The sequence below is a fragment of the Flavobacterium sp. genome (assembly GCF_035299005.1).
Taxonomy (GTDB): Bacteria; Bacteroidota; Bacteroidia; order Flavobacteriales; family Flavobacteriaceae; genus Flavobacterium.
Genome location: NZ_DATGXL010000007.1, coordinates 1 through 100,726 on the forward strand (window position 1 = coordinate 1; position 100,726 = coordinate 100,726).

Below are 100,726 nucleotides of genomic sequence, written 5' to 3' on the forward strand. Positions count from 1 at the left end.
TATGGTAATTCCAGCTGATCTAACAGCAGAATGTAACTCAATTCCAACAGCAGCGGTGATTACTGCTTCGGATAATTGTGATAGCAACATTACTGTTGTTTTCTCTGAAACAACTTCAGCTGGTGTTTGTCCTAATTCGTATACTTTAATTCGTACTTGGAGTGCTACTGATGTTTGTGGAAATTCGGTTTCTGATTCGCAAGTAATTACAGTGCAAGACACCACTGCGCCAACATTTGATATGGTAATTCCAGCTGATCTAACAGCAGAATGTAACTCAATTCCAACAGCAGCGGTGATTACTGCTTCGGATAATTGTGATAGCAACATTACTGTTTTTTTCTCTGAAACAACTTCAGCTGGTGTTTGTTCTAATTCGTATACTTTAACTCGTACTTGGAGTGCTACTGATGTTTGTGGAAACTCGGTTTCTGATTCGCAAGTAATTACAGTGCAAGATACCACTGCTCCAATATTTACAAGTGAGTTGCCAAATGATATTAGTATTTCATGTGATGCTATTCCTGAGGCGCAAACATTATACGCAACAGATTCTTGTGATAATGAAGTAACAATTTCTGTGACTGATACATTTAATACAGAAAATTCAAATTGTGCTGGTCAATACATAATTATAAGAACATGGACAGCAACAGATGATTGTAAAAATAGTGTAAGCTATTCTCAAACTATTACTGTTTCAGATACAACTGCACCAACTATTGTCACGCCTTTAGAAGCTATTATCAATGTTAGTTGTTCAGAAATACCTGAAATTCAAATTCCTGAGTTTACAGATAATTGTTCAGGAGTATTAGAAGTAATTCATAATGAAACAACAAGCACTATTTCAGTGTATCAATACAGCATTACACATGAATGGATTGTATCAGATAATTGTGGAAATGAGGCAACCTTTTCTCAAATTATTAATGTAATCGTAGAAGAACCATTTGATGCTATTCCATATGCAATTTGTACAGAAGAGGAGCCTATAAATTTATTTACTATATTAGACGATTCAATTCCTACAAATGGAACTTGGATAGAGATTACAAATTCGGGTGGTTTAGCCGGAAATGTTTTTAACCCTGAAAATGTTCAGCTTGGCTATTATACATTACAATATATTGTTTCACAAGAAGATAGCAATTGTCCGATGATATTTGAAATTTATCTTAATGTTAATGATGATTGTGTGGTTTTAGCAGCATGTGATATTACCGTTTATAATGCAGTTTCACCAAATGATGATGAATCAAACGAAATATTATTAATTGATGGTATTGAATGTTACCCTGATAATACTGTTGAAATATACAACCGTTGGGGAATATTAGTTTATGATGAACAAGGCTATGACAATGCACTAAAATCTTTTAAAGGTAAATCGGAAGGTAGAAATACATTTAATAAAAACGAACTTTTACCAGATGGAACTTATTTCTATATTTTGAAATATACGGATGAAGAAAATAAAAAGCATGATAAATCAGGTTATTTATACCTTAACCGTTAAGAATTGAATTATGGTAACTAAAAATATGAACATGATGAAAATATATATAACTATAATTTGTACATTCATTTTACATGGGTTGATCTATTGTCAACAGGATTCTCAATATACCCAATATATGTATAACACAGCTAATGTTAATCCTGCCTATGCAGGATCAAGAGGAACTTTGACAGCTTTTCTTCTACATAGAAATCAATGGGTAGGTTTAGATGGAGCGCCTGTAACAAATAATTTTACCGTAAATTCTCCTCTAGGTGATTCAAATTTTGGTATTGGAATTTCTTTTACAAACGATAAAATTGGACCAACTTCTGAAAACGAAATTTCTGCTGATTTAGCTTATTTTATTCAAATTTCTGAAAACTATAAATTATCACTTGGATTAAAAGGAACCGCTAACCTATTCAACTTAGATGTAAATAAATTAACCATTTATGATCCATTAGATCCACAATTTCAAAACGTAGACACCGAATTTTCACCCAACGTTGGTGCTGGATTATATTTATTTTCTGAAAATACATATGTTGGCTTGTCAGTTCCTAATTTTTTTGAAAGTTATCGTTATAACGACAATAATGTTGCCATCACAAAAGAAAAAATGCACTTTTACTTTATAGCAGGTCATGTTTTTGAACTAAATCCAAACTTAAAATTCAAACCAGCATTATTAACAAAAGTAGTTGATGGTTCGCCTTTACAGGCAGATATTACGGCTAATTTCTTATTATTTGATAAATTAACACTTGGAGCAGCTTATCGATGGGATGCTGCTGTGAGTGGATTAGCTGGATTTCAAATTTCGGATTCTTGGTTTATTGGATATGGTTATGATATGGAAACCACTAAATTAGCTAGATATAATTCAGGCTCACACGAAATATTCCTTCGTTATGAACTTTTCAATAGAACAAGAATTTCTGCACCTAGATTCTTTTAAAAGATATGATTATGAAAGCAAAATATACTTTAATTTTACTTATAGGCATAACAATTTCAGCCTTTGGACAATCGTCTAAATTAAAAACTGCCGATAAAAAATACGAGACTTTTTCCTATATCGATGCTATTGAGATTTATGAAAAAGTAGCTGAAAAAGGTTATAAATCTGCTGATTTATTTCAAAAGTTAGGAAACGCTTATTATTTTAATGGTGAACTAGATAAAGCCGCCAAATGGTATGGTGATTTATTTGCGCTTAATGAAGAAGTAGATGCAGAATACTATTTTAGATATGCACAAGCTTTAAAATCTCAAGAAAAATATGATAAAGCCAATGAGTATATGGAACTCTTTAATCAAAAAACCAATGACAACAGAGGGAAATTATTTGCCCAAAACAAAGATTATGTAGCTAATATTGATGCTGTTTCAGGAAAATACACAATGGATAAAACAGAAATTAACTCTGAATTTTATGACTATGGACCATCTTTTTGGGGCAATCAAATTGTGTTTACATCTTCTCGAAGTGAAGGAAACTCTTCTGCAAGAATCCACGATTGGACCAATCAAAATTTTACAGATTTATTTATAACCACAATAGATAATAACGGAAAATTAGGAGGAGTTGAAAATTTTTCAAAAGAAATTAATACCAAATTTAATGAGTCATCCCCTATTTTTACTAAAGATGGTAAAACAATGTATTTTACCAGAAACAATTATAATAATGGTAAAAAAGGAAAAAGTGATGATAAAGTTAGTATTCTTGAAAAAATTTATAAAGCCGAACTCATCAATAACGTGTGGACAAATATTACTGAACTTCCCTTTTGCAATGACAATTATAAAACAGCGCATCCAGCTTTGAGTCCTGATGAAAAAACAATGTATTTTGCTTCTGATATGCCTGGAAGCTATGGAATGTCAGATTTGTACAAAGTAACAATAGATTCAGATGGGAATTTTGGAACACCCGAAAATCTAGGAACTACAATTAATACAGAAGGAAGAGAAACTTTTCCTTTTATCGACGCTGATAATACTCTATTCTTTGCATCTGATGGTCATCCAGGTTTAGGAGGTTTAGATATATTTGAAAGTAAATTAGAGAACAAACAATATTCAAAACCGCAAAATATTGGGAAACCAATTAATAGTTCAAAAGATGATTTTGGCTACATAAATAAAGGAAAACTTGGTTTCTTTACATCCAACAGAGAAGGTGGAACTGGATTTGATGATATTTACACTTTTACTATTTGTACACATACTTTAAGTGGACTAATTAAAGATATTGACAATGAACAAATATTACCGAATTCAAAAGTTGTTTTGTTTGATGAAAACATGAATAGAATTAATGAAACAACATCTTCAGATAAAGGTTATTATGAATTCAAATTAGATTGTAATAAAAAATATTTTATTAGAGCATCTAAAGAAGAATATGAGACCGCTGAAAAAACATTCAATCCTGTAACAACTTCTGGAAAATCGGAGTTAGATATAGCATTAAAACGTAATATAATTCCAATTGAAAAAGGAACCGATTTAGCAAAAGTATTGAATATCAGCATCATTTATTTCGATTTAGACAAATGGAATATTCGCCCTGATGCAGCAGAAGATTTAGAAAAAATTATTGCGGTAATGAAACAATACCCTACCATGGTAGTTGACATTCGTTCGCATACCGATAGTCGTCAAACGCATCAATACAATGAATTACTTTCAGATAGAAGAGCTAAATCTACATTAGAGTTTATGGTAAAAAATGGTATCGAGCGAAACCGATTAACTGCAAAAGGATATGGAGAAAGCCAATTATTAAACAACTGCTCTGACGGTATTGCATGTAGCGAAGAAGAACACCAAAAAAACAGACGAAGTGAATTCATTGTCATAAAAATGTAAACCCTAAACCACACAAAGCGAGCAGCTATTTTCTTTATAAAATGGCTGCTTTTTTATGTAAAAAAAGTTGTATATATTTGAGTTAATTTATAAGTCATAAAGCATTTTAAAAGACAACACAACAACAATGATAAACCAACAATTGAAAAGGCTTATTGACCTAATTTATGGAACAGGACGAGTAAGACGAAAGTTTGAACTTGACAATCCAAACGAAAAAGTTTTGGCGGCACACGGGTTTTGAGATATTACTGAACTTACGGTTGCTATTTTAGTATTCTTGGAGAATAAGTAGATATCTACAATTCTACCTTTCAAAAAAAATCTTTAGATAGTTTTTTTACATGCAACTTGCAAGCGTTAACCTTATTTAACTACAAAAAAAGCAGCCATTCTTTCAAACAGCTGCTTTTTTTATAAACAAACATGAAATCTTATTTTTTAATAAACATATTGGTATAGTATTTTTTACCATCGGCATCCATTTTAATTGATGCTCCAAAATGTGTGTAGTTGCCTTCTAAATTTGCTTTATGACTTGGACTGTTTACCCAAGCTGCCACTGTAGATTGTGCTGACGAATAAGCATAGGCAACGTTTTCTCCTACTCTTGCAGCACCAAGTACTTCTTGTAAATTAGCTTTTCTTTCTTCAAATCCATCATGATTTACATCGTGTATAGCAATCATATATTCATTATGCTCATTAGATTTGTATGAAATGTGCTCTATAATTTGCAATGTATTTAATCCAATAGATACTCTGTAGGCATTTACTTCGTCTAATAATTCCAATTCAGCAGCTGAATGTGTGTAGTTTTTTTCAGTTTCATTTGAGCTAGAAACACTTTCAGAATCTGATGAACATGAGGTCAAAAATGGTAGGGAGATTGTAAGGGTAAAAAGGGTGATCATTATTTTTTTCATAATTTCCTTGTTTAAGAAACACTTTTTCAAAAATAAATAATCGACTAAGTGTTTGATTTACAAGACAAATGTACGTAATCGTCGATAACATGCAAATAAAATCGATGAAATACATTAAAATTTAACATATTAACATCTTGTAATTCAAATACTTACAATTTTACTTACAAAAAATAAAAAATCCCATCAAAATTTGACAGGATCTATATATAATGATATAAAAAAATGATAATCAAGGTGATAATCGATCTATTTTCCAGTTATAATCTTCTTGCAATTGATATCTTATTCTATCATGTAAACGATTAGGACGACCTTGCCAAAATTCTACTTCAATAGGTCTAACAATAAAACCGCCCCAATGTGCCGGACGAAGTATTTCTTTTCCTTCAAAATCTTTTTCCAATTTTTTCAAATTATTTTCTAAAAATGTTCTATCAGGAATCACATCACTCTGTGGGGAAACTATAGCTCCAAGTTTACTACCATCTGGTCTAGACGCAAAATAATTATCTGAAATAACTGCAGTAGTTTTTTCGGCAATCCCTTTTATAATAATTTGACGTTCAACTGTAGGCCAAAAAAATGATAAACAAACATTTGGATTATTTAAAATTGCTTTCCCTTTTTCAGAGTTATAATTTGTATAAAAAATAAAACCTTCCTCATTGAATTTTTTAAGCAAAACCACTCTGGATTTTGGAAATCCATCCAAACCTATAGTTGAAACGGTCATTGCATTTACTTCATCTGCAGCATTTAATTCTTCTACTTCGTAAAACCATCTATGAAATAGATTTATTGGGTCTTCTGGAATTTGATTTTCCAGTAACTCGCTCTTTTCATAGGATTTTCTGTAATTACTTAAATCTTTCATCTTTCTATTATAGAATTTGGAAATACTAAAATACGAATTCTTTGCCATCATCGGCTAAAAGTACGTTCTCAAAAACAGTTTGTGCTTCTGTTTTAAATGGCTCAATCGAACCATATCTAGTGGAATAATGTCCTAAAATTAATTGCTTGACATTAGCTAACTTGGCAATTTGAGCAGCTTCTTTTGCTGTGGTGTGTTTAGTTTTCTCGGTATAATGCGCTTCTGAATCTAGAAAAGTTGCTTCATGATACAATACATCTACATCTTTTATAATCGGTACAATCGATTCATCATACAAAGTATCACTGCAAAAAGCATAACTCATTGTAGCATCTGGAGGCAATGAAAGCAGTTCATTATCAATTACTTCACCCGAATCTAAGGTTACATTTCCACCCGACTTGATTTTGTCAAAATAGCATTTTTCAATTTTATATTTTGCAACAGCTTCAATATTCAAATGACGTTTTCCAACTTTTTCCTGAAACAAAAATCCGTTCGTATATACACGATGGTTTAACGGAATAGTTTTTACTACTACAGTATCATCTTCAAAAATAACTTCACTATTTGTAGCTTCTAATTCGTGAAAATATAAATTATATCCAGTAAACGAACCCGAAGCGCGTAATTGCAATAAAATAATTTCTTTGATTCCTTTCGGACCATAAACGTGCAAATCATTCTCGCGATTTAGTAACATAAAAGTGGAAATTAAACCAATTAAGCCATAAAAATGATCGCCATGCAAATGCGAAATAAAAATATGATTAATACGTGAAAACTTGATTTTATGCTTGCGTAATTGCACTTGAGTTCCTTCACCACAATCGATTAGAAACAAATGATTTTTCATTTCTAAAACTTGTGATGTTGGATTAGTTATGGTTCTTGGGGTTGCTGCGTAACAGCCAAGTATGTTTAGTTTCAAGGTTAAAAAGTTTCAAGTTTCAGGTTTCAAGTTTTTCTTCCAACTTCCATCACCCAGTATCCATCATTAAAATCCTAAATCGCGTTCAATTTCGTCCATTTCAATCATGTCGTGTGCTTCTAAAACAGAAGGGACTACATTCAAATAATTAGGTACTTTGTCAAAATCAACGGCATCAGAAACAATAATCATTGATTTTTTTGCTTTTTTATGATTTTTAGCCAATTCTTTAAAATGAACCAAATCTCCATTAGAAATTGCATTATCATGCGACAAATCTAAAATTAAATTTTGACCTTGAAACACATGATATTCATTAGTGATTTTGCCTACAAAAACTTCCACATTATTTTGTGTGTCTTTAATTATTGTAGTATGTCCTTTTTGATCGACTTTCATTTTAATTGCTTTACGATTTTTTCGAATTGCTAATATATCAATTAATTCTTAATCTTACTAGCTAATAGATAAATCACTGCCATACGAACCGCTACTCCATTTTCCACCTGATTCAAAATTACTGATTGTTGTGAATCGGCAACATCTGAAGTAATTTCAACTCCTCTGTTAATTGGTCCTGGATGCATGATTACGATTTCTTTATTTAGCGAATCTAATAATTCTTTGGTTACACCATATTGTTGGGTATATTCTCTTGTGGATGGAAAATAACTTACATCTAAACGCTCATTTTGAACACGCAACATATTGGCTACATCACACCATTCTAAAGCTTTACGTAAATTTGGTTCAACTGTTACTCCAAGTGATTCAATATATTTCGGAATCAATGTTTTTGGTCCGCACACTTTTACTTCTGCGCCTTGCATCTGTAAAGCAAAGATATTTGATAAAGCAACTCTTGAATGTAAAATATCACCTACGATTACGATTTTCTTTCCACCTACATTACCTAATTTTTCTCTAATCGTAAAACTATCTAATAATGCTTGGGTTGGATGCTCGTGAGCTCCATCTCCTGCATTTACAATACTTGCTTTGACATTTTGTGATAAAAAATGTGCTGCTCCAGGACTACTGTGACGCATTACCACCATATCCACTTTCATTGATAAAATGTTGTTTACCGTATCTATCAAAGTTTCTCCTTTTTTTACCGAAGATTGTGCTGCTGAAAAACTAATAACATCCGCCGACAAACGTTTTTGTGCTAATTCAAATGATAATTTAGTTCTAGTACTATTTTCAAAGAAGATATTGGCAATCGTAACATCTCTAAGTGATGGGACTTTTTTAATAGGTCGATTGATTACTTCTTTAAACTGATCAGCAGTTTCAAAGATTAAATCGATATCTTGCTTGGTAATGTGTTTTATTCCGATTAAATGATTTACTGATAATTCTTTCATTTATATGAAGTTGTGTGTTTGTAGTTATGTTATTTTGTAATTAGGTAAACAGCATCTTCTCCATCATTCTCAAGCCATTTTACTAAAACTTTCTCATTGTTTATGGCATCTACTTGTCTTCCTCGATAATCAGGTTGAATAGGTAAATGACGGCTAAATCTTCTGTCAATTAAAGTTAATAATTCTACTTCTGATGGTCTTCCGAAGGATTGAATAGCTGTTAAAGCGGCATTGATACTTCTTCCGGTATATAAAACATCATCAATAAAAACCACTTTTTTATCTTCTACTAAAAAATCAATTTGGGTTTTATTAGCTTCTAATGGTTTTTCACCTCTTCTGAAATCATCACGAAAGAAGGTAATGTCCAAAAATCCCAATTGAATATTAGAAACTTGGTATTCTGATTCTAAAATTTGTTTGATTCTTTGTGCTAAAAATTTACCTCGAGGTTGTAAACCGATTAGGATAGTATTTGAGAAATCTAAATGATTTTCAATGAGTTGACAAGCTAATCGATGCAAGATAACGTGTACTTCTTTTGAAGTGAGCAAAATTTTTTGACTCATAGTGAAGTTAATTTAATTACAAATTTAAAATTAAAAATTAAGGAATAAAAAAAAAGGACAATTATTAATTATCCTTTTTCATGGTTATTTTTATTTTAGCCAAAATCTTGCATATTTCAAGAGCATCTTCTAACAAACTATTTGCTTCATTTTCATTCAAATAATCTGTTTCTTTCAATAATTTTATCCAATATACTGTTTCTCTCGACTCTTTATAGGAAATACTTATTTTTGAAATGAAATCAGCATTTGATTGACCTCCAATTGCTTCTTCAATATTTGCTCCAATACTCGTGGCGCTTCTCAAAAATTGCTTAGATAAAACGAATTCTTTTTTTTCTTGCGTTAAAAATTTATAAGCATTAATTGCTCTTACTGCAAAAGTAAATGACTTTTGTTGTATAATATTTTCTTTTATACTCATTAATTTTTAATTCAAAATTTTTAATTTATTTACGAATACATTTTTTGTCTTAATTCTTTGATTTTGTCATCTTCTAAATATTCATCAAATGTCATGTATCTGTCGATGGCACCATTTGGTGTTAATTCTAAGATTCTGTTGGCAACTGTTTGTGCAAACTCATGGTCATGTGTTGTAAATAAAACCGAACCTTTGAAATTATTTAATGAATTATTGAAAGCCGTAATCGATTCTAAGTCCAAGTGATTCGTTGGTTCGTCTAACATTAAAACGTTAGCTCTAATCATCATCATTCTTGACAACATACAACGTACTTTTTCTCCTCCCGATAACACGTTACATTTTTTTAAGGCTTCTTCTCCAGAGAAGATCATTTTTCCTAAGAATCCACGAACATATACTTCATCGCGTTCTTCTTCTGTTTTTGCCCATTGACGTAACCAATCAACTAAGTTTAAATCTACATTATCAAAAAACTCATGATTTTCAACTGGTAAATAGGATTGTGTTGTGGTAATTCCCCAATCAAAGGTACCTGCATCTGGTTTCATTTTATTATTTAAGATTTCATAAAATGCAGTTGTTGCTCTAGAATCTTTTGAAAAAACTACAATTTTATCACCTTTAGCCATGTTTAAATCTACATTTTTAAACAAAGTTTCTCCATCTATTGAAGCTGCTAAATTTTGTACATTTAAAATTTGATCTCCTGCTTCTCTTTCTGTATCAAAAATAATGGCTGGGTATCTTCTGCTAGAAGGTTTTATCTCGTCTAAATTTAATTTTTCAATCATTTTTTTACGAGAAGTAGCTTGTTTTGATTTGGCCACATTCGCACTAAAACGACGTATAAATTCTTCTAACTCGGCTTTTTTCTCTTCAGCTTTCTTATTTTGTTGTGCTTTCTGACGGGCAGCTAATTGCGAAGATTCGTACCAAAACGTATAATTTCCAGAATAATGTGTAATTTTTCCAAAATCAATATCTGAAACATGAGTACAAACTGCGTCTAAAAAGTGACGGTCGTGCGAAACCACTAAAACCGTATTTTCATAATTTGCTAAGAAATTTTCTAACCAACCAATGGTTTCAAAATCCAAGTCATTGGTAGGCTCATCCATAATTAACACATCTGGATTTCCAAATAAAGCTTGTGCTAATAATACGCGAACTTTTAGTTTTCCGTCCAAATCACCCATTAAGGTGTAATGATGCTCTGCTCCTATTTCTAAGTTAGATAACATGGTGGCTGCATCACTTTCTGCATTCCAGCCGTTCATTTCATCAAACTGCAATTGCAATTCTCCGATTCTGTTTGCATTTTCATCTGTATAATCGGCATATAAAGCATCCATTTCAGATTTGATAGCATGTAATACTTTATTTCCCATCAAAACTGTTTCTAAAACAGTATATTCGTCAAATAAATTGTGATTTTGGTTTAAAACCGACATACGTTTTCCTGGCTCAAGAATAACTCTTCCTGATGTTGGCTCCATTTCACCCGCAATGATTTTCATGAAAGTAGATTTTCCAGCACCATTAGCTCCAATGATTCCGTAGCAGTTACCTTGCGTGAAGGTTGTATTTACTTCATCGAATAAAATTCGTTTCCCAAATTGAACCGATAAATTTGAAACTGTTAACATTTTTGTATTTTTTTATAAAACTGTTGCAAAAGTAGTAAAAATAGTAGATTTTTGAACGCTTTATTTAGAATAAATATAGGTTTATTTTAACTGAACATTAACAAGCTAGTTTGAATATATCCAATACATTTGTTTTAGAAATTAATAATCTATTGAATGATTAAGAATTACATAAAATATTTTTTGCCCCTATCTATTGTTGTTTTCTCTACTTTAACCTCTTGTAAAAAGGCATTTGAAGCAGAAAATTATGTTGCATATTTTGGTGGCGAAGTACAAAATCCACAGTCAAAATTTGTGCTGTTTCTTAAAGATAACGAAGTTATTGATACTATTTATTTAGACAAGAATAACCGGTTCATGCACAAGTTTGATTCTTTAGCTCCTGGTTTATATACTTTTAAACATGAGCCTGAATATCAATATGTTTATTTTGATAAAAACGATAGTTTGATGGTTAGAATGAATGCATTTGACTTTGATAACTCAATTGTTTTTTGTGGTCGTGGCGACGAAAAAAACAATTTCTTAATGGAAATGTATCTTAAAAATGAAGAAGATAAAGCTACAATGTTTGATGTTTTTGACCGAAATGTAAAATCTTTTATAAAGAATATTGATTCAAGTTTTGCAATTCGTAAATCGTTTTATTTAAAACGACGAGCTGAAATTGGTTGGGATGAAAACTTTGATGCAGTTGCAAAAGCTAGTTTAGATTTTCATCACATCACTAAAAAAGAAATCTATCCTTACGCACACCAATTTAGAACAGGTGAAAATATTAGAACTTCATTGCCGTCTGACTATTATACACACAGAAAAGAAGTTGACTTTGAAAATAATGATTTAACTAATTTTTCTCCTTTTATTAAATATGTTAGTGTAATGTTGAATAATATTGCTTTTGAAAAAAACAAAGGTAATATTGATGAAAACTCAATAGAAAATAATATTGAGAAACTAAATATTACCGATACACTGATTAAAAACAAGAAGGTAAAAAATGTAGTACTTAATAATGTTGCTCTTATGTACTTGTTAGAAGATCAAAACATGTACAATAATCAAAAATTTATTGAGCGATACTTACAACTTTCAACAGATAAAGAACAACAAAAAGAAGTTACCGAGATTTATAATTCAGTGCAAAATTTAAAAGTTGGCAATCATTTACCAATTATTGATCTTGTTGATGCCAACAATCAAAGAGTAGATTTAAAGGCTACAATTACAAAACCAACTGTACTTTACTTTTGGACAACTCATGCAGAATCACACTTAGTAATTGCTCATGATAAAATTAAAGAGTTAAAAGAAAAATATCCAAACTATAATTTCATCGCTATTAATATTGATGATACACAGCCAAACTGGAATAATGCCTTAAAGAAATATAAACTTAGTTCTACAAATGAATTGCATGCAGTAAATTTTGAAGCAATTAGAAAGAAATGGGTAATCACAAAAGTACATAGAATCATTATTTTAAATGCTGATGGTACAATAAAAAATGGCTTTGCAAATTTATTTGACGTGAATTTTGAAAACAATCTAAAATAAAAAAAGCGTTCTGAATTTCAGAACGCTTTTTTCTTATTATATTAATTAGGAATTATTTATTCCCTTTTTCATAATCTGCAATAAATTGAGCAATTCCAATATCAGTTAAAGGATGTTTTAATAATCCTGTAATTGATGATAAAGGTCCAGTCATAACATCAGCACCAATTTTAGCACAATTAATCACGTGCATTGTGTGACGTACAGAAGCTGCTAAAATTTGAGTTTCGAATCCATAGTTATCATAAATTTGACGAATTTCATCAATCAAATTTAAACCATCTGTAGAAACGTCATCTAATCTTCCTAAAAAAGGCGAACAATACGTTGCTCCCGCTTTTGCAGCTAATAAAGCTTGTCCTGCAGAGAAAATTAAGGTTACATTGGTTTTAATTCCTTTATCAGAGAAATATTTACATGCTTTTACACCTTCTTTAGTCATTGGCAATTTAACTACGATTTGTTCGTGTAATTCAGCTAACTCCTCACCTTCTCTGATCATGCCTTCTAGATCCATTGCATTTACTTCTGCACTTACATCTCCGTCAACAATGTTACAAATGTCTACGTAATGTTTTAGAATATTGTTTTTTCCTGTAATGCCTTCTTTAGCCATTAACGATGGGTTTGTAGTAACACCATCTAAAATTCCTAATTCTTGTGCTTCTTTAATTTGCTCTAAATTAGCTGTGTCAATAAAAAATTTCATCTTTTTTAAATTTTAAAGTATTGTGTGTTGTTTTGAAATGCAAAAGTAAGAAATCAAAATGCAATGGCAATGACAATTTCAAAAATCAATTTCAAAAACAAAATAATTCATTTAAACAATTGATATTGAAGTTGATATTGAATTTTGATATTGTTAAAGCTTATAATGATTCATCAACATTTTCTCATATACCGTATCAGGCAAAATACGTTTTAAAACAATGGAAAACTTTTGCATGAAAGCTCCTACTTTATAATGTACTTTTGGTTTATCAGTTTCAATGATAGCGAAAATTGCTTCTGCCATTTCGTTTGGATTACTTCCACTGTCAACGTGCGAATCCATCTCTTTTAAGGTGTTTCCATAAGGAACTTCGTAAGCCGAACCTTTGACAACCGGCGCATGATAACGTCCTGCTGCAATATTAGTGGCAAAATCGCCTGGAGCTACATTTGTAATTTGGATTCCGAATGATTTCACTTCCATTCGTAAAGCTTCTGTAATTAATTCTAAAGCGCCTTTTGAAGCCGAATAAATCCCACGATAAGGCAATCCCATATAACCAGCAATAGAGGTAATATTAATAATCAAACCAGATTTTTGGGCACGCATTTGTGGTAAAACCGCTTTCATCACTTCGATTGGACCAAATAAATTTATATCAAAATTATTTCTAATTTCTTCGGTTGGAATTTCTTCTATTGGCCCCGTAATTCCTACTCCTGCATTATTAATCACAATATCCAATCGTCCAGATTTTTGAATAACTTCAGCCACGCAATTCACAATACTTTGCTTATCGCGAACATCCAAAGCTACTAATGGAAATGTCGAATTGGTGATTTTTTCTGGATTTCGACTTGTACCATATACCACAAAACCTTTTTGATGTAAAAACTCGCCAATAGATTTTCCAATTCCAGAGGAACCACCAGTAATTAATACTACTTTGCTCATTATATTATATTTGAATTGCAAATGTATTTAAAAAAATCACAACAAACTATACCAATTAAATAAGAAGAAATCATAACTTTTTTCATAATTTTTAATACATTAGCACTCTCAAATTATTCAATACTAAATCATGAAAAATACAGCGTTAACGCACATTCACGAAAGTTTAGGAGCTAAAATGGTTCCATTTGCAGGATACAATATGCCTGTTCAATATGAAGGAGTAAATGCAGAACACGAAATCGTTAGAAATGGCGTAGGCGTTTTTGATGTTTCTCACATGGGAGAATTTTTCTTAAAAGGAGAAAATGCATTAGCATTAATTCAAAAAGTAACTTCAAATGATGCTTCTAAATTAGTAGATGGAAAGGCACAATATTCTTGTTTACCAAATAATGAAGGCGGAATTGTTGACGATTTAATCGTATATAAAATAGCTAACAATCATTATATGTTGGTTGTAAATGCGTCAAATATTGAAAAAGATTGGAATTGGATTTCGTCTCATAATGACTTAGGGGTTGATATGCAAAACCTTTCAGATGACTATTCGTTGTTAGCAATTCAAGGACCAAAAGCTGCTGAAGCAATGCAATCATTAACATCAATTGATTTAACAAATATGGGATATTATACATTCCAAATTGGTGATTTTGCAGGCAAAAGTGATGTAATTATTTCAGCAACTGGATATACTGGTTCTGGCGGATTTGAAATTTATTTTAAAAACGAAGACGCAGAATACATTTGGAATAAAGTTTTTGAAGCGGGTGAAGCATTTGGTATTAAACCAATAGGATTAGCTGCTCGTGATACATTACGTTTAGAAATGGGATTCTGCTTATATGGAAATGATATCAACGACACTACATCTCCTTTAGAAGCTGGATTAGGATGGATTACTAAATTTGATAAGGAATTTACCAATTCTGAAAATCTTAAAAAGCAAAAAGAAGCTGGTGTTTCTAAAAAATTAGTTGGTTTTGAAATGATTGAAAGAGGAATTCCTCGTCATGACTATGAAATTGCTGATGCAGCTGGAAATGTTTTAGGAATTGTAACTTCTGGAACACAATCACCATCCATGGGAATTGCTATTGGAATGGGATATGTACCAACAGCTTTAGCTACTCCAGATTCTGAAATTTATATCAGAATTAGAAACAAAGACATTAAAGCGAAAGTGGTTAAAATGCCTTTTTATAAAAAATAATCGCTTTTAATGACAAGATTCTTCTATTTCGCAGTGCTTTTTCAGTGTGGCCTTTTTGCTCAAAACGCTGAAAAAGCCTGTGTTACAATTAAAAAAATAAACACCTTACTCAAAGAAAATCATTATAAACCTAAAGTCATTGATGATAGTCTTTCTGTATTTGTTTACGATAATTTTTTGGAGTATTTAGATGAAGAAAAAATATTATTTACTGAAACAGAAATTTCAAAATTAAAAAAACATCGACTTAAAATTGATAACTACATTATTGATAAAGATTGTTCTTTTTTAGATGAAATTGCAAACACTTATAAAACTGCTTTACAAAGAACGCTTTCAGTAGTTGAAGGACTTGAAAAACAAAGTATTATATTGAATACTAAAGATACTTTGTTTTTTACTAAAAAAAATATTCGCTATTTAAAAGATGATGTCGATGTAAAACGTTTTATAAAAAAGAAGATTACCTACGAAATACTTATTGATATTGCACAACAAAGCAAAAATAAAGACTCTCTAACCGCAAATTTTACAACAATTTCCGAAACATCTAGAGCTAAAATATTTGAAAATTATAAATGCAAACTTAATGGTTTAATAAAAGAAGAAACAACTTTCTATAGCTCTTTTTTAAGCAGCTTTTATGTTGTGTACACTAATTTTTTTGACCCACACACTACTTATCTTTCATACAATGATAAGGTTAATTTCATTTCATCCGTAAGTGCTGATAATAGCTCAATTGGAATTCTTTTTCAATTAGACGATAAAGACAATGTAGTTGTTGCAGAAATTATTCCTGGAAGCCCTGCTTTTGATGTACATAAAATTGACACTGGCGATCAATTATTAAAAGTGAAACACAAAAGAGATGAATTTTACAGTAACTGTGCTTCTTTAGAAAAAATTTCAGAATTGCTTTCATCAGATAACTTCAAAACATTAGAGATTACTTTAAGAAAGAAAAATGGAGAAGTTTTTACAGTTTCATTAGAAAAAAGAATCATGAAAGCTACAGGAAATCTTGTTTATAGTTATGTAATTGAAAATGTAGATAAAAAAGTTGGCTACATAAAAATTCCAAGTTTTTATAATGATGAAAATGGCACCAATACACTTTCAAATGATGTGGCAAGAGAAATTATTAAACTTCAAGAAGATAAAGTTAGCGGTATCATAATTGACTTAGATGATAACGGTGGTGGTAGTGTAACTGAAGCAATGAAATTAGTAGGAATGTTTATAGACATTGGCCCAATTGCTATCATGAACGATAAGTTTAATAATATAGAAACATTAAAAGATTATAATCGTGGTGTGGTGTATAATGGACCACTGGTTGTTATTGTTAATGGGTTTTCAGCATCTGCAAGTGAATTTTTTGCGAATGCAATTCAAGATTATAACAGAGGAATTATTGTTGGTAATCCAACTTATGGAAAAGCATCAATGCAAAGTATAATTCCTTTTGAAGAAACCTATTCAAATCAAGATTTTGTAAAAATTACAGGTCAAAAATTTTATCGCATTACTGGGAAAAGTAGTCAAAAAGAAGGTGTAATTCCATCTATAAAATTACCTTATCTCTTTAATGATTTAATGCCTAGAGAATCCTCTTCTAAAAATGTATTAGAAAATGATACTATTGTTCCTAAATTAAGTTTTAAAAAATGCCCAAACGATTTTTCTAAAGCTATTGAAAACAGTTCAATTAGAATCAAAAACAATCCTTATTTTACTGAAATTGAAAATTTAAATAAGGACATCTATAACTTTGTAAATGAAGAAAGAAAACCTTTATTATTAAAATTTAGTACAGTTTTTGATGAAGTGCACAAATCAGATAAATTATATACTGAAACAGAAAAAATTAGCGCAAAAACTTTTGGTTTACTTATTAAAAATAATTCATCGGATATCGAAAAAATAAAATTTGACGAATATCTCAAAAAAGATAACTCAGAAAAAATCAAACTCATTGATACAAATGGTCGCATTTATGAAGCCGTAAATATTATACATGATTTAACTCACTAATAACTCAATTATGAAAAACATTTCTTTTCTACTTGTTTGTTTCTTATTGACAGCAAACAACTTATTTTCCCAAGATTTCAAAACACCTGTAGAATACCTCAATTACATTAGTAAAGAAGAAGATGCAATTTCTAAAAACATGTGGAAATACACCAAAACAATTGCACATTCTAAAAGCGCTCGAAAAATTGATGCTACTAGAAAAAACTTGGTAAAAAGTATTCAATTAGCTAAAGCCAATATTGCTAAACTTAAAAATGGTTACAAAGGAGACACTGAATATAAAGATCAAGTAATCAACTATTTGTCTGTATCTGAAATTATTATCAATGAAGATTATAGCAAAATTGTTGATATGCAAGAAGTTGCAGAACAATCTTATGATTTTATGGAAGCCTACATTATGACTAGAGATTTAGTAAATGCTAGAATGGATAAAGAACACGAAGTGGTGGTAGCTGGACAAAAAAAGTTTGCCGAAAAATATAATATTACACTAACAGAAGGTGATTCTGAATTAGGCAAGAAAATGAAATTATCAAATGAAGTTTTTTCATACCATACTGAACTTTTTCTAGTTTTCTTTAAATGCAATATTACAGATATAATGCTTTTAAAAGCAGTAGAACAAAAAGATATCGCAGGTATTCAGCAAAATGCTAGTTCACTCCTACTATATGCTGATGAAGGTTTACAAAAATTAACTCAAATGCAACCCTTTAAAAAAGATGCTACACTATTAGAAAGCACTAAAAAAAGTTTAGAAATGTATAAAAAGGTGGCTAATGAATATGCTCCTGAGGTTATTAATTTCTTATTGTTCAATACAAAATTTGAAGAAACTAAAACTTCTTTAGAGAGAAAATCTGATAAAGACAGAACAAAAGAAGAAATAGACAACTTTAATCAAATGGTTAAAGACATCAATAAAAAAGTCAACGATTACAATAAAATGAATACCAAATTCAATCAAGATAAAAACAACATGATCAATCAATGGAATGCTAGTGGTGACCAATTTATTTCTCGTCATGTTCCAAATGATTAATTTCTTGTTCAAACAATAAAAAAGTTTAATTTTGCCAAGAATTTAATAAATCACAATTTCTAACAAGAAACATACAATACAAAATGGGAAGAGCGTTTGAATTTAGAAAAGCCCGCAAAATGAAACGTTGGTCAGCAATGGCAAAAACGTTTACACGCATTGGAAAAGACATTGTAATGGCCGTTAAAGAAGGCGGACCAAATCCTGAAACTAACTCACGATTAAGAGCAGTTATACAAAATGCCAAAGCTGCAAATATGCCAAAAGATAACGTAGAACGCGCTATCAAAAAAGCATCGGACAAAGACACCGCTAACTTTAAAGAAGTACTGTTTGAAGGCTATGCACCACATGGAATTGCAATTTTAATTGAAACAGCTACGGACAACAATAACAGAACTGTAGCAAACATTAGAAGTTACTTCAACAAATGCAACGGAACATTTGGAACACAAGGTTCGGTAGAATTTATGTTTGACCATACCTGTAATTTTAGAATTCCAGCAGAAGGACAAGATGTAGAAGAATTAGAATTAGAAATGATTGACTTTGGTGTAGAAGAAATTTTTGCTGATGAAGATGGTATTTTAATGTATGCTCCTTTTGAAAGTTTTGGTGCTATCCAAAAAGAATTAGAATCTCGTGGATTAGAAATCTTATCTTCTGGATTTGAAAGAATTCCACAAGTAACAAAAGAATTAACACCAGAACAAGTGGCTGATGTTGAAAAACTTTTAGAAAAAATTGAAGAAGACGATGACGTTATGAACGTATATCATACGATGCAAGAAAGCGCTGAGTAATCTTTTTTTTTTAATATAATACTTGAAAACTCCGACACTTCTCGGAGTTTTTTTTATATTTGGTTCAAACAAAAAATCATTCAATGAAAAAAATTCAATTTATTCTATTTTGTTGCAGCTTTATATTTTTCTGCAATTTTGGAACCGCTCAAAACAAGGATTGCAAAAAGTTTAAAAATGGAACATTTAAATTAGTAGATAAAAACTCTGGAACAACCTACATTATAAAACGTAAAGGTGATATTCAATATGAAGAAATTGAAGGAGATTCTAAACAATTTAGCTTTCACATTAAATGGATTAATGATTGTAAATACACTGTTTTGCCAACCAAAGAAACAATGGATTATGATGCAAGGTTTGCTGGATTATTAGTTATTGAAATTATTGAAGTTCGTGATAAATCATATATTATGAGAGCTACTATACCAGATAATCCTGACTTTGTAAAAGAAAATGAAATGATACTAATAGAATAAAAAAATAAAAGCTATTGATTTTGAATCAATAGCTTTTATTTTTAATTCTCTATATTAATCTTCAATATCTATTTGAAAACTATTTAAAAAAGCAATCGATTTTTCAATATCATAATGCAAAATTCTATCTTCTGAAACAAATGGAACTTCGTCACGATACGATTTTACAAAACTTTCTATAAACTCACTCGATTTTAAAGGTCTTCTAAATTCTAATGCCTGTGATGCGTTTAACAACTCTATTGCTAAAATTCGTTCTAGATTATCAACAATGCGTAATGTTTTTGTTGCTGCGTTAGCTCCCATACTCACATGATCTTCTTGTCCGTTTGAAGAAACAATACTATCAATGCTTGCTGGTGTTGCTAATTGTTTATTTTGACTAGCAATACTTGCTGCAGTATATTGAGGAATCATAAACCCTGAATTTAAACCAGGATCGTTTACTAAAAAAGCAGGCAATCCTCTTAATCCAGAAATTAATTGATATGTTCTTCGCTCTGAAATACTTCCCAGCTCAGATAAAGCGATTCCTAAAAAATCTAAAGCTAGAGCTAAAGGTTGCCCATGAAAATTTCCACCAGAAATAATTAAATCTTCTCCTACAAATACATTTGGATTATCTGTTACCGAATTTACTTCTGTACGAAATACTCTTTTCACATAATCAATGGCATCTTTTGAAGCACCATGCACTTGTGGAACACATCTAAACGAATATGGATCTTGAACATGTACTTTTGGTTGTGCAATGATTTCACTGTCTTCTAAAATATCTCTAAAAAATTCAGCCGTTTTAATTTGTCCTTTATGAGGTCTTATCAAATGTATTAAATCTGTAAAAGGTTCTATTCTTCCATCAAATCCTTCTAATGAAATTGCAGCAATAACATCTGCTAAATAAGACAACTTACATGATTTAAGCAACGTGTAAACACCATATGCACTCATAAATTGCGTTCCATTTAGTAAAGCTAAACCTTCTTTAGATTGCAAAACAATTGGTTGCCATCCCATTTTTTCCAAAACTTTACTTGCTGGTTGTCTAAATCCATCAAAATATACTTCGCCTTCACCTAATAAAGGCAACGACAAATGTGCTAAAGGTGCTAAATCACCAGATGCACCCAAAGAACCTTGTGTGTAAATTACTGGAAAAATATCATTATTGTAAAAATCAATCAAACGGTCAACAGTTATTAATTGTACTCCAGAATGTCCATAACTTAAAGACTGTATTTTAAGTAATAACATTATTTTTACAATCTCACTTGGTACTTCCTCCCCCGTTCCACACGCATGCGATTTTACAAGATTTTCTTGAAGTTTTGATAAATTTTCATTGGAAATCTTCACATTGCATAACGATCCAAATCCTGTATTAATTCCATATATGGGACCATTGTGTGATTGCATTTTATCATCTAAATACTTTCTGCACTTTTCAATATTAACTCTTGCTTCTTCCGATAAAGCTAATTTTTGTCCTTGAAAAATAATTTCATTGATTTTTTCTAAAGAAAGTAAATCAGAACTGATATAATGTATGGTTTCCATTGTAAAATTTTAAAGTCCAAAATTCCGTAAACCAACCTAAAAAAGCAAATATTACTTTTACTATTTTCAAGATTAATATGTGATATAATGAAAATACTGCAAAAAATGACATCTTGTCAGTGTGTTTTTTACTGACAAAACAAATATCCTGACATTTTCAATATAAATTAGAGTTGGCACAATCCTTGAATTAGTGACATCGAGTTTAAAATTGAAATTTAAAATCTAACTAGTATAAAAATGAGTAAAATTATTGGAATCGACTTAGGAACAACCAACTCTTGTGTGGCTGTTATGGAAGGTGGAGAACCTGTTGTAATTGCAAATGCAGAAGGAAAAAGAACAACACCATCTGTAATTGCTTTTGTAGAAGGTGGTGAAATTAAAGTTGGAGATCCGGCAAAAAGACAAGCAGTTACTAACCCAACAAAAACGATTGCTTCTATCAAACGTTTTATGGGTAACAAGTACACTGAGAGTGCAAAAGAAGCTTCAACTGTAGCTTACAAAGTGGTAAAAGGTGACAACGATACACCACGTGTTGATATCGATGGTCGTTTATATACTCCACAAGAATTGTCTGCAATGACACTTCAAAAAATGAAAAAAACAGCTGAAGACTATTTAGGTCACTCAGTTTCTGAAGCAGTAATTACTGTTCCTGCATACTTTAACGATGCACAACGTCAAGCTACAAAAGAAGCTGGTGAAATTGCTGGTTTAAAAGTAATGCGCATCATCAATGAGCCTACAGCAGCAGCTTTAGCTTATGGATTAGACAAACAAGGTAAAGACCAAAAAATCGCAGTTTACGATTTAGGTGGTGGTACTTTTGATATCTCAATCTTAGAATTAGGAGACGGGGTTTTTGAAGTATTATCTACAAATGGAGATACACACTTAGGAGGTGACGATTTTGACCAAGTAATTATAGATTGGTTAGCTAACGAATTCAATGCTACAGAAGGTGTTGACTTACGTAAAGATCCAATGGCATTACAACGTTTAAAAGAAGCAGCTGAAAAAGCAAAAATTGAATTATCAGCTTCTACTCAAACAGAAATCAATTTACCATACGTTACAGCTACGGCTTCTGGACCAAAACACTTAGTACAAACATTAACTAGAGCTAAATTTGAACAATTAGCTGAATCTTTAGTAAAACGTTCAATGGAACCAGTTGCTAAAGCTTTAAAAGATGCTGGTTTATCAGTTTCTGATATTGATGAAGTTATTTTAGTAGGTGGTTCAACTCGTATCCCAGTTATTCAAGAGCAAGTTGAAAAATTCTTCAACAAAAAACCATCAAAAGGAGTAAATCCTGATGAAGTAGTAGCAATTGGAGCTGCTATTCAAGGTGGAGTTTTAACTGGTGAAGTAAAAGACGTATTATTATTAGACGTTACTCCACTTTCATTAGGTATTGAAACTATGGGAAGTGTTATGACAAAATTAATTGAGTCTAACACAACTATCCCAACAAGAAAATCGCAAGTTTTCTCAACTGCAGCTGATAATCAACCATCGGTAGAAATCCATGTTTTACAAGGAGAAAGACCAATGGCAAATGATAATAAAACAATTGGTCGTTTCCATTTAGATGGTATTCCACCTGCACCAAGAGGAGTTCCTCAAATTGAGGTAACTTTTGATATCGATGCTAATGGTATCATCAAAGTATCAGCTACTGATAAAGGAACAGGAAAATCGCATGATATTCGTATTGAAGCTTCTTCAGGATTAACTCCAGAAGAAATTGAAAAAATGAAAAAAGATGCTGAAATGAATGCTGAAGCTGACAAATTAGCTAAAGAAAGAGCAGACAAGTTAAACGAAGCTGATTCAATGATTTTCCAAACAGAAAGTCAATTAAAAGAAATTGGTGATAAATTAACTGCTGAACACAAAACAGCTATTGAATTTGCTTTAACTGAGTTGAAAATGGCTCACCAAAATCAAGATTTAGAAGCTATTCAAAAAGGTTTAGACAATGTAAATGCAGCATGGAAAACAGCTACAGAAGAAATGTATAAATCTCAAGAACAAGGAGCTTCTCAAGCTGAACCACAAGCAAACACTTCAGGAGACCAAACGCAAGATGTAGATTTCGAAGAAGTGAAATAATCTACAAATTGTAAATAATTTAAAAACCGAGTCAGCAATGATTCGGTTTTTTTATTTAATAATAATTCCTATGTATTTTTTTGTATATTAGGAACTTAATTCAACAACCTACTATTATGAAAAAAGTCTTTCTATTTCTTGCATTGGTACTAATTTCAACTGCTACATTTGCTCAAAAATCAAAATCAAAAACTACTACAACCAAAAAAATTGTTCTAGCTACGGCAGATAATGTTACAGCAGAAATAATTACCCTAAATAAAGAAAAAAAAGTAGTTCTATTTGTGAAAAACACTAGTAAAATTGATACTTTAGAAATAAAAAAAATTACTACACCTGATTTTAAACCTTCCAGTTTTACACTAAAAAGTTATACCACAAATGGAAAAAAATTCTATCATATAAACTGGAAAGAAGAAATTAAAGTAGATACCAAATTAAAAAAAGAAAATGGAGTTGTAACTGAAGATCAACTTTGGGACATCGAAAGCAAAACATTATTGCTTGGTAACGTACACAAAGCATCTCATATCAAAGAAACAGTTTTTTTAGATGCAAATAAAACCGCTTCACATGATGTAGAAAAAAACAGAAGTGAAGGTTTTGAATTTATGCTTAATGCAGATGGAAGCTTTAATTTAAAAACAAAAACACAAAATAGTGTATATGTATATAATGCAACTTCTGCTAAATATGAAATTAAAGGAGCTCCAAAAAAGAAAAAGTAATATGCATGCATAATATTTTTTCTTATATTTGAAAAAAAAATAAAATAGTATGGAAAAGCAACCGCTAACTTCACTTTTACAAATTACACATCCAGTAATTATGGCTCCAATGTTTTTAGTATCAAATACTAAAATGGTAATTGAAGGCATGAAAAGTGGCATTGCAGGTTGTATTCCAGCATTAAATTATAGAACATTAGAAGAGTTAAAAGCTTCAATCCATGAATTAAAAGCGGCTAAAGTTCCTGGTGGAAGTTTTGGTTATAACTTAATTGTAAACAAATCAAACGTAAAATACAAAGAGCAATTACGTATTTTATGTGAAGAAAAAGTAGATTTTATTCTAACATCACTAGGTTCGCCAGAAGAAACAATTCGTGAAGCACATAAAGTTGGTATCAAAGTTTTTTGCGATGTTACTGATTTATCCTTTGCAAAAAAAGTAGAAAGTCTAGGTGCTGATGCGCTTGTTGCAGTAAATAACCAAGCGGGTGGTCACCGTGGAAATATTGATCCCGAAGCACTAATTAAACAATTAAACGAAAATACAAAACTACCTGTAATTTCAGCTGGTGGTGTAAGCAAAAAATCAGATTTAGATACAATGTTGAGCTATGGTGCAGTTGGCGTTTCTGTAGGTAGTCCGTTTATTGCATCTAACGAAGCTGGTGTTTCACAAGAATATAAACAAGCATGTGTGGATTATGGTGCAAAAGATATTGTAATGACTGAACGTATTTCGGGAACACCTTGTACGGTTATCAATACACCTTATGTTCAAAAAGTAGGCACAAAACAATCTTGGATAGAAACGCTTTTGAACAAGAACAAAAGCTTGAAAAAATGGGTAAAAATGATTCGTTTTTATATCGGAATGAAAGCTACTGAAAAAGCGGCTACACAAGTAACTTACAAAACGGTTTGGGTAGCAGGTCCTAGCATTGAAAACACTACAGCAATTTTACCAATAAAAGATATTGTAAAAAAAATAGTTTCTTAATTATCTAAACCAATTGCGAATACTTTGTATTTGTCTGCCAATGAACGTTCGTTTTTCAATATAAACAATTTCTCCTAAAAACATTGGTGGGTCAAAAATAATTTCATAATTATTTTTATTTTTTTCTATCTGAATTTCTTTTTTACTTCCCAAAAATGTAGCAATTAGAATTTCTCCATCTGTGACTTCAATTTCAAATTTACCATCAAAGTCAGTTTTTGTTTCTCTAATTGTTCCTTTTACAAAGACATTAGCTTCTAATACCGGACCTAATTCATCCGTAACAATTCCAGTAACTTTATGTAGAAGGTTTGGATTTAAAATAGAATCTTTCGTAAGAGAAGTTACTTTATCTGTTTGAATCGTGTCTTGTTTTACCTGAGCATAAGAGTTATGAGAGCCAACTCCAAAAAAACTTAGTAATCCAGTTGTAGCAATTACCCAATAAGATGATTTTTGCTTGGTAACAATTAAATCTCTGTTCAATTGTACATTTAAAAATCTTCCACAAGTATTTTTATTATTGTTTAAATGCGCTATGATTTCTTTGTCTGAAGCTTTTGTAAAATCAAAAACCACTTTTGAACAAGAATGACAATATCTTCCTTTATCAACTAATGACATACCTTCCCAATTTTCATGACAAGGTTCAGGAATCGATATGTTAATTTTTTTTGCCAAATTATTCTACTACAATTTCAAAGGTTTTGTCCCAGTTTTTACCTGTGACAAAAATTGTTTTTGTTTTTGGATTATAAGCAATTCCATTCAATACATCAACATCTGGATGATTGGTAACTTTTGATTTAAGCTCGCTCAAATTCAATACACCTTCTACAGAACCATTAGTTGGATTGATAATAGCAATAGCATCTTTACCATAAATGTTAGCCCAAATTTTGCCATCAATCCATTCCAACTCATTAATAGATTCAATTTTTGAGTTTTGAGTATAAACCGAAATAAAATCAGTAACCTTCAATGTTTCAGGATTATAAATGTAGATTTTTTCAGAACCATCACTTAAGTACAATTGCTTACCATCATTGGTTAAACCCCAACCTTCCGTTTCGTAGGTAAATGTTTTTTCTTTCTTAAAAGTAGCTGCATCATAAACATAGCCTTCTTTATTTTGCCATGTTAATTGATAAACTTTATTATTCAAAATCGTAATTCCTTCTCCAAAATATTGATCTGCTAATTCTACAGTTTTCAGAACTTTTCCTGATTTATAATCTGCTTTTCTTAAGCTAGATTTACCTCTTGTTCCTGTGCCTGCCCCTGCTCCATTTCCTGTTCCTTCATATAAGGTATCACGATAAAATTCAAAACCTTGCGTATAAGCTTTCATATCATGTGAATAAGTATTAATTATCTTGTAGCTTAATACTTTTGGCGTAATACTTGAAAAAATAGAAAAACTATCTGTAATATCAATATTTTTTCCTTCAAAGTAAACCAAGGCTTTAATGTCTTGATTGCCTAATTTTTGCTTCTCTAATCCGAAATGAAGCTTTTCATTTCCTTTTACAGCACCAATTTTGGTTTCATTAATAAAATATACTACTGAATCAATAGTCTTGTTTTTTTCATTCGACAATACCAAATCAACACTTTCTTCTAACTTATATACTTGTTTTAAATGAGACGCATCAAAAGAAAATAATTTTTTTAACTCGTTTTCATCTTCTTTACAAGCCGAAGAAACTACACTTAATACTATGAAAGCGAATAGCTTAACTTTTAACATGATTGAAATATTTAATAACGTAAATATACAATGATTTTTTATACTCACAATTGACTTGCAAAAATATAAAAAGATTGTATATTTGCAGCGGCAAGTCCTACACGACCAGCTCCTGCAGACTCCTCCAGGGTGGGAACACAGCAAAGGTATGCGGTTGTAGCGGTGCGATGTAGGGAGCTTGCCATTTTTTGTTTCTTTTAAATTTATAGTCTCCCTTTTGCGGAGATTTTTTATTTTATTCACAAAATGCAAAAAAACACTTCTTTTTTTGTGATAAAACTAAAATTACCAAACTATTTTACGAATTCCTAATTATATTTGTAACTATATTATACAACTCTTTTAGGTATGGAATGTATTTCTGTTTTTGACATGTTAAAAATTGGTGTAGGTCCTTCAAGTTCACACACCTTAGGCCCTTGGCGTGCTGCTGAAAATTTTTTAGCCGAATTGCGCGATCAAGATATAATTGATTCAATCAATCGTGTAAAAGTGGATTTATATGGTTCTTTATCGTTAACAGGGAAAGGACACGCTACAGATTTAGCTATTATGTTGGGATTAAGTGGCGCTGATCCTGAATATGTTCCAGTTGAAAGTATTGACGTAATTATTTCGGCCATTAAAAACAAAAAGGAAATTTTCTTAGGCAATGAAATTATAATCCCTTTTTGTTTTGAAAAAGATATAGTTTTTAATCGAAATTTTTTACCTTTTCATGCCAACGGACTAACATTCACAGCGTTCACAGATAGTGGCGAATATTCCACTACATTTTATTCTATTGGTGGTGGTTTTGTAGTTAAAGAAGAGGAAGATAAATCTAGTGAAACAATAAAATGCGCTTTCCCATTTCCTATTGAAAAAGCAACAGAATTATTAGAATTTTGTGCTTCTGAAAACAAAAAAATATCTGAAATTGTCTACGAAAACGAGAAATCTATGCGTAGTGAAGAAGAAATACATAATGAATTACTTCGTATATGGGATACCATGCTAGAATGTATGTATATTGGTTGTCACACCGAAGGAATTTTACCTGGTGGATTAAACGTTAGAAGACGTGCTTATGACATGCATAAAAATTTAATAGGTGTATTACCATATGACAATCCATATTCTTGGTTACAAAATATTCGTCAAACGGAAGTAAAATTTCGACAAATATTAAAATGGGTAAGTTGTTTTGCTTTGGCAGTAAATGAAGTAAATGCATCTTTAGGTCGTGTGGTTACTGCTCCTACTAATGGAAGTGCTGGTGTTATTCCTGCAGTACTAATGTATTATTTAGTCATCGAAAATCACAATGCTGGTGAAAAAGAAATCAAACAGTTTTTAATGGTTGCTGGTGAAATTGGAAGTATTTTCAAAAAAGGAGCTACTATATCAGCAGCAATGGGTGGCTGTCAAGCAGAAATTGGTGTATCATCTGCAATGGCTGCAGCAGCTTTATGCGAATTAATGGGTGGCACACCAGAACAAGTGCAAATGGCAGCCGAAATAGCCATGGAACATCATTTAGGATTAACCTGTGATCCTATTGGTGGATTGGTACAAATTCCTTGTATTGAACGAAATACAATGGGAGCTATAAAAGCAATAAATGCAGCCGAATTAGCTTTAGAAACTGATGCAAAAAATGCAAAAGTACCTTTAGACAAAGTAATTAACACTATGTGGGAAACAGCAAAAGATATGAATTCTAAATATAAAGAAACTTCAGAAGGAGGCTTAGCTGTAGGTGTTGGATTGGCTGATTGTTAGTTTATGAAAAAGATTCTTATTGCTATTTTGCTATTTTTTGTGCACACACTTTTGATTGCTCAAGACCGTTTTTGGATAATTAAAGACACGAGATTGTATGAAAAACCTTCTACAACAAGTAACTTTTTTGGTTATTTCAAATATGGTGCTGAAGTTGAAATTTTAGAAGATAAAAATATTGGCTGGTTAAAAGTTAAATCAGATAATTTTACCGTTGGATATGTAAAAAAGGATTTAATCAGAACTTCCATGAGTGGCTATGATAAAAATATTGTAGATGCATCAAACCCAATTATTGTTGGTGGTGATGGTATTCATGGAGGAAATCACTTATTTGTTACTGTTGCAGGTTTAAAAGTAAGGAGTTTACCTAATAAATCAGCTACAATAAAACAAATACTATTAAATGGTGAAGCAGTTTCTGTTGACTATATTCCGGTAAACCCAGAAGAATGGGTAAATATAGGAACTTCTTTTGATCCAAAATATGCTCAGTTTGTCCAAGCAAAATATCTCGGAAAAAGACCAATTTATGAAGATTTGATTTCGAAGTTTGATAAGCTTGAAAAATCAAATATTTCAGAACGCAAAACAATTGCAGAACGATTAGTAGAATTATCATATAACAGTGAAAGAGAAAAAGAGCTTCCTGCTTTAAATAGGTTTCTTGAAGTAGCCAAACAACTGAATGATGAACAATTGATTGAAACAACTAAATTTAACATATTTATTGCCAATAACATCCCTATCGATAAAGATTTTTCAAAAATTGAAGAATATCTTAAAAATGCTGAATTTGAATTGAATGGTTTAGCAAGTGAAAGTTATATGATCTCATATACTAATTTGATTAAAAAATTTGGCAAACCAACCGAAATTAAAACCGAAGAAATTGGTTGTGATTCGTATATTAGTCCAGTTATTTACTATTATCCTGAATTCATCATAAGTGTCGATAAGGAGAATAATAAAGCTGAGTTAGTTGAAGTTTTTTTCAACAATACCACCAAATTTATCTTAAATCCAAAGGATATTATTACACAAGAAATTACTGAAAAAGATTTTGTTTTAAAATTTGGTAACTATTTAAGTTTTAGTTTTAGAGAACCACATAATTATTCATTTCCACTTGATTCGGGTAATATTATTGTTTATTTCAAAAATGGAAAGCTCTTTTCTATTGAGATTATTTATTATTGCTAAAAAATAACATGAAAAGCAAACGCTCAGTATATTTTATAGTTGCGATTTTGGTTGTTTTTGTTGGTCTTTTATCCCGAAAAATTATAGGTATCTCTTTATTTATAGGAGATATTTTATATGCCGTATTAATTTATTTTGGATTTCGATTCCTACTTATAGATTCAAAAAAAACAACATCACTCCTATTGAGTTTACTCTTTTGTTTTTGTATTGAATTGTTTCAACTAATACAATTCGATTGGCTAATTGCAATTCGAAAAACAACCCTAGGACATTATATCTTAGGGCAAGGATTTTTACTCATCGACTTAATATGCTTAGTAATTGGAACTATTGCTGCCTATTTCATCGATTATTATGTGCTAAAAATTAATAAATAGTTATACTATTCTTCATTCTTGATATGCAACTTTCTCTTAAGTACTAAATCTGTTACGGGATGGAAAATCAAAGGAATTTCCTCAATCACAACATCACTTTTATCTAATCCAAAGGCTTTTTCATCAGAAACTCCTAATCCTTTTAGTGTAAAGTAAGAATTCAATAAGAAACCTTCTTTGAATGAGAATTCATTTTCAAAAGAGATGAATTTTTCTAATACCACAAATTTAAAGTCTGGTTCAGAATTATATTTTGAAGAACCGTCTGGTCTAATATGTAAGTCTAATTCTTTGTTGTCAACTAAATCTTTAATGATATTTTTAAAATACAACTCAACTTTAGGCTGAACTCTAAATCCTGCATTAATGTTTACTTTGATTACTTTATCATTAATCAATTCAATTACTTCATAATCAAGGGTAAAAGGTTCTTCTGTTCTATGAATATGCAAAAACCAGTATACATCAGCACGTTTTGGCTTTTTAGCAAATATAGACTTCATAATCTTTTCTTCTATTTCTGAAGTTTTATCAGCTTTAGTCAAATAAACTAAGTGTGTTGCATATTTAGTATAAGTATTATCTGCTGATAATTCAACTAATAAATCTCTATAATTACTCAAAGGAACATATTTGGTAAAATTATTATTTAATCTTCTACCAAAGAAAATAATATACATTACTGTAAAAAATAGTCCTGAAATAATTAATGTTACAAAACCTCCTTCGGGAAACTTCTTCATATTTGCAATAAAGAAGGAAACTTCAATAAAAGCAAAAAGCATGAAAATAACCAAAATAATATACTTATTAAAGCGCAAGCGATAATACAAATAATACATCAACAATAATGTGGTCATCATCATGGCAAGTGTAATAGCTAAACCATAAGCAGCTTCCATATGTGCCGAATTCTTAAAGTATAAAATCATAGCCACGCAACCTAACCATAGGATTAAGTTGATAGATGGAATATAAATTTGACCTTTGTTATTAGTGGGATTTTTTAATGTAATTCTTGGCCAAAAGTTTAGGGAAATTGCTTCATTTATTAGAGTAAACGATCCACTAATTAATGCTTGAGAGGCAATAATGGCAGCCATTGTTGCTATAGCAATTCCAAATAACAAAAACCAATCTGGCATGATTTTGAAAAAAGGATTTCTACCTTCTAAGAAATTATTTTGCTCAGACATTAACCACGCACCTTGTCCTAAATAATTGGTTACCAAACATATTTTAACAAATACCCAAGTAATTCTAATGTTATTTTTTCCACAATGACCTAAATCAGAATATAAAGCCTCTGCTCCTGTTGTACATAAGAATACAGCTCCTAATAACCAAAAACCATGTGGATACTCTACCAATAAACGATAAGCATACATAGGGTTTAAGCATTTTAAGATTTCAGGATGGTTAATAATTTGAGTGAAACCTAAAATAAAAAGCATTGAAAACCAAATCACCATAGCTGGACCAAAAAAGAAACCAACTTTTTGGGTTCCAAAACGTTGAAACAAGAAAATACCAGACAAAATTGCAATTACAATTGGAATTGTAGGAATGTCTGGAATTATCACTTCTAATCCTTCAACTGCTGAAGCAACAGAAATAGGTGGTGTAATAATACCATCAGCAAGCAAAGTTGCTGCTCCTAAAATAGTTGGAATCACTAGCCTTCCTTTACCAAATCGTTTTACTAATGCGTATAATGAAAAAACGCCTCCCTCCCCATGGTTATCGGCGTTTAGTGTTAGAATAATATATTTGAATGTTGTTTGAAAAGTCAATGTCCAAAATACACATGATATTCCTCCATAAACCAATAATTCTGAAATTGGTCGTTTATCTACAATTGCCTTCATTACGTACAAAGGACTTGTACCAATATCTCCGTAAATAATTCCTAAGGCTACTAATAATGTGGCTGCTGTAACTTTTTGTGTAGTTGAATGTCCCATAAAATTGGAAAATAATTAGCTAACTTTTCATCTAGAATAGCATATTTTTATAATGTTCTATCAAAGAAATTTCTAGATTAATTAACCTAAATCATACTTTATTTGAGCAAATAAAAGATTGTATATTCTATTTTTTCGATTGCAAATATACAGAGGAGTTTACATTTTTTTAATATTTTTTTAAGAAATTTATTTTCTCCTGCGGGTGTCAATCAAATGAATAATTTGCCAACTTCCATTATCATTATAAAGTGTAAATGAATTTGCTCCAATATGACTTAATTTATCATTAATATAAAACTCATAAGGCGTCCAAACATGTGCTAAGTTTCCGTCAATTTCTACCTTGTAATCCAATAATTTTTCTTGAAATTTCATGTTAGTAGGAATTGTTGTTAACGATTTTAAAAAATCACTAAACACTTCAGATTCAAGCTTGTTACCTTCTTTAGTATTCGCAATTGTTTGCAAAATAATTTCTAAATGACAATATTGTTTTATTGCAGTGGTATCCTTAGCATGAAAAGCAGAAAAAAAATCATCCACAACTTTTTTTGGACTTGATTCTTGAGCTATAACGGGCTGAATCGTTGCAAATAATAAAATAAAAAGTAAATTCTTCATAAATTGGTTTTTATTATAAGTATTTAAAAGTTAATTTTGTTACATTAAAATAGTTCAAAATGTCAGTAGCAAAAAAAGATTACAAAAGAATTACCACTAAATCATTAATTGATATGAAAAGTAATGGAGAAAAAATCTCCATGTTAACTGCCTATGATTATACAATGGCAAAAATTGTGGATAGCGCTGGCGTTGATGTGATTTTAGTTGGTGATTCAGCAAGTAATGTAATGGCAGGTCATGAAACCACGCTTCCCATTACACTTGATCAAATGATATATCACGCTTCTAGTGTGGTTAGAGCATGCGAAAGAGCTTTAGTAGTAGTAGATTTACCTTTTGGTAGTTATCAATCTGATTCTAAAGAAGCTTTGCGTTCTTCCATCAGAATTATGAAAGAAAGTGGTGGACATGCTGTTAAATTAGAAGGTGGAAGTGAAATAAAAGATTCTATCAAGAAAATATTAAATGCTGGAATTCCTGTCATGGGACATTTAGGGTTAACACCTCAATCTATTTACAAATTTGGGACATACACAGTAAGAGCTAAAGAAGAAGCTGAAGCTGAAAAATTGTTAGAAGATGCTAAAATGCTTGAAAAATTAGGCTGCTTTGCATTAGTTTTGGAAAAAATACCTGCCGCTTTAGCAGAAAAAGTAGCCAAAAGTATTTCCATACCTGTCATTGGAATTGGTGCTGGTGGAGGTGTTGATGGTCAAGTATTAGTAATTCATGATATGTTGGGGATGAACAACGAATTTAGCCCAAGATTTTTACGCCGTTATTTAGATTTATATGACCAAATGACAAAAGCAATTGGTCAATATGTAACTGATGTTAAATCGAAAGATTTTCCTAACCAAAATGAACAATATTAATAACAGTTCGAGTAATTAGTATATTTTGACAGAAAAAATAGTTTCAACTAAAAGCAATCTACAAATTCTGCACGAAGACAACCATATTATTGTTATCAACAAGCGTGTGGGTGATATTGTACAAGGAGATAAAACAGGTGACAAACCATTATCTGATGTTGTAAAAGAATATATTAAAGAAAAATACAACAAACCCGGAGATGTTTTTTTAGGAGTAGTACACCGATTAGATAGACCCACTACAGGAATCGTAGTATTTGCAAAAACTTCTAAAGCATTAACTCGTTTAAACGAAACTTTTAAAAATAGAGAAACGCAGAAAACGTATTGGGCAGTTGTGAAAAATTGTCCGCCCAAGGAAAAAGATACTTTAATTCATTTTTTAAAACGAAATCCAAAAAACAATACTTCAAAAGCACACTTAAAAGAAGTACCTGACAGCAAACAAGCTAGTTTAACCTATAAAATCATTAAAAAATTAGACAATTATTTTGTTTTAGAAATTGATTTACATACTGGCAGACATCACCAAATTAGAGCTCAATTACAAGCAATAGGCTGTCCTATAAAAGGAGATTTAAAGTATGGATTTGATCGTAGCAACCCAGATGGAGGCATACATCTGCATGCAAGAAAATTAGAAATCATTCATCCAGTTACAAAAGAAAAATGTAATTTTATTGCATCCACTCCAAATGATGCAATTTGGAAATCTATATAAATTAAAAACTATGAGAGAAATTATTGAAAAAAAAGTACGAGAAGGCTACAACTTAGACCTAGGAAGTCTTATTGACGAAAGTTTTGCAACATTTAAGAAAACATTCCTTATTGCAGGATTAGGGATGCTGATTATATCCATAGTAATGATTATTATTTATATGGGTATTTTTGGAGTTATCTATGGTTTTGCTAATATTAGTGAAACCATGACTTCTATTGAAATGAAAGCAACAGAACCTGCTTTTATTATTGGTAATGCAATCGTAACGATGTTTTTTAGTGCATTGTTTGCTCCTATTACTGCTGGTTTTATTCACTTAAATCATTTAGCAAATACCAATCAAGAAATTCAAATAGGAACAATCTTTGATTTTTATAAGGCGCCTTTTTTTAAACAAATCTTTATGAGTTATTTAATAATTGGATTTACAACTGCTGTTGTTACCTCTCTACTAACTTTTATGGAATTTGAATTACTAAATATGTTATTTCAAATTGTTATTGCTTTATTTTCAACATTTACAATTCCATTAATTATTTATGGTGAACAAAATTACATTGAAGCGATTACAAAGAGTATTCAATTATTTATTAAACAACCATTCATTATTATTATTGCGCTTATAATTGCAGGTATTGGAATGCTCATTGGAATATTTGCATTATGCATTGGTCTAATTTTTACAATTTCATACCTATATTCTATGTATTATGCCATTTATGCACAAGCCATAGGTTTTGATGATAAATCTGCAATAGATGAAATTGGTTTAGAATAAAACTTAGTACATATGAAAAAAATATTTTATATATCAGTACTCTTGGTCAGTTTCTTTGGAATGGCTCAAGAACATTTTTCTGGGATAAATACAAGTAAAAGAGTAGGTATCTTGAATGCAAATGTCAATCCAGCAGAATTAAGTAATTTATCTTACAAATATGAAGTGAGTGTATTTAATTTCAGTACAAATGTTTCAAATAATAAAATAACATTCAGTGAACTAATGAATGGAGACAACATTGAAAATAATTTTTTTACTGGAACTGAGCCTGCTAATATTCGCTTAGATGTTTTAATAAATGGGCCTTCTTTTGCAATAAAATATAATAAATGGGGATTTGGGATTTTTTCATCGGCAAACGTTAAAACAAATGCTATTGATGTTGATGTAAATTTAGGAAATGCTCTAACCAATTCTTTTGTAGGAACCGCAGCTATAAATTCTAATTATAACCAACGTTTAAATGCTGCAACTTGGGGTGAAATTGGATTAGCTGTATCAAGAAATATTTTTGACACAGACAAACACCGTTTCAATTTAGGTGCAACAATTAAATTTTTATTTCCCGGTTCTTATATGAATTTAGGTGTTTCTAATTTACAAGGAAATATTACAAATACTTTCGGTAATGTGAATTTAACAAATGCTACAGCAAATGTAAATATTTCTTATTCTGGCAGTTTAGCCGAAAATTATACCGATAGTTCAAATTATAGCAAACTTTTTGCTGGTGGATTGAACGGATTTGGAGCTGAAATAGGATTTAATTACCAATTAAAAGAACCTAAAACAGATGATACCAACGCAAATGGATATAAATTAAATGCAGGTTTAAGCTTTCGAAATGTAGGTACAATGACATTTAAGTCTGATAACAACGTTTCTACAAATTACGCTCTTGAAATTCAAGGATTTGAAGCCCTAAACTTAAATCAATTTGATGGCTCAGAAAGTATTACAGATATAGAAAATGTACTAGTAAGTAGTGGTTACTTAACAATTGAAAATTCTAGTAAAGACTTTAAAATCAAATTGCCAGCAGTAATTAATGCCTATGTAGATTATCATATTTATAACAAATGGTATGTTTCAGCTTATACCCAGCAAAAACTCTCTGATGATTCAGAAAATGATTTTACAACTATTCAAAATGTAATCACAATAACACCTCGTTTTTCTGGAAAAAACTATGAATTGTATATTCCTTTATCTCAAAATGAGGTTTCTAATTTTACTACAGGTTTTGGCTTTAGATTAGGCGGTTTCTTTATGGGGTCTAGTTCAATAGTAACAGCAGTAATGAATGATTCAACTCAAGCTGATATTTATCTAGGATTTCGATTTGGAATCTAATTTTTTTTATATTTGAGTAAACAAAATCCCTAAAATAATTAAGTATGAAATGGAGAGGTAGACGTCAAAGTGACAATGTGGAAGACCGTAGAGGAATGTCAGGCGGTGGTAAAATAATTGCAGGTGGTGGTGGTTTAGCCATTGTTTTTCTATTAGTAAAAATGTTTTTCCCTGATGCTGCACCTTTTGTAGATAGTATTCAACAAAGCCAAGCTACGCAACAAACTGAACAAGTAGAACAACGCGAACTTACCGCTGAAGAAAAAGAAATGGGCGAATTCGTTTCAACAGTTTTTGCAGATACTGAAGATATTTGGACTAAAATATTTGAAGAAAATAATTTAGGCACTTATGAACAACCCAAAATGGTGTTATTTTCTGGTTCAGTAGAAACTGCTTGTGGTGGTGCCAGCTCAGCTTCTGGTCCATTTTACTGCCCAGGCGATCATAAAGTTTATATGGATTTAACTTTTTTTGAAGAACTTCGCACACGTTTTGGCGCTAAAGGTGGAGATTTTGCAATCGCATATGTAATTGCTCATGAAGTAGGACACCACGTTCAAACACTGTTGGGAACTTCAGCAAAAGTGAGACAATTGCAACAATCAAAAAGTGAAGCTGATGCTAATAAATTATCTGTTTGTTTAGAATTGCAAGCCGATTTTTACGGCGGTTTATGGGCACATTATAATCAAAGTAATCTTGAAGTTGGTGATATAGAAGAAGCGCTAAGTGCCGCTCATGCTGTAGGTGATGATGCCATTCAAAGCAAAATGCAAGGGCATGTAGTTCCCGATTCATTTACACACGGAACCTCCGAACAAAGAATGAAATGGTTTATGAAAGGATTTAAATCAGGAGATATTAAACAACACGATACATTTGCTGAAGAATTATAAACTTTTGAGTTTATTTTTTAACAGAATAAAAAAATAGCTATTTGTTTTTACATTATTCGTAAATCGATAGCAACAAAGACATTTTTAAGGTATGTTCAAGCATTTTTTGAGCATACCTTTTTTAATTTTGGAAATTAATTTTTCAGAAAAATGAAAGTAGGAATAGATGCCATTCAATTTGATATACCAAAGCTATATTTACCAATCTCAACTTTAGCAATAAATAGAGCAATTGAGCCAGACAAATTAATCAAAGGATTAGGTTTGCAAAAAATGAGTTTTTTAGATGTTAATCAAGATGTGATTACACTAGGTGCAAATGCTGTTGTTAAACTAATTGAACAAGAAAATATTAATCTTGCTTCTATAGCAAAAATATATATAGGAACTGAAAGTGGTGTGGATAATTCAAAGCCCTTAGCTTCTTATATTTTAAATTTAATTGAATCTAAATTTGGAAAAAATTCTCTACAAAATTGCGATGTAGTAGATTTAACCTTTGCTTGCATTGGTGCAGTAGATGCCTTACAAACCTGTGTCGATTATATCCGATTAAACCCTACAAAAAAAGCTATAGTCATTGCTACAGATAATGCTAAATATGACCTAAACTCAACTGGAGAATACACGCAAGGTGCAGGAGCAATTGCTATGTTAATTAGTGTAAACCCAAAAATAATTGATTTTTCTAAAGAAACTGGCGTTGCTACATCAGGCGTTTTTGATTTTTTCAAACCAAAACATACTATTCAAAAAGAAGCAATTACTGGAAAGGCTACAAATGAAAATTGGTTTGATGTTTTAGAGTCTGAAATCACCATTATAAAAGACCAGCCTGTCTTTGATGGTCAATATTCCAATACTTGTTACATCAACCGAATTACAGAGGCTTACAAACATTATAAAACAGAAAGCAAACAAGAAGAAACAATTTTTAATAATTGGGAATTAATTTTGATGCACCTTCCCTACTGTTTCCAAGGTAGAAGAACATTTATCGAAATTTTTGCACAAGAAAACCAAGATTTATTAGATAAACAAGAAGGAGCGTTTTTGAAAGATAAAATGAAAGCATTGACAAAATCTCCAGAATACATGGAGTTGGTACAATCTAAAATTTATCCATCAGAAATAGCCTCTGGAGAAGTTGGAAATATTTACACAGGGTCAATTTTCTTAGGTTTACTATCCGCTTTATATTATGCTACAAAAGAAAACAACGATTTAGCAGGCAAAAAAATAGGTTTTATCGCTTATGGAAGCGGCTCAAAATCAAAAGTATTTGAAGCAGAAATACAACCTGATTGGAAAAATAGTATTCTAAAAACAAAACTTTTTGAAACTCTAGAAAATCGCACAGCAATTGATTTTACAACCTACGAAAAACTACATAAAAAAGAATTGAAATCTGCAGTTTTACATCCTAAAAACGAATTTGTTTTGGATCGTATTGAAAATGAAAACCCTGTTTTAAAAGGAGCTCGTTATTATAATTTTATAGAGTAGTTTTGTTTCAAGCACTTTGCTTATATTTGCTATACTATTGCTAAATATTTGACTTCTGAAACATTTCTCATTAAAAATTGAAGCACCTGAATCCGACTATTTATACATTGAAAATTCTCAATTACTAAATGCTGGCAAAGGTTTATATACCGCAATTAATATTTATAAAGATGAAATTATTGCCGTTTTCAAAGGAGAAATTCTATCAGAAGATGAAATTGTCTATCGTATCGAAAATGAAAACGATAAGTATTTTATCAGCATGGTTGATGGCTCTATTATGGATTCAATGTTTGTAGATTGCTTTGCTAAATATGCCAACGATGCCGAAGCCTTTTCAAAATCATCATTTAAAAATAACGCAAAAATTGCGCTAGATGAAGAAGATAACGTCTGTTTAATCGCTATTAGAAACATTAAATCTGGTAGTGAAATTTTTTGCAGTTATGGAAAAAAATACTGGAAAAAACATTCTTAAACAAACCTACTTTCCAAATAAAAACACAAAAGGAATATCAAGTCGCTTTTGCCATGCAAGTTCGGAATGATTCTCACCTTTAAATTTTTTGGTCATCCAATTCGTTGCATCATACCCTTTTTTAACCATTATTTTATCAACTTCATTTTGTAATGGTTCATATACAGCGTCTAATGTTTCTGTACCAAAATCAAAATAGATTTTATGATCTTTAGGATTGGGTAAATTTTCATTCAAATAACGATAGAAAGCCTTTGGTATCGGATTATTAGTCACATGAAAAACACCAGGCCAATGCGTTGATAAACAAGCGGCTCCACCAAAAACGGTTGGATATTCACAAATGGCATACATCGAAATCAAACCACCCATACTACTACCCGCAATAAAAGTATGCTCTTTATCTTGATAAACAGAATACTTTTTATCAATCATAGGCTTTAATTCTTTTACAATGAATTGCAAATAATTATCTGAATTTACTTTTCCGTTAAAATACTTCACAGCTTCCGAACGCTCTAAATTATAGATTGAATCTTGTTGTTTTGGTGTCAGCATTTCAAATGCTTTTTGGGGAAAATAATCAAAATGTCTAGTCTCAACTCCATTCCAAATACCTACAATAATTACATCTTGGCTCTTATTTTCAGCTAATAAATTAGACATAACTAGATCAACTTCCCATGCCTGTTTATTCCAAGTCTGTTCGGCATCATAAAGCATTTGCCCATCGTGCATATACAAAACGTTATATTGCTTAGTAGATACATAATCTTCAGGTAGCCAAATATCAATATTTCTGGATGACACAAATTTGGATTGAAAATTTTCAATACGCTCAATAGTTCCCGAAGTAACTTGAGGAATTTCCTGTGAATAAACAAGATTTGAAAACAATAAAAATAAAAAAAATGGTTTCATGTAGTTTACTTTAATATTAACCCAACCAACCTTCTCTATCCAAACTTCTGTATTGAATAGCCTCAGCTATATGATGGGATTGTATGGTTTCCACTGTTTCTAAATCAGCAATCGTTCGAGCAACTTTTAAAATACGATCATACGCTCTAGCTGATAAATTTAATCGCTCCATTGCTGTTTTTAATAATTGTAAGGAAACATCGTCTAAAGTACAAAATTCTCTGATTAATTTGCTACTCATCTGTGCATTATAATGAACATGTTCAAAATTCTCAAATCGTGCAGATTGTATTGCTCTAGCCTTTGTAACTCTTTCTCGAATAGTAATACTAGCTTCTGCTTTTCGAGTTTCGGTCAATTTCTCAAACGGAACAGGAATAACTTCAATATGAATATCTATTCGATCCAATAACGGTCCTGAAATCTTACTCAAATACCGTTGCATTTCCATTGGAGAAGAACTTACTGGTGCATTAGGTTCATTAAAATAACCACCCGGACTAGGATTCATACTTGCTACCAACATAAATGAAGATGGATAGGTAATTGTAAATTTAGCACGTGAAATAGTAACTTCTCTATCCTCCAACGGTTGACGCATGACTTCTAAAACTTCTCTTTTAAATTCAGGCAATTCATCTAAAAACAAAACGCCATTGTGTGCCAAAGAAATTTCTCCAGGCTGTGGATAACTACCACCACCAACTAAACTTACACTTGATGCTGTATGATGTGGACTTCTAAAAGGACGTTGTGCCATCAAACCCACATCCTTTGTTTTACCTGCCACAGAATGAATTTTGGTAGTTTCTAAAGCTTCTCGCATAGTCATAGGTGGCAAAATACTTGGTAAACGTTTTGCCAACATCGTTTTTCCCGAGCCTGGAGGACCAATTAGAATAATATTATGCCCGCCTGCTGCTGCAATTTCCATGCAGCGTTTAATAGACTCTTGTCCTTTGACATCGCTAAAGTCATGCTCTGGAAAATCTAAGGTTTTATTAAATTCCTCGGTAGTATCAATTGTAGTAGGAATCAAATCTTGCTTGCCTTCAAAAAAATTAATGACTTGTAGTACATTTTCAACGCCATACACATCAAGCCCTTCTACTATAGCTGCTTCTTTTACATTTTGAAAGGGCAAAATTAATCCTTTGAAACCTTCTTCTTTGGCTTTAATTGCAATAGACAAAGCACCTTTAATAGGTTGTAAACCACCATCAAGTGATAATTCACCCATAATGACATAGTTATGAATTTCTTCTGATTTGATTTGAGATGATGCTGCTAAAATCCCAACCGCTAACGTTAAGTCATAAGCAGAACCTTCTTTACGTAAATCGGCTGGTGCCATATTTACAGTGATTTTTTTTCCAGGAAATTGATAATTGTTGTTTTTAAGAGCGGCAGCAATGCGATAACTACTCTCTTTTATAGCGGAATCAGGTAAACCTACCAAGTGGTAGCCAATTCCTTTATCGATATTTACTTCTACTGTAATGGTTGTGGCTTCAACACCAAATACGGCGCTTCCGAATACTTTTACTAACATGGCTTATAATTTTTAAATGGCTTATATCATTGCAAATATATAAAAGTTTTTGAAATAAAAAATCCCGATTACTCGGGATTTAATTTATTTTTTGAATCTTGAAATACCATCTTCTAACCATTTTTTGTATTCTTCAGCATCAGGAGTATAACCTATTTGCTCGGTTAAATCTGTTCCATCACTATCAAGAATGATGTAATAAGGCTGCGCATTGTTCTTGTAACGAGTAATCTGATAATCACTCCATTTATTTCCTATAGTTTTTATTTCTTTACCAGTTTCTTTAGAGATATATTGCTCATTTTTAGGCAATTCTCTTTTATCATCAACATACAAAGAAATCAAAACAACTTTATCTTTTAAAATTGGTAAAACTTCTGTTTTTGACCAAACATGTTCTTCCATTTTTCTACAATTCACACATGCATGTCCTGTGAAATCTAATAAAACAGGTTTGTTTACTTTTTTTGCATAGGCTAAACCTTGCTCATAATCATGGAAAGCGATTATTTTATGAGGTCCATAATGTGCATGTTCTGGAAGTTCTTGGCTTGCTCCGGTTGAAGCACCTCCTACTCCATATGGGCTTTCGCTATAACTCATTGGTGGAGGAAATCCAGAAATTAATTTTAAAGGTGCACCCCATAATCCTGGAATTAAATACACCGTAAATACAGAAACTAATATTGCTAAAAATAATCTTCCAACAGATATATGACTTAAAGGACTATCATGAGGTAACGTCAATTTTCCAAATAAATATACTGCCCAAACTCCAAAAATTACTATCCAAATCGCAAGAAATACTTCTCTTTCTAACCAATGGGCTTGCAAAACTAAATCAGCATTCGATAAAAATTTAAAGGCTAAAGCTAATTCTAAAAATCCTAAAGATACTTTTACAGTGTTTAGCCATCCACCCGATTTTGGCAATGAGTTCATCCAACCAGGGAACATAGCAAATAACATAAATGGTAACGCTAAAGCTGAAGAAAAACCAACCATTCCAACTATTGGAGCAATGCCTCCTTTTGAAGAAGCTTCCACTAAAAGTGTTCCAACAATAGGTCCTGTACAAGAAAATGATACAATTGCTAAAGCTAACGCCATAAATAATATTCCTACAAAACCACCTCTATCAGCCTGTTGATCTACTTTATTTGCCCATGAATTGGGTAATACAATTTCGAATGCTCCTAAAAATGAAGCTGCAAAAAACACTAATAATCCAAAGAAAATTAAATTGAACCATACATTAGTTGACAATGCATTTAATGAATCTGCTCCAAAAATACCTGTCACTAATGAACCTAAAAGTACATAAATTAAAATAATTGATATTCCATATAAAATTGCATTTCTTTTACCTTCTGCTTTGGTCTTACTTTGTTTGGTAAAAAAACTTACTGTCATTGGAATCATCGGAAATACACATGGTGTTAATAATGCAGCAAATCCACCTAAAAATGACAAAATAAAGATTGACCACAATCCTTTTTTATCTTCTTTTTTGATTGATTTAGCTTCTGATACTGCAACTTTTTTTAATTGAGAATCATCTTCTACAAAGGATGAATCTGTAGTAGTACCATTATTTTTTGTCGAATCTACCGCAGGAAGCACTACATCTGTTTCAACTGATTTGATTTCAGGAATATCAAAACTCAGTTCTACATTATCGTTTATACATTGTGTTTTACAAGCTTGAAAATCTACATTGACCTTAATTTTACCCACTTTAGGATTCAAGATTTGAACTTTTTGAGTTAAAGTAGCCTTATTCTCGAAATAATATTCATCAACACCAAAATCTTCATTAAAGTGTTTTTTATAAGGACTTTCCTTAGCTTTTCCAATTAATTTGAAATTGCCCTTTTGATTTTTGAATGTCAAAACAATTGGTAATGAACCATCTTCAGGGGTAAATTGTGAATAAACATGCCAATCTTTTTCAATTGTGGCATTCATTATCAGATTAAACTCTGTATCTGATATCTTCTCAACTTTAGAACTCCATATTACTGGTTTTTGTATTTGACCTTGTGCAAAAAAGGTGAGTAATAATAAAATGTAGGTTAGTTTTTTCATTATTTTAATTCTATTTTTAATATCTGTTGTGTTGATTCGTGTGCAATATAGCGATTGTCAGCTCGTTTTCCAATCACCCAAACAATTTGGTCATTTGAACATAATAACCACTGATTTTCTTTATCTAAAAGGGAATACTTTTCATCTTTGAAATACTTACTCAACTTCTTTTTTCCATTCATTCCTGCTGGATAAAAGTAATCGCCTTTATACCATTTACGTAATTCTAAAGGAAATTGAACTTTATCTACATCAACAAATATAATGCGATTTACATTTAAAGAAATGTTAACAGCTTTTGAAAAAGAAAGGTTTAAGGGAAAATTAAGATTAGTCTGCTCTTTTTCAATCTTATAAATTGTTTGTTCGTCAAGTTTAATTTTAGGATAAAGTTGCAATATTGTTCTATCCTTTAATAGAATGTGTGTTTCTGAAAATACTTGTTTGCCAGATTGCGCTTGTACCAAATCGTAAATATCATCCCATGAAGTAAATCCATATTCTTTCAACCATTGATACAAGTATGCCTTGTAATTTGGATATTGTAAAAGCAATTCTAAATCAATCTTCAACTGCTGCTCAGATTTTGCTACTACCCTTTCATAAACCAAATGTGTAGCATCTTCCACCAAAGATTTTGCTTGTTGCAAATGATATAATGTATTTTGAAACGACTCTAAAAATCCTGTATTCAATTCCTTCAATGTAGGAACAATGTTATGACGTAATTTATTACGCACATATTTATCAGAAGCATTACTTGAATCTTCTCTCCATTGAACTTTATTTTCTGTCGCATAATGTTCAATTTCTTCTCGCGAAAAAGGCAATAACGGACGAATGATTTTTCCATTTTCTGCCGGAATTCCTGTTAAACCTTCCAACCCAGTACCTCTGATGAAATTAATTAAAAACGTTTCAATAGTATCATCTAAATGATGTGCTGTAACTAAATAATCCAATTGGTTTTCTGATAAAAGTTCTTGAAACCAATCGTAACGCAACTTTCGAGCTGCTAATTGAATGGACAGTTTGTTATCTCTGGAATATTTTTCAGTATCAAATGACTCAATAAAATAAGGAATATATCCATCTTGGCATATTTCTTTAACCAACATTTCATCTCCATCACTCTCTTTTCCACGCAATTGAAAATTACAATGTGCAATCGCAATATCATAATTCAATTGCTGAAACAAATGCATCAAAACCATGCTATCAATACCACAGCTAACCGCTAAAAGTAATTTCTTGTCTTTCAGTTGAGGAAAATTTTGTTCGATATGGTTTTGGAATTTTATTAGCATTTTAAAAAGTAATTAGTAAAAAGAGAAAAGGGATTAGTTTTTTGATAATTTATTAATTAGTGAATTTAGCATTTTTTCTATTTCAATAGATAAATCATTAATTTTTTCACAATCTTCACTTGAAATAAAACCTAAAATTTATTGCAATTTCAATTTGGGTTTGACATTCAAACAAAGAACCTCTTGAAATCTGTAAAAATCTTAAGTAATCTTTTTTATAATTTCTGCCATAACCTTCAGCAATATTTGAAGGAATAGTAACTGAACTTCTCCTAATTTGCGAAATTAATCCAAACTTTTCACTTTCAGGAATTTTTGATGTTAGAGAATTAACAAATGCAACCCAATTCATCGACTTTTGCCAAACTATTAAATCTCTATAACTTTTCATAATTCATTTTTTTACTTTTCCCTAATCCCTCATTGCTTTTCCCTAACTTAATACCTCAAACATTGCTTTTGCCTTCAACAAGCATTCTTCATACTCGTTTTCAGGAAGGGCTTGAGAAGTGATGGCGCTTCCAACAGAAAAAGATAAGTACCGATTTTTTGCATTGTATAAAATACTTCGAATCACTACATTGAAATCAAAATTACCTGTAGGCGTAAAATACCCAACAGTTCCACTGTACAATCCTCTTTTAGTTTCTTCCAAAGTTTCAATGATTTGCATTGCTGAAATTTTTGGAGCGCCTGTCATGCTACCCATTGGAAAAGTAGTTCTAAGGATTTCAATAGGTGAAGTCGTATTTTCTACTTCTGAAACAACGGTGGAAATCATTTGGTGCACTTGTTTAAATGTATATATCTGGCACAATTCTTCCACTTGAACACTTCCTTTTGTGGCTGTGTGCGATAAATCATTGCGAACCAAATCAACAATCATTACATTCTCCGAACGCTCTTTTTCGTTTTGAGCTAAATCAGCTTTAAATTGCTGGTCTAAAATTACATCTTCACTTCTTTTCGAAGTTCCTTTTATAGGTTGGGAAATTACTTTGATGCCTTCCTTACGCAAATAGCGTTCGGGTGAGGCAGAAAGCAAATAGTGATCGCTATTCTTGAAATACACAGCAAAGGGTGGTTCGGAAATAGCATTTAATTTTTGATAAATTTCCAAAGGCTCAATTTGCGCATTTTCGGCAAAAAATTCCATACAGAAATTGGCTTCATAAATATCACCTCGATGAATGTGTTCGAGCATTTTAGAAACTTTAGCAATATAATTTTCTTTCGAAATACGTTGTTGCACTTCTATTGCTGACGACTGAATACTGAACACTGAATACTGTATAATTTCTTCAAAATCAGCCTCGATTTCGTCATCACACATTCGCAAATATTGTATTTCAACTTCATTTTCTTTGAATAAAAATAACTTCTTAGGTTGAAAAAAAAACAAATCCGGAAATGCTAATCCATCAAAATTGTTAGAATACAAAGCCTCAGTATCGTTTTTTAAATCATAGGACATATAACCAAACAACCAATCCTTTGTTTGACTTTGGTATTGATACAAATCCTGAAACGCATTTTCAACGTCAGTTTTAATAGAAGTAAAAGCTTCTACAGCCAAAACGGCATCATAACTTGAATACTTTTGATGATAATTATTTGAATCTAAAAAAATAACCTCTCTGTGTTGGGTAGCCCAATGTAAAAGTTGGTTTTTAAATTCAGAAAACGTAGAAATATCTTTTGTAATTACTGTTCTCAAATTGGAAAATTTACTTCCCAAAAGTACAATAAAAAAATAGTTGTTGAAAATGATTACAACTGTTAAAATTTGGCACGATTTTTATGCTACCTAAAATAAGTCTAACTATTTTAAAAATTCATATTATTATTGATTATAAAAATACTCATTTACAATTTATTAAATAAAATTAATTAATCAATAACTTTAAAATGAATTTTTATGAACAAAAACACCAAAACCGTTTTGACTTTACTAGCCATTGGCTTAGTCTTTTCTTGCAAAGAATCAGCTGAAAGAACAGAAGCAAGTGCCGATTATGCAGCTGAAACAACTACCGACAGCACTAGTGTAATTTCTTCATCTGCAGCAGTAGAAAATAAAAATAGTGACCGAAAGTTTGTCCGAACAGCTGATGTAAAATTCAAAGTTAAAAACGTAGCCAAATCTACTTATGCTATTGAAGAAGCAACCACTAAATTTGGCGGATTTGTAACCTATACCAATCTACAAAGCAACATTTATGATGAAGATAAAACCAAGGTAAGTCAAGACAGTACTTTAGTTACCACAAAATACAAAGTAGATAACGACATCACAATTCGCGTTCCTAATACTAAAATGGATACTGTGATTAAAACCATTGCTAAGCAAATTCACTTTTTAGATTATCGTATTATCAAAGCTGATGATGTTTCATTACAAATACTAGCAAATGAAATGGCCCAAAAAAGAAGCAACTCTTCTGAAAAACGAATCGAAAGAGCAATTGATAACAAAGGGAAAAGACTAAACCAAATCATAACTGCAGAAGAAAATCTAGCTACTAAAAAAGAAGAAAATGACGCTACCAAACTGCAAAACCTATCGTTAAAAGACCAAGTAAATTTTAGCACTTTAACCTTAAATATCTACCAAGACGAAAGCATCAAGCAAGAAATGATTGCTAACGAAAAAAGTATTAATGCTTACCGACCAAATATTGGATTACAAATATGGGATAGTCTAAAAACAGGTTGGTTTATGCTTGAGAACATTATTTCGTTTGTTGTAGTGCTTTGGCCATTAGCATTACTAAGTATCTTGGGGTATTTTGGTTATAAGAAAATCATAAAAAAATAAAAAAAGCGTCTCAATTGAGACGCTTTTTTATATAACATCTAAACTTCCTTTTCCTTCACGAATAACTTCGGGTTCATAACCTGTTAAATCTATAATGGTTGAAGCGATATTATCTCCATAACCACCATCAATAACAATATCAACTTTGTTATTCCATTTTTCAAAAATTAATTCTGGATCTGTAGAATATTCTATTACTTCATCTTCATCATGAATGGATGTGGAAACAATAGGATTTCCAAGCATTTCTACAATTTGCAAGGCTATATTGTTAGCTGGCACACGAATTCCGACTGTTTTTTTCTTTCTGAATTCTTTAGGTAAATCGTTATTGCCCGGTAAAATGAACGTGTAAGGCCCAGGTAAAGCACGTTTTAAAATTTTAAAAGTCGCTGTGTCAATTTGTTTCACATAATCCGAAAGATTGCTCAAACTCGAACAAACGAAAGAGAAATTCGCTTTTTCTAACTTAATTCCTTTGATTTTAGCTAATTTTTCTAACGCACGAGAATTGGTAATATCGCAACCTAAACCATAAACCGTATCGGTTGGATAAATCACTAAACCACCATCTTTTAAAACGGCAACTACTTTTTTAATAGCCGCTTCGCTGGGTTTATCTTCGTATATTTTTATAATTTCTGACATCTTATTTTTGTTTAAAGTTAATTTTGTTTCAAGTTTCAAGTTAACAAAATTAACTTGAAACCTCAAACTTAAAACCTTTTAACCTATTACTTCCAACTTCGCAAATCGCAATAACAATTTCTTCAATCCTCCGACATCAAAGCGAATTTCTGCTTTTTTATCGGCACCAATTCCTTCAATGTTTACGATTTGTCCTTTTCCAAAGCGTTCGTGCATTACGATATTTCCAACATTTAAATTCGCATCGACAACATTAGAACTTCCAGAATTGCTTGAAACAGGTTTCAATCGTCTAATATTTGCTGTGGGACTTGGTTGGTCTTGTGTTAAATACTTTGGTGGTGTTCCTGCGGTTGGCTTTGCTAATCTTAATTTTGATTTGTCAATATCGCCAAAAACATCAATATCCATAACCGGTTTGTAACGATAACCCGAATCTACTGGATTCAAATATTCTAAATATTGGTCATTGATTTCTTCAATAAAACGCGATGGTTCGCTATCCACTAATTTCCCCCAACGATAACGTGATTGTGCATACGTCAAATACGCTTGATGTTCGGCTCGGGTTAAAGCGACGTAGAACAAACGACGTTCTTCTTCTAATTCACTTCGAGTATTCAAACTCATCGCGCTTGGAAACAAATCTTCTTCTAATCCCACAATAAACACATGTGGAAATTCTAATCCTTTTGCCAAGTGAATCGTCATTAGTGCTACTCTATCGTCGTCTCCAGTATCTTTATCTAAATCGGTGGCTAAAGCTACGTCTTCTAAAAATTCGGCTAACGCACCTCTGGCACCATCAATTTCTTTTTGACCTTCTGTGAAATCTTTTATACCGTTTAATAATTCTTCAATATTTTCAATTTTGGCAATTCCTTCTGGAGTTCCATCTTTTTTGAGTTCTTGAACTAACCCTGTTTTCTTTGTTACATGATCGGTTAAGAAAAACGCATCTTGATTCTCATTTATGACTTGAAAACTCTTAATCATCGTGACAAAATCTTGAATTTTAGCTTTAGTCCCTGCATTTAGTTTCAAATCAATTTTTTCAATGTGTTCCATTACTTCAAAAATAGAACGCTTATAATGATTGGCTGCAACCGTTAATTTCTCAACCGTGGTGTCACCAATTCCTCTCGCCGGATAATTAATCACACGAACCAAAGCTTCTTCATCTTTTGGATTAATCACCAAACGCAAATACGCCAAAACGTCTTTAATTTCCTTTCGTTGATAAAATGACAAGCCACCATAAATTCGGTACGGAATGTCACGTTTACGCAACGCATCTTCCATAGCACGTGATTGTGCATTGGTACGATACAAAATTGCAAATTGTCCGTTTAACATTTGATTTTGCATCTTCTGTTCGAAAATAGTTGCCGCTACAAAACGCCCTTCTTCTCCATCGGTTAAACTACGGTGGACTTTAATTTTGGGTCCGTCATCATTCGATGTCCAAACGATTTTATCTAACTTGGTTTTATTCTTATCAATTACGTTATTCGCTGCTTCTACAATGTTTTTAGAAGAACGATAATTTTGTTCCAAACGGTACAATTGTACGTTTTCGTAATCTTTCTGGAAATTTAAAATATTGTTGATATTCGCACCACGGAAGGCATAAATACTTTGTGCATCATCGCCCACCACACAAATATTCTGAAATCTATCCGATAAGGCTCGAACAATCAAATACTGTGAGTGATTTGTATCTTGATACTCATCTACTAAAATATAACGGAATCTATCTTGATATTTTGCCAATACATCTGGAAAAAGATTCAATAATTCATTGGTTTTCAATAACAAATCATCAAAATCCATCGCACCCGATTTAAAACAACGCTCTACATATTGTTGATAAATTTCACCCATACGCGGTTTTTTACTCATCGCATCGGCTTCTTGTAATTCGGGATTATTAAAATAGGCTTTTACTGTAATTAGTGAGTTTTTATACGATGAAATTCTTCCTAAGATTTGTTTAGGTTTGTAAATATCTTTGTCCAATTGCATCTCTTTGATAATCGCACCAATCAATCGCACTGAATCTTGCGTATCATATATTGTAAAATTTGATGGATACCCTAATTTATCAGCTTCACTTCGCAATATTTTAGCAAAAACTGAGTGAAAAGTTCCCATCCAAAGGTTTTTAGCTTCGTTGTTTCCAACAATGTCCGCAATACGTTTCTTCATTTCACGTGCCGCTTTGTTGGTAAAAGTTAATGCCAAAATATTAAATGCATCTACTCCTTGACTCATCAAGTTAGCTATACGAACGGTTAATACACGTGTTTTACCCGAACCGGCTCCCGCAATTACAATCATAGGGCCGTCTTTCTGCAAAACAGGTGCCTGCTGTGCTTCGTTTAATTGGCTGATATAGCGCTGCATTTCATTCATAGGATTCGATAACTTTTAACTAATTTACAAAAATACACTTTGGTAAGTGTTTTTACAAGTTTTTATTTTGTGCTTAAAGTGAGAGAAATATTTAAAGACATAGACACAATAGATCTATTTTGTGTTGATTTTAGGCGATTTACTTAACATAGAAAAATTGAGCAACTCCTTTTTGAATTTAAGATTTGATTTTAACCATTTCTTTAATTTCTCAAATCTGTGTTCCTAAACCTATTTGAATTTTAATAATTTTAATCTTAATTTGCGACATATTTAAAACTATTAAAAATGACAATCGAAGATAAATTATTAGAAATTGCTGCTTATACCTTACCTGCTTTAATTACGGGTGGTGTAGCTTTTGTAATGATGCAAAAATTTTACAACAGCGAAGAAAGCAAACGTAAATTTGAATTACTAAGGGAAAACCAAAAACAAGCGTTGCCCATTCGTTTGCAAGCGTATGAGCGAATGGTTTTGTTTTTAGAACGCATTAATCCAACACAATTATTATTGCTTGTGGCTCCAACAGGAAAAAGTAAAGATGATTATGCAACATTGTTATCGCACCACATTCAAACGGAATTTGAGCATAATTTAACACAACAAATTTATCTTACAGCTGAAACTTGGGATATTGTACTGAAAGCTAAAAATAGTACCGTACAAATGATTCGAAAAAATGCGCTACGAGAAGATGTTGCCGATGCAGACAAATTAAGAGAAGCCATTATGATTGAGCTAACTGAGACCGAAGCACCAAGCAACATAGCCATTAACTATTTAAAAGAAGAATTGAAAAGAGTTTTTTAAATACAAATCCCGAGTTAAAGCTCGGGATTTTTTTTTATTTCTCATTTAAAAATTTCAAATACAACTCTTTCATGGTTATATCTGAAGTTGATGCTAATTGTTCAACCTTTGCCCTGTATTCATTATTTTTAAGAAACTCACGAATTTTAGTTCTTGCAAAAAGTGTAAACTGCCACTTGTGATGCACGGTTGCTTTAAACAATAATTCAATTATCTTTTCATCATTTGGATGTAGTTGCAATAACAATTCTAAAGCATTTTGTCTAACCGAACTTTCGTAGTTTGATGAAGCAAAGTCTACTAACTCATTATAAAAATTATTACTCGTTGATGCTGAAAATCCAATTGTATTCATTGCCAAAGCCAACCAAGTTAAGCGGAAACTTTTATCATTATTACCAATAATAGCTTTAGTTTGTTCTAAATAACGGAATCTATCTTCAGGAAAATTAACACATAAATTTGTTAACGCTATTTCTTTAGTAAGATAAGATTCATCGGCAAACAACGTTTCATATGCCCCTTTAAAATCACTTGGAATGACCTTCATTGTTTCGGCTACAGCTTGTCTGACTTGAATGTTTTTTGTGGCCAAGCCTGCCTCTAATATCACCTTACGTTCGTCAAATGGCAAGCTTTGTGTTTGATAAATAATATATTGCTTAATAGGATAATAAGCGTCCGATTGCATAATAGCAACTAATTCAGATAAAGATTTCTTAGTTTTTCGAACCGCAATATATTCATCCATAAATTTATTTTTAGATAGATATTTCTGAGCGATTTCCATTTCAAATCCAGATTTTTCTAACCAAATCTTTTTGAAATTCTCCACATCATAATCCGAAAGATCTTTTACAATTTCCAAGAAATCATCAGTGTTGACGTTTTTATATTGGTATTTTTTTAAATACTTTTTTACCGCTTTTTGAAAATTCTCAGCACCAATGTCTTCTCGCATTACATGCAATGCCCAAGCTCCTTTTTTGTAAAACGACAACGAACTCGCCTTTTCGTTCATCACGGGAATTGTATCCGTTTTAGAAGCACGTTTTAATTGTTCGGCGTAATCGTTTAATTCTTCATAGAAATAATCATCACCAAACAAATGACGCTCAGCTAATAAAGCATAATAGGTAGCAAAACCTTCTTGTAGCCAATGGTGTTTTCCTGATTGCGCGGTAATTAAATCGCCAAACCATTGATGCGCCAATTCGTGTGCGTTGACATTCACATAATTTCTATCATTAAAACCAATTTCATCCACCACAAAATCTTGTGCAAAAATCGTTGAAGTCGTATTCTCCATTCCCGCATATAAAAAGTCACGAACAGGAACTTGGCGGTAAATACCCCAAGGATACTTCACTCCTATTTCTTGCTCCAAATAATCAAACATTTCTTTGGAATAGCGATAGGTTGGTTCAAACTTCGTAACATCGTTTTTATCCAAATAAAATTCTAATGGTGTTCCGGATTTAGTTATTGATGTTTGTTTTGCAAAACTTCCAATAGCTAACATTACTAAATAAGATGACATTGGTTTTTGCATTTGATAATTCCACGTGATTAAATTCCCTTTCGAATTGTACTTATTTGAGATAAAAGTACCATTTGAAATCACTGGAAAATCATTTCTAAATTCAACAGAAATATTAAAAATAACTTTTTCATTCACGTCATCAAAGCTCGGCAACCAGTGACTAGTATAACGCCCTTGACCTTGTGTCCAAATTTGAAGATTTTCTCCTTCACCTGTAAAATAAAGTGTTTGTTTGGGTTTTGCTGAATAGCTAAATCTTAATTTGTTTTTCCCTTTTTTAAAACCCTCAAACAAATCCAATGTTTTTCCTGAATTTTTAAATTTTACGGATTTTCCATTGATCATAACTCCTGAAAACTCCATGTTTTTAGCATCGATTTTTATGGTATCGATAGTTTTTTTTATTTTAAATTCATAAACCACATCACCATAAATTGATTTTTCAGAATGATTTGGAGAAACCAATGCATTACATTTGATAAAATCAACTTTATCAGTTTGTTGAGCAAAAGACAAATTAATGAAAATCAGGGCTAAAAGAATACGAAACATCTTGATGGATTTTAATAAGTTACGAATATAAACATTTTCAATTTCTCTCATTTCTAAATTAACAAATTATAAACTATCTTCGCTTTTACATTTAGGAACACAGATTGAAGTAATTGGATAAATTTTTAAAATTTCTCCAATCTGTGTTCCAAAAATTGAATTTTGAACTTGTAATTGCACTTGAATTTGAATCTACTCGAAACTCCCATAGAATATCTCAAAGGCGTTGGTCCTCAGCGTGGCGATTTATTGCGCAAGGAGTTGGGTATTCATAAATATGTCGATTTACTGAATTTATTCCCAAATCGTTATATCGATAGAACGCGTTATTATAAAATTAACGAACTACAAAACAGTAATTCGGAAGTTCAAATTGTGGGTAAAATCATCAATATCAAAACGGTTGAACAAGGCAAAGGACGTACGAGATTAGTAGCTACTTTTGTGGATGATACAGGTCAAATGGAACTCGTTTGGTTTCAAGGACAAAAATGGATTCGTGAGAGCTTAAAAATTAATATTCCGTATGTGATTTTTGGAAAAGTAACGCAATTTGGTGCTACTTACAACATGGCGCATCCCGAAATGGAATTGTTAGAAGAACATAAAGCCAGTCTTCGTTCGGCCATGCAACCTGTTTATCCAAGTACGGAGAAATTAGCCAACAAAGGAATTTCAAACAAAGTCATCAATAAAATGATGCAACAATTGTTTGTGGAAACACAAGCTTTGTTTTCAGAGAATCTTCCAAATTACCTTTTAGAAGAATTGAAGTTAATTCCAAAAAATGCGGCTTTATTCAATATTCACTTTCCAAAAAGTCAAGATTTATTGGCAAGAGCGCAATTCCGATTGAAGTTTGAAGAATTATTTTTCATTCAATTGCAATTGATTACGAAGAATCTGATTCGCAAACACAAAATCAAAGGAATGCCTTTTGAGCGCGTAGGTGAAAATTTTACAAATTTTTATAATAACCACTTACCATTTGATTTAACGAATGCGCAAAAACGCGTCTTAAAAGAAATCAGAAACGACTTAGGAAGTAACGCCCAAATGAATCGTTTACTCCAAGGCGATGTAGGTTCAGGTAAAACTATTGTAGCATTAATGTGCATGCTTTTGGCTAAAGATAACGGTTTTCAAAGTTGCTTAATGGCACCAACTGAAATTTTAGCCAACCAACATTTTAATGGAATTTCAGAATTAGCTAAAAAACTGAATATTAATATAAAAATATTAACTGGTTCAACTAAAACTTCAGATAGAAAAATTATACACGAAGAACTTGAAAATGGGACTTTAGATATTTTAATTGGAACGCATGCGTTATTAGAAGACAAAGTACAATTCCATAATTTAGGTTTAGCGATTATAGATGAGCAACACAGATTTGGTGTGGAACAAAGAAGTAAATTGTGGGGAAAAGCCTCTATCCCTCCTCACGTTCTTGTAATGACCGCTACTCCTATTCCTCGAACTTTAGCTATGAGTTTGTATGGTGATTTGGATATTTCAGTCATTGATGAATTGCCACCAGGAAGAAAACCCATTCAAACCGTTCATCGCTATGATTCGAACCGATTGAAAGTTTGGAAATTCCTGAAAGATGAAATAGCAAAAGGTCGCCAAGTATATATTGTGTATCCGTTAATTCAAGAATCGGAAAAAATGGATTACAAAGATTTAATGGATGGTTATGAAAGCATTTCTAGAGATTTTCCTTTACCTCAGTATTCTATTTCTATCGTTCACGGAAAAATGAAACCTGCCGATAAAGATGAAGAAATGCGTCGTTTTGCAGAAGGAAAAACTAATATTATGGTTGCGACTACTGTGATTGAAGTTGGTGTGAATGTACCCAATGCTTCTGTTATGGTAATTGAAAGTGCGGAACGTTTTGGATTATCACAATTGCATCAGTTACGCGGTCGTGTTGGTCGTGGCGCTGAGCAAAGTTATTGCATCTTAATGACAAGTCACAAGCTTAGTAACGATAGCAAAATCCGAATGGAAACGATGGTTCGTACCAATGATGGCTTCGAAATTTCCGAAGTTGATTTAAAATTGCGCGGTCCTGGTGACATCATGGGCAAGCAACAAAGTGGTGTTTTAAATCTTCAAATTGCAGATTTAGTCAAAGACAAAGAAATTCTACAATTAGCACGTCACCATGCAATTAAACTCTTAAAAGACGATGCTCCAATGGAAAAACCAGAGCATGCCAAATTAAGAGAAGCATTTATAGAATTGAGCAAGAAAAAAACAATTTGGAACTACATTAGTTAGCTGAAATTTTTCAAAACTATTTCTTCTTAAACTTTTAAACAACTTAACATTTTAACTTCTTTCAACATTTGTACCTACAACATTGTTAAATAAATCGTAAGTTTTTCGCATTTTTGAATAGTAAAACCTAGCTTTGTACAAATCAAAGTTTAGCGTATTCAAAATGAAAATAAAAACCCTTACCCTAACAGTAATTACTCTTTCCCTACTGGGTTTAATCGGATATAGAATTATATCAAACAAAGCCGAAGCGGCAAAAAATGATAAAAAAGGGGACAAAAAACCACCTGTAATGGTTGATGCTATTATTGTAGCCGAAAAAGATTTTGCCAATGCTATTTCGTTATCAGGTGCAATAGAAGCCAATGAAAATGTCGAAATTAGAAGTGAAGTTTCGGGTATAGTAGAAAAAATCTATTTCACTGAAGGGACAAATGTAAGTAAAGGTCAGGTTTTAGTAAAAGTAAACGATATTGAATTGCGTGCCCAACTATCGCAAGCGGTTACCAAACAAAATTTAGCAGCGGAGAACGAAAGAAGAGCAAAACTATTACTACAAAAAGAAGCCATCTCACAAGAAGAATATGACATCGCTAGTGCCGAATATAGAAGTCTAAAGGCACAAACACAATTAATTCAAGCGCAGATAGCTAAAACAGCCATCAAAGCACCTTTTTCAGGTAAAATTGGATTACGCAATATTTCTCCAGGAACTTACGTAACACCTACCACTTTAATCACTAAATTAGTCAGTGCCAATCAAGTGAAAATTAGCTTTTCAATTCCTGAAAAATATGCTTCTGAAGTGGAAAACAACTCGCCTATTCAATTTACAATACCGAATAACCCACAAAAATTTACAGCAAAAATTTATGCCATAGAACCTGAAATTGAAACTACCACACGTACGTTAAAAATCAGAGCGATTGCAGATAATCCAAATGGAAAACTATTAGCGGGAACCTTTGCTAACATTGAACTTCCACTTAAAAACATCAAAGGGGCAATTAGCATTCCTTCAGAAGCTGTAGTTCCTGTACAAGACGGTAAAGTAGTATATATTGCGAATAACGGCAAAGCCAAAGAAATTAAGATTGAAACCATCGCTAGAACGGATAAAGATGTAATCGTTACACAAGGCATCAAATCAGGTGACACTTTATTGACTTCTGGAGTGATGTCGCTAAAAGACGAAGCTGATATCAAAGTAAAAGTAAAATAAGCTATTCTAAATTCTAATTTCAAACTTCTAAATTTAAAATGAGTTTATCCACTTTAAGCATAAAAAGACCCGTATTTACTATAGTAATCAACTTATTGATTATTCTCTTTGGTATTTTAGGCTACAGTTATTTGGGCGTTCGTGAATTTCCTTCTATCGATCCTGCTCAAATTAATGTAAGAACCAACTACACTGGTGCCAATGCTGAAATTATCGAATCACAAATCACTGAACCGCTTGAAAAAGCAATTAATTCTATCGATGGAATTCGAAACATTACTTCCTCTAGCAACCAAGGTTCGAGCAACATTACCATCGAATTTAAACTTGAAAAAAACTTAGAAGAAGCCGCTAATGATGTACGCGACAAAGTATCGCAAGCTGTTAGAAGTTTACCACAAGATATAGATGCGCCACCCGTAGTAGCCAAAGCCGATGCAGATTCAGATGCTATCATTTCGATGACTGTGCAAAGTAATTCTAAAAATGCACTAGAGCTAAGTGATTATGCTGAAAATGTTATTTCTGAAAGAATACAAACCATTCCTGGAGTTAGTAGTGTTCAAATATGGGGGCAAAAAAGATATGCCATGCGTATTTGGATGGACCCTATCAAATTAAATGCCTACGGAATCACTGTGGCCGATGTTCGAAAAGCTTTAGACCAACAAAATGTTGAATTACCTTCTGGAAAACTAACCGGTTCAAATACCGAATTAATGGTGAAAACCTTAGGGAATTTGTCTACTGAAAAAGAATTCAACGACATCATCATTGTTGCCAATGCAGAAAAAACGGTACGATTGAGCGATATCGGTTATGCTGTATTGGCTGCAGAAAACTTAGAAACCAAATTCACTGAATCTGGAAATCCTATGGTTGCTGTAGCAGTAATACCACAACCAGGAACCAACTATTTAGAAATTGCCGACCAGTTTTATAAAGAAATTGATAAACTTAAAAAAGATTTGCCAAGCGACATCAAACTAGATATTGCTTTAGACAACACATTGTTCATCAAAAAATCAGTGGTTGAAGTAGCCGAAACATTAGCTATTTCCATAATTTTAGTAATACTCATTATTTTTTTATTTTTTAGAGATTGGTCCATTGCATTCCGACCTTTAATTGACATACCTGTTTCTTTGATTGCTACCTTTTTCATCATGTATTTATGTGGCTTTTCCATCAATGTTCTAACACTTTTGGCTATCGTTTTAGCTACTGGATTAGTAGTAGATGACGGAATTGTAGTTACCGAAAACATCTTCAAAAAAGTAGAAGAAGGCATGTCGCCAATTGAAGCAGCTATCAAAGGTTCAAATGAAATTTTCTTTGCCGTAATTTCGATATCTATTACACTGGCCGCAGTCTTCTTACCTATTATATTCTTGGAAGGGTTTGTAGGAAGGCTATTCCGAGAATTTGGAGTGGTGATAGGTGCAGCCGTTCTAATATCAGCTTTTGTGTCGTTAACCTTAACCCCTATGCTGAATGCTTACTTGATGAAAGGTGGCGAACAAAAGAAAACTAAATTCTATACGTTTACCGAACCTTTCTTTGTCAATTTAAATAAAGGTTATGCTAATGCATTGACCAGCTTTTTACAAAAAAAATGGTTGAGTTTTCCAATTATCGCCGTATGTATTGGATTGATTGTATTGTTCTTTGCTATTTTACCCAAAGAAACGGCTCCTTATGACGACCGTAGTTTAGGTATTGTTAGCGTTACTACTCCCGAAGGTGCTACTTATGAATATACCGACAAGTTCATGGATGATTTATCCAAACTCATCAACGATTCTATTCCAGAGAAAAAAGTAGCCTTAGTAATTACCTCGCCAGGGTTTTTATCTTCTTCAGTAAACTCAGGAAGGGTTCGTTTGGCTTTAGTTGACCCAAGTGAAAGAGAAAGATCGCAAAAAGAAATTGTAGACGACTTAACCAAATGGACGAAGAAATACCCACAAGCAAAAGTTAATGTCTCAGAACAACCTACTATTTCTGTAAACAGACGCGGTGGATTACCCATTCAGTACATCATTCAAGCACCCAACTTTGAAAAACTTAGAGAAAAGATTCCGCAATTCATGGAAGAAGCAAGCAAAAACGAAACCTTCTCAAATGTGGATGTGAATTTAAAATTCAACAAGCCTGAAATTAACGTAACCATTAATCGCGAAAAAGCTGAAAGTATCGGTGTTTCTGTCTTAGATGTGGCACAAACATTACAATTATCGTTAAGTGGACAACGCTTTGGCTATTTCATGCAAAACGGAAAGCAATACCAAGTCATAGGTCAGTTTGACGAAAAAGACCGTGATGCTCCTTTGGATTTAACGTCTATGTTTGTAAAAAACAAAGCAGGCGAACTCATTCAATTAGACAATGTCGTCGAAGTCGAAGAACAAAGCAACCCGCCGCAGTTATTCCACAACAATAGATATATGTCGGCAACCGTTTCTGCAGGTTTAGCACCCGGAAAAAGTATGATTGATGGTATCAATGCTATGGACGAAATCAAAGAAAAAGTATTAGACGATAGCTTTACAACCGATTTAGGTGGCGAATCTAGAGACTTTATGGAAAGTAGTTCCAATACTTCTTTCGCTTTCGGATTGGCATTATTGTTAATTTATTTGATTCTAGCGGCACAATTTGAAAGTTTCATCGACCCGTTCATCATCATCTTAACTGTGCCTATGGCAGTAGCTGGAGCTTTATTCTCTTTGTGGTTATTTGGGCAAACATGGAATATCTTTAGTCAGATTGGAACTGTCATGCTGATTGGATTGGTAACCAAAAATGGTATTCTTATTGTGGAATTTGCCAATCAACTCCGTGAACAAGGAAAATCAAAATACGGTGCCATATTGGAAGCTTCAGAAGCACGTTTGCGTCCTATCTTAATGACCAGTTTAGCCATAGCGTTAGGTGCTTTACCAATTGCATTATCACTTGGAGCAGCATCTGCTAGTAGAATGGGAATGGGAGTTGTAATTGTGGGAGGAACTATGTTTTCCTTAATTTTAACTTTATTTGTCATCCCAGCCTTTTATTTGATGTGGTCAAAAGCTAAAAAACATAGACCAGAATTTGATAATTTAGACGCTTTAGAGAAATAATATTATGCAACATTTATATAAAATAGTATTCCTTTTCATCATCGGATTTTCATCGCAAGCACAGGATTTGCTTACCCTTGAAAATGCTGTAAAAATAGCTTTAGAAAACAACTATGACATCAAAATTGCACAAAACAATGCTAAGATAGATGCCACAAACAATAGCCTTGCCAATGCGGGTATGTTGCCTATTTTAACTGCTAATTTAACCAACAATAACAGCCAATTAAACACCAAACAAACCCAAGGTGATGGCACAGTAAGAGAATTAGACGGTGCTAAAAATATGAGTTTAACATATGGCGTAGGATTAGACTGGACTATCTTTGATGGGATGCGCATGTTTGCCAAAAAAGAACAACTAGACCTATTAGAACAACAAGGGAAAGCCGAACTACAAGCCGCTATGCTGACCAAAATCAGCGATGTGTACCTAACCTATTTTGACCTAGTACAACAACAGCAAGTTATTGCTTCAATTGATACCGCTATCGTAATTTCTAACCAACGCTTAACTACGGCACAAAATCGTTTTACAATTGGTAAAGCTTCCAAATTAGAAGTATTAAATGCACAAGTTGACTTGAATAGTGATAAAAGTTTGTTGTTAAAACAAAAAGAACTATTTCGTACTACGCAAATCAAATTAAATGCATTACTCATTCGTGATGTGTTGACTGATTTTAAGGTAGCCAAAGAAATTACTTTAGAACAAAATATAGTGTTTGAAGATATAAAAGCAACAGCCGAAAAGCAAAACCCACAATTACAAGCACAAATCTTATCCAAAAAAGTAGCCGATTTAAACCTCAAGCAAGTCAAAGGCAATCGCTACCCTACTGTGCGTTTAACCTCTGGTTACAATTTCACCCGTTCAGAAGCTTCTTTAGGTTTTATTACCCAATCATCAGGGCAAGGTTTTGTATATGGTGTTACGGCTTCTGTGCCAATTTTTAATGGTTTTTTACAAAACAAAAATGAAAAAGCAGCCCAATACCAAGTAGAAAATGCAAATTTTCTTTTAGAACAACAAAAACTCGATTTAGAAGCCCAATTAGCCACATTATACGCCAGCTATCAAACCAATTTAGCACTTATACAAATAGAAGAAAAAAACCTAGAAATTGCCAAGCAAAACCTAGACATCACCCTTGCCAAGTTCAAAATTGGAACCATTACTACCATTGAGTTCAGAACCGCACAACAAAACTTTGTAGAAGCCTCAGTGCGCTATTCCAATGCGCAATATATAACCAAACTAGCTGAAATCAATCTAAAAGAATTAGCAGGCACTTTAAAATTAAATTAATATAATTAGCTTTGGTAAAATGTCTAGTTGTTGAATTGTAAAATTGAATAAACAAAATCAACAATTCAACAACTAAACAATTCAACATTTAAACAATTAACAATAAATGGTACAATACAACCCAAAAGACTGGATTACATTTATCTTTCGCTTTCACGAATCAGACACCTTTCGTCAGTTGATTCCGATGATGATTTTTATTGGTTTATATGCATTAGGCATTGCTTATTTGGAATTAGAATATTGGAACCTTTCCGAAAAAAGCCATGTAAAAAACCTACCCATAATGCACACTACAGTAGGGTTTGTGCTTTCGTTGTTATTGGCATACCGCACCAATACCGCCTATGACCGTTGGTGGGAAGGTAGAAAACAATGGGGCGCATTAGTTAATAATAGCCGCAACTTAGCCATTAAATTAGCAGCCTATTTAAAAGATGAACACGATAGAACCTACTTTAGAAAAGTGATTCCAGCTTATGCTTCGGTGCTTTCCAAACATTTATTAAACGAAGAAGTGAGCAAAATGCTATTTGAAGGACTTGATTTAGAAATCGACCAACACAAACACCGTCCCAATCAAGTAGGAAAAATGCTCTTTCAAAAAGCCAACGACTTGTACCAATCTGGAAAAATAACGGGCGATCAATTCTACATCATCAATGCCGAATTGCAATCGTTTACCGATATTTGTGGCGCTTGCGAACGTATTAAAAACACGCCTATTCCCTACTCTTACAGTTCATTTATCAAGAAGTTCATCTTCTTTTTTGTCATGACCCTTCCTTTTGGATTTGTTTTCAGTTTGGGGTATTATGTTATTCCTGTAGTGGTCTTTATTTTTTATGTCCTTGCAAGTTTAGAACTCATCGCAGAAGAAATCGAAGACCCATTCGGAAACGATGCTAACGACTTACCCATGACAAAAATTGCTGCCAATATTAAAAAGCATGTTGAAGAGATTTTGTAAGAAATAGAATGTTATACTTCTTTTAAATGGTGGCTTCGAGAGCCTCAGTCACCATTTAGACATTCACAATAAACATTTTTTTCATTGGTTCTTCTGAGACCGTTGCACCAAGTATTAAATAGGATTTTTCAGCAATGAATCACTAAACTTTTCAAACCAAAAAAATAGAATAACCGATACTTTCATTGGTATATTATTTTTTGCTGTTTTACACAAATGTTCAATCAAAGATTTTACAATTTTGTACTGAAACCATCATTTCAACAAACGACTGTTAGCAGAAATTTTTATTTCCAATTATCTATACTCTTAATCCAAATTTCAATAATTTTAGGTTCAATAATAATAAAATAACTTTTTAACGGAAATTCATTTCTTTCTGAAGCAGAATTATTAATTATTAAATAATTATTTTTTTCATCATAATAATAAATTTTTGTATCAACAATTGCTGATTTTGAAGCTTTAAAATCTGGCAATTCATTTGAGATTACTTTGTCATAGGTTATCTTTTCAATAAGTTTTTTATCAGAATTTCCTACTCCAACAGCAATGCTCTCTTTATTATAAATTATCATTTTCGACACTTCATCGTCAATGTATAAATCTTCAACTAAAAAACTTCCTTCACTTCTTAAACCGTTGGATTTTGAGTCAGGAAATAGTTTGTGCATTTCAGCATATTTGTTTTTTAGTTGTGCATTAGCGAATTGCATTACTAAAATTATAGATAAAATTAAAATCTTTCTTTTCATGTTAAATTTTTCAAGGTTACTGTTAACGTTGGTAGCTTGACTACAACCGACTAAATAATTCTTTGTTGGTTAATCACTAAACTTCAAAAACTGACAAAAATTTTAAATTAAGCCTAAACCCCACTATATTGCCAAACTGAAATAAGTAGTGCTTATTCATTATTTGTTTGGTTCTGTCCAAAATAAATTTGGATTATTTGTTTTATAGTGAGTAAATTTTACACCTGTTTTCGCATTAGTTTGCTCATTTTTTTGTGGCGTTTGCACAATTCCATCTAAAGGCAGTAGTTCAACATAAGTTATTTCCTTTCCGTTTTTCCAAGTTTCAGAATCATATTCACTTACCAATGGTGTTTCTAGTCTGTATAAGTTTTTAGCCATATAAGTTTCTAAATAATACTCTTTTGTTTGTGAATTTTTTTTATTCCAATTTGCTTCTGGATTTAATATCAACGTCTTACCATTTATTAATCTTTCACGTACTTCACTAATTCCAAGTAATTCTCCTTTTTCATTCATTACATAAGCATCAAATGTTGGGTCAATCCAAATCCATTTTTTTAAGTCATTGCTGTAAACCATATTTATTACGTGACAATCATCAAAATCTGTCTCTTTAGGCATACAAGTTATATATCTTGATTTTATTCCCATTGACAAATAACATTCATTTAGAATAATTGCCATCATTCTACAATTAACTCCACGTTTTTCAGTTTTACAAACTTTAATTAAATCGATTGCATTTTTCAAAGTAGGATTATTACTACTACCATCGTGTCTTATGATATTATGAACCCAATGTAATAAGTTAAGAATTTTAGAAACTTCATTACCATTACCTGCTATCGAATCTAATTTAAAATCTTTCCTTATCCTAACAAGATTAGGATTATCCATAGATTGATATTCAAATTTTGGTATAAATCTATTGTCAGATATATTATAATTTTCTGCATTCTTTAATTTTTCCAAATATGGAATTTTATATTTGATTTGAGTATTAGCTTTTATGGAGTCATTTAGTAAAATAATAAAATTAAATTCAGTATCCTTTTTAATTTTTACTGTAATTGAATCTTTATCTGTAATAAAAGTAACTTTTTGCCCCAAAGAACTTGTTTCATAAACATCTGGGTTTATTTCGGGTGAAATTGTCCAATTCTGTTTTCTGAAATTTTTTCCATCTCGTATGTCTACAGTTTTAGAAGTTGCTTTAATAATTGGAATCTTTTTTTGACCAAAAAGGAATTGACCAAAAAGTGATAAAACGGCAATTAAAGTGATTTTAATTTTCATATTATAAATTAGTTTCCTTTTTAACGTGATTTTTCTTCGGATAGTATGTATGCCAAAGTTATATAACTTGTTTTGAGCAGTATTGAGCCAACACCAAGCCATTACAAACATAACAAAACATCCCATTCAACAGCGAGTTTACCGTAGCAAAATCCAGAAGTAGTCATTGAAACGAACTGAAGTTAGCAGCATTACTTTATTTCCATATTTTCCCGCCAGAAAGAACAATTATAAAATATTGAGGAATCAAAATAGTTCCCGAAATTAGAACAAAAAATTTTGAATTATTTAATTCATAAACACACTTGACTTTTTTTAAATCCGTTTGTTTTAATTTAGAAGAGAAAAATTTATGTGTAAAGTAAAGCCATAATAAACCTATCGGAAAAAACATTAATTTGTTGGTCGAATTGTTAGTGTTAAAACTTGGAATTTTAAATTGAAAAAAATCACCAAGAAGTAATATCACTAATAAAAGGTGAATAAACTGCATAATAAATATTAAACAGCTTGCATTGAAAGACGGATCTATTGATTTTTTAGATTTTAAAAAAATATAAAATTTGAAATATAAAGATGTGTACATTTATATACAGTTTATTTTTCAGTATTACTGCTAACATTCTGAGGCCAATTTTCATTGGTATTGAGCCAACACCAAGCCATTACAAATATAACAAAACATCCCATTCAACAGCGGGTTTTCAGTAGCAAAATCAGGAAGTAACCTTTGAAGTGAATCACAGTTATCAACAGGATTTATTTTTTACAATATTTTTTATAAGCCTCTAACACCATAGAATTAGTATCGCCAAGTTCAACGGCTTTACTTAAATCAAGGCAAATTTTTTCAATCTCTGAATCAGTAATTTCAACATTTTTCGTAGCAAACACTCGTACGTCATTAGATTCAGACAATGTTCGACTATCTCCAAATTCATATTTTCTTATAATTGTAAATGCCTATTTCCGTATGCGTTTGTAAAAAATGGTTCTATTTGTAAAGTCTTATCGAAATCCGCTTTAGCTTCTTCAAACTGAAAGTTATTTAATTTCATTGTTCCTCTGGCAAAATAACCATCAGACCAATTAGGTTCAATTTTTAAAGCTGCATCTAATTTTTTTATTGCACCTTTATAATCCATTTGTCTGTATAATTCTTGTGATTGATTATATAATTCAAAAAGTTTATCATTTATTTTATCTTTTTGGTATATACCATTAATGTAATTGTTTTTTCCTTTTATTTCTCCCGTAGAATAATAAGAAACAGATGTTCCGTCCATTTTCCCATTCACAAAGTTTGTTCGTTGTTTTAATTGTCCGTTTGGATGATACATTTCCCAAATTCCAATTTCATTTCCGTTCTTAAACTCGCCTTTTTGCATTAAGGTTCCGTTTTCGTAAAATCGCTTTTCAGTTCCGTTTGAAAGCCCATTTTCGTATTCAATTTCGTCTGACACGTTTCCGTTTATATGAAACAATAAACGCTTACCTTTTAATTTGCCATTAAATAAATAACCTTCACCCTCTTTTTTACCGTTAAGATAATAGTCAATAAATTTACCTGTATATGCTTCAGAGTCTTTTAAAAACCAAGCCCCATTTTTTTTTGTCATTTTTTTAGTTGAAGGAATAGCTTTTAAGCTATCAGGTCTTTTTGCGTACTCTTTGGTAAAAACATAAATAATTCCGTCTAAATCCTTGAAGCCTTTGGTTTCAATTATTTTTTTTTCTTTTATTACATCAACTTTCTCAATTTCATTTTCTGTTAATGTTACTAAACCTTCTTTTGGTTCTTCAATAACAGGAATCGAATCTACGATATAAAGAATTCGTTCATTTTGGTTTTGTCCAAATGTAGATAGACTTAAAAAAAATAGATATAAAATTGTAATTTGTCTTTTCATTTGTTTTCTGTTTAAGTTTGTTGTAATAGTTATACAACTTGTTTTGAGCAGTATTGAGACGTACCCTTAATGAAATCGCTGTGAAACAGGTTTCAGAACTACTAAGATTAAGCGTTACAAACCTCTAATTCCATGTAACTGGATATTCCATATAATCCAAGAAACCATCTGTTTCATAAAGTATCGAATACCCCTGTTTTGTTAATATATAGTGGCATACTTTTACCTCATTATTCCTTTTGGGAAACGTTAACACGGCCGGACACAACTTTGCTTTGGATACTTTCAGCACTACCAACTCATAGTCTTCATCAATCTTCTTTTTTGTAAAAAATCCTAGTGAAGCATCATTCACAAATCGAGCAATTTTTATATCATCCAGTGCATATGTATCAATTTTATACGGTATACCCTCATAATCAGCACACTTTGCATTCATTGTCGTACTAATAGAAATACTATCATTCGTAATATTCTTAATTACACCACTGCGATACCGTTTACCGTTGGCAAATTCCAAATCATAAATAGCTTCCATACGAATCACAAAACCAGCGTTACCTACACCCCAACTTGTAGCATAGTCCAACGTTTTGCCTTTCTTTTGCACTACCAAAATATTGCCCTCTTCATAACGGCAATCATAATGTTTTCGGTATTCCGCTTCTCCTGGAATGGTATCATTTTGTGCATACATACCACAACTCCATAGTAACACAAAAATTAAAACTATTTTTTTCATAAATATATAATTACTGAACATTAACAATCAATGTAATATAAACCACATCCAAAACTTCTACATCTCCAACGGATTAAAAGGTAAGAATTGAATTTCAAATATAACAGAAAAAATATATAAACGCTACATAATAAACCGAAAACAAATAACCCAAACAAGAGCATACAAAATGACTTTTCTAAAAAATCTTAATCCTCATAAAGACAACTCAAAAGTTAAAATTCATGAGAATAGATTAGAAAACAAAATCAAACCTATCAATTTAGTATATTTGAAAAACAATCACAACGAATTAAAAACATGACTAAAAGGTTTACAATTATTTTTTTGATGCTACTTATCAAAAGTATGGCACAAGAAAACAATAAAAATAACGACTTAGTAGAATGGATTAATCCTTTAATGGGAACCGACAGCAATTATGAACTAAGCAACGGAAACACCTATCCATCTATAGCCTTACCTTGGGGAATGAATGCTTGGACACCGCAAACAGGAAACAACGGAAACGGATGGCAATACACCTACGACGCCACTAAAATTAGAGGCTTCAAACAAACCCATCAACCTTCTCCTTGGATGAATGATTACGGGATGTTTTCCTTAATGCCAATGGTGCAAAAAGAAACGGTTGACGAAGAACAACGCGCCAGTTGGTTCAGCCATAAAACAGAAATCGCAAAACCTTATTATTACAGTGTTTACTTAGCCGATTACGACATCACTACAGAAATTACACCCACAGAAAGAGCTGCTACCTTTCAATTTACCTTTCCAAAAACAGACAACGGATATATCGTAATAGACGCCTTCGACAGAGGTTCTTATCTCAAAATCATTCCATCCGAAAATAAAATCATAGGGTATAGTACGAAATACGCGCGTGGCAAACTCAATAACTTTAAAAACTATTTTGTAATCGTTTTTGATAAAGCATTTGACCCAAGCTCACTATGGAGCGATGCCACAAAAATGAAAGAATTAGAACTTTCTGGAGCGCATATATCAGGATTAATTCATTTCAAAAACCTAAAAAAAGGAGAGAAAATTTCGGCAAAAGTAGCCTCTTCGTTCATCAGTTGGGAACAAGCCGAAATCAATCTAAAAGAAATAGGTTCCGATAATTTTGAAACCGTAAAACAAAAAGCTAAGAAAATCTGGAATCAAACCCTAAGCAAAATTCAAGTAGAAGGCGGCACACCAGACCAAATGCGTACCTTTTATTCTACGCTATACCGCACCGTATTTTTCCCAATGAAAATGTACGAAATCAACGCACAAGGGCAACCCATACATTATAGCCCCTATTTAGGAACCGTAAAGCCGGGGTATCGCTTTGCCGGTACGGGTTTTTGGGATACCTTTCGTGCATTATATCCCTTATTAAACTTAGTGTATCCGAGTATCAATAAAGAAATGCAGCAAGGCTTGGTAAATGATTATTTGGAAGGTGGTTGGTTGCCCGAATGGAGCAGTCCATCCTACAGTGATATTATGATTGGTAACAACTCGGCTTCGGTTGTAGCGGATGCGTATATAAAAGGTGTAAAAATCGATGAAATTGAGACCTTATATGAAGCGCTATTGCATGGTGCAAATAACGAAGGACCACAAGCAACAGGTAGAAAGGGTGTCGAATTTTACAACAAATTAGGCTACGTTCCTTATGATGTGAATATCAATGAAAACGCCGCAAGAACCTTAGAATATGCTTATGATGATTTTGCTATTTATCAATTAGCCAAAGCATTAAACAAACCGCAAGCCGACATCGATTTGTACAAGTCACGAGCGCTGAATTATAAGAATGTATTCGATTCGGAAACAAAATTAATGCGTGGTAGAAATAAAGATGGTAGCTTTCAATCGCCTTTTAATCCTTTAAAATGGGGCGATGCATTTACCGAAGGCAACAGCTGGCACTACAGTTGGAGTGTATTTCATGATATCGATGGTTTAGCACAAGCGATGGGTGGCTACAAAGAGTTTACAGCAAAATTAGATGCTGTATTTACTATGCCTCCTCATTTTGATGACAGCTATTATGGCCAAACCATTCATGAAATCAGAGAAATGCAAATTACCAATATGGGGCAATATGCACATGGCAATCAACCGATTCAACACATGATTTACCTGTACAATTATGCAGGTCAACCGTGGAAAACACAATATTGGATAAGAGAAGTGATGGCAAAACTATACCAACCCACTCCAGATGGGTATTGTGGCGACGAAGATAACGGACAAACCTCCGCTTGGTATGTATTTTCGGCATTAGGGTTTTATCCAGTTTGTCCTGCAACCAATCAATATGTATTGGGTACACCCTTATTTAAAAAAGTGACCATACATTTAGAAAACGGAAAACAATTTATAATTGCCGCACCTAACAACAGCGCAGCTAACAAATACATCCAAAACTGCACACTAAATAAAAAAGAACACCCTTTCAATTGGATCAGTCATGAAGCCATACTAAACGGAGGAACCTTACAATTTGAAATGGCTCCAACACCAAATACCACTCGAGGTACACAATCCGAATATTTCCCTTTTTCAATGTCAACAAGTAAATAAATGAAAAAATACTTCACCCTTTTTATTGCAGTACTTTCGTTAGGAATTAGTGCTCAAAAAACAAATAAAAATCTAATCCCATTCGTAAAACCTATTATTGGTACCCAACGAATGGGGCATGTTTATCCTGGGGCTACGGCGCCTTTTGGAATGGTACAATTAAGTCCAGATACCGATACCATTCCCTATGCTGTCAATGGAAAATATAATCCAGAGGTATATAAATATTGCGCAGGCTATCAATACGACGACAAAACTATTGTAGCCTTTAGCCACACGCATTTCAGTGGAACAGGACATTCCGATTTAGGCGATTTCCAAATCATGCCTACAACAGGTCCTTTACAACTGAACCCAGGCACTGCACAGCATCCAGAAAAAGGTTTTCGTTCCGCTTTCAGCCACGAGGAAGAAACCGCTGAAGCTGGATATTATAAAGTAAAACTCAAAGACCATAACATTCTGGCCGAACTAACAGCAACCACCAGAGTGGGAATGCACCAATACACGTTTCCTAAAAGCAAAGAAGCGCATATCATCCTTGACCTAATGGCAGGAATTTACAATTATGATGATAAAACGGTGTGGACGTATGTTCGTGTGGTGAATGATACTTTAATTACGGGGTACAAACAAACCAATGGTTGGGCGAAAAACAGAACGGTGTATTTTGCTATGAGTTTCTCTAAACCTTTCAAGTCGTATGGACATAAAAATTGGGATTCCAAACAAGTCTATCGAGGGTTTTGGGGAAAATTCAATACCACTCAAAATTTTCCAGAAATAGCAGGAAAAAAAATCAGAATGTTCTTTGACTTCGAAACCGAAGAAAACGAAAAAATTCAAATCAAATTTGCCTTATCTCCGGTCAGCCAAAAAAATGCACTCGCCAATATGCAGGCAGAAATCCCGCATTGGAATTTTGAAAAAGTCAAACAGCAAACCCAGGAGCAATGGAATACCGAATTGAATAAAATTCAAATTGAAGCCAGTCCTAGCCACATGATTAATTTTTACACCGGACTTTACCATGCATTCATCAGTCCTACAGTATACATGGACACTAATAACCAATACAAAGGATTAGACCAAGACGTACATACCGCCAACGGATTTACTAATTATACTACTTTTTCTTTATGGGATACCTACAGAACCTTGCATCCGCTATTCAATATGATACAACCCAAAAGAAATGCAGACATGGTACAATCCATGATAGCACATTACAACCAAAGCAGTTTACACATGTTGCCTATTTGGAGCCATTATGCCAATGACAATTGGTGCATGAGCGGGTATCACAGTGTAGCCGTAATTGCAGATGCCATCATCAAAGGAACCTATAAAGGCGACCCGATGGTAGCTTTAGAAGCTTGTGTAACTACAGCCAAAAAGCGCAACTATGAAGGCATCGGAGCCTATATGGATAAAGGCTACATTCCGGCTGAAGTTAGTGGTATTTCGGTTTCAAACACTTTAGAATATGCTTATGACGATTGGGCAATTGCACAACTTGCCAAAAAATTAAATCAGGAAAGTATTTATGCTGAATTTATAAAGCGTGCCGACAATTGGAAAAATAATTATGATGCTTCGGTCGGATTCATGCGTCCAAAATTAGAAAACGGTACCTTCAAAAAAGAATTTGATGCCTACAGCACACACGGACAAGGTTTTATCGAAGGAAACAGTTGGAATTATAGCTTTTTCGTACCCCACAACCCTACGGCATTAGTAGAAAAAATGGGCGGTAAAAAAGCCTTCGCTAAAAAATTAGATACCCTATTCAGTATGCATTTACCCGATTCCTTTTTCGCCGAAACCGAAGACATTACACGTGATGGTATCATTGGCGGCTATGTACATGGAAACGAACCAGCACACCACGTACCCTATCTATACAATTGGACAAACGAACCTTGGAAAACACAACAACAAGTTCGTCTAATCCTAAACAAACAATACCAACCCACCCCAGATGGATTAGGCGGAAATGACGATTGCGGACAAATGAGTGCGTGGTATATCTTCAGTAGCCTAGGCTTTTACCCTGTAGCCCCTGGATCAGAAAACTATGCCATCGGCAGTCCCATAGTAAACAATGCCATACTGAATTTAGAAAACGGAAAAGTATTTGAAATTGAAGTACAAAATCAATCCGACGAAAATGTTTTTGTAAAAAGCATCATACTAAATGGAAAACCACTTCAAAAGTTAACCCTAACACACACCGAAATAATGAATGGCGGCAAACTAATATTCGTAATGAGCAACAAACATTAAAAGCTGCCTTATTCATAAATAATAAATCCTCAATGGTATAGCATCATTGAGGATTTTTTTATGAGACTGTAACTGCTTTCGATTTATTATTTAATTGAGATAACACACCACCTACTTCTTCGAAAAAGGAAACAAAACACAATAACAAAAACCACACATTAATCCTCCAATATGAGCTGCATTATCAATCCCTCCGCTACCAACAAGTCCTAAAACCAAATTAATTCCAATGTAGGCTAACAAACTATATAAAAATCCTTTATCAATTTTGTGAAGAAATGATTCATAAAGAATGGATGCAATAAAATATCCTGCGCCATCAAATTCAAACTAGTAATAAAAAACGCTAAAAATAAAATCCCTTTTTTCATAAATATATAATTACATTCCACCTACTTCTACACCTCTCGCAAACAAACCAACACAAATCATGCCTTATTCAAAATAGATGCTTGTAAATCTAACCAAGCCTTTTTGTTTTTATAATATAATTTATCCGTAAGCATATGAAAGGTGTTTTTAGCTTCAAAAAACAAATTCAATGCAGCATCATCATAACTTGTCCCAGCAAAATATACTTGCTCTTTTACAATATAATCGTGAAGTCTATTGCGTGCCTCCATAGTAAGTTCTTTATACAAAAGTTCATTTCTTAAAAGCGATTGCAAAGCATTTTTAAAATTTGTTTCTGTTGATTCAAATTGCCTAAACCTTGAAAGAATAAACTCATGTGAATTTTGTTCCGTTATAAAATGTAACTCACTATGAATAGCATTCATCAATTCCATATTTGCTTCATAACCGATAATGCCAGCCAAATACTGCTCTACAGTTGTTTTGTACAAATAAGCCTGCTCTTGCGCTAAGCCCTTTTCAAGTGTGAATCTATAAATCAATTGATCATTATATTTCAAACGCTCTTCAAGTGTATCAATTTCTTTTTTAACCATTTGCATCACTACATTAGCCTCATTGGATGCATACTTTTTTCCTTCATAATCAAATGAACGAATCTTGATATACGAATTTTTAATACCCTCTAAAGTCTGGTAATCGGCGTACAAGGTTTGCAAAGCACTAGGCCAAGCAGCCGTTTCGTCATTAAATAAATCTGCAACCGATACCGCCGGATTTGTAACTTCTTCAAACGAAATTGTATGCGGACTATACTGATTGTAATACCCGTTATATAATGAATCAAGTGCATATTCATCCATTTTAGCCTGAATAGTTGTTTTAAACTTATCAAAATCAACTACTTGTGTTGCTGTTTCATATTGTACAAATGAAAACATTTTTGAAGTCAACCGCTTTTGCATTGCCTCTCCATCTGCAAACAAATGCAATGCTGGGGAGGTATTGGTTGCTTTCTTATCTACCTGTAAACGTGCTACTGCTGCTATTCGCTCTTCTGTTTCTGGATGCGATGCCCACTGATTTTCAATGACTAGCTTCGACTTAACAAATTTACTTGAAGCATCATCATTAGCTATTTGTGGTAAATCATGCACTATCGGAATACGCTCTTTTTCGGCTAAAAATCGCATCATGTATGAATGCTCTTTAAATACATTTTCACTTATCCAACCCTCTGCGATTTTTTCTGTATATAAATTTAACACGTGGTTATAACTGTTGTCGGCCAAGTTCATACGCAACAAAGAAGACTTTACGGGGGAAGCTCCTGCAATATGTGCCGCAACAGCATCTGCGTGAAACTCCATTTCTCGAGACAACGCCAAATAATTCTTATTTACAAACGCATACATCTTTTGAAGCATCCATTGAATACCTTCTATAATTTTTATTGCAATATTAATGAACAACACAAAATAGCTACTCACATTGGCCAATTTCTGCACCATTACATCATAAGAACCATTGTCGTACAACAAGTTATATATAATATGATTTACATGATATACATAACTTCCCACTTTCATGGTTTTTTGAGAAAAATGTCCAAACTCATGCGCCAAAATAGCCTTCAATTCATCATGTGTAACACTATTGATCAATCCCATTCCAATATGTAGGTTTTTGCGAACAGGGAAAAACATACTCCAAAAACTCGAATTATAAAATACACTCGCATTCACTTCTGGAGATAAATACACATGCTTTGGAAAATCGGTATTGGCTTCCTTTACAATAACATCAATAAATGCAAACAATTGTGGTTCCTGAGCTCTAGTGATTTCAGTATAACTCGATAAGTCGGTCTTACTTTTTTGGAACATAAATTTCACCAAAAAAATCAAAATCAAAACCCCTAAACTGGCAATACCAATACCAAACACCAATGTAAATAACATAGGTTTGGCAACAATAATTGTAAAACCCAATACCAAACAACCTACTGTTAAACCTACAGCAAGAGCAAATAATACCATATAAAACAACACAAAAAGCACGATAGCTACTATAGCCTTTGTCGTTTGCTTCTTAAAACTCGACGAAATTGGAATCTCCATTGAAAACGATTAACTAATTTTTTATTTATTTTTTATAACTCATTCTTTTAAAATCAAAACAAAAGCATACTACTCAAAACACATTCACATTATCACTATTAAAATCTTTACTAAAATTCAATATTGGTAGCTGAGGTTCAATATTAGTGGCTGAAATAAAATATTAGCAACTGAAACTCTGGCTGAGCGCTATTATAACCGTTGGTACAAATTTTGCGAAACTAAAACCCTCAAAAATTGTCATTCCGCAGATTAGGAATCTCCTACAAGTAGGCATCCGCTTTACGCAGTAAAGCCATCCCCCTTATCCCTTATCCCTATTCCCTTTTCACTTCTCACTCTTCACTTCTCACTTCTCACTCTTCACTTTTTACTTGGCTCTTTTTACTTGGCTCTTTTTACTTGGCTCTTCTCACTTCTCACTTCTCACTTCTCACTTCTCACTTCTCACTTCTCACTTCTCCAAATAATACCAAGGAATCCCCAACAATCCCTCTTTATAATCCACAGCAACCTGATCATGAATGTGATACAAGTCATACTCAGAAGAAGAAACACGGATATTCTCCGCATCATAATGATGACCCCAAGGCTTTACTTTTACATAATAAGAGCGACCTCCTTTTCTACTTCTACTGATATGCTTATCAATGACTTCCGTTTCATACACTTTAGGCTCCGAATTGTCAAAAGTGCAATTCACTGCAACCACTGCACTGTAACTGTACACAAAAAAACTAAAAACAATCGAACCATAGATCCAACTCTTATCTTTATTAGAATCCGAAATTTGCTGATGTGTCACTAACAAAAACAAACAAATGCCTACCAAAGCAACTGTGCCCGCGGTAAGAATAGCTATAAAAGAATCGGTTTCATAATCCATTAATACCCGCAATACAATAGCCCAAGCTGGAACATCTATAAAATCCGCCACATCATATTTTTCTTTTGCCGAATAATCTACTTCTACTAACGACGCTATACTAGGCTTGTGCAACCCATTTAAAAACATCCCCACAAAAGGAAGCAACAACAAGGCTACCAACAAAATTTCATAAGGCTTCGGATAAAACACAAACCACAAACTCAAGCCCAGTGCCACATACTCCAACCAATCGAGTTGATGGAGGGTGTAGACTTTTGAGGTGGTATTTTTTGGGGTTTTGTTGGTTTTGATGGTTCTCATTTTGTTAATTAAAATTTTGTTCTGGTAGTTATAAGTTTATTTTAATTCTTCAAAAATATAACGTTCCTCATATGGTACATCAAATTTTTCTAAAATTGATACAAACTCCTCTCTAAAATTTACTCTAGAATGATGTTTCTCTTGATTCTTGATGTACTTAAACACGGCATCTACTTGTGACTGACTATAGGAAAAAGCACCATATCCTTCTTGCCATTCAAAACGATTTAACAAAAAACGTTTGTCATTAATAAATTTTGAAGATTTTGCCTTAACTGTTTTCATTAATTCAGAAATTGAAACCGTTGGTTTTAAACTTAAAAAACAATGCACATGATCGTCAACACCATTTACGATTATTGTCTTACAACCAGTTTCATTAATTAAATTTCCAATGACTGCAAAAACCTCATCTCTCCATTCCTTATCAAGAACCGCAGCTCTATATTTAACAGCAAAAACAGTTTGTATATAAACCTGATTATAAGAATTTGCCATAACACTTATATTTTTGATTTTACTTTTATCCATGGATTAAAACCCATCTCCATAACATTTATAAAACAATGGATTAAAATCCATCGCCATAAGATTGAACGTCCCTACAGGACTTATACGCAACGTTAAGTATTAGAGCCAGCGGCTCGACCCATCTCATAAGGCTGGACTTTAGTCCAGTCGACATTCCGCAGATTAGGAATCTCCTACACAGTAGGCATCCGCTTTACGCAGTAAAGCCATCCCCTTATCCCTATTCCCTTTTCACTTCTCACTCCCCACTTCTCACTCCCCACTTCTCACTCTTCACTTTTTACTTGGCTCTTCTCACTTCTCACTTCTCACTTCTCACTATTCACCTACCATAAAACACCCCAAAATTTTGAACCGTTTCATACCAACTATCCGACTCTTCAATATACATCGATTCCAGTGGCAAGTCTAAAGTAAACCCTTTCATACCATCGTTAACACAATCCATTACCGCCAATCGGGCATTTTCAGAATAATTTTCCAATACAAAAGCTAATATATAAATCGATTCCTGATTACGAAGCATCACAAAATGATACACCTCTTTAATATTGCTATTCTTACTAAAAGCATCTAGCAATTGACTTTTGTTAGCTCCATCAATAGGATGTTGCGGAAACCCAACTTGCACTTGTGTTTCTTCTTGTACCGTAGTAGTAGCAATATTTTCTCTGTTGCGTTCCAACACAAACATAGTCTCTTGCTCACTGTCGATAACGATACGACCAAAATTATATTCTTGAGCCATTTCCATTACAACACGAGCAGGCATAGCCATGAAAGCAGTTTCCTTATCAATCCATTTCGACAAAGCGGTTTCCGAAGTAAATACACCAAAAACCAGTAACCCATCCACATCAAAAACTGAAGTAAATCCTACTGTCGATCCTTTTTTAAGCGTATGCCATGCATCCGATGTTGATTGTTTCCCATCAGAAGGCACTACTAAAAAAGCACGTGGACCATACAACTCGTCCATCACTTTTTTATAGTTTTCGGGTGTTTCATTTTGATGATACGCTTGTATCAATTGCAATAAAACCGAATTATCAGGTGTAAATTCAGGCTCTTTTTTTCCGAATAGTTTGTTGAAAATACCCATATATTACCCTTTCAAACTTGCAATAATAGCTCTAAAACTATCTAAACCGGCTTCTATGTTTTCTATAATATCCGTTGCCAAAACATCAGGATCGGGTAAATTATCTAAATCGGCTAACGATTTATCTTTTAACCATGTTATGTCTAAACTCGTTTTGTCTCTTGCTATAATTTCATCGTAACCAAACTTTCTCCAACGACCTTCTGGATTGGTTTCTGTGTTATAGGTTTCCGTTCTCTTATGACGATTTTCTGGATTGTATAAAGCAATGAAGTCTTTTAAATCCGATAATTTTAAAGGATTTTTCTTTAACGTATGGTGAATATTGGTTCTGTAATCATAAACCCAAACTTCTTTTGTCCAGGGTTCTTTACTTGAGGGTTTACCATCAAAGAACAATACATTCGCTTTGACACCATTGGCATAGAAAATACCTGTTGGCAAACGTAAAATAGTATGCAAATCGGTGGTTTCTAATAACTTTTTACGCACGGTTTCACCTACACCACCTTCAAACAAAACATTATCAGGTAATACTACAGCGGCTTGACCTGTTGTTTTTAGCATGGTGCGAATGTGTTGCACAAAGTTCAATTGCTTGTTACTGGTAGTTACCCAAAAGTCTTGACGGTTATAGGTTAAATCTTCTTTTTCTTGTTCGCCTTCGGCATTGGTGAAGGTCATGCTACTTTTTTTACCAAAGGGTGGATTCGCTAAGATGTAATCATAACGTGTACCTGAATCAGTAATCAAAGAATCATTAGGTGAAATAAAATTATCAGATTCAATATCGCCAATGTTGTGCAAGAACAAATTCATTAACGCCAAACGACGAGTACTAGCTACTATTTCATTACCAAAAAACGTTTCATATTTCAAAAACTTTGCTTCTTCTTTGTCTAACGTTCTATTATCAACAATCCAATCATAAGCAGCCAAAAAGAAACCTCCTGTACCACAAGCTGGATCCGCTATGGTTTTCATAGGTTCTGGACGCAAACATTCTACCATAGCTTTAATTAATGGTCTTGGAGTAAAGTATTGCCCTGCTCCACTTTTGGTATCTTCTGCGTTTTTTTCTAAGATGCCTTCATAGATATCGCCTTTGTCTTTTACGCCCATCAATATCCAGTTTTCAGCATTGATGAGTGCGATAAGTTTGTACAGCTTGGCAGGGTCTTGTATTTTGTTTTGACTCTTGACAAAGATTTGCCCTAAAATACCTTTTTCTTTGGCTAACTCTCGCAACATATTGTTGTAGTGACTTTCCAACTCACTACCACTTTTACTAATTAACGTATCCCAGGCATACTCGCTTGGAATAGGCATTTTTCTATTATGTGGCGGTTTGCTGTATTCATCTGCCATTTTTAAAAATAACAAATACGTTAGTTGCTCCAAGTAGTCGCCATAACCCACTCCATCATCTCTAAGGGTTTGGCAAAATGCCCATACTTTACTTACTATACTGGATGCGTTTGTGTTTTCTTTGTTCATAATAATTTAATAATTTTCTGCTGGACCATAACCTGGCCTTAATGCAAAACCGTCTTTGTGAATAATACTCCCTTCTGATTTTGCAGTAGAATAAACTAATGTACCTACCTTTTTTAATGCATTTACTACAGCCATATTTGGATATTTTCTTTTACCTTTACCTGAAATAAATGCAACTTTAGGTGAAAAGTGTTTTATTAGTGATGAATTTAAGTTTTTCTTACTACCATGATGAGGAACATCAAGCCAGTCTAATTCTTTAGTCCATTCAGGATATGAATCAACAACATTTTGTAAAGCCATAGGTCCTGTGTCTGCTGTAAATAAATATTTTTTTCCATTATCAGGATGAAAAGCTATTATAGTACTACTGTTATTTTCAGAGGATTTATCGTCATCTTCGTCGAGAACATCAGAAAGAGATTCATCCTCATTTAAAATTTGACAAAGTAAGCCATATTCATCTTTATCATCATATTCTAAAATTCTTTCTTCTTCAAATAATTGCTTAACATCCCTAAAATTTTTAATTAAACTTTCATAAAAAGGAATTGAAGGACCCAAAATAGTTAATGGAATATGTTCATGCTTTAATCCAGTGAAAGGCTCTTTGTGTGTTATTCCTTTTTTTCTTATTATCTCTAATAAGTTAATATTATTATCAATAGACTCAGTAATCTTACTCATGCTTTTTGTAAGTCTTGCTTCACTAATTGATTTTCTAATTTCACTTAAATCAACATGATTAGCTGGGTCATGAATCCAAAACTCATCTATTTGCATATTTTCAATTAAATAAAAAAATCCTCCAATATGGTCACTATCAGGATGACTACAGATAGCTAAATCGATATATTTTTGAGTTGTAAAAGCATTTATTTGTTCAGCTACTTTGATTCCATCTTTTTTATTTCCTGCGTCAATTACAACAACATATTCTGTTCCATTAGGATTAATATATCTTAGTATAATTGCATCAGCATTTCCTACATTTAGCATTTCTATTTCATAGGGCATAATATTAATCTATTAAAATTGGACAATATAATTTTATTTGTATTTCTGTTAAGCTAGCAGCCTGTTTTATTAACGATTCAATTTCATTATCTTTTAAAGCTTTAAGATTTGTTGTAACTGACCTAGCAATGCTTAATTCATGTTTAGTTGGTTGTTTTGATTTTATGACATTGTAATTAATTCTTTTTTCAAGCTTGTCTTGAATTAATTCCCATTCTTCTTTTTTAATTTCTGTTCTAGAAATTTCATGTGCATCAATAACTTCATCTATGATAGCTCCTTTTTTAAGGTTATCCATAAAACCTTTTATGCAACTATCAAAATCCCAACCTAGAGATTGATAAGCGATTGATTTTTTATTGAATTTATAATTATCATAAACATGCTGTATCATTTGGTAATTTTTAATTCTATTCATAAAAATATCACTTGTTCTAACTAAAAGTTGGATTATATTATTAAATGAATTTATTCTTGGCATCATATCACCTGCATCACTAACAATTACTATATCACAGACATAGGAGCTATTTCCATGTGTAAGTTTATGTACACCTTGATTATCATACACGCCTCCATCAACTAAACAAGGTTTGATTTTTAAAAAGTCTTTTTCATCTTGATAAAATTTCTTTTCTATATATATAGGAGTAAAAGCAAAAGGTACACAAGTTGAAGATGCAACTGCTAATGATATTGGAAATTCATCAGGAATAAAGCGAATAGGTTTTTCTCCATTTGAGGGGAATTCATAACTAGAATCACTCATTTTATTTTTTGAAAAGGTAAATGGTCTTCCAGTTTCTACATTTGTTGCATTAATTGCAATTAAAGGGGATTTATTAAAATCTTTAAGGTTTTTATTTTCAAAGAACCATTTAGCATAAAGTTTATTTATTATACGACTTACTGGGAATATTTTAAATTGGTATTTAATAATTATAAAAACAGTTACCAATAACAAAGGAGTTGAAACCCATGCAAAATCAGTAAATAAAAGATAAATCATTAACCCTAAAACTGATAATAAAGTAAAAATTATAATTATGAATCTAAAAGAAAAATATATTCCTTTAATGATGCTTTTTTTTACAATCTTTATTAACCCTTTATCAAATTCGTCAAAATTATCACCTTTTAAACCATAATATGCTCCAGTAATTGAACCACCTGATATTGTAGAAATAACATCTACTTTATCAAGTAAATTCATTTCTTTAATTTTTCTAATTGTCCCCAAATGGTAAATCGTAGCTCGGTAACCACCGCCAGATAAGCTTAATCCTATTTTCTTTCCTTTTTTCATATTATTTCTTTAAACCAACTCCCCATTAAAAGCCTTTTTCAATATACTCTGACGCAATGCCTCGGCTTGTTGTAAGCTTTGCGCAATACTTTCCTCCATTTTATCGGCAACACTCAAACGACTTTCTAATTCATCAATAACTTTCTGTTGTTCTTCAATTGACGGTAAAGGAAAAACAAAACTTTTTATAGATGCAATTCCAATATTTGCTTGTGTTGTTTTAACTACATATTTTCTAATTTCATCAGTTATTTTAGGTGATAATGAAAATAAATAAATGTATTTTGAAAGAACTATATCATGGTTAGGTTTAATAACTGCACATGAATATGAAACAAGAAATTCTTTATCAAAATCCACTAAAATATTTTTTCCTATTGTTCCATAACGAGGAAATATAATGTCTCCTTTTTCAGGTTTTATTTTTCTTGATAAGTTTAAATAATCTTCTTCCGAAATATATTTAGCATTATCAAATGATATTTTTAGATTATTTGTAAAATCTTTTGTTGACACATAGGGATAACCTTTTTCTAATTGTTTAGGCATCTTATGGTCTATATCACCAATCTTAATACAAACTTTTTGAAACGTTGTCCATTCCCAACCTTTTGGCAACTCACCCTCTCTTAGATCCTCATTCGTTAACTTTCCTTCAAAAGCCCATTTTAATACACTTTGCCTGTAGGTTTTGAGTTGTTGTTGTGCGGTTTTTAAATCTTCTATACCTTTGTCTAACTCACTGAAAAGTTCTTCTATTTTGGAGATAATGGCTTGTTGGGTTTCTAGTGTAGGTAAGTGTATATCAATTTCATTTAATGAATTTAAAGTGATGCCTAATACAGTAGTACCATTTGATAGTTTTATGATATCATTTTCAATATTTAAAAACAAATAATAAAGAAAGTCTCTATGGATTTCTATTTTTGGTCTTACAATTTTTAAATCCTGATTAATCGATGTTTTTATTTTTGTTATAATTGGTCTTCCTGGATTTATTCTTGTTGCAAGAATTATTTCATTTGGATGTGCCAAATTTGTAGCACTTTTTTTTAAACCTAAATCAGTTATATAGTCACTAGTTTTATTTAAATATTGTCCTTTTATATCCTTAATAGATGCCCAAGGAATATTGCCATTCCAAAAATCCGAATTGTTTTTACTTGGCGTCCCACCTCCAACGAAATTACAAATCTCTCCAAGTTTTTTTATTTGCCAGTTTTTTTTCATTCTACTTTTTATTATCGTTTCCACCTGCTAACAATGAAAGTAAAGCTGCTACACCAGCAATTATTGCTCCGGCAGTTACAATCTCTTCTACAACATTTGATTTTTTTTCAGGCTTCTGCTCTTTATCCTTAAATAGTTGTTGAATAGCTATTTGTGGATTGTTTCTATTGAATCTTATAAATTCAATATCATTTCTAATTACTTGAACACCTTCTTCAATAAGTAAAATTCTTTGTTTGCCTTCACTTTCAGCAATAAGATATTCATTAAATACATTATTAATTGAATGACTATTATTGGTAATTATTCCAACAAAAAAATCGCAATTATTAATATAATTACTGTATGTATTTTGTACCTCTGATAATTGAACAATATTTCCCTTTTCTCTTAATTTTGAAACTAAAAGTGTTATTAAATAAAGTTCTTTATCCAAAAAGGAATAGGATATAAATATTCTCATTGTTTTATTTGATTTTCAAATTTTTCAAAAGCACTATCAAATTTTTCGATAGATTTATTTTCGATAAAATACTTATAATAATAATCCGGAAAGAAAGATTCAATGATTTTTTTTGCATCTGTAAATTTTTGCCATAATTCAGTTCCTGACCAAATTACAGAATGGATTTCTTCATTTTCTTCTAATAGTCTTTTTAACTGAGAACTAGCATTACTTTTGCAAACTAATAGATAACCATTTGCTTTTTTACTTTTTAAAATTCCATAAAGATTATTTATATTTATATCTCTATTTCCAACACTTCTGTTTTGGGATTTACACTCAACAACCCACCTATGATTGTGTTTTCCTATTGCATCTTTAAAATGAAAATCAACCAAAATATCGCATCCATTATCACAACCTATACCAGAATCGTTTACTTCAACATCTGCAATATGAAAATCTTGTTTTTCATTACCAAGATTTCTAAAATAAGCAGCAACTATTTGTTGGAAATAGTTACCGTCTTTTATTTCATGTAAAGGAGTTTTAAAATTATCTTTTGCCATATTTTAACTAACAATTTCTGGTCTTAATTTTCCAAAAGTTTCAAACTCTATAAATTTAGATTTAAATAATTCCTTTGGTATTTTCTTTTGTAACAACAAATGAAAATTTTCTTCATGAGTAGAAACAATTAATTGTTTACCAAGTGAAGTTATAATACCTCTAAATAAATCAATAAATGATAAAATATTTATACTATCCATTGATTGTATTGGGTCGTCTATAAATATACAATCTACTGGCTCATTATTGTCATTCTTTGCTTTAAGTGCTCTAGCAAGGAAAATACTTAAACTCAAAATATTGATTTGAGCTGTACTAAAATATAATGCTGGTATTGATTTTATTTTTTTTCCCACTTTATCTTTTTTTATTGTGAAGATTTGCAGTCTTGGTTTATTTTCTGCAAATTGACATTTAAATTCAACAGAATCATAATCAGGGTGAGGATCAATTTTTCTATAGATTTCATTAATCAAATCTGTATAGAAAAACTCATCTATAGTTTTTTCTAAATAAAGTTCAAGATGTTCTTTTTCAATTAATAATTTCTTTTTTGCAGATTCATATTTAGCTAAATCTTTTTTAATTTCAATAATAGTATTCTGTATTATTTTTGACTCAGAAAAGGTTAAACAATCTTCTTTCAAAGTGTCGATAATTTTATAATTCTCAATTAGACTTTCAATTTTGGATTGAATGATTTTATGTTTAGATATTAACTCATTAAATTCCTTTTCGATTTCTTCTTTTTGTTTGTTTTTTAAATCAATAGCAAACTCTGATTTTATAAAATTTTCATAATAATCTATAACTTTAAAAATTATGGTTTTAGCTTTTTCAACTTCTTCTAATTTCTTTAAATACTCTTTTAACGTTAGTTTATAATTCGATAGTTTAATTAAAATTTCTTTTAAGTTTTTTTGATTTAAATTTAATTCTTCTAATAATTTTGTAACTCGAGAATTAATTGAACTTTTTTCAAACAACAAATTCTCGTTTGAGATTTCAATATCATTTAAATCATTTTTAAAAAAAGTTTTTACTCTTTTAAATTCTTCAATATTATTAATATTGTATATACTTTTCTTAAGTATTTCAATATTCGCATGATTACTTTGAACAAGCAATCTTTTTTCGTTGAGTTTTTTTGAATTTTCTCTTATTGAATTTTCAAATGTTGAAATCTGCTTTTTTAAATTGTTGATTTCGTTTTTTAATTCCTCTTCAAACTTTACTATGTCATTATTATTATCAAAATAAGTAGAAACTTCATTAGAAGATTTTTGGATAATCTCTAGCTCAATTCTTTTTTCTTGTTCTTGAATAGAAAGCTTATTAATTTCCTTTTCTAATTTTTGTAAATCAACTTTATATGGTTGAATTAGATTAGCTATTATTTTTTTTAATTCATTAACTTTTAATTTAAATCCTTCAATAGAATTTTTCTTTATTTCTTCTTTATTTTTCTTTATTTCTAACTTTTCTTTTAATTGCTTTTCAAGTAAATTATTGCCGATAATTTTGTTTGATAACTTTTCAAAAGATTCATATTCTTGATTGCATAATGGGCAATCTGACTGACTATTACGATTTATAATATTTAAACCGTTATTAATGAATATTTGTAATTCATTATTAAAAGAGTTTTGAGTGTTTATTTCATTTTCTAAAATAGTAAGTTCATTTTCAATAGTATTTGTTTTTAATTTAAGATTTTTTAATTCATCTAATTGTTTTTTGTAGTTTTTAAATTCATTTACTTCATAAAGTAAATCAATATCGTCCTCAATATGATTTTCAAAATAATTTAGTTGACTAATCTTAAGTTTAAATCCTTCTAATGTTCTCTCTTTTTCAGATTTAGTGTTTGAAATTTTATTTAATTCACTAGTAACTGGCTCTAACTTTTTTTTAACAAATTCAAACTTTTCTTTGAAAAGAGGAAATTCATTTAATTTTGATTGAGTTTTTTTAAGGTCATCTGTTAACAAATTGATATTGTTTCGATATTCTATATTTTGATTATTTATAATAGAAATTTCATTCTCGATATCAATATTATTTTGATTTGAATCATTTATCTTCTTCTCGAAATTTTTTATTTCAATTTCTAGATTAAAAAAAGTTTTAATTAATTTTTCAATTTCATTTAGTTTGCCTTCTTTAATTTTTTCATTATCAAAATCCTTTTTTATAAATTCAATTTGATTTTGAATTTTTTCCTTGTTTTCTATAAAAGAAATTATTTCCTTAAGATTAGTAATTTGGTTTTCAATATCTGTTAACTTTCTTTTATTCTCGATGTAATTAATTATACCTTTATTTTTTTCGTCATTTTCTATTCCGTTATACGCAATTCTAATGTTTTCAATTTTATTTTCTGTTTTTATTTTTGATTCTTCTAGAGAAACCAAACTTGATTTGACTTGACTTGCTAAAAGATTATATTGGTTTTTATTGAAGCTAGTTTCTTCAATTATTGCTATTGACTCATTATTGGTTTTTACCTTTGTAATCGCCTTGTTAATTTCATCAAACTTTTTAGATTCTAGTTCAAAATCTATTTTTAGTTGATTTTTTTCATTTTCCTTCTTAGTTATTTCTAAAGTTTTTATTTCTGCATCAATATAACCAACTAAGCTACCAATGTTTTTATAGCTATTGTTATATTTTGTTACTTCAGGAAAAGAATCAACAAATTTGTTATACCTTTCTTCAGCTGTTTGTTCTTTGAGAAAATTATCAATCATTTCTTGTGAAAGTACAACGTCTCTAAAAAATTTATTTATTGGTGGTTTTTTATGGTCGTATTCCTTACTAGTTATATTATCCATGAATGTTTCCTTTTCAGTGATAACTTTGACTTACCCTTTTTCTTTTGCACCAAAATGTTGAAGTATATTGTTATTTCCTCCTCTTTTATTGTCTTTTCTAGTCTTGTCAAAATCTCCAACCGAGTCAAAACGTCCTATTTTTCCAGTAATACCCCATTCAACAGCATCATAAAATGAAGTTTTTCCAAATCCATTTGGAGCATAAATAGAAACTAAATCAGATATTTCATTGTTATTGTATGAAAAACTAAAAGTTGAATCTTTTAAATCTTTAAAGGCTCTAAAATTCGAAATTTGAACTTCTTTAATTTTCATCTCTTATTTGAATAATTTGTTGAATAATAAGTTTCTGTGTTTCTATATTTCTTGACAATGATAATTCATTAGGAATCAATTTCCATAATTCATTATTAACTGGCTTATAATCTGCTTGAATTTTATCATTAGTTTTCAGTAATATTTCTTTCAAATCAGTATTTGTAATATGCTTTACAATAAGACGATTTGATTCTGCATCATTAAATTCTTTATCATATGAATCTTCAACAATCTTTCTACTAGAAAATTTATCATTTTCAATTTGGTTTTTTAATTCTTTGGAAATTTCATCATTTGAAATATAAATGATATAAAAATTCCATCTATCAAACTCTTTATCTGACATGTAATCAGAATTTTGATAATTGTCAGCAATCATATTTGAAAACCGTTTCCAAATACTATTAATTATATCTTTTTTAGCTTGAAGAAAAAATACATTTATTTTAAAGTCATCATCATTTCTATAATGATACACCCCACAATTATCCATGTCAAAATCAGGATTATTTATTTTAACTATTGAAAAATTCATGTACAAGTCGTTTTATTTCGGTTAAAATTTCTTCAAATTGAATTAATTCAAAACTATCAAGTAATTCGTCATTATTATTTATACAATCTAACTCTATAGCTTTTAAATGAATAATTTCCTTTATTTTATTTCTTTTAATTATTCTATCAATTGTTTCCAAATCATCCGGATTTGAAATATTTAAAGGAACTTTGTTTGTTGGTCTTCTTCTGGTTTTAGAATTACCTGGAACTATTGAAGTTCCAACTAATAATTGACAATTCTCCTTAACATCATCTGAAGCATTCAACAGAATTTCATCATACATTGAATAAAAATCCTTTGAGGAATCAGAAAAAAAGAATTTTTTTTCTTCACTTACCCTATAAAGTAAATTTTCATCAAATATGCTATCTTCAACTAAACTAATTATCAAAGCGTATTCTATGAATGAAGTCCAAAATGATTTACTTTTTTTACTAGTATTTGAAATAGAAGATTTATTGATTATGTTATTGTTGTAAATATCTTTTAAGTCACATTTTATTTTACTAAGTTGAACACTAATAGCTTTTTTTAATTTAGGTCTCAGATTAGGTATTGTATCTTTAAAATCAATAATTGTCTCAACCAAAAGATTTATGTTTGCAAGATAACTAGGTAATAATTTTGATAAATTATTTTTATCAACTATTTCCTCAAATCTTTTTATTGGAACAACATTTATTTCTCCATTACATGGACCATTTGGAGTTCTACTTTGAATTCCTGCTAATAATAAACTATCTCCATTTGTTTTAATTATTCCTCCACCAGAAAAACCGGTTATTTGTTCATGATCTAAGTGATTAACAACTAGCCTCAATGCTATTAAATTATCATCATAATTAATTAAATCACTAATCAATTGTTTGTCATATTGATTATTTGATTTACGTTTACTTTCAGGATATCCTGTTAAATTAAAACCTTCAAACCCTGTTGTCCTATCGTCAACAAAAATTCCATTTAAATTTAGATTTACATCTAAAACTAAAATAGCAGCATCAACAATATCATGTTCAAAGTAGTTGCTGTCTTTTATTATTTCAACTTCATTTTTTTGATTTTGATTATCAGAAAAACTATAATTGATTGTAGATTTTAACTCGCTTGTATTAGGTCCATCATCATGTAACACGTCCTCATAAAAAACATGTCTAGCAGAGAGTATATAGGTCTTTGTTTCATCTAATGGTTGAAACAAAACGCCACTACCATCATCTAAAATTACAGTATATCTTTTTAAATCGTTTTCGTCCATTAAAATTCATTTTGCATTTTAGATCTAAAATCTTTATAATCTTTCCAGTCTTGCTCTAAAAATACAGTATCTTTTAAATCATAGTTAAAATATATAACAGCATTTGGATTATTTTCTATTATTCTGGCAATTGTTCTTTTATTTGGTAATCCGTGTTTAGTAGCATTTGAACTTATTAGATAATTATTGGTATTAATAATTTCTAAAAGTTCTTTATTGTTATTGAATTTACTGCCATGATGCGATACTTTCATTAATTCTGCATTTAATGGATTATCCTTGTTATACCCTAATTTATTTAAACCTTCGATGACAACTGAGGGATGTGCATCAGCTAAAAAAATATAACTTTTGTCATTATATTCCATTATAAAAGCAATAGAGCTACCATTAGCAACACTTGTATCTTCTTTAAACTTAAAACTAAGCTGACTTTCTTCTTCAATAAAATCTTTTAAAGAAGTCTTGAAATCATATTCATCACCACTAGTAAAATAATCTTTTTGCTCTTCATATAATTTCAAAAGCCTATCCAACTTTTCATTATTTGGAGACAAAATTTTAAAATTCAAACCAAATAGATCATATTTAGAACCTTGCTCGACAATGTTACCTTCCCATAAATTATTGTCTCTAAGATATTTTTCAAATTTAATTCCTTGCCCTGGGCTAGTATAAAAATCATTTGCTCCGTCAACTATTTTTATATTCAAATCTTTATTTTCAGTACTTTCAAACTTCTTTGCGATTTCTTTACCAGAGTTAAACCAAACTTTTTCAATAAGTTTGAATGCTTCCTTATCCTTATTTAACCATCTTAATATTCCACCGATATGATCATCATCAAAGTGGGTTAAAATTAAAAGGTCAATTTTTTCTTTTTTCTCCTTAATTTCTTCAATCATTTTAAATAAATCACCCTTGACATTTGAAGAATTTTTATATGTATCCCCAATACCACCGTCAATTAATATATTACGTGGAGTGTCATTTTTTAAAAATGAAATCCAAATACAATCACCATTAAACGCTTTTAAGAATTTTATTTTCATAATATTAAGTTTAAGCCGCTAAAACCTCATTTAATTCATTAATAATGCTATCCGTTTCTTCCCCAAACAACTGCCACATTTTACTCAAACCGCCTTCGGCATTAAAAGGGCTTAGGTCAAAGTCGTCTTTGTCTATGCTAAAACTGTTGGCTACATAGTCTTTCATCATGCGCAACCATTGCATTTGGGCTTCAGTAAAGGCATTGTGTTGTCCTGCGTTTTTCTTAAAAATCCACTCTTGGAAGTTTTTATCTACCGTTTTGTCATAAGCCGTTAAGGTGTTATCAATACCTGCTACTTTGCGTATCAAACTAACCAAAGCAATCAACTCATTTTTAGCCGAGCCATTGGTTTTTTCCAATTGTTCGTAGGCTTTCCAAACAGCTAAAGGCGCTAAAACAGGTTTCTCGGTTTTTAGCTTTTCGCACAAATCTTTAATCATTTTGTACGTAAAGGTGCGATGGCGGTAATCTTGCGCATAAAAAATCTGCAAAGCCGTAATCTCGTCTTTGTGGGTTGCTATCCATGCTGTAAAATCGCCAATTAAAGCTGCACTACTTTCTTCTTTATCTTTTACCCAACCAATGTTGGTAATGGTATCTATGTTTACGATGTCTATAATCTGGTCATATTTCTTGCGGATGTCCACAATAAAGTCGCGCAAATCGGGGCTGTTAAAAACCGCCACGGCATCGTCAATGAGTTCTTGTTTTGCTTTGTCAATAGCCTTTTCAATCTCCATAGGAGCCATTCCTCTCATCGTACTTTGTACTTTGTACTTCGTACTTTCAATCACATCTGGGTCATGGGCTTGCAATAGTTTTTTTACTATTTCTTTAATGGTTAAGCCATTGGCTTTTTCACTAAATGCCGTTTTGTCTTTGTCTTTTAATTGTTGGTCTAAACGAATTAATCTATTGGCAAGCGTAGTTAACATGTCTTCGCTTGTGTTTCCCATGGCTACACTTTGCAACACATCTTTTAACGAAACCCCAGGCGCTTTTTCTAAAGGTCGACTATCGGTTTTTTGCGATTGCTCCACACCAATAGCGTCAATAATTACAAAATGGTCTTTGCTGTATTTGGCAGTGGGTGTTCCTTTAGCTTTCAATTCTTCCACCGAGCAAGTTCGTGTACCACGTCCTTTCATTTGTTCGTAGTAACTGCGGCTTTTTACATCACGCATAAACAACAATACTTCCAGTGGGCGTATGTCGGTTCCCGTAGCAATCATATCTACCGTAACGGCTATACGTGGGTAATAATCGTTACGAAACTGTTGCAAGACGCTTTTTGGGTCTTCTTCGCTTCGGTACGTTATCTTTTTACAAAACTTGTTTTCTTCGCCAAACTCCTCACGTACAATGTCTATAATGTCTTCGGCATGGCTATCGGTTTTGGCAAAAATTAAGAGTTTAGGCACTTCAAAGTTTCCGCTACTATCCAATCGGTCGGGAAACATAGCAGGTAAATTTTCTTTGGTGGCACGTATAATCGTTCGAATTGTACTTGGGTTCACAATGTCTTTATCCAATTGCTTACCGCTATATACTTCATCTTCGTCTAAGGCTTCCCAAAACTTTTTACGGGTAAGGCGTTCGCGTTTATCTACTTTTTCGCCTAAGGTAATGACACTACCATTTTTGGTAATTTCAGTTTCAATGGTAAACACATTGTAAGGTACTAAAACCCCATCAACAACCGCTTTTTCATAACCATAATCACACACTAGGTTTTGGTTAAAATACCCAAAGGTTCTATTGTCAGGCGTTGCGGTTAGCCCAATTTGAAACACATCAAAATAATCCAACACTTGTTTCCAAAGGTTGTAAATACTGCGGTGGCATTCGTCAATCACTACAAAATCGAAAAACTCAATCGGCACTTTTTCATTATACCCCACAGGAATAGGCTCTTTTGCCTGAAACGCCATTTCGTTAGGGTTTTCTTCTTCGGCACTTTCATCCAATTCGGTTTCTTTCAAAATCGAATACATACGCTGAATCGTGCTAATATATACTTGCGAATCGTTGGGAATAAACGAACTACTTAAGCGCGTTACGCCATATAATTCGGTAAACAAACGGTTATCATCATTGGCGGTAAACGCACGAAATTCGCTTTCGGCTTGTTCCCCTAAGTTTTTCGTATCTACTAAAAATAAAATGCGTTTCGCTTTGGCAAATTTCAATAAACGATAGATAAACGTAATCGCAGTAAAGGTTTTCCCAGAACCCGTAGCCATTTGAATTAAGGCTTTTGGGCGTTGGTCTTTGAAGGATTTTTCTAAATTCGTGATTGCGGTTACTTGGCAATCTCTTAAACCTTCTTCTGGTAGTGAAGGTAAATCATGCAAACGACCTCTCAAGGTTTTCTCTTGACTTAACCATTGCACAAAAGTTTCAGGACGATGAAAAGTAAACACATTTCTTGAACGAGGTTTTGGGTCTCTGTAATCTGTAAATCGAGTAACTTCTCCTGTACTTTCATACACAAACGGCAAAGGATCGTTATTCAATAAGCGAAGTTTCGCATTGGCATATTGCGAAGATTGTTCCTCAACCGTAGTCAATCGTACCCCTTCTTCTTCACGTTTGGCTTCAATAATACCAATAGGTTTTTTATCAACAAATAATACATAATCCGCAGGACCAATATCAGTTTGATATTCCCGAATAGCAATTCCCAAGCCAGCGGCAAGATTAAATTTCTTTTTATCTTGAATAATCCAACCACAAGCAATCAACTGCTTGTCAATATTATCACGTGCTATTTGTTCTGGATTCTGATTAACCATTGTCATAAAAAACTTACTTTCCAAACATAATGAAAAAAAAGGTAATAAACAACCCGTAAAAATACCTGTTTTTCAAACCAGGTAAAAATACGGGGGTACCCTCGCGAACAAAGGTAAATAAAGGGCTCGTGCAAATTTTACGGGAATCCGTAACAGGAAGTACAAAAAATAAAAACGCGAGCGAGACCCAAAAGTCAGAAAAATCTGTTCCTTTTGGAGTCTTGCTAGCGTTTCATAAAAAGGCTGCTTTTTTAACCCTCTATAGCAACCCTTAAAAATGCGGTTTTATTGGTACTCAACTTACAAATTCGGTAAAAATTGAAGCCCAAAACCAATTTTAGTACTTCGAACCGAGGCTTCACTTCCAAAAGTAGCCACATTAGCCGAAAATCGAAATTGATTCAATAGTGTCACCCCTATAGTAATCTTACCCGATAAGAAACCATCCGTGTGGTCTATCTGCAAGGCTTCATAAAACGCTTTGGTCGCCAAATAGTAATAACTCGCATTAGCTACCATGAAAAAATTAAACTTCTTGTTCTCAGAGCTGATGTCGCTATAAAGATTCAACCCCAAAGAAGTATTGTAAGTAGAAGCTGTCAAATCGTTGCCATACCCTTTAATATCTGAAGCTGCCTTAATATTGGCATAAGCATAAAAGTTAACCAAATCATCACTGCTGTTCCCTCTAATCGTAGTAAGTAAAGGCGCTGTCAAATCAAAATAAAAGTTACCCCCACCATTGATCAAACGCTGCAAAGCTTCCACACGCGTATTTTCACTAGACAACGAATCATTGGAAGCCGTAATCACCGTACCAAAAGTAATGCGCAACATCCCCATATTGTCCGCCACAAGTTCAGATTGCCCCGTTACCCCATTCGGACTCCCCACTACAGCAAACGCATTCAAATAGTTGGTTTTGTTGGTCGAATTATTGTAAGTATCCTCAAAAAAAGCATCACGGTATTTTTTATCCTTAGACGGCAACCACCACGAATAATTATGCGTTGCGGGATTCAATTTGCGGTCCCTTTCAATTTCCAATCGTCCTTTATCCCGCTCCAGTGCTTGAATTTCGCCTTCATATTGATCCATTCTACTACGGTTATCATCCGCTTCAGCCAGCTTCATGTCCGCCTTCAACTTTGTTATTTTCCCCTCAATCTTTGCCAATTGATTGGTATAATAGGCCAAATTGGATTGGTAAAAATAATTGCCTTCAATGGTCTTTTTAATTTCTGCTTCCACCCCCTTAATTTGGCTTTCCTTCGCAGCAATCACAGTCTGTTCATTGCTTTTTTCCCCCTTCAATGTTGACAATTCATCTTTTAAAAGAGAACATTTCGAGTTCAAAGAGTCTAATTTTTTTAGTTCACTACTACTCACCTTTTCGTTAGAAAAAGTAGCCGTCACATTAATAGAGGGCACCTGTGCCACCACCGACACCACACCAAAAACACAAAACAGTAAAAAATAGTTTTTTTTCATCATCTGTAAGGATTTAATTGATTAATAATAAGAAAGTTAGTATTCAATCCTTTCAAAATTAGACTATTATTTCCACAATTCATACCCGTAAAAATACCTGTTTTTCAAACTAGGTATTTTTACGGGGGTACCCTCGCGAGCGACCGAAAACAAAGGTTTTTTGTAATTTAAAAAAACGACAAGAAAAAAGATAGTGGCTTCGAGAGCCTCAGCCACCATCTTTCACCACTCACCTTTTCTATCGATACAAACCTAATCACATCATAATCTATATCCAATGGATTAAAATCCATCGCCATAAAATTAAACGTCCCTACAGGACTTACACGCAACATCACGCACAAGAGCCAGCGGCTCGACCCATATCTTAAGACTAGACTTTAGTCCAGTCGAGTTATAAAGCACCTAGCCTTCTCCAAAAAAAAGATAGTGGCTTCGAGAGCCTCAGCCACCATCTTTCACCACTCACCACTCACTTCTCACTTCTCCCTCTTCACTTTTTACTTGACTCTTTTTACTTGACTCTTTTTACTTGGCTCTTTTTACTTCTCACTTCTCACTTTTTTTCGGGTTATTAACAATTAACGCTCCTTTTGAGCAAAAAAAGCGTCTTTTTCGATTGAGATATTAACCAATAACTAACAACTTATCAATAATATAACCAATGATAATCAATAACTTATAAATTTTATAAATTAATTTCAACTGTTTTCTGTTGAAAATTTACTTAGCAAACCTCTAAGATATTTCCGATATTTGTAATCAGAAAAATAATAATCGCCATGAAGCAAGAAAACAACGAAGTAACCCTACTACAATCGAAAGTAGCCGAGATGGAACAAACCATCAATTTATTACAACACCAAGTAACACATCAGGAGGTATGGTTAAATGGGTCAGAAATAAAAATAAAATTTAAAATTAGTGATAGTACGCTATACCGCTACCGCAAAAACCACATCATTCCTTACACCAAGTTAGGAGGACGCTACCTCTATCCAAAAAGTTTCTTTACAAAATCACTATTCAAAAAAATCCACAACAGCGATTTAATGTAGACTTTTTTGCAGGCACAGGCGCATTACTTTAACCTACTCACTTTTCGATATATTATTTGCAGCACCCCCCTGTCAAGTCCCACCACCAATAAATAATAGACCTTCTCACTTTTTACTTGGCTCTTTTTACTTGGCTCTTTCCCCACATTCCTCCCACTTTTCTTCGCAAAAACCTTCTTTTTAGCCAGCTCATCCGAACAAGACCCGAACGAAACCCGAACGAAACCCGAACAAAACCCCTATGAAAACTAGTCAAACTAGTTAAAAATAGTCAAGACCGGTCAAAACCAGTCAAAACCTATCTACTTTAGGCACAAGCAATCAGCTCATGTCAATCCTAATCAATCGCCTTTAAAACATGTAATTTATAGTTGAAATAAACCAAATTAAGTTATTATAATTCAGCTACTTGTACAAAACAAAAACACGCTTTAGTTTTGCTCTGTTCTTTGAATGCGCGCTTCAAAAACAAAGGTTATTTATTAATTCAAAATTTTTTATTTACAAAATGGGAACTTATAACAAAGGAATCCTAGGAGCATTTTCAGGGAAAGTGGGTCCAGTAGTAGGCGCCACATGGCGAGGAAAAGAGGTAATGCGCAGTTTACCTAAAAAAAGTAATCGTGTAGCTACCGCAACACAAGAATTACAACGCTTGAAATTTACAAAGGTTACGGAATTTTTGCGTCCGTTAAGTCCCGTGTTAAAGCGGTATTATGGAAATGACACCGGAACCAAAACCCGTAGAAATCAAGCCATGTCGTATCACATGAAAAACGCGCTTAATTATATGGATCCTGATTTTATATGGGATTATCAAAAAGTACAAATAAGCCGTGGCGATTTAACAGGGTTTGACGATGTAGCTGCAACCCCTGGAACAGGGCAAAGCATCGACATCAACTGGACCAACAACAGTGGACAAGGAGAAGCTTTGGCAACAGACAAATTGGTCTTAGTTATCTACGAAGAAACCACAAACACTAGTTTGTACAGCCTAAACTCAGGTGAACGTGGTGATGAAACGGCAAATTTTAGTGTACCTGCTTTTTTGAGTGGATTGCCTGTTCAAGTGTGGGCTACCTTTGTAACAGCTGATGACAAAAGCTTTGCTACAAGTCTTTACTTAGGAGAAGTTACGATTACCTAAACACCTCTTCTTAGTTCAGTGTTCAAACCACTAAGAAACAAAACTCTTTACCGATTGGTAAGGAGTTTTTGTTTATAAGTAACATTTTTTATAAATTATTCTGCGTTTTTAATTGTTGAGTTTTTTTTACAAAGTTTATTAAATCATTTAATAAATTACTTTCCGTTTCATTTAAACTTTTTTCCGTTTCTTGAATTTCAAATTCTCTTTTGGGTAGTAAGAAATCACCATTGTTTAGTCCTATTAAAGAAATGAACAAATAGTTTATGGAAAATATTTTTAAAATTATGATTAGTTTAGAAATGAAAGTGACGTTTTTTATGTGTCTTTTTTCGTGAATACATTTTCGTGATACATAAATCAAAAGAAGTAAGTTAAAGAAAATTAAAACATATATGTTATCACGGCTTTGATTTAGAATAAATAGTTGAAATAACGAAAATGCTAATGATAGGATGATAGAATATAAAAAATAATAACTACCCCATTTTAATTCTGCTTCAAATTTTTCTTTTATTTCTTCTGTTTCCATCTTTTTAATTTTCCTCTTTTTACAATTTTTATTTAGGAGCTATTTTTGTTGTAGGCTTGTTACTAACACGTACTACTGATAAAGATTCGCTATTGAAATACCTAATATTGAGGCACTCGAAGCCACCGTAACAATTACCTTCGAGTGCCTCAGGCAACGGTTACAGTAATTCTGATGAAAATTGATTATTGTGAATATCTAGATGGTGGCTGAGGCACTCGAAGCCACCATTCAAAAATTATTGAACGCGAGTAAAAACAATTGTTTCTTCTTTTTTAAATGTTTTTGGTCTAACATTCTCATAGCCTAAACACAATTTAAACGAATCATCATCTATTTTTTGAGCAATACCTAGTAAAGAATTACTATGTTTTTCTCCTACAATTTTAACAATAATATCTATTTTCATTAACGCCTCAGAGTCATCAAACTTGTAGGTCATATTAGCTTTTTTACCATTCTCAACAAAATCTTTCCCTCCCATTTTATTCCCTTTGCTATCTTCAAAATAGGCATACCCATCAGCCTGAAAAACAATATAACCAATTTCTTTTTTATCATCACCTCTCCATTTACCCACAATATTAAATGTAGGCTTTTCAAGAGACGTAAATGAATTTAAACTCAACGTAACTACTAATAAAAAAATAATCTTCTTCATACTAAAAGGAATTAAATATAATAACAACCAAATATAAAGAAAAAAGCAATAAGCAAACTAAAGAAAACGAAACCCACTCCCAACTAAAAATTATAACACTAAAATAATAGCCGCCCAAAATAAAAACTCATATTACCACTTCTCACTTCTCACTTCTCACTTCTCCCTTCTCACTTCTCACTTCTCACTTCTCCCTTTTCCCTTTTCCCTCTTCACTTTTTACTTGGCTCTTTTTACTTGGCTCTTCTTACCTCTCACTCCACCATCTGCATGCCGACAAAGACAATACCTTATCAAAATTTTAAATATATTTGTAAAGTATAGCATGTTATAAAACAGCACCAACCCATGATGAAATTTTTTATTGCACTAATAGTCCTTAGCAGCTACAACAGCTTCAGTCAAGAAAAAGGACACCTCACCTACAAAGAAGTCTTTCAAGACACCACACGAATCATCCTTACAGAGGAAAACAATACCTACCAACCCGATTATGTAGTTACAATCAAACACGACAGGAATTTTAATGAGGCACTAAACACCATTAAAAATGAACCAAAAAAATTCCTAATTGTAGTGTATGATGCACCAAATATAGAAACATATAACAACTACCTACATTATGTAGGCAACTATGTGCTTGATACACAGCGTCACATGTATTATGGCTATGAAAAAGAGTTTGATCGATTTGAATTCTGCTTTATCAAAAATACAGACAAAGCATACACCAATACTTTTAAAAAGCAAATGAATGCTAGTATTGCCTATTACAATGCCTCTGGAGATTGTTTATATTATTTAGAAAGACCCGTAGCCGCTGAAATGGAATTCTACGAATGGGACACCTTATACAAGGATTTGATTAACGCTAATAAATTAGTGACTTGCGACAAATTATTTACTGCTGAAAACACAAGTATTAAAGACATGAAAAATGCTTTTCTCATAGCCTCCGACATCAACCATTGGGAAACAGGTGATTTCATTATGGCAGACGAAGAAACTGAAGAAACATTGAATTATTATAATTATTTAGACGAAGCCGAGCAAGGATATCAACTAAAAGCCAGTAAAGAACTGGTTATACAACGATGGAAAAATACAATTGAAATTCTTGCCAAAGAAAGCACCCTTGACAATCGAATCATTAGTGCTATTATTAACGAACTTTCCAGACAAGGCTTTAGCAAAGCACTTTTTAACGAATCGAATAAATTATTACGGGAGGATGACTTTGTAGCACTAGCCTACCTATTCAATAACTATGACGAAATTGTAACTAAAACAAGAGCGGATTATGACTATTTGTATATGGATGAACACAGTCTGATTTACAGCATCATGATACCACTAAGAGAAACTATGGACAAAGACAATCAACCAAGTAATGAATCAGTCCAAAAAGCCATAAACTATTTCCATAAATTAATGGCTAACTATGAAGAAAATACGATAATTGAAAGTTACTTCATTTATTCTTTGAGTTTTACCGATGAAACAACAGAATTCCTAAAAAATTATGACCATTATTTTGCCAAATACGCAAATGGTTCCACCAATTTAATCACAAACTTAGACAAATATTACAACCTAGAAAAAGAGAGTAATGACGCATTACAATGGGAAAATTATAAACGTGAATTTGTTGCTTTAGCTAATATCTCTGCAACCTTTATATTAAACCATTCCAAAGAGAAAGATAAAATTCAAAAAGCCATTTATTGGTTAGAAACATGCTTACCGATTGATGAGAAGAAACACGAAAGCTTTGCTACTTTATCCAAACTATATTATTTTTTTGGCGAAAAAGAGAAAGCATTAGCAATGGCAGTTAACGCAATAGATTATGCAAAAAAAGAAGCTGCCGATGAAGAATTACTTTCCGAATTGGTAAAGAACAAGAAAAAAATAAAAGAAAACACCTATTAATCAAATGCAACATATGAAACCTTTCAAAATACTCCTTCTTTTTTTATTAGTGATTACTTCCCTAAACACCTTTTCACAAACGAGTGAAAAAACAAATTGTACAGTACTCAAAGATTGCAAATTGCAGTACTTTGAAATAGATAACACCACAACGTATATCATCATCAAAGGTCCTAAATTTGTTGAATACATAGATGGTGGTAAAAATTACATCAAATCCGATCTAGAATGGATTAACGAGTGTGAATACAAAGCAACAATAACCGAAATTACTGTTCCAAACACCCCTTATAAAATTGGAGATTTCATGACCGTAAAAATAGATCGTATCAGTAACAAAATTGTGTATTACACTGCCACATTCCAAGGTTTTTCCTTCACTGGAAAATTTAAAATTATAACGTAGCTTTTACCTGCAACATTCCAACAAAATCATTATGACAAACGAGGTAATACATTTTCAAAGTTTCCTCACCTCATAGCTTTTAAAAATTTCTAAAATTCCTTCAATCTGTGTTCCAAAAACCTGAAACCTGAAAAATTCATTTCCATTAGCCTTCGACAAGCTCAGGGTGACAATCGTGACAATATATTTCTCTAAGATTTCCCCTATAGCTTTTAAAAATTACTTCAATTCCTCAAATCTGTGTTCCAAAAACCCTTTCCATTAGCCTTCGACAAGCTCAGGGTGACAATCATGTCAATATATTTCTTTTAGATTTTCCATATAGATTTTAGAAATTTCTAAAATTCCTTCAATCTGTGTTCCAAAAACCTGAAACCTGAAAAATTCCTTTCCATTAGCCTTCGACAAGCTCAGGATGACAATCGTGTCAATATATTTCTCTAAGATTTTCCATATAGATTTTAAAGATTTCTAAAATTCCTTCAATCTGTGTTCTTTAAAAAAATCCGCCACCATTCAAGTGCAAC

At 32.1% G+C, this 100,726-nt stretch carries 84 protein-coding genes and 1 other RNA gene; 37 read left to right on the plus strand and 48 right to left on the minus strand.

Going from position 1 to position 100,726, the window contains the following annotated elements:
• From VK164_RS04395 to VK164_RS04405, 3 genes are all read left to right on the plus strand, one after another.
• A partial coding sequence (locus tag VK164_RS04395) for a gliding motility-associated C-terminal domain-containing protein (protein ID WP_324208193.1) occupies positions 1–1,519 on the plus strand: 1,519 nt, incomplete at its 5' end.
• A 10-nt stretch (positions 1,520–1,529) separates the two neighbouring features.
• Positions 1,530–2,462, plus strand: a complete 933-nt coding sequence (locus tag VK164_RS04400; protein WP_414655539.1) for a PorP/SprF family type IX secretion system membrane protein — start codon at positions 1,530–1,532, stop codon at positions 2,460–2,462.
• A gap of 11 nt (positions 2,463–2,473) precedes the next feature.
• The gene (locus VK164_RS04405) at positions 2,474–4,381 is read left to right on the plus strand and encodes an OmpA family protein (RefSeq protein WP_324208194.1); all 1,908 of its coding nucleotides are present in this window, start codon (positions 2,474–2,476) and stop codon (positions 4,379–4,381) included.
• A gap of 434 nt (positions 4,382–4,815) precedes the next feature.
• Here VK164_RS04405 and VK164_RS04410 read toward each other — a convergent pair whose 3' ends face one another.
• From VK164_RS04410 to VK164_RS04445, 8 genes are all read right to left on the minus strand, one after another.
• Complete coding sequence (locus VK164_RS04410; RefSeq protein ID WP_324208195.1) at positions 4,816–5,307, minus strand: CAP domain-containing protein; 492 nt, start codon at positions 5,305–5,307, stop codon at positions 4,816–4,818.
• Positions 5,308–5,539: 232 nt separating this feature from the next.
• Positions 5,540–6,184, minus strand: a complete 645-nt coding sequence (gene pdxH, locus VK164_RS04415; RefSeq protein WP_324208196.1) for a pyridoxamine 5'-phosphate oxidase — start codon at positions 6,182–6,184, stop codon at positions 5,540–5,542.
• Between the two features lie 25 nt (positions 6,185–6,209).
• On the minus strand, positions 6,210–7,115 hold the full coding sequence (locus VK164_RS04420) for a ribonuclease Z (RefSeq protein WP_324208197.1): 906 nt from the start codon (positions 7,113–7,115) through the stop codon (positions 6,210–6,212).
• 66 nt (positions 7,116–7,181) lie between these two features.
• The gene (locus VK164_RS04425; protein ID WP_324208198.1) at positions 7,182–7,514 is read right to left on the minus strand and encodes a ribonuclease Z; all 333 of its coding nucleotides are present in this window, start codon (positions 7,512–7,514) and stop codon (positions 7,182–7,184) included.
• Positions 7,515–7,555: 41 nt separating this feature from the next.
• The gene (locus VK164_RS04430) at positions 7,556–8,485 is read right to left on the minus strand and encodes an aspartate carbamoyltransferase catalytic subunit (protein ID WP_324208199.1); all 930 of its coding nucleotides are present in this window, start codon (positions 8,483–8,485) and stop codon (positions 7,556–7,558) included.
• Between the two features lie 29 nt (positions 8,486–8,514).
• Positions 8,515–9,054 carry a bifunctional pyr operon transcriptional regulator/uracil phosphoribosyltransferase PyrR gene (gene pyrR / locus VK164_RS04435; RefSeq protein WP_324208200.1) on the minus strand — a complete coding sequence of 180 codons (540 nt, stop codon included), beginning with the start codon at positions 9,052–9,054 and terminating at the stop codon, positions 8,515–8,517.
• 64 nt (positions 9,055–9,118) lie between these two features.
• Positions 9,119–9,478 carry a four helix bundle protein gene (locus VK164_RS04440; protein ID WP_414655540.1) on the minus strand — a complete coding sequence of 120 codons (360 nt, stop codon included), beginning with the start codon at positions 9,476–9,478 and terminating at the stop codon, positions 9,119–9,121.
• Positions 9,479–9,507: 29 nt separating this feature from the next.
• Positions 9,508–11,127 carry an ABC-F family ATP-binding cassette domain-containing protein gene (locus VK164_RS04445; protein ID WP_324208201.1) on the minus strand — a complete coding sequence of 540 codons (1,620 nt, stop codon included), beginning with the start codon at positions 11,125–11,127 and terminating at the stop codon, positions 9,508–9,510.
• Between the two features lie 156 nt (positions 11,128–11,283).
• On the opposite strand from VK164_RS04445, the gene VK164_RS04450 reads away from it, so the two are divergent.
• On the plus strand, positions 11,284–12,687 hold the full coding sequence (locus VK164_RS04450; protein ID WP_324208202.1) for a thioredoxin family protein: 1,404 nt from the start codon (positions 11,284–11,286) through the stop codon (positions 12,685–12,687).
• Between the two features lie 52 nt (positions 12,688–12,739).
• On the opposite strand, the gene fsa is transcribed toward VK164_RS04450, so the two are convergent.
• Together fsa and VK164_RS04460 are read right to left on the minus strand one after the other, a co-directional pair.
• Complete coding sequence (gene fsa / locus VK164_RS04455) at positions 12,740–13,396, minus strand: fructose-6-phosphate aldolase (protein ID WP_008257736.1); 657 nt, start codon at positions 13,394–13,396, stop codon at positions 12,740–12,742.
• Between the two features lie 153 nt (positions 13,397–13,549).
• Entirely contained in the window at positions 13,550–14,353 is an 804-nt protein-coding gene (locus tag VK164_RS04460; RefSeq protein WP_324208203.1) for an SDR family oxidoreductase, read from the minus strand.
• Between the two features lie 130 nt (positions 14,354–14,483).
• Between VK164_RS04460 and gcvT the strand changes: the two genes are divergently transcribed.
• The 5 genes from gcvT to VK164_RS04485 all read left to right on the plus strand — a co-directional run bounded on the left by gcvT (position 14,484) and on the right by VK164_RS04485 (position 19,933).
• Positions 14,484–15,566 (plus strand): glycine cleavage system aminomethyltransferase GcvT, encoded by a 1,083-nt coding sequence (gene gcvT / locus VK164_RS04465; protein WP_324208204.1) that lies wholly within the window; start codon positions 14,484–14,486, stop codon positions 15,564–15,566.
• 9 nt (positions 15,567–15,575) lie between these two features.
• The gene (locus tag VK164_RS04470) at positions 15,576–17,603 is read left to right on the plus strand and encodes a S41 family peptidase (protein ID WP_324208205.1); all 2,028 of its coding nucleotides are present in this window, start codon (positions 15,576–15,578) and stop codon (positions 17,601–17,603) included.
• Between the two features lie 10 nt (positions 17,604–17,613).
• On the plus strand, positions 17,614–18,651 hold the full coding sequence (locus VK164_RS04475) for an LIC11966 family surface protein (RefSeq protein WP_166236042.1): 1,038 nt from the start codon (positions 17,614–17,616) through the stop codon (positions 18,649–18,651).
• 83 nt (positions 18,652–18,734) lie between these two features.
• Complete coding sequence (locus VK164_RS04480) at positions 18,735–19,454, plus strand: YebC/PmpR family DNA-binding transcriptional regulator (protein WP_324208206.1); 720 nt, start codon at positions 18,735–18,737, stop codon at positions 19,452–19,454.
• Between the two features lie 83 nt (positions 19,455–19,537).
• Complete coding sequence (locus VK164_RS04485; protein WP_324208207.1) at positions 19,538–19,933, plus strand: hypothetical protein; 396 nt, start codon at positions 19,538–19,540, stop codon at positions 19,931–19,933.
• A 54-nt stretch (positions 19,934–19,987) separates the two neighbouring features.
• Here VK164_RS04485 and hutH read toward each other — a convergent pair whose 3' ends face one another.
• Positions 19,988–21,490 (minus strand): histidine ammonia-lyase, encoded by a 1,503-nt coding sequence (gene hutH / locus VK164_RS04490; RefSeq protein WP_324208208.1) that lies wholly within the window; start codon positions 21,488–21,490, stop codon positions 19,988–19,990.
• A 240-nt stretch (positions 21,491–21,730) separates the two neighbouring features.
• Here hutH and dnaK point away from each other — a divergent pair, with 240 nt between their 5' ends.
• The 3 genes from dnaK to VK164_RS04505 all read left to right on the plus strand — a co-directional run bounded on the left by dnaK (position 21,731) and on the right by VK164_RS04505 (position 25,342).
• Positions 21,731–23,614 (plus strand): molecular chaperone DnaK, encoded by a 1,884-nt coding sequence (gene dnaK / locus VK164_RS04495; RefSeq protein ID WP_324208209.1) that lies wholly within the window; start codon positions 21,731–21,733, stop codon positions 23,612–23,614.
• 116 nt (positions 23,615–23,730) lie between these two features.
• A complete protein-coding gene (locus tag VK164_RS04500) occupies positions 23,731–24,342 on the plus strand; it encodes a hypothetical protein (protein WP_324208210.1) in 612 nt (203 codons plus the stop codon).
• A gap of 49 nt (positions 24,343–24,391) precedes the next feature.
• Positions 24,392–25,342: a nitronate monooxygenase gene (locus tag VK164_RS04505; protein WP_324208211.1), complete on the plus strand. Its 951-nt coding sequence runs from the start codon at positions 24,392–24,394 to the stop codon at positions 25,340–25,342.
• Here VK164_RS04505 and VK164_RS04510 read toward each other — a convergent pair whose 3' ends face one another.
• Positions 25,343–26,023: a carboxypeptidase-like regulatory domain-containing protein gene (locus VK164_RS04510; protein ID WP_324208212.1), complete on the minus strand. Its 681-nt coding sequence runs from the start codon at positions 26,021–26,023 to the stop codon at positions 25,343–25,345.
• Between the two features lies 1 nt (position 26,024).
• Entirely contained in the window at positions 26,025–27,092 is a 1,068-nt protein-coding gene (locus VK164_RS04515) for a glutaminyl-peptide cyclotransferase (RefSeq protein WP_324208213.1), read from the minus strand.
• A gap of 88 nt (positions 27,093–27,180) precedes the next feature.
• On the opposite strand from VK164_RS04515, the gene ffs reads away from it, so the two are divergent.
• From ffs to VK164_RS04535, 4 genes are all read left to right on the plus strand, one after another.
• Positions 27,181–27,279: signal recognition particle sRNA small type (gene ffs, locus VK164_RS04520), an RNA gene on the plus strand.
• Positions 27,280–27,440: 161 nt separating this feature from the next.
• Complete coding sequence (locus tag VK164_RS04525) at positions 27,441–28,856, plus strand: L-serine ammonia-lyase (protein ID WP_324208214.1); 1,416 nt, start codon at positions 27,441–27,443, stop codon at positions 28,854–28,856.
• Positions 28,857–28,859: 3 nt separating this feature from the next.
• Positions 28,860–30,059, plus strand: a complete 1,200-nt coding sequence (locus tag VK164_RS04530) for an SH3 domain-containing protein (protein ID WP_324208215.1) — start codon at positions 28,860–28,862, stop codon at positions 30,057–30,059.
• A gap of 8 nt (positions 30,060–30,067) precedes the next feature.
• Positions 30,068–30,439, plus strand: coding sequence for a DUF2809 domain-containing protein (locus tag VK164_RS04535; protein ID WP_324208216.1), 372 nt, complete (start codon positions 30,068–30,070; stop codon positions 30,437–30,439).
• Between the two features lie 5 nt (positions 30,440–30,444).
• Here VK164_RS04535 and VK164_RS04540 read toward each other — a convergent pair whose 3' ends face one another.
• Positions 30,445–32,403 (minus strand): KUP/HAK/KT family potassium transporter, encoded by a 1,959-nt coding sequence (locus tag VK164_RS04540; protein ID WP_324208217.1) that lies wholly within the window; start codon positions 32,401–32,403, stop codon positions 30,445–30,447.
• A 189-nt stretch (positions 32,404–32,592) separates the two neighbouring features.
• Entirely contained in the window at positions 32,593–33,027 is a 435-nt protein-coding gene (locus VK164_RS04545; RefSeq protein WP_324208218.1) for a nuclear transport factor 2 family protein, read from the minus strand.
• Positions 33,028–33,086: 59 nt separating this feature from the next.
• On the opposite strand from VK164_RS04545, the gene panB reads away from it, so the two are divergent.
• The 7 genes from panB (at position 33,087) to VK164_RS04580 (ending at position 39,646) form a co-directional block, all read left to right on the plus strand.
• Positions 33,087–33,905, plus strand: a complete 819-nt coding sequence (gene panB, locus VK164_RS04550; protein ID WP_324208219.1) for a 3-methyl-2-oxobutanoate hydroxymethyltransferase — start codon at positions 33,087–33,089, stop codon at positions 33,903–33,905.
• A 25-nt stretch (positions 33,906–33,930) separates the two neighbouring features.
• A complete protein-coding gene (locus VK164_RS04555) occupies positions 33,931–34,626 on the plus strand; it encodes an RluA family pseudouridine synthase (RefSeq protein ID WP_324208220.1) in 696 nt (231 codons plus the stop codon).
• A gap of 10 nt (positions 34,627–34,636) precedes the next feature.
• Positions 34,637–35,407, plus strand: coding sequence for a hypothetical protein (locus VK164_RS04560; RefSeq protein ID WP_324208221.1), 771 nt, complete (start codon positions 34,637–34,639; stop codon positions 35,405–35,407).
• A gap of 12 nt (positions 35,408–35,419) precedes the next feature.
• Positions 35,420–36,763 (plus strand): hypothetical protein, encoded by a 1,344-nt coding sequence (locus tag VK164_RS04565; protein WP_324208222.1) that lies wholly within the window; start codon positions 35,420–35,422, stop codon positions 36,761–36,763.
• Between the two features lie 44 nt (positions 36,764–36,807).
• On the plus strand, positions 36,808–37,662 hold the full coding sequence (ypfJ, locus tag VK164_RS04570; protein WP_324208223.1) for a KPN_02809 family neutral zinc metallopeptidase: 855 nt from the start codon (positions 36,808–36,810) through the stop codon (positions 37,660–37,662).
• 150 nt (positions 37,663–37,812) lie between these two features.
• Positions 37,813–39,168 carry a hydroxymethylglutaryl-CoA synthase family protein gene (locus tag VK164_RS04575; protein ID WP_324208224.1) on the plus strand — a complete coding sequence of 452 codons (1,356 nt, stop codon included), beginning with the start codon at positions 37,813–37,815 and terminating at the stop codon, positions 39,166–39,168.
• A 106-nt stretch (positions 39,169–39,274) separates the two neighbouring features.
• Positions 39,275–39,646 (plus strand): SET domain-containing protein-lysine N-methyltransferase, encoded by a 372-nt coding sequence (locus tag VK164_RS04580; protein ID WP_324208271.1) that lies wholly within the window; start codon positions 39,275–39,277, stop codon positions 39,644–39,646.
• 6 nt (positions 39,647–39,652) lie between these two features.
• On the opposite strand, the gene VK164_RS04585 is transcribed toward VK164_RS04580, so the two are convergent.
• From VK164_RS04585 to VK164_RS04610, 6 genes are all read right to left on the minus strand, one after another.
• On the minus strand, positions 39,653–40,567 hold the full coding sequence (locus VK164_RS04585) for an alpha/beta hydrolase (RefSeq protein ID WP_324208225.1): 915 nt from the start codon (positions 40,565–40,567) through the stop codon (positions 39,653–39,655).
• 16 nt (positions 40,568–40,583) lie between these two features.
• Complete coding sequence (locus VK164_RS04590; RefSeq protein WP_324208226.1) at positions 40,584–42,119, minus strand: YifB family Mg chelatase-like AAA ATPase; 1,536 nt, start codon at positions 42,117–42,119, stop codon at positions 40,584–40,586.
• An 84-nt stretch (positions 42,120–42,203) separates the two neighbouring features.
• On the minus strand, positions 42,204–44,207 hold the full coding sequence (locus tag VK164_RS04595; RefSeq protein WP_324208227.1) for a protein-disulfide reductase DsbD family protein: 2,004 nt from the start codon (positions 44,205–44,207) through the stop codon (positions 42,204–42,206).
• Entirely contained in the window at positions 44,207–45,514 is a 1,308-nt protein-coding gene (tilS, locus tag VK164_RS04600; RefSeq protein WP_324208228.1) for a tRNA lysidine(34) synthetase TilS, read from the minus strand. Before tilS ends, VK164_RS04595 begins: the two co-directional genes overlap by 1 nt.
• Positions 45,515–45,629: 115 nt before the next feature.
• A complete protein-coding gene (locus VK164_RS04605) occupies positions 45,630–45,905 on the minus strand; it encodes a four helix bundle protein (protein ID WP_324208229.1) in 276 nt (91 codons plus the stop codon).
• A gap of 42 nt (positions 45,906–45,947) precedes the next feature.
• Positions 45,948–47,231, minus strand: a complete 1,284-nt coding sequence (locus VK164_RS04610) for an anthranilate synthase component I family protein (protein ID WP_324208230.1) — start codon at positions 47,229–47,231, stop codon at positions 45,948–45,950.
• A 201-nt stretch (positions 47,232–47,432) separates the two neighbouring features.
• Here VK164_RS04610 and VK164_RS04615 point away from each other — a divergent pair, with 201 nt between their 5' ends.
• Positions 47,433–48,332 carry a DUF4349 domain-containing protein gene (locus tag VK164_RS04615; RefSeq protein WP_324208231.1) on the plus strand — a complete coding sequence of 300 codons (900 nt, stop codon included), beginning with the start codon at positions 47,433–47,435 and terminating at the stop codon, positions 48,330–48,332.
• A 27-nt stretch (positions 48,333–48,359) separates the two neighbouring features.
• Here the strand turns inward: VK164_RS04615 and VK164_RS04620 are convergent, their stop codons facing one another.
• The gene (locus tag VK164_RS04620) at positions 48,360–48,980 is read right to left on the minus strand and encodes an L-threonylcarbamoyladenylate synthase (protein ID WP_324208232.1); all 621 of its coding nucleotides are present in this window, start codon (positions 48,978–48,980) and stop codon (positions 48,360–48,362) included.
• Positions 48,981–49,058: 78 nt separating this feature from the next.
• Complete coding sequence (locus VK164_RS04625; protein WP_324208272.1) at positions 49,059–51,386, minus strand: ATP-dependent helicase; 2,328 nt, start codon at positions 51,384–51,386, stop codon at positions 49,059–49,061.
• A gap of 297 nt (positions 51,387–51,683) precedes the next feature.
• On the opposite strand from VK164_RS04625, the gene VK164_RS04630 reads away from it, so the two are divergent.
• Positions 51,684–52,208: a hypothetical protein gene (locus VK164_RS04630; protein ID WP_324208233.1), complete on the plus strand. Its 525-nt coding sequence runs from the start codon at positions 51,684–51,686 to the stop codon at positions 52,206–52,208.
• A 34-nt stretch (positions 52,209–52,242) separates the two neighbouring features.
• On the opposite strand, the gene VK164_RS04635 is transcribed toward VK164_RS04630, so the two are convergent.
• A complete protein-coding gene (locus VK164_RS04635) occupies positions 52,243–54,354 on the minus strand; it encodes a M1 family metallopeptidase (protein ID WP_324208234.1) in 2,112 nt (703 codons plus the stop codon).
• Positions 54,355–54,483: 129 nt separating this feature from the next.
• Between VK164_RS04635 and recG the strand changes: the two genes are divergently transcribed.
• From recG to VK164_RS04660, 5 genes are all read left to right on the plus strand, one after another.
• Positions 54,484–56,592: an ATP-dependent DNA helicase RecG gene (recG, locus tag VK164_RS04640; RefSeq protein ID WP_324208235.1), complete on the plus strand. Its 2,109-nt coding sequence runs from the start codon at positions 54,484–54,486 to the stop codon at positions 56,590–56,592.
• 163 nt (positions 56,593–56,755) lie between these two features.
• Positions 56,756–57,814 carry an efflux RND transporter periplasmic adaptor subunit gene (locus VK164_RS04645; protein WP_324208236.1) on the plus strand — a complete coding sequence of 353 codons (1,059 nt, stop codon included), beginning with the start codon at positions 56,756–56,758 and terminating at the stop codon, positions 57,812–57,814.
• 38 nt (positions 57,815–57,852) lie between these two features.
• The gene (locus VK164_RS04650; protein WP_324208237.1) at positions 57,853–60,939 is read left to right on the plus strand and encodes an efflux RND transporter permease subunit; all 3,087 of its coding nucleotides are present in this window, start codon (positions 57,853–57,855) and stop codon (positions 60,937–60,939) included.
• 4 nt (positions 60,940–60,943) lie between these two features.
• A complete protein-coding gene (locus VK164_RS04655) occupies positions 60,944–62,248 on the plus strand; it encodes a TolC family protein (RefSeq protein ID WP_324208238.1) in 1,305 nt (434 codons plus the stop codon).
• A 106-nt stretch (positions 62,249–62,354) separates the two neighbouring features.
• Positions 62,355–63,218 carry a bestrophin family protein gene (locus VK164_RS04660; RefSeq protein WP_324208239.1) on the plus strand — a complete coding sequence of 288 codons (864 nt, stop codon included), beginning with the start codon at positions 62,355–62,357 and terminating at the stop codon, positions 63,216–63,218.
• Between the two features lie 287 nt (positions 63,219–63,505).
• Here the strand turns inward: VK164_RS04660 and VK164_RS04665 are convergent, their stop codons facing one another.
• The 4 genes from VK164_RS04665 to VK164_RS04680 form a co-directional block, all read right to left on the minus strand.
• Positions 63,506–63,973, minus strand: a complete 468-nt coding sequence (locus tag VK164_RS04665; RefSeq protein WP_324208240.1) for a hypothetical protein — start codon at positions 63,971–63,973, stop codon at positions 63,506–63,508.
• A 159-nt stretch (positions 63,974–64,132) separates the two neighbouring features.
• Positions 64,133–65,272, minus strand: a complete 1,140-nt coding sequence (locus VK164_RS04670; protein ID WP_324208241.1) for a transglutaminase-like domain-containing protein — start codon at positions 65,270–65,272, stop codon at positions 64,133–64,135.
• A 947-nt stretch (positions 65,273–66,219) separates the two neighbouring features.
• Complete coding sequence (locus VK164_RS04675) at positions 66,220–67,182, minus strand: hypothetical protein (RefSeq protein ID WP_324208242.1); 963 nt, start codon at positions 67,180–67,182, stop codon at positions 66,220–66,222.
• Between the two features lie 124 nt (positions 67,183–67,306).
• The gene (locus VK164_RS04680; protein ID WP_324208243.1) at positions 67,307–67,924 is read right to left on the minus strand and encodes a hypothetical protein; all 618 of its coding nucleotides are present in this window, start codon (positions 67,922–67,924) and stop codon (positions 67,307–67,309) included.
• Positions 67,925–68,093: 169 nt separating this feature from the next.
• Between VK164_RS04680 and VK164_RS04685 the strand changes: the two genes are divergently transcribed.
• Genes VK164_RS04685 through VK164_RS04695 form a run of 3 tightly spaced genes read left to right on the plus strand, consistent with a single transcriptional unit; the run spans position 68,094 to position 72,790 of the window.
• A complete protein-coding gene (locus VK164_RS04685; RefSeq protein ID WP_324208244.1) occupies positions 68,094–68,228 on the plus strand; it encodes a hypothetical protein in 135 nt (44 codons plus the stop codon).
• A 26-nt stretch (positions 68,229–68,254) separates the two neighbouring features.
• Positions 68,255–70,504, plus strand: a complete 2,250-nt coding sequence (locus tag VK164_RS04690; RefSeq protein WP_324208245.1) for a GH92 family glycosyl hydrolase — start codon at positions 68,255–68,257, stop codon at positions 70,502–70,504.
• Positions 70,505–72,790, plus strand: a complete 2,286-nt coding sequence (locus VK164_RS04695) for a GH92 family glycosyl hydrolase (protein WP_324208246.1) — start codon at positions 70,505–70,507, stop codon at positions 72,788–72,790.
• A 111-nt stretch (positions 72,791–72,901) separates the two neighbouring features.
• Here the strand turns inward: VK164_RS04695 and VK164_RS12910 are convergent, their stop codons facing one another.
• From VK164_RS12910 to VK164_RS04780, 18 genes are all read right to left on the minus strand, one after another.
• Entirely contained in the window at positions 72,902–73,093 is a 192-nt protein-coding gene (locus VK164_RS12910; RefSeq protein ID WP_414655541.1) for a rhomboid family intramembrane serine protease, read from the minus strand.
• Between the two features lie 125 nt (positions 73,094–73,218).
• Positions 73,219–75,264, minus strand: coding sequence for a M48 family metallopeptidase (locus VK164_RS04700; RefSeq protein ID WP_324208247.1), 2,046 nt, complete (start codon positions 75,262–75,264; stop codon positions 73,219–73,221).
• A gap of 454 nt (positions 75,265–75,718) precedes the next feature.
• A complete protein-coding gene (locus VK164_RS04705) occupies positions 75,719–76,378 on the minus strand; it encodes a hypothetical protein (RefSeq protein WP_324208248.1) in 660 nt (219 codons plus the stop codon).
• Positions 76,379–76,489: 111 nt separating this feature from the next.
• Positions 76,490–76,951 (minus strand): IS200/IS605 family transposase, encoded by a 462-nt coding sequence (gene tnpA, locus VK164_RS04710; protein ID WP_324208249.1) that lies wholly within the window; start codon positions 76,949–76,951, stop codon positions 76,490–76,492.
• A gap of 355 nt (positions 76,952–77,306) precedes the next feature.
• Positions 77,307–78,086, minus strand: coding sequence for an SseB family protein (locus VK164_RS04715; protein ID WP_324208250.1), 780 nt, complete (start codon positions 78,084–78,086; stop codon positions 77,307–77,309).
• A gap of 3 nt (positions 78,087–78,089) precedes the next feature.
• Positions 78,090–79,583 (minus strand): class I SAM-dependent DNA methyltransferase, encoded by a 1,494-nt coding sequence (locus tag VK164_RS04720; RefSeq protein WP_324208251.1) that lies wholly within the window; start codon positions 79,581–79,583, stop codon positions 78,090–78,092.
• 6 nt (positions 79,584–79,589) lie between these two features.
• A complete protein-coding gene (locus tag VK164_RS04725; RefSeq protein ID WP_324208252.1) occupies positions 79,590–80,600 on the minus strand; it encodes a ComEC/Rec2 family competence protein in 1,011 nt (336 codons plus the stop codon).
• 4 nt (positions 80,601–80,604) lie between these two features.
• A complete protein-coding gene (locus VK164_RS04730; protein WP_324208253.1) occupies positions 80,605–81,906 on the minus strand; it encodes a patatin-like phospholipase family protein in 1,302 nt (433 codons plus the stop codon).
• 9 nt (positions 81,907–81,915) lie between these two features.
• The gene (locus tag VK164_RS04735; protein WP_324208254.1) at positions 81,916–83,136 is read right to left on the minus strand and encodes a restriction endonuclease subunit S; all 1,221 of its coding nucleotides are present in this window, start codon (positions 83,134–83,136) and stop codon (positions 81,916–81,918) included.
• A gap of 1 nt (position 83,137) precedes the next feature.
• Positions 83,138–83,599: a hypothetical protein gene (locus VK164_RS04740; RefSeq protein ID WP_324208255.1), complete on the minus strand. Its 462-nt coding sequence runs from the start codon at positions 83,597–83,599 to the stop codon at positions 83,138–83,140.
• Positions 83,596–84,150: a restriction endonuclease gene (locus tag VK164_RS04745; protein ID WP_324208256.1), complete on the minus strand. Its 555-nt coding sequence runs from the start codon at positions 84,148–84,150 to the stop codon at positions 83,596–83,598. The genes VK164_RS04740 and VK164_RS04745 overlap by 4 nt, the downstream gene beginning before the upstream one ends.
• Positions 84,151–84,153: 3 nt before the next feature.
• Positions 84,154–86,985, minus strand: a complete 2,832-nt coding sequence (locus tag VK164_RS04750) for a hypothetical protein (RefSeq protein WP_324208257.1) — start codon at positions 86,983–86,985, stop codon at positions 84,154–84,156.
• Positions 86,986–87,015: 30 nt separating this feature from the next.
• Positions 87,016–87,300, minus strand: coding sequence for an AAA family ATPase (locus tag VK164_RS04755; protein ID WP_324208258.1), 285 nt, complete (start codon positions 87,298–87,300; stop codon positions 87,016–87,018).
• Positions 87,290–87,838 (minus strand): ABC-three component system middle component 1, encoded by a 549-nt coding sequence (locus tag VK164_RS04760; RefSeq protein ID WP_324208259.1) that lies wholly within the window; start codon positions 87,836–87,838, stop codon positions 87,290–87,292. Before VK164_RS04760 ends, VK164_RS04755 begins: the two co-directional genes overlap by 11 nt.
• Positions 87,819–89,120 carry an ABC-three component system protein gene (locus VK164_RS04765; protein WP_324208260.1) on the minus strand — a complete coding sequence of 434 codons (1,302 nt, stop codon included), beginning with the start codon at positions 89,118–89,120 and terminating at the stop codon, positions 87,819–87,821. Before VK164_RS04765 ends, VK164_RS04760 begins: the two co-directional genes overlap by 20 nt.
• On the minus strand, positions 89,120–90,172 hold the full coding sequence (locus tag VK164_RS04770; RefSeq protein ID WP_324208261.1) for a ComEC/Rec2 family competence protein: 1,053 nt from the start codon (positions 90,170–90,172) through the stop codon (positions 89,120–89,122). Before VK164_RS04770 ends, VK164_RS04765 begins: the two co-directional genes overlap by 1 nt.
• 10 nt (positions 90,173–90,182) lie before the next feature.
• The gene (locus VK164_RS04775; RefSeq protein WP_324208262.1) at positions 90,183–92,975 is read right to left on the minus strand and encodes a DEAD/DEAH box helicase family protein; all 2,793 of its coding nucleotides are present in this window, start codon (positions 92,973–92,975) and stop codon (positions 90,183–90,185) included.
• Between the two features lie 294 nt (positions 92,976–93,269).
• Positions 93,270–94,463 (minus strand): hypothetical protein, encoded by a 1,194-nt coding sequence (locus VK164_RS04780; protein WP_324208263.1) that lies wholly within the window; start codon positions 94,461–94,463, stop codon positions 93,270–93,272.
• 779 nt (positions 94,464–95,242) lie between these two features.
• Between VK164_RS04780 and VK164_RS04785 the strand changes: the two genes are divergently transcribed.
• On the plus strand, positions 95,243–95,518 hold the full coding sequence (locus tag VK164_RS04785; RefSeq protein ID WP_324208264.1) for a helix-turn-helix domain-containing protein: 276 nt from the start codon (positions 95,243–95,245) through the stop codon (positions 95,516–95,518).
• 508 nt (positions 95,519–96,026) lie between these two features.
• Positions 96,027–96,668: a DUF6266 family protein gene (locus tag VK164_RS04790; protein ID WP_324208265.1), complete on the plus strand. Its 642-nt coding sequence runs from the start codon at positions 96,027–96,029 to the stop codon at positions 96,666–96,668.
• Between the two features lie 88 nt (positions 96,669–96,756).
• Here VK164_RS04790 and VK164_RS04795 read toward each other — a convergent pair whose 3' ends face one another.
• Together VK164_RS04795 and VK164_RS04800 are read right to left on the minus strand one after the other, a co-directional pair.
• Entirely contained in the window at positions 96,757–97,200 is a 444-nt protein-coding gene (locus tag VK164_RS04795; protein WP_324208266.1) for a hypothetical protein, read from the minus strand.
• A gap of 238 nt (positions 97,201–97,438) precedes the next feature.
• On the minus strand, positions 97,439–97,861 hold the full coding sequence (locus VK164_RS04800) for a hypothetical protein (RefSeq protein ID WP_166236097.1): 423 nt from the start codon (positions 97,859–97,861) through the stop codon (positions 97,439–97,441).
• Between the two features lie 348 nt (positions 97,862–98,209).
• On the opposite strand from VK164_RS04800, the gene VK164_RS04805 reads away from it, so the two are divergent.
• Positions 98,210–99,793 carry a hypothetical protein gene (locus VK164_RS04805; RefSeq protein ID WP_324208267.1) on the plus strand — a complete coding sequence of 528 codons (1,584 nt, stop codon included), beginning with the start codon at positions 98,210–98,212 and terminating at the stop codon, positions 99,791–99,793.
• 121 nt (positions 99,794–99,914) lie between these two features.
• Positions 99,915–100,199 carry a hypothetical protein gene (locus VK164_RS04810; RefSeq protein ID WP_324208268.1) on the plus strand — a complete coding sequence of 95 codons (285 nt, stop codon included), beginning with the start codon at positions 99,915–99,917 and terminating at the stop codon, positions 100,197–100,199.
• Positions 100,200–100,726 lie beyond the last annotated feature (527 nt).

Excerpts from the sequence above, each read along its gene's own strand:
- VK164_RS04800 (WP_166236097.1), bottom strand. The coding sequence starts at position 97,861 with ATGAAGAAGATTATTTTTTTATTAGTAGTTACGTTGAGTTTAAATTCA.
- VK164_RS04540 (WP_324208217.1), bottom strand. The coding sequence starts at position 32,403 with ATGGGACATTCAACTACACAAAAAGTTACAGCAGCCACATTATTAGTA.
- VK164_RS04725 (WP_324208252.1), bottom strand. The coding sequence starts at position 80,600 with ATGCCCTATGAAATAGAAATGCTAAATGTAGGAAATGCTGATGCAATT.
- VK164_RS04450 (WP_324208202.1), top strand. The coding sequence starts at position 11,284 with ATGATTAAGAATTACATAAAATATTTTTTGCCCCTATCTATTGTTGTT.
- VK164_RS04485 (WP_324208207.1), top strand. The coding sequence starts at position 19,538 with ATGAAAAAAATTCAATTTATTCTATTTTGTTGCAGCTTTATATTTTTC.
- hutH (WP_324208208.1), bottom strand. The coding sequence starts at position 21,490 with ATGGAAACCATACATTATATCAGTTCTGATTTACTTTCTTTAGAAAAA.
- VK164_RS04735 (WP_324208254.1), bottom strand. The coding sequence starts at position 83,136 with ATGAAAAAAAACTGGCAAATAAAAAAACTTGGAGAGATTTGTAATTTC.
- VK164_RS04760 (WP_324208259.1), bottom strand. The coding sequence starts at position 87,838 with ATGAATTTTTCAATAGTTAAAATAAATAATCCTGATTTTGACATGGAT.
- VK164_RS04525 (WP_324208214.1), top strand. The coding sequence starts at position 27,441 with ATGGAATGTATTTCTGTTTTTGACATGTTAAAAATTGGTGTAGGTCCT.
- VK164_RS04630 (WP_324208233.1), top strand. The coding sequence starts at position 51,684 with ATGACAATCGAAGATAAATTATTAGAAATTGCTGCTTATACCTTACCT.
- VK164_RS04715 (WP_324208250.1), bottom strand. The coding sequence starts at position 78,086 with ATGGGTATTTTCAACAAACTATTCGGAAAAAAAGAGCCTGAATTTACA.
- VK164_RS04470 (WP_324208205.1), top strand. The coding sequence starts at position 15,576 with ATGACAAGATTCTTCTATTTCGCAGTGCTTTTTCAGTGTGGCCTTTTT.
- VK164_RS04590 (WP_324208226.1), bottom strand. The coding sequence starts at position 42,119 with ATGTTAGTAAAAGTATTCGGAAGCGCCGTATTTGGTGTTGAAGCCACA.
- VK164_RS04695 (WP_324208246.1), top strand. The coding sequence starts at position 70,505 with ATGAAAAAATACTTCACCCTTTTTATTGCAGTACTTTCGTTAGGAATT.
- VK164_RS04440 (WP_414655540.1), bottom strand. The coding sequence starts at position 9,478 with ATGAGTATAAAAGAAAATATTATACAACAAAAGTCATTTACTTTTGCA.
- VK164_RS04755 (WP_324208258.1), bottom strand. The coding sequence starts at position 87,300 with ATGAAAATTAAAGAAGTTCAAATTTCGAATTTTAGAGCCTTTAAAGAT.
- VK164_RS04775 (WP_324208262.1), bottom strand. The coding sequence starts at position 92,975 with ATGACAATGGTTAATCAGAATCCAGAACAAATAGCACGTGATAATATT.
- VK164_RS04665 (WP_324208240.1), bottom strand. The coding sequence starts at position 63,973 with ATGAAAAGAAAGATTTTAATTTTATCTATAATTTTAGTAATGCAATTC.
- panB (WP_324208219.1), top strand. The coding sequence starts at position 33,087 with ATGTCAGTAGCAAAAAAAGATTACAAAAGAATTACCACTAAATCATTA.
- VK164_RS04545 (WP_324208218.1), bottom strand. The coding sequence starts at position 33,027 with ATGAAGAATTTACTTTTTATTTTATTATTTGCAACGATTCAGCCCGTT.
- VK164_RS04795 (WP_324208266.1), bottom strand. The coding sequence starts at position 97,200 with ATGGAAACAGAAGAAATAAAAGAAAAATTTGAAGCAGAATTAAAATGG.
- VK164_RS04675 (WP_324208242.1), bottom strand. The coding sequence starts at position 67,182 with ATGAAAAGACAAATTACAATTTTATATCTATTTTTTTTAAGTCTATCT.
- VK164_RS04745 (WP_324208256.1), bottom strand. The coding sequence starts at position 84,150 with ATGGCAAAAGATAATTTTAAAACTCCTTTACATGAAATAAAAGACGGT.
- ypfJ (WP_324208223.1), top strand. The coding sequence starts at position 36,808 with ATGAAATGGAGAGGTAGACGTCAAAGTGACAATGTGGAAGACCGTAGA.
- VK164_RS04655 (WP_324208238.1), top strand. The coding sequence starts at position 60,944 with ATGCAACATTTATATAAAATAGTATTCCTTTTCATCATCGGATTTTCA.
- tnpA (WP_324208249.1), bottom strand. The coding sequence starts at position 76,951 with ATGGCAAATTCTTATAATCAGGTTTATATACAAACTGTTTTTGCTGTT.
- VK164_RS04480 (WP_324208206.1), top strand. The coding sequence starts at position 18,735 with ATGGGAAGAGCGTTTGAATTTAGAAAAGCCCGCAAAATGAAACGTTGG.
- VK164_RS04805 (WP_324208267.1), top strand. The coding sequence starts at position 98,210 with ATGATGAAATTTTTTATTGCACTAATAGTCCTTAGCAGCTACAACAGC.
- VK164_RS04405 (WP_324208194.1), top strand. The coding sequence starts at position 2,474 with ATGAAAGCAAAATATACTTTAATTTTACTTATAGGCATAACAATTTCA.
- VK164_RS04565 (WP_324208222.1), top strand. The coding sequence starts at position 35,420 with ATGAAAAAAATATTTTATATATCAGTACTCTTGGTCAGTTTCTTTGGA.
- VK164_RS04780 (WP_324208263.1), bottom strand. The coding sequence starts at position 94,463 with ATGATGAAAAAAAACTATTTTTTACTGTTTTGTGTTTTTGGTGTGGTG.
- VK164_RS04400 (WP_414655539.1), top strand. The coding sequence starts at position 1,530 with ATGGTAACTAAAAATATGAACATGATGAAAATATATATAACTATAATT.
- VK164_RS04505 (WP_324208211.1), top strand. The coding sequence starts at position 24,392 with ATGGAAAAGCAACCGCTAACTTCACTTTTACAAATTACACATCCAGTA.
- VK164_RS04475 (WP_166236042.1), top strand. The coding sequence starts at position 17,614 with ATGAAAAACATTTCTTTTCTACTTGTTTGTTTCTTATTGACAGCAAAC.
- VK164_RS04410 (WP_324208195.1), bottom strand. The coding sequence starts at position 5,307 with ATGAAAAAAATAATGATCACCCTTTTTACCCTTACAATCTCCCTACCA.
- VK164_RS04785 (WP_324208264.1), top strand. The coding sequence starts at position 95,243 with ATGAAGCAAGAAAACAACGAAGTAACCCTACTACAATCGAAAGTAGCC.
- VK164_RS04670 (WP_324208241.1), bottom strand. The coding sequence starts at position 65,272 with ATGAAAATTAAAATCACTTTAATTGCCGTTTTATCACTTTTTGGTCAA.
- VK164_RS04625 (WP_324208272.1), bottom strand. The coding sequence starts at position 51,386 with ATGCAGCGCTATATCAGCCAATTAAACGAAGCACAGCAGGCACCTGTT.
- VK164_RS04530 (WP_324208215.1), top strand. The coding sequence starts at position 28,860 with ATGAAAAAGATTCTTATTGCTATTTTGCTATTTTTTGTGCACACACTT.
- VK164_RS04650 (WP_324208237.1), top strand. The coding sequence starts at position 57,853 with ATGAGTTTATCCACTTTAAGCATAAAAAGACCCGTATTTACTATAGTA.
- VK164_RS04460 (WP_324208203.1), bottom strand. The coding sequence starts at position 14,353 with ATGAGCAAAGTAGTATTAATTACTGGTGGTTCCTCTGGAATTGGAAAA.
- tilS (WP_324208228.1), bottom strand. The coding sequence starts at position 45,514 with ATGCTAATAAAATTCCAAAACCATATCGAACAAAATTTTCCTCAACTG.
- VK164_RS04730 (WP_324208253.1), bottom strand. The coding sequence starts at position 81,906 with ATGAAAAAAGGAAAGAAAATAGGATTAAGCTTATCTGGCGGTGGTTAC.
- VK164_RS04445 (WP_324208201.1), bottom strand. The coding sequence starts at position 11,127 with ATGTTAACAGTTTCAAATTTATCGGTTCAATTTGGGAAACGAATTTTA.
- VK164_RS04615 (WP_324208231.1), top strand. The coding sequence starts at position 47,433 with ATGAACAAAAACACCAAAACCGTTTTGACTTTACTAGCCATTGGCTTA.
- VK164_RS04425 (WP_324208198.1), bottom strand. The coding sequence starts at position 7,514 with ATGAAAGTCGATCAAAAAGGACATACTACAATAATTAAAGACACACAA.
- fsa (WP_008257736.1), bottom strand. The coding sequence starts at position 13,396 with ATGAAATTTTTTATTGACACAGCTAATTTAGAGCAAATTAAAGAAGCA.
- VK164_RS04535 (WP_324208216.1), top strand. The coding sequence starts at position 30,068 with ATGAAAAGCAAACGCTCAGTATATTTTATAGTTGCGATTTTGGTTGTT.
- VK164_RS04770 (WP_324208261.1), bottom strand. The coding sequence starts at position 90,172 with ATGAAAATAAAATTCTTAAAAGCGTTTAATGGTGATTGTATTTGGATT.
- dnaK (WP_324208209.1), top strand. The coding sequence starts at position 21,731 with ATGAGTAAAATTATTGGAATCGACTTAGGAACAACCAACTCTTGTGTG.
- VK164_RS04685 (WP_324208244.1), top strand. The coding sequence starts at position 68,094 with ATGACTTTTCTAAAAAATCTTAATCCTCATAAAGACAACTCAAAAGTT.
- VK164_RS04700 (WP_324208247.1), bottom strand. The coding sequence starts at position 75,264 with ATGGAGATTCCAATTTCGTCGAGTTTTAAGAAGCAAACGACAAAGGCT.
- VK164_RS04575 (WP_324208224.1), top strand. The coding sequence starts at position 37,813 with ATGAAAGTAGGAATAGATGCCATTCAATTTGATATACCAAAGCTATAT.
- VK164_RS04740 (WP_324208255.1), bottom strand. The coding sequence starts at position 83,599 with ATGAGAATATTTATATCCTATTCCTTTTTGGATAAAGAACTTTATTTA.
- VK164_RS04605 (WP_324208229.1), bottom strand. The coding sequence starts at position 45,905 with ATGAAAAGTTATAGAGATTTAATAGTTTGGCAAAAGTCGATGAATTGG.
- VK164_RS04430 (WP_324208199.1), bottom strand. The coding sequence starts at position 8,485 with ATGAAAGAATTATCAGTAAATCATTTAATCGGAATAAAACACATTACC.
- VK164_RS04790 (WP_324208265.1), top strand. The coding sequence starts at position 96,027 with ATGGGAACTTATAACAAAGGAATCCTAGGAGCATTTTCAGGGAAAGTG.
- VK164_RS04720 (WP_324208251.1), bottom strand. The coding sequence starts at position 79,583 with ATGAACAAAGAAAACACAAACGCATCCAGTATAGTAAGTAAAGTATGG.
- VK164_RS04515 (WP_324208213.1), bottom strand. The coding sequence starts at position 27,092 with ATGTTAAAAGTTAAGCTATTCGCTTTCATAGTATTAAGTGTAGTTTCT.
- VK164_RS04750 (WP_324208257.1), bottom strand. The coding sequence starts at position 86,985 with ATGGATAATATAACTAGTAAGGAATACGACCATAAAAAACCACCAATA.
- VK164_RS04690 (WP_324208245.1), top strand. The coding sequence starts at position 68,255 with ATGCTACTTATCAAAAGTATGGCACAAGAAAACAATAAAAATAACGAC.
- VK164_RS04645 (WP_324208236.1), top strand. The coding sequence starts at position 56,756 with ATGAAAATAAAAACCCTTACCCTAACAGTAATTACTCTTTCCCTACTG.
- VK164_RS04585 (WP_324208225.1), bottom strand. The coding sequence starts at position 40,567 with ATGAAACCATTTTTTTTATTTTTATTGTTTTCAAATCTTGTTTATTCA.
- pyrR (WP_324208200.1), bottom strand. The coding sequence starts at position 9,054 with ATGAGTCAAAAAATTTTGCTCACTTCAAAAGAAGTACACGTTATCTTG.
- VK164_RS04595 (WP_324208227.1), bottom strand. The coding sequence starts at position 44,207 with ATGAAAAAACTAACCTACATTTTATTATTACTCACCTTTTTTGCACAA.
- VK164_RS04660 (WP_324208239.1), top strand. The coding sequence starts at position 62,355 with ATGGTACAATACAACCCAAAAGACTGGATTACATTTATCTTTCGCTTT.
- VK164_RS04635 (WP_324208234.1), bottom strand. The coding sequence starts at position 54,354 with ATGAGAGAAATTGAAAATGTTTATATTCGTAACTTATTAAAATCCATC.
- VK164_RS04620 (WP_324208232.1), bottom strand. The coding sequence starts at position 48,980 with ATGTCAGAAATTATAAAAATATACGAAGATAAACCCAGCGAAGCGGCT.
- VK164_RS04500 (WP_324208210.1), top strand. The coding sequence starts at position 23,731 with ATGAAAAAAGTCTTTCTATTTCTTGCATTGGTACTAATTTCAACTGCT.
- VK164_RS04765 (WP_324208260.1), bottom strand. The coding sequence starts at position 89,120 with ATGGACGAAAACGATTTAAAAAGATATACTGTAATTTTAGATGATGGT.
- VK164_RS04560 (WP_324208221.1), top strand. The coding sequence starts at position 34,637 with ATGAGAGAAATTATTGAAAAAAAAGTACGAGAAGGCTACAACTTAGAC.
- pdxH (WP_324208196.1), bottom strand. The coding sequence starts at position 6,184 with ATGAAAGATTTAAGTAATTACAGAAAATCCTATGAAAAGAGCGAGTTA.
- VK164_RS04680 (WP_324208243.1), bottom strand. The coding sequence starts at position 67,924 with ATGAAAAAAATAGTTTTAATTTTTGTGTTACTATGGAGTTGTGGTATG.
- gcvT (WP_324208204.1), top strand. The coding sequence starts at position 14,484 with ATGAAAAATACAGCGTTAACGCACATTCACGAAAGTTTAGGAGCTAAA.